Raw genomic sequence first — 115343 nt, forward strand, 5'->3', positions numbered from 1 at the left:
AGAGTAAAGAGTAAAGAGTAAAGAGTAAAGAGTAAAGAGTAAAGAGTAAAGAGTAAAGAGTAAAGAGTAAAGAGTAAAGAGTAAAGAGTAAAGAGCTGAGATAAACATCGCATTTCACATTTTACAACTCACATTTCACAATTAATAATTAATAATTCACAATTAAAAGTCATGGAAACAAAAATCTTATACACAGGAAAAACACACACTACAGGTGGCCGCGAAGGAGCGTCTCAAAGTTCAGATAATCAATTGAATATTAAATTGAGTTCTCCGGGATCTTCACGTCCGGGTACAAATCCGGAACAGCTTTTTGCAGCAGGATGGTCGGCTTGTTTTATTGGCGCAATGGGAATTGCCGCTTCAAAACTAAATATTAAGCTTCCAACTGATACTGCTGTAGACGCAGAAGTTGATTTAGCTGTAACAGATGGAGCTTATTCTTTGCAGGCAAGATTGAATATAAATCTTCCAGGCATAGATCCTGAAACAGCAAGAAAACTTGCCGATGAAGCGCATCAGACTTGTCCTTATTCTAAAGCAACAAGAGGAAATATTAATGTTGAAATTAATATTCTTTAAGTAGATATCGATGTTAAATGTTAGCAGTGATTGAACTTCTAACATTTAACATTTAACTTCTAGCCTAATAAAAAATGAAAAAGATAAAAGTAATACACGTTTTTTTTGTGGGATTAATGCTGATGACAATGACTTCGTTCAGTCAGACTAATTCAAATACTAATACGCACAAAGGTTTTGCTCTTTTAGAATTGTACACTTCTGAAGGCTGCTCAAGCTGTCCGCCGGCTGACGAATTAATGGGAAAAATTCAAAACGAATATAAAGATCGCGAGCTGTACGTCTTGTCATATCATGTTGATTATTGGGATAAGCAAGGCTGGAAAGATATTTTTAGCAAAGCAGATTACACCAAACGACAATATGATTATGCTAAATTTATGGAGAAAGATCCCATCTATACGCCACAACTAATTATCAATGGAAAAATTGATTATATTGGATCTGAGGAAACTGCTGTTCGAAACGGAATCAAATCAGCACTTTCAAAAACTGCTGTAACCGAATTATCTTTAGAGGCCACTCAACAAAATACTAAGTTGAATTTGAATTATAACGTCAGCAAAGCGACACAAAATAATCGCCTGCTTATAGCTGTGGTTCAAAAGTCGGCTAAAAGCAATGTGAAAAGGGGAGAGAATGCACATCGCATTTTATCACATTATCAAATTGTACGCAGTTTGTCAAATTTTGCTTTAAGTGGAAATTTAAAAGGAACGGCTTCAGTAGCTCTTCCAAAAGATTTTAATTCGAAAGATTATGAAATAATCGGATTTGTTCAAGACAAAAACAACGGAAGTATTTTGGCTGTAACAAAAGCTGTTTTACAACAATCTCCTGTTTTATGAAAATGCTTTTCCTAAGCTTAAATTGTTGTACAAAAACGGCAAAAGCAAAACGTATCAATAGCATCAAGCGTAATGAAAACGATCTTACTATAAAAGAAAATATAATGCAGTTAATGCAGGATAACAAGGCACTTTGGCTTTAAATTTAATTTCGGAAGTTTACCAAATCGGGATAAAAATATTTTGTTCCGATTTTTTTCCATCAATAAAAAATGCTTTCAAAATATCCTATCTTTGACAAAGCGAGATCTAAAAACACCTAAAAAAATTATGGAAAAAGTAAAAAGCTTTCACGTTTCCCGAAAGGTGATTTGGGGAAGTTCTATAGCATTGGCGATTCTTGCTTCGATACCAAAATTATTTGATGCCGCTTCGACTCCCGGAGATATTGTCATCAATTCTTCGATCACTTTGATGTTCTCTGTTTTTATTTGGTATTACAATATTTACAGCCTGCCTAAATTTTCATCCCAACGCACTAATAAAAGCTTATTCAACTGGAAACTTTTACTGAGTGTTGTACTCGGAATTCTAATTATGGTAATCCTGGTAATTGGGCATCAGGAACTTTTTCAGATCTCTAAAATGGATGCGCCGATCATGTTTGAATTGCGTGGTGTCTTAATCAATTTGATCGTGTATATGTTTCTACATTTGCTTTTTCAAAATTATCAGACACAGCAAATGGGAGTGGAATTAGAGCGTACACACGCCATAAACCTGGGCGCACAATATGAACTATTGAAACAACAGGTCAATCCGCATTTTTTGTTTAACAGTCTGAATACATTGAAATCAATGGTAGAAATTCAGGATCCTCATAGTGCCGATTTTATTCTGAAATTATCTGATTTTTATCGTTTTACCTTAGAAAGCAGAAAAATGGATTTGATACCGTTAAGTGAAGAACTTCAGATTTTGGATTCGTATGTTTATCTGCTCAAAGCCCGTTTTGAAGAAGGATTTGTTTTGATAAATGAAGTTGATAAAAAACAATACGATTCGGCCATTCCGCCATTTACTTTGCAATTATTAATAGAAAACTGCATTAAGCACAATGTGGTTTCTTTAGATAAACCGTTACAGATTAAATTATATTCTGAAAATGATTTTTTAGTTATTGAAAATCCAATACAGTTAAAAAGAGGCGTATTGTCAACTGGAGTTGGTTTGGATAATATCAATCAGCGTTTTATGCATTTGATTCATAAAGAAATTGAAATTGACAAAACGGAAAATACTTTTAAAGTAAAAATACCACTGATTTATGACTATAATAGTAATTGAAGATGAAATAAAAACGGCCAAAGCACTTGGCCAGCTAATTTTGAGTATCAGACCTGATACTCAAATTTTGTCGTATATACAAAGCATAGACGGAGCGGTTAGTTATCTGTTAGAAAATGATCAGCCCGATCTAATTTTTATGGATATTCAACTCGCAGATGGTTTGTGTTTTGAGATTTTTAAAAATGTAGAAGTTGTATCGCCTGTAATATTTTGTACCGCTTTTGATGATTATGCAATTGAAGCATTTAAATCAAACGGAATCGATTATGTATTAAAACCGTTCTCAAGAGAAAGTATTGCTCAGGCTATTAAAAAAGCAGCCGAACTCAAGAATTTCTTTCAAAGAAATAAAAAAATGATGCCAGATTTTGATTATTTATTGACAAGAACTGGTGAAAATAAAGGAAAGAGCAGTTTTTTGGTTTTTAAAAATAACAAGTACCAAACGGTTTTAACCGAGAACATAGCATTATTTTGCATTAAAAATGAAACCCCGACAATTATTACTTTTGATAAGGCCGAATATCAAATTACACAATCTTTGGATGAGGTTCATAAGCTTTTATCACCAACACAATTCTTTAGAATCAACAGGCAATATTTAATTAATTTCTCTGCAATAAGAGAAGCTGAACATTATTTCTCCCGTAAATTGATATTGAAATTAACCATTCCAACAGAAGAAAAATTATTAGTTGGAAAAGAAAAAGCTACAGCGTTTTTGAGCTGGTTGGAAAATAGGTAAGGTTTTAGTTTTTTTTTGTTTCAGGTTTCAAGTTTCAGGTTTCTGAGTTGGACAGCTGAGTGACCACACAGAAATAAGCGCAATATTGTCATCCTGAGGAATGAAGGATCACACAAGAAGCTCGACATGGATTGGTAACTTGAAACCTGAAACAAAGAAAACCTGAAACAAAACTAAAGAATTTTTGAAGGCGATAATCCGTATTGTTTCTTAAAGGCAAATGAAAAATGCGAGAGATCTTCAAAACCCACTTCAAGGTAAACTTCAGAGGGTGTTTTTCCTTTTTCTTTTATAAGATAATAAGCTTGTTGTAATCTTTTTTGAAGCAGCCATCGGCTTGGCGAAAGTTTAAAAATACGTTGAAAATCACGTTTAAAAGTGGCTAAACTGCGACCAGTGAGATATGCAAAACGTTCTAATTGCACATTAAAATGAAAATTCTTTTTCATAAAAGCTTCCAGATCAATTTTTCCGGGTTCAGTAAAATCAAATAAAATGTCTTTGAGTTCCGGTTTGCATTGCAATAAAATATTGATGGCTTCATGTACTTTTAAAACCTGAAGTTCCTCTGTAATTAATTGATCTTCGTTGATATAAGGAATCAATGAATCCATTAAACTTTTAAGTAACGGACCTTCTTTTAACTGAAAAATAGTTTCCGTTTCCGGGCTTTTAATTAAACTGATTTTCTGATTGTGTTTTATCGAGAAATCACGCAGCGTTTCCTGATTCAGGTAAATTGAAATGGACTGAAAAGCGGTATTAGGATCGGGGTGTTTATTGAATTTTATAAGCTGATTTCTTTTGATAAATCGAAAATCTCCAGGCTTGAAAACATATTCACGATTACCATTGTTTAAAGTAAGTACTCCCGAAATCTGAAAACTTAAAACATGTTCTGCAGCAAATTGCTCGCCTTCCCGATTCTGGCTGTAGTAGCAGGAATAAGCAATTGGTGATGTCTTTTGATTTATTTTGGAATCGTTCATATCACAAATTTATAAAAAAATGGACAGTAAAACGGATTACTGCCCACTATAAGATACCTTTAAATTATTGTTTTTTAGCATTATTGGTATACCATTTTCCTTGTGCTGTATCAAAAAAACTTCCAGCATCATCATGGTCTGTTGATATACTAACATCGATCCATTTTTCCATTTCTTCTGTTCGGCTTTGATCAGCATTTTTTAAGATACCAATTGCTTCACTTCCTAAAACCAAGTGTACGGGCGGGTTGGGGTGAGAAGCTAAATCTACCATCACTTTGGCTGCTTTTTCAGGATCTCCAACTGCAACGAATTTTCCTCCCTTGAAAAAATCAGTACGTTGTTTTACCATTTCGTAGCCTTCTATTTCAGCAGCATACGACATAGAAGCTCCGGCCCAATCCGTACGGAAACCGCCTGGTTCAACACTGGTTACAAATATTCCCAATGGAGCAACCTCTTTAGCCAAAGCTTCAGTAAATCCGCTTAAACCAAATTTTGCCGCCTGATACATTGTTAGACCTGGATTACCAACACGTCCGCCGATAGAACTGATTTGTAAAATCCTTCCTGAACCTTGTTTGCGCATATAAGGCAATACGGCACGGGTAATTTCGATTGGGGCATATAAATTAGTTTCTAACTGGCTGCGTACTTGTTCATTTGTATAAGCCTCTGCAGCACCAATAATCCCGAATCCGGCATTGTTTACCAGCACGTCAATTCTTCCAAAATGTTCCGTTGCCGTTTTAACCGCGGTATACACTTGTTCGTAGTTGTTTACATCTAATGCTAACGGAAAAATTTGATCTTTAAAACGGTCTTTCAAATCATTTAACTGATTGATATCGCGAGCTGTTGCTACAACTTTATCACCACTTTCTAAAACTGCTTCTGTAAGATTACGTCCTAATCCTCTTGAGCTTCCTGTAATAAACCATATTTTGTTCATTGTAATTGTATTTAATTGTTCAATACAAAATTACATCAGAAGCAATGCTTGTTACTTTGCTGAAAAGCTCAAATTTATTTGTCAAAAAGCTCAAAAAAAATACGTTACGGAAAATTAATGGCAATACATGACCACACGAGAATGTCGGTTCGGACTTTTAATCAAATCAAATCAAATCAAATCAAATCAAATGATTTAACTTAAACTAATTGTACTATTTATATTAATTTGTTTTAAGAAAAATTCGTCGTGAGAAATTACAATTAAAGTTCCCTGATATTCGTTAACGGCAGCTGTTAATATCTCGATATTCTGAATATCAAGATTGTTGGTTGGCTCGTCTAAAATAATAAAATCGGGTGCTTCATTGGCTATTGTTAAACCGCAAAGCATTAGCCGCATTCTTTCGCCACCGCTTAAATATTGACAGGGTTTGTCCCAATCTGATTTTGTAAAAAGAAATCGGTTTAGCCTCATCTTAATATCATGTTCTTCTAAACCTGCACTATTGTTTCGCTGTGCCTGTTCATAAACAGTCAGGTTATTATTGATTAAGGAATAATCCTGATCAATGTAAACGCTATTACAGTCTGTAATTTTTAAAGTACCTGATTCTGGTTTTATCTCTTTTAATATAAGTTTTATCAGAGTTGTTTTTCCGGAACCGTTATTTCCTTTTACGGCAATTCTCTGGCCGCTTAAAATCTGAAAGTTTAGATTATTCTTCCAAATTGACTCTTCATTATAACTGTAATTAAGAGATTCGGCGGTTACAATAATTTTGCCTTTATGCAATGTCGAATGATCTAGCCCAAATTTCATCTTGTCAACACTTGGAATTCCGTCACGCAATTCCCGTAATTCCTGCGAGATTCCGCCAGTTTTTTCAGCATGAGCACTTTTGGCTTTTGAAGTGCTGTTTTCAGCATTGTTGCGCAAAGTATTCATCATAATTCTGGCAACACCCGCTTTTTCTTGTTTCTTTTTACCTTTTGCATCAGATTTTTGTTGTCTTTCTAAAGTTTCCCGCTGCTTTTCTTTGGCTTTCTGAAGTGCCTTTTCTTTGGAACGAATATCTTGTACGAGCGCATTTTTTTCTATAGTCTTTTGCTCGACATAAAAATCATAATTACCACCGTAAGATTTAATTCCGTTTGACTTTAATTCGCAGGTCGCATCAAGTAAATTGAGTAATGCCCTGTCGTGGCTAACGATTAACATTGTATTTGCTGTCGTTTTTATAAATTGATATAATAACTCGCGACCCTGAATGTCCAAATGATTACTCGGTTCATCAAGCAAAATAAGTTTTGGCTGATGAATCATAATTCCAGCAAGGAATACTTTTGTTTTTTCACCTCCGCTTAAGGATTCTAATTTTTGATTGAGTTCAAATTTGTTTAATTGCCAGTATTTTAAAGCTTCGGCACAGCGTTCTTCAAGGGTCCAGTCGTCATTAAGCAGGTTCAGGTTTTTTTCCGTTACATTGCCTTCAAGAATTTCCTGTAAGGCATTGATTTTTTGATCAATCTGCAAAGCTTCTGCAATCGTTAAATGATTGTATTGCCCAAAAATCTGGGGAATATAATACGGCTCAGCGTCTGTTTCTACTATTCCGCCTGACGGAAATAATTTTTTTGCTATAATTTTTAATAAGGTCGATTTTCCAGAACCATTATTGCCCACTAAAGCGATTTTAGTGTTATTGTTTACCGTCAGACTAATGTTGCTGAACAGCAATTCTCTATTCGAATGTGTGTATGAAATGTTTTTTAGAATAAGCATAATCTCTTTCTTAAGCATTAATAAATCAGCAAACCGTTGAGCGGTTTACTATCTCTATATCTGAAAGAAATTATTTATTCACATTTGTGGAGGTCTTTATTTTGAAAGTGCAAATATAAGAATGTTTTCAATAGCATCAAAAATGCCTAAGAAATGATCTTAGGCATTTTACAACTTTATATGAATTAATAAAAAATTAGTAAACTGCTATATTTTGAGTATAACTGGCTAAATATAATTTACGAAACATGAAATAAGTTACACTCACCATTATAAAAGCAATAATGGCATCAGTTGTTGCAGAAAAGCCTATGACCGCTAATTTTGAAAAGAAAGCGAAAGTGATGTCGAAGAAAACACCCGCAAATACCCATTCTTTCAATCGTAATAATTTATTCGGAATTAATAAGGTAATTACACCGCCCACTTTAAATACGCCCAATAAATAAATGAAATGTTCGGGATAACCAAGTTGTTGTGTAATCGTCCAAACAATTGGATTTGTTGTAAGTTCGAAAAAGCCACTAGCTCCAAACCATAATGAAGTTAAAATAATACCTGTCCAATAAATAATTTTTGTTGTTTTTGCATTCATGATTTTAAATTTTTAAGTTGTTAAACAGGACAAATTTCTAACAGAACCATCTAATAAATTAATACATTTTTGTCGAAACGGACAATTTTAGCTTTCAAATAGACAAACAATAAGTTCAACAGATTTTATAACTTTGCAAAAAAGATTTATTCAGATTTTATAATGGAAGCCAAAGAACTATTACAACAACATATTGCGAAAATTGCTTCTATAAAAGAAGAAGATTTTGATTATGTATTTTCTCATTTTAAACCGATGTCTTTTAAAAAAGGGCAAGCCATTCTTAGTGAAGGGGATAAAGTAGATTGTGAGTACTTTGTAATTTCAGGCTGTTTGAAAGCTTTTTTTATTAATGATGAAATAAAAATGTACATATTACAGTTTGCCATGCCAACCTGGTGGACGTCGGATTATGCCGCTTTATACAATCAGACGCCTGCAACAATAAGTGTTGATTGTATTACAGATGCAGAAGTGCTTTGCCTTTCTAGTGAAGACCGCGAAAAACTTTGTAGTGAATTCCATCAGTTAGAACACTTTTTCCGTTGGAGAACGAATAGAGGTTACATAGCTTCTCAAAAAAGACTTTTATCCTTTATGAATAACAATGTCAAAAAAAGGTATGAGGAACTATTGGCATTGTATCCTCAATTATACAATCTTGTCCCAAAACATTTAATTGCCGCTTATTTAGGTGTTTCAAGAGAAACTCTAAGCCGATTGCATAGCTCGTAAAAGAAATTGTGATTTTATGTAGATAAAAATTTCACGCAGATTTTGCAGATTTAAGCAGATTTAAAAAGATTTTTTTTAAACATTAGCACATTAATAATCTGCGCTAATCTGCCTAAATCTTTTTAAATCTGCGTGAAATAAAAAGACAACGTATATAAAAACTTAAATCTGCGTGAAAAAATAATTATAATTCCCTGATTTAACCCCAAAATCAGAATGTGATCTACATCACGTAACCAATTTTCATAACCGCCGTTCCTTTGTATTGTACTTTTAAATACAATAAAAATGGAAACAACAAATTTTAAAATCGTAAGCTCAAACAGCAACGTAGAATGGACTGGTAGAAAAGTTACCGGTGCTCATAGTGGTACAATTGGTATCAAAGAAGGTAATTTCATCTTAAATGATGGAAAAATACAACAAGGCAATGTTATCATCAACACAGCTTCAATTAAAATTCTCGATGTAACAGATCCGGCAACAAATGCGCAATTCGCAGGTCATCTTGCCTCTGATGATTTCTTCTCAATCGAAAAATTTCCTACTGCCTCTTTTGATATTCTTACTGCGAGAGAGGTATCAGACAGCACTTATTATCTTGAAGGTAATCTTACCATAAAAGATATTACTCACGTTGTTGGTTTTGAAGCAACGGTTAAAAACAATAGAAATAACATTTCCCTTTCAGGTAAATTGTTAGTTGATCGTACTAAATATGACATCAAATTCCGTTCAGGTAATTTCTTCAAAGATTTAGGAGACACTTTAATCTACAATGACTTTGAACTTGATTTTAATATCACAGCCGAAGCCATATTTTCAGAACAATCTCAAAACTAAAGCCATGCCTTACGTAAAAATCGAATTGACCCGCGAAGGAGTAACCCGCGAGCAAAAACAGGAATTAATCAGTGGTATAACTAATTTGATTACAGAAGTATTAAACAAAGATCCGCACTTAACTCATATTGTGATTCAGGAAATAGATTTAGACGATTGGGGTTATGCAGGAGAACAAGTATCAGTATTAAGAGAAAAAGGCATAACTGCCGATAGAAAATAAAAAATCATGAAAAAACAAACAATAATCGTAACAGGTGCAGCATCTGGTATCGGAAAAGGAATCGCTAAATATTTTTTAGACAGAGGCGATAATGTAGTAATCAATTCAGTAACTCCGGCTTCATTAGAAAGCGCTTACAACGAATTTGGCGCAGGAGATAATCTGGCAATGTACGCCGGAGATATCAGCGATAAAAATACTGGTGAACAATTAGTGAAAATCGCAATCGAAAAATTTGGTTCTGTTGATGTATTGGTAAACAACGCCGGAATCTTTGACAGTAAACCATTTTTGGAAGTGGATGAATCTTATCTGGATAAATTTTTGACAACAAACTTTAAAGGAACATATTTTACTACTCAGGCAGCTGTTTCTCAAATGTTGAAACAAAAAGATGGTGTCGTAATTAATATCGGAACACCATTGGTAAATCATGGATTAGGCGGATGGCCAGCTTCTGCACCGGTTGCAAGCAAAGGTGCAATTCATGCCTTGACAGTTCAGTTAGCAGCTGAATTTGGAAAACGTAACATTCGTTTTAATACGGTTGCGCCAGGAGTTATCAGAACGCCGATGCATGGCGATAAAGCAGATCAGAGTGCGGGTCTTCATTTATTGAACAGAGTAGGAGAAATTGAAGACGTTGCTGAAATGGTATACGTTGTTGCAAAAAGCACTTTCATTACCGGATCAATTATCAATGTTGATGGTGGTAAAGCTGCAGGTCATAATTTAAATTAATTAAAAAAATAATAACTGCTTCAATGCTTTGTAGCGATATAAAGTGTTGAAGCATAAATAATAAGAAAAATGAAAAATAGTATTAAATCAGTATTTATTGCTCTTTTTGCAATAAGTAGTCTTGCGGTTACTGCGCAGGAAAACAAAAAAACAAAAGTATTGTTTGTTTTGACTTCTCACAATAAATTAGGAGACACCGGAGAATTAACCGGTTCGTGGATTGAAGAATTTGCAACGCCTTATTTTTATTTTTTAGATAAAGGAATTGAAGTAGTAATTGCTACTCCAAATGGCGGACAGGCTCCAATTGATCCAAAAAGTAATGATCCGTCATTTCAAACTCCGGCAACTAAACGTTTTTATGCAGATAAAAATGCACAAAATGCATTGGCAAGTACAGTAAAAATTACTAGTGTTAAACAAAAGGATTTTAAAGCAGTTTTCTATCCTGGAGGTCACGGTCCAATGTGGGATTTGGCTACTGATAAAAATTCGATTCAACTTATTCAGGATTTTTACAATAATAGCAAACCAATCGCTTTTGTATGTCACGCACCAGCGGCTTTGGTAAATGTTAAAGACAAAAGCGGAAAATATCTGATTGCCGGAAAAAAAGTAACGGGTTTTACTAACACTGAAGAAGCAGCTGTAGGATTAACCAAAGTGGTTCCGTTTTTATTAGAAGATAAATTAAAAGAAAGAGGAGGTAAATATTCTCAGGGTTCTGATTGGGGTTCTTATGTAGTAGAAGATGGCTTATTATTGACAGGTCAAAATCCGCAATCTTCTGAAGAAGTAGCAACTAAATTATTGTCAAAAATAAAATAAGTAATGATTTGGTATGGTTTGAAAAACAGCTGTACCAAATCTTTTTTATCGTTTAAATAGTTTTATTATGAGATTGAATAGTGATGTAGATCACGTAGTCTTCTCGTGTTTCCTTTTGAAATTTGTAGTGTAATTATAAACTTTAAAATCATGGAATTACAAAAATCAAAATTGACAGTATCAAAAGTAATTTTATTAATCGCTTTTATATTCCTTAATGTACAGGGAATGAAAGCACAAAATAATAACACAATGGAAAATCATAATTTAGACACAGCAGCTATTACAGATGCAATAGAAAATTATTATTTTAAAGGCATTTATGAAGGAGATGTAATGTTATTAGGAAGCATTTTTTATCCCGGAACACTAGTTTATGGAGATGTAAACGGACAGCCGTATTTTAAAACAGCAGAGCTTTATTTAGATGGGGTAAAGAACAGACAAAGTCCGAAAGATGCAGGCAAACCTTTTAAGGGTGAAATCCTGAATATAAAAGTGGTAAACTCGATTGCGATGGCAGAGATTAATGTAAAAATGTACGAGTTTAATTATCGGGATTTTTTATCTTTCCATAAGATTAATGGCAAATGGTATATTGTCAATAAAATGCTGACTAATATAAGTGAATAACTTTAAAAAAGTAAAGTCATGTGGTACAATACAAAAGCAACAGAATTACTTGGAATTCAATATCCAATATTACAAGGACCGTTTGGAGGTAACTTATCCTCCGTAGCCTTGACTGCAGCGGTTTCAAACGCAGGCGGACTTGGCGGCTACGGTGCCTATACAATGACGCCTCAGGAAATTTTTGAGGTTGACAAACAAATAAAAGCAGCAACTGACAAACCCTATAATCTTAATCTTTGGGTTTCTGATCATGATATTACTGATAATGGCTTAACAGATGAGCAGTTTAATAAAGCTAAAGCCTTGTTTAAACCTTATTTTGATGAAGTCGGAATTCCATTACCGGAGAAACCAGCATCTTTTCAATCCAGGTTTGAAAATCAACTGGATGTGATTTTAGATGTTCGTCCAAAAGTATTTAGTTTTATGTTTGGTGCATTACCGACTGATGTTTTAGAACAAACCCGAAAATTAGGAATTGTAACAGTAGGGGCTGCAACAACATTAGACGAAGCTATTTTTTTGGAAAATTCAGGTGTTGATATGATTATTGCTTCAGGTTTTGAGGCTGGCGGACATCGGCCTTCTTTTTTAGCATCGGCAGAATCGTCGGTTACAGGAACTTTTGTTTTATTACAATTGATCAGGGAAAAAGTAAAAATTCCGGTTATTGCAGCCGGCGGAATTGCTAACGGCAAAGGTGTTGCAGCGGCATTAGCTCTAGGGGCAAGTGCAGCCCAAATAGGAACTGCTTTTTTAGCTGTCGATGAATCGAATGCATTACCAATTCATAAACAAATGTTGTTTTCTGATGCAGCAAAATATTCTACTTTGTCGCGCGCCTATACAGGAAGATTGGGTCGTGGAATAACCAGTAGAATTGCAAAGGAAATTATTGGGGAAGAAGCGAGTATTTTGCCATTCCCATTGCAAACAACTTTTATGTCACCCTTGCGTAAAGCAGCTCTTGATCAGGAAAAGTGGGATATGATTTTATTTTGGGGAGGACAAATTGCACCCATTTTAAAACACACTAAAGCAGACATATTAATGCATTCTTTAATAGAAGAAACATCAGCATATTTTGATGGTTTAAAGGTCTGATAATTAGTTCTTTTTAAATTATAGTTAAAAACATTTTGAAATAAAGACCGTTCGGTCTATATTTGTAGCGTAGCATTTGGAAATTATGAGTAAAGCAGAACGAACCAGGCAATTTATAATTGAAGCGTCGGCACCACTTATTAATAAGAAAGGTATGGCGGGTACTTCATTAAGTGATATTATGGAGGCTACAAAGTTGGCTAAAGGTGGGATCTACGGTAATTTTGAGAATAAAGAGGAAATATGTATAGAATCTTTTTTATATCTGAGAGCACAATTAGCCTCAAAATTAGATTTAGCAGTTTCTAAAGGTAAATCTGCCAGGGAAAAACTCTTTAATTTGTTGGATGTTTATGGCAATGGCAATGCTATGATAGAAGGCTGTCCGATTTTGAATTTCGGGACAGAGGCGGACGACACAAATCCGTTCATGAGAGAACAGGTAAAAAAAGCAATTCTTTCTTCTCAGAGAAGACTTTCAAACATAATTGAAGATGGCATTCAGAATAAGGAATTGTCACAAGAGATAAATTCGGAACATTTTAGTATCAACACTTTTGCAATTATTGAAGGTGGTATTTTGTGCCGAAAAGTTTTAGGGAATGATGACCAAATGAATATTATTCTAAACAGTATCAAAAATGATTTTGAAAGATATGTATTATAACATATTTTTTTTAAATAATTTAAGACCGATTGGTCTTTTTTAATAATAATAAATTTTACAAAATGAGAAATTTACAAGAAAACCATAAAGGTTTCAGCACTCTGTTAGCTCTGGCACTTATACCGTTATCCGGATTTGCAACAGATATTTATTTGCCATCACTTCCTGCCATGGCAAAAGATTTAAATGTTTCGGCGGGGGCAATTCAGCTTTCGTTAGTCTTTTTTATGTTTAGTTTGGGTGTAAGTCAGATTTTTATAGGCAGTATTTTGGATAGTTTCGGACGTTTTAAAATCAGTATTGCCTCATTGGCTGTCTTTTCAGTAACGAGTTTCATTATTGCTTTGGTACCCAATATTTATGTTATCTATGCGATGCGTATCATTCAGGGAATTGCAATTGCCTTTATTGTAGTTTCAAAACGTGCTTACTTTGTCGATCTGTATTCGGGTGATAAATTAAAAAGTTATATCAGTTTATTTTCTATCATATGGGCCTGCGCACCTATTATGGCGCCGTTTTTAGGAGGCTATCTGCAAAGTTTGTTTGGCTGGAGATCTAATTTTTATTTCCTTGGCGGATTATCATTACTTTTTTTGGTCTTGGAACTTTTATACAGTGGCGAATCGTTAAAGCATTTTCATCCCTTTAAATTAAAATCTATTGCAGAAACTTACTCAGGTATGCTAAAAACGGCTGATTTTACATTAGGAATCATAATTTTAGGTATTTGTTTTGGGTTGGTAGTAATTTATAATCTGGTTAGCCCTTTTATTATAGAACGTTTATTTGGGTATTCAGCTGTTACAACTGGTTACAGTTCTTTGCTATCCGGCCTATCTGTTATGACGGGTGGTATTATTGCCAAATCGCTTATTCACAAACCATTGGCAAAGAAAGTGTCAATTGCAGTTTCAGCACAACTTGCGTTAGTATTACTAATGATTTTTACAGCGCAATTTGAAAGTAATATTTATACTGTAATTGGTTTTACAATGGGACTTAATGTCTGTGGAGGCTTTATATTTAATATTATTTATGGCTATTGCCTGAGCCGTTTTTCAAAAAATGCCGGTATTGCAAGCGGACTTACCGGAGGTGCTACTTATATGGTAAGCTCTGTATTTAGCTATGGGTTTGTTAACTTATATGCTGTTAAAAGTCAATTATTGCTTGGAGCAGCAAACCTGTCTTTGATTTTAATTATTGGTTTGATTTTTATTCTTTTTAATAAATACAGATTACGTCATGTATTTTCGTATTCAGCGGTATGACGACTTCCAATGCAGCTTGCAAAACATATTAAAAGACCTTATTCATTATAAAATAAAAACCTCCAAAGTCATTTGATCTTGGAGGTTTCCTAATTTTTTAATATTGAATTTTATCAGTATTTAATGTTAATACTAATAATATCTGAAGTCATATTAGTTGTACTTGTGTAATGACCGTAACGCAGTTCAAATGTATTCCAGTGTTTAAGCCCAAACACTCCATTAAGAGGGGTGAATTTCATACCATTATGTGCTTTTAAGCTGGGAATTGTATAACATTCTGCTGAAATTAAATACTTCTTAGCATATCCTCATTTGTATCTTTAGTACTATTTTAAAACTATTTTATAATCAAAAAAAATAATAAGTTATGGCAGAAATTAAAATCGAGAAAAAGAAGCCTATATGGCCGTGGATTGCGGCAGTGCTGATAATCGGAGCAATTATATACTACATCTTTGCAATGGATCATGAAGTTCAAAATGATAGCAGCACAGAAATAGAAAACAGTACGAGTGCACAATAGGACACCGTTTCCAGCACTTATTTGCGGAAGAATAAACAGTATATAATATTATTTATAAAAAAAAATTATGGAAAATAAAAACAAAAACTTATACAGACTTGACGAACTATCTAATTATAAAATTGCTTCAAATTATTCTGATGTAAGAGGATGGAAGATCGTAGACGCTGATAACCATACAATAGGTAAAATTGATAATTTGTGGGTTAATAAAGATATGCAGCGCGTGGTCTATCTGGATGTGAAATTAGATAAAGGATTATTAGAGGATAGCCATAATGAAGTTCGTGACGTCATTGCTAACGACAGTGGAAAAGAGTTTATTTATAAAGAAGGGGACAGTCACATTATAATCCCAATTGGATCTGTCAATATTAACAAAGACACAAAAATTGTTATGGCTAACAGTATAGGATATGATACTTTTAGAAACACAAGCAGATATAACAGGCAAAATGATTTTGACAGAAATTATGAAAGAAGGGTAATGAATTCCTATTATCCTGAAAATGGACCTGGCTCTGGCTATGATAGTGATGATGACGCTTTTTACAACCGCAGGGAATTTGACAACCACTAATCTATATTTTATAAAAAAAGGTTAAAGATCAAACGTTTAATATGTTTGGTCTTTTTTTTTGCTTTAAGATTAGCAGAAATTGAGCTTTTTTTGAGCTAATCTTTTGTACTAAAAAAAAATAAAAAATATTCAAAAAAGAGTAAGTGTTTTATAATATAAATTTCTGTTTTAGCTTATTAATTTGGGAAAATTCCTATTTAAGGTAAAAAAAGGCATTTTTATTAATCCTCTTGTTTTTAGAGGATTAAATTTTCCGCTTAATTTATTTAACAATTTTTTTTCAAAAAAAATTATTAAAATTTTTGATTTAATATTTTTAACATACCTTTGTTCTATCGGATAGGTAGAGTTTAAAGAATTATCTTCGATTCGAACGATTTCAAATTTTCGGGTTGGATTTTGCCCGAACCAATTCAAATAATAGTAATCCCAAATAAAAGAGAAAATGAAAAAACGAATGTGTTGCAGATAAAAAAAAAACCATTTCTGTTCCAGCAGAAATGGTGAAGCTTAAAGAAATTGTACATCTCTATAAGGAAAGCGAGAGGGGAGTAATCCGTTCTTGGCTTGCCTTATTTATTAAACCAAAACAAAGTAATGAAAAAAAAATTAAATAGATATGCATGGATATGCATTTTGTTGATTTCCATAGGGATAAAAGCTCAAGAAACAAAACCGCTGATTCAGTCCAGACTTGACGGAACAGTAGTGGATGCTATTACAAAACAACCGATTATTGGTGCATCAATAAATATCAAAGGTACTACGCACGGGGTTGTAACTGATTTCGACGGGAAATTTTATTTTCAGACAGGGCAAAAGCTTCCTTATACTCTAATCGTAAGTTATTTGGGATATAAGAAAACGGAAATTGTAGCTACTGAAAATTCAATTGTAATTAATCTTACTGAAGAACAGAATGTGTTGTCAGAAGTTGTTGTTACCGCATTAGGAATTTCAAAAGAAAAGAAATCGTTAGGGTATACTACCCAGTCCGTTAAAGGCAAGGATTTAGAGAATACGAAAGAAACGAATTTTTTAAATAGCCTTACCGGTAAATTGGCAGGGGTGCGTATCACCAATTCGCAGGGGGATATGGGATCTTCGCGTATTGTTATTCGTGGGGAAACATCTATTGCAGGAAATAACCAGCCATTATTTGTGGTAGACGGAGTTCCGGTAGATAACTCACAGTTAAACTACGGTGGAGCTACTCGCGATTTCAAAAATGCGATTGCCGATTTGAATCCGCATGATATTGAAACTATAACTGTCCTGAAAGGCCCTAACGCGGCTGCACTTTACGGATCGCGTGCTGCGCATGGTGTTGTTCTTATCACTACAAAATCAGGAAAAGGTCAGCAGGGATTAGGTATAAGCGTTAACTCAGGTATAACGATCTCGAAAGTTACTACATTACCTGATTTTCAAAATTCATTTGGACAAGGATCAAACGGAAAGTTTAGCTATGTAGATGGTAAAGGAGGCGGAATTAATGATGGTGTTGATGAGAGCTGGGGACCAAAATTAGACGGTCGTCTTATTCCGCAATTTTATTCAAATGGTGTGGCAGTACCTTTTGTGGCACATCCTGATAATGTGAAGGATTTCTTCAACACCGGTCTTACTTTTGACAATAGTATTTCGGTGGCCAAATCCGATGATAAATCAGATTTTCGCGTAGGCGCAAATAATCAAAAGCAATTAGGAACTGTACCTAATAGTGAAGTAAATAAATCAAACTTTACTATTAGTACTAATTACCAAATATCTAAAAATATAAAAATAGGTGTAAACGCCAACTATATTGTTACAAATGCTCCGGCACTTCCGGGTGGCCCAGGAGGTAACCGTGCTGCCGGCGTAATGCTTCAGTTTCTTTGGTTCGGACGTCAGGTAGATATCAATCAGCTTGATAATGATTGGAATACAAACTGGAATAACAGCTATTACAGCAATCCGTATTGGAATGCTTATTATAATACGACCAGCCAACAGCGTAACCGTTTAATTGGAGATATTCATTTGGATGCAAAGATTATCGACGGACTTAATTTTAGATTCCGCACTGGCGTCGACTACTATAATGACCGAAGAAAATATACAATTAAGTATGGTACAAACGGAACTCCTTACGGATCGTATGCTGAAGATGCTTATACTGTAGACGAAAGAAACACTGAGGGTATTTTTCAATATACCAAAAAACTGAACGATGATTTTAGTCTGGATGCTCTTGCCGGTTTCAACGTGCGTAACCACAGTGATGCAAACAATTATCAAAAAGCACCACGTTTGGCTGTGCCTGATCTATATACATTGACAAATTCAAGAGACCCGTTAACTTCATCCAATTCATTCTCAAAATTGAGAGTATATAGTGCATATGCTTCGGCACAGTTAGGGTATAAAAATTATGCATTTTTAAATGTAACTGCCCGTAATGACTGGTCATCGACATTGCCAAGCAGTAACCGCTCTTATTTCTATCCTTCTGTTAGTGGTAGTTTGGTATTATCTGATGCCTTAAAACTAAAAAGCAATACGTTAGACTTTTTAAAGCTGCGTGGAGGTTGGTCAGAAGTAGGAAATGATGCAGATCCGTATCAATTGTCTACGGTTTATAACTTCCAGACTGCATTTGACGGAAATCCGATTCAAACCTCTTCGCAGAAGAAACTGAACGAGAACCTGAAACCTGAAACTACCCGTTCGACCGAACTTGGTTTAGAATCTTCTTTCTGGAAAAACAGACTTCATTTTGATCTTGCTTATTATAATACCAATAGTTTTGACCAGATCCTGGAGATAAAAACTACTGCTTCGAGTGGTTATAATTCACAATTAATCAATGCGGGTAAAATAAACAACCATGGTATTGAAATTCAATTGGATGGAACCCCTATCCAAAATCAAAACTTCAAATGGAATGTGGGTGTAAACTACGCAAAGAATATCAGCAAAGTAGAGGTTTTAGATTATGAGGGACTGATTAAAAACTACACAATTGGTTCTTCGGGAGGTGTTGATGTATTGGCATCAGTAGGACAAGCTTATGGCGCACTTTATGGTACAGCTTATCAGCGTGACGCAAGTGGAAATATAGTGGTAGGTGCAAACGGATTGCCGAAAGCGGATCCGGAAAAGAAAGTATTAGGACATTATACCCCAGATTATTTAGCGGGTCTTACAAACACATTGACTTATAAAAATCTTGAGCTTTCATTTCTTATTGATGCTAGTGTAGGTGGGCAACTTTTTTCAGGAACAAACAGAACGGGTAATTATACAGGTGTATTAGAGCAGACTCTTCCAGGTCGTGACGCTGCCAACGGCGGACTAAGTTATTACTATCCTGGGAACAATACTGCCAATACAAAAACACTTGTAACAGGTGGAACCCCTCCAAATGGAGTTGCAGTATATGATGATGGAGTTATTTTTGATGGAGTATATGCTGACGGAACTCCTAATACTCAGGTATTGAGTGCACAGGAATATTACAAAGCGTCTTACAATATTAGCGAAGCTTATATTTACAGCTCAACTTTTGTAAAACTAAGAGAGGTAAAACTAACTTACAATTTCAATAAAAAACTAATCAAAAAGCTTGGATTGGATGGAGCAAGTGTAACTGCGGCAAGTCGTAACTTGTTATTTATTTACAAAGACGTCCCAAATATCGATCCTGAATCAGCTTTCAATACCGGAAATGCACAAGGGTTGGAGAGTTTAGCCTTGCCAACTACCAGAAATTTCACCCTTAATGTTAACCTAAAATTTTAAAAACACGGAATCATGCTGAAAAAACTATCATACATAATTCTATTTGCAGTGGCACTGACCTCATGCAATGACACTCTGGATGAAATTAACAAAAATCCAAATGCAACTGAAACCCCATTGGCACCCTACCTTTTAACAGGAACATTAAAGCAGGGAGCTGACTTATATTGGGGTGCTGATAATAATTTTAACTCGTCATTGTTGTTTGTGCAGCATTGGGCTAAAATTCAATATACTGAACCGGACAGATACGATGTCTCTAACACTTCTTTCACTTCTTTGTGGAATACAGGCTATGCAACGCTGATTACGGATTTGAACACGATTCTGAATTTCCCGGATTCACAGGCAAATTCAAATTATAAAGGTATTGCATTGACCTTGCGTTCATGGACATTTTTATTGTTGACAGACGCTTACGGAAATATTCCATATAAAGAAGCAGGTTTAAAAGTTACGCCAGCCTATAATACGCAAAAGGAAGTATACACAGGATTGCTTGAAGATTTAAAACAAGCTCAGTCATTGTTAAGTCCGGCAAATGGCGCTGTAACTGGTGATTTGGCATATAAGGGCGATATTGTGAAATGGAAAAAACTGGTAAATTCGCTTCGTTTGCGTATCGCATTGAGAATTTCAGCGAAAGAACCTGCTTTAGCGAAGCAGGCAGCTATTGATGCAACAACAGATCCTGCAGGAGTGATTAGCAACAATAGTGAAATTTTTAAGTTTGTGTACACCACTTCACCTCAGCAAAATCCCGCATCAGCCTGGTTCGAAACCCGTGATGATTTCCGTATTTCGAAGACGATGGTAGATAAATTATACGAGTTTTCAGATCCACGTTTACCAATTTATGCTCAGCTGCCATCAGATGCAAGCGTAGGTAAATACGTTGGAGGTGCGAATGGATTATCAAATAGTGATGCTAATAGTCAGGGTTTTGCCAAGACATCAAAACCGGGTACTTATTTCCTGACCTCAGCATCGCCAGCTGTAATTGTTTCTTATTCTGAGGTGCTTTTCAATCTTTCAGAAGCGGTTGCCCGCGGTTATATTCCCGGAGATGCTGAACAACTGTATAAAAGTGCAATTACGGCTTCGTTCAATCAATTTGGTATTACCGATGCTGCCGTTATTTCTAATTATCTTAATCAGGCAACTGTGAAGTATGATGCAGCGAATTATGCCAAATCGATAGGTACGCAAAAATGGATTGCATTCTACGGACAAGGTCTTGATGCTTTTGTGGAATGGAGAAGACTTGACTATCCCGTATTGAAGGCTGGTCCTGCAACTGTTTTGGACGGACAAATTCCTTCGCGTTTCTTCTATCCAGGTACAGAGCAGTCGTTGAATGGGGCAAGTTATCAAGCCGCAATAACCGCTCAGGGAAAAGACTTGCTTACTACAAAACTATGGTTTGATGCCAATTAAACCGAATTCCGAATTAAAAAGAAACAAAAAAGCTAAATCGAAAGATTTAGCTTTTTTATGTCGTTAATTACCACAACAGTAAATATAAAATTAAGGCGCCGAGCGTAAAAACATTATGTGTTCTCCTTAGCGTTTATTCATTAGTAATATCCATTTCAATTTGATTTTTCAATCGATTTGATACTATCGATGACGTTTACGTTTTGTAAGAGACAGGTTGAATCACCAAAAGTTTTGATAATTGCTTTTACCCTGGGTTTGCTCATTAATCTTTATATTTGATTATTAAATTACTAAAATGAGCGAAAAAACTAAACCGTATGCCTTAATAACTGGCGCCAGCAAAGGCATAGGAAAATCTATTGCTTATGAATTGGCCAAACAAGGTTATCCACTATTGCTTGTTGCAAGAAGTGAAGCCGAATTAAAAGTACTAGCTGATGATCTTAAAGTTAAATACGGCATCAATGTTGCTTTTTTATCGATTGATCTTTCGATAAATGGTGCATCATTAAAAGTAACCGATTGGATAAAAACGAATAACTATCCAGTTGGCTTTTTAGTTAACAATGCGGGTTATGGTGTGTGGGGCGATTTTAGTCAGTCTTCTTTAGCCGATCAGCTTGGCATGATGCAACTTAACATGAATGTAGTGGTAGAACTTTCACATTTATTAGTGCCTGTACTTTCACAAGAAAAACAAGCCTACATTTTAAATATATCGAGTACTGCTGCCTATCAGGCTGTACCTACGCTGGCTGTTTATTCAGCTACAAAGGCTTTTGTTTTATCGTTTACCCGTGCGTTGCGTTTCGAACTTGCTGAAACTTCAATTGCAGTAACCTGTTTTAGTCCTGGTCCGGTAGATACTGGTTTTGCTGCAAGAGCAGGTGTAAACCCTTTAAACAAAATGGCTGAAAAGTTTAATATGCAACCTGATGAAGTGGCAAAAATCGCAGTAAAAGCGATGTTTAACAAAAAATCAGAAGTTATTCCGGGTTTTACAAATATCATTTCAGTCTATGCCAACCGTATACTGCCAAAGGCATTTATAGAAAAAACTGCAGCGGGGATTTATAAAATTTAATTTTTTCAAAAAAAATAAAAAAAAATTCTTTGTAAATGAGAAAATATATTATATTTGTGTAAATGTCTACTAATTCTATAGAGTATGTCTAATAACAAAAAAAATAAGTTTAAATTTTCTAAAGATCGAATGTACAACAATATGCGAATGTGTTGCTGTTGTTGTTGCTGTTGCTAACTTTTAGATAAAATTACAAACCCTATTTTTTTCAATTTATTAAATATATTTATTATGGTATCTACTTATAAAACTTTTACACTTACGGAGCAATTAACTAATGAGCAAATTGACTTTTTCAACGAATATGGTTTCATTCATTTCAAAAAATTTATAAATCCGGAAACTGTTACATCAATTATTGATGCCTCAAAACAAGTGCAGCAAAAATGGATTGACAACGACCTACAAAAAGTAAATGGTGTTCCGATTAAATATGGAAAAGATCTGGATGGATCTCCTATTGTACAGCGTTTTGCTTTCATCAATCAACATCATCAAACCTTAAGTGGTCTTCTGCTTGATCCAAGATTTAATGGTTTGTTGCCATTGGCAGGCGAGGGTGCAAGATTAGGTACCGAAGAAAAAGACGGAATGGTTTTCAATCATTATATCAATGGGCCAGAAAGTAAGTTCACTAAAATGGGCTGGCATACAGATGGTTTGAGAGATATTTTTTATGGTGGAAAATTAAACCCGATGCTCAATGTTGGTATTCACTTAAGCACTTTAAAACCTGAAAACGGCGGTCTTAAAATCATTCCGGGTACGCACAGGCAAAGTATTTATCAAATGCTTTTCCGCAAAAAATACTTTTTAGATAATAAGCCTGATCCACAGGAGGTTTCCATCATTCCGGAAGCTGGAGATTTAACCATTCACGATGGCCGTTTGTGGCACAGAGTGGCAGAATCATCTATCCGTGGAGAAGACAGTAGAAGGAGAGTTATTTATATTCCAATTATAGCAGGAAAATATGCTCCTAAAAATGAGAACAGTCCAACGGTTTTCTATCAACGTTTTGCAGGTATTGTTAAATAATAGTAGTATGCTTATTGTCCTTGCATTTAGTTATCTGGTTAGATCAGGTAAGCTAAAAAGTACCACCGATTTTTTTAAAAATACACAAAGAAAAATAAAATTAAAAATTGTAAAACTAGAATTGGCTATAAATCAGGCTTATTAATGGGGCTATTAATGGGAAAAGAAACACAGGTTGAGGATTATAATGAAATTGCAGAAAGAACATTTTCAGACCGTAAGCGAACTAATATTTTAAAAAGTTTAGAACAGTCAACGATTGTATTTTTACTTCCAAAGGTTCCTAAATTCATTTCGCCAAACGTACTCACCTTAACTGGTACACTGGGTTCAGGACTCGTTTTTTTAGCTTTTGTTTTAGGTGCTTATGTGGCAAATTGGTATTTGCTTTTGGGTATTATCGGATTGGCTATAAATTGGTTAGGCGATTCTTTAGATGGAAGACTGGCTTATTATAGAAATATTCCACGCCGTTGGTATGGTTTTGCACTCGATATTATTGCCGATTGGATTGGTATTGTACTTATAGGCTTTGGCTACTACATTTATGCTGAAAATGGCACACAAATAGTAGCCTTTGCTTTTGTCGCCTTGTATGGCTGGTCTATCATCATCAGTCAGTTACGCTATAAAATTACAAATGAATACAGTATAGATTCTGGATTTGTTGGTCCAACAGAACTTCGATTTATTATTGCTTTAATTTTAATTACAGAAGTTTTATTTCATGGATCAATTACTTATTTGGCTGGTTTAATCACTATTATATTGCTCATAATTAATACTGTAGATAGCTTAAAACTTTTAAAGTTGGGCGATTTAAAAGATAAAAACCAAGGCTGATATGTTCCAGAAAAAATCCATTTTTACTTTTCTGCAAGCGCAAGTTGCGGCATTTTTAGGAGGCATTACTGATTATGGTTTGATGATTTTACTAACAGAAGTATTTAAACTGCATTTTACCATTTCTATTCTAATCTCCGGAACAGTTGGTGCCATTATCAATTTCAGCATCAATAGATTTTGGGTATTTAAAAACCAATCCGGTTATAGCAGCCACCTCAATAACCAGCTTTTTAAATTTGCGTTGGTGGTTTTGGGAAGCATTTCCTTAAAATCATTTGGCACGCTTATTTTGCAAAAATCTTTTCAAATCGATTATAGAATCGGAAGATTAATCATCGACAGTTTTGTTTCTTATGGTTTTAATTATCCACTGATTAAAAATTGGGTTTTTAGGGTAAATGAAAAACAGAATGCAATTGAATCAAATTAATTCGTGTAGTTTAAAAAAAGGATTTTAAATACATAGAAACATAGGTTGAAGATTCGTAAAAAGAATATAAAAAAGAAACTAGTTTCTTTACACATAGTCCCGAAGCTTCGGGATTTCTTTAAACAAGTGAAACGCCTTTTTTAAGCGTTCTAAATCTATGTTTCTATGTGTTTAAAATAATTGCAACCAACAGCTTAATAATTCGTTTATGAATATGTAAAGAACCATTTGCATATAATCCGTATTTTATCTATTCAACACATAGAAACATAGATTTTAATATGTAAAAGAAGTAAACAAAAATAAACTAGTTTCTTTACACATAGCCAACTATGTTTTTTGTAAACAAGTGAAACGCCTTTTTTTAAGCGCCCCAATTCTATGTTTCTATGTGTTTAAATAATTACACCCAATGTTATATAAAAAAATCTTTATGAATAAATTACCATTTAAATATTTTAAAAAATCACTACTCGTTATAACGATTTTAGTCAATATAATTTCCGGAGATCTATTGGCACAATCCAAAAACCCGTCACCATTACATTTTCCAACGCCTAAAAACATCGATAATATGCTGTTTTACATTCAGCGTGACCCTAATATAAACACTGCTATTTATGCCATAAACTATCAGGAAAATGGAAAAATAGACAAAAGCAATCCTATAAAAGCATATTGGATTCGGTATGCTGAGAAAGGAGAAAAAAAAGATCTTAATTATTTACAACGCAAATTTGCCTACGGAATAGAAACTAAAACGGTAAACAATGAGGAGTTTGAGTTTCAATTTGTATCGTATAAAAAGTTAGCCTTAACCTTGAAAAAGCTAGATTCAGATCAAAAATATCATGTTTTTGTAAATGTAAATCAGAAAAAAATACAGGTAGAAAAAATATTTGTGCGCATTGAAGGAGGTTCGTTTTGGGTGCCCAATGTAAAGTATGCTGAAGTTAGTGGGATTGATGTTTCTTCGAATAAAATGATTACTGAGAGAATGTTGTTAAAGTAAAATGGCTATGCGAAACGATAGCGCCGAAATTCTTTGCGTGCCAGTTCCTTTATTAATAAAACTGGATTTTCTTTTTTTATAGATGGGAATAATATGGAAAACCTTAAGCAAGCGTATTAAAAAAAGTTTAGCTTTGATATGGTAATTTTAAAGAATAAAAAATGAAAAAATTATTACTATTTAGTTTTCTGATGCTTTGCTTCAATTTAAATGCTCAAATAATAAGAAGTGAAGAAACTGTAAAGCCTGATAAAGAAATATGTATAGGAGTGGGGAATTACTGTTCAACTTGGTTTAAAGATCTCGTTTACTTTACGTTTCCTGATAATTCATTTACAGAAATTAAAGTACAATGGTATTATACTTTGCAGAAAAATGAATTAGATGAAATTTATAATGAAATAGATCGAGTCTTTGCTCTTTCACAATTTCCCAAAGGTACAAGTTTTGAGTTTACTAATTTTGAAGGAAAAAAAATAACAGTAATGTTTCATAAATCTGGATATAAAGGAGTTAGTTTCGTTAATTATGTTAATGTTACTCCTACAATCGGAAATCCAAAGGGGATAGTAACGCAATTAACTGACAAATTAAACAAAAGGCAAGTAGATAAATTGTTTGGAAGGGAAAAATAAATAAAAGCCGTTCAAAAATGAATGGTTTTTTTATGATTATTCTAAGCCCAGTACCTATTATTATTATTATTATTAAAAACTGGACTTTCTTTTTTCTGTTAAGATATACTTTGCGGGCACGGATTACAAATCCGCGCGATCGGGGTTGAAAAAATATTTGTACGCATTGAAGGAGGTTCCTTTTGGTTCCCAAATGTAAAGTATGCTGAAGTTAGTGGGATTGATGTTTCTTCTAATAAAATAATTACTGAGAGAATGTTGTTGAAATGAGATACCTAAATGTCTACTAGGATGTAGCAAAGTTTATACATGCAGATGTAGAACCCTATTAATTTAGGGGTTGGACATGTTTGGCATCTGTACGTAGATCATCCAAAACAACAAGTGGTTTTTGTATTCATAGAGCATCAATAGAAAATGAAGGATAATCATTTTAAGTGTTTTCATCATCTTGACTAATAATTAATTCATAAACAGCTTCACCAAGATCAGTGACAAAGTAAGACCCTGTTCCGTTTACTTTTATAAGGTCTTCGGACAAGTATTTAGTTAATGCTGAATTAGGCAATTTTGTAATGCCTACTTTATCTCCATTTCTCACAACTTTAAATCCTTCCTTTTCGATATAGGTTAAATTATTAAAAGCAAAAAATGCATTAAATTGAAATGTACTATCCACTTTTTTTCCAATTCCTTTACCTTTTATCTTATTTTCATCCTGTCCAACAAAACCTACTAGAGAGTCATTTGCTTTCTTTAATGCTATATTTAATTGGTCGATTGTATTTTGATTAGCTATAGTTATTTGGGAATTGGTTTCTTTTAAGGATTCTATTTGGCTTAGCAAGTCGTCTATTTCTTTACTTCCAGATTGCACATTTTTTAATAAAAAATCTTGACGAGCTAGATCAATTTTACGGGTCATCTCATGTTCTTTTGCATTGTAATTATTATCCACTCTTTCTTGTTTCGTCTCTACAAGTGCTTTGTCAATATTCAACATTAATTTTGGAACTAATAATGAGTAAAATAAGGCAATAAAAAACGGAAAAAATAGTGCCCAAAAATTGCAGTACTCGTAATTTATAACTGTAATTTTATCTTCAATTGGTGCATCAGAAAATAGCATTAAAAATATAGGTCTCCAATTATAAACGATGAAAGACCATAAAAATGCGCCACTTATTGGAGTTTTAAGTCTTTCTTTACTAGTATCTATAAAATCTTTAATTAAATCTGCTATTGTCATAGGTTTGGTTTAGATCAAACAAACATAGTAAAAATAAATAATCCCAAAACGCATAAAAGATTTTAAAAAAAATTACGATAAATATGTTTGTTAAAAGAATGTAAGAAGGTAGAATTTATAAAGGGAAATTAAATTTTCTATTATTTCTGTTTAGCGAAGAGTTCTTTTGGAAAGCTGTCGGAATGTCTCCCTGACTTCGAACTCATAATTTTTATCAGATAAACAAAAAAAAATCTGACTTTACGGAAAACCGTAATTCCTGTCTGTTTTTTGTGTGTAGTATTGTTAAATATTATACGGCATTATGTAGCGTATATCCTCTAAAAAAAAATACTTATGAAGAAATCAATAATACTATTTTATCTTATCATTTCGGTTTTTATATCTTGTGGAAAAGGAAATCAAAATATCAAAACTATTGAAGAAGAAAATCAAAACATAAAAAATGTTAATGAAGAAAAAGTAATAGATTTTTACAATTTCAAGCATTATCTTGAAGAAAGTGATTATTCTTATGAAATTAAAATAACAAATGTCATTTTAGAAAAACATAAAAATGAATTTGAAGTTGAAAAAGAAAAGTATGCAGTTCCAGAGAAGATTGACGGATTATCAATAACAATCGAATTTGATATAAAAAATCCATATTCAAAAACAATGAGAATTCCATTTCCTGAATATTATGAAATTGGCTCGGAAGAATTTGAAGGTTTGGACGGATATATTTATAGTAGAAATGCTAAAATACATATTAGTAACTCAACTACCATTACTAATAGTAAAGGAAATCCACTAAGTACATTTTCAAAATATAATGATGATCCCATCTCAAGAAAGTTAATTGTAGAATTCAAACCAAATGAAACAAAGAAAATTGTTGTGAAATTTGACAACACATTTCCAGCAACTATAAATAAATTAACTTTTATAGGTTTCAACAAGCATCTACAAAAAAAAGTCCAAAACTATTATAGTCTAAGCAAAGAAGAACAAGAAGAATATTTAGCAGACAAATCAACAGAATATGGATTAGTAATAGATTTAAAAACTAAAGAAATTATAGATTTAATTACTCTTAATAAATAATGGTAACCACTGATATTAATAGTAACTACAAAGAATTCAGTCGATTAGATTAATTGAGTGTTGGTTTCTTATTTGTAGATATTAGCTTATATTCATACATTTAGCAAACCGTTTCCTAAATTCCGTAAAGGCATTTGACATTCGTAGCAATTCTTAAAGGATTTATAGACATGAAGACATTTTATGCTGATGACACATACTGCAAATCGGACAAATCCGATAAAACGAATCGAATTCATCTTTTCGGTGGTATTCTAATTAGCAAAATTGACGAAACAAGACTGCTTGAAATCATAAGCAATGCTAAATCAAAATATACACATCCAAATTTACCGATGAAATGGAATTTTAAGGACACGGTAATAAAAGATAAGTTTATGGAATTCAAAAGACTAGATGAATATAAAGCTATGCTTGCGGAATCAAATTGTTGGCGTAAAGAAATAATTAAAAATTCTCTCGAGTTAGATTATACAATAGTTTGTGGAATAATTGAAAGTTTTTCAGATGATATGAAATTGGCAAAAAAATCCAAACCAGAATTTCTGAAATATTCTTTTGAAAATCTTTTGATGCGTATTGGAATTGATGCTATGAACAAAGATTACGAAACTTATGTTATTTTAGATTGGCCGCCAGACGGCAATCCTCAACCTTTAGTCCAAGCATATTATCGATTATTTCATCAAGGAAAATCTTCTGCTGGAACTACAATAAAATGTGGAAAATTATCAGATTGTAATTTCTTTCATTCACTTCTGTTTGCAAAATGTAACCACAGTCCACTTTTACAATTCAGTGACTTAATAATTGGTTCGATAAAAGATTATTTAGATGCGAAACTTTCAAAACGTCAAAATTTATTTGCCACAGAAATTTTTGAACTTTACAAATGCAAAATTAGATACGGGAATGGAACTATGCTAGGTTACGGAATTATTCCTCCTAGTGGTAACCCATCTTTTAGAGGGAAAATTAAAAAAATTCTAGAAGAGTAAGAAATGCTCTTAACAACACAATGCCTCCTCCCCGAAGGCTTCATTCCGAAGCGCTACGAAAATGTCTCTGACTTTGCTTTTTTTGCTTCTTAGAAATTCTACACCTGATAAAAGTCTCCCGACTTTTTATTGTTAGTTATTATTTTCCTTGATTATTTTAATTAACGTACTTTTGGTTTAACCAAAATATTATATAAAAGTAAAATATGAAAAAAATTATTGTTAGTATGTTTGTTCTAAGTCAATGTTATACTGTACAGGGACAATCGATTGATAAAATTATTACGAACAAGGAAGTAAGTCGTATAGAGAAAATACTTTCGGCTGATGATATGCAGGGCAGGAGAACTTTTACTCCCGGTATTGACAAAGCATCCGCCTTTATAGAATCAGAGTTTAAAAAAATTGGTTTGCAAACTTTCAATGTAGCAACGAATTATAAACAAGAATTTTCGTTGACTGCCTCTAAACCCCTTTCTTCAAAAATTACTATTGATGGCAAAGAAATAAATAACAATCAAGTAGTAACATTCTCCTACCTTCCTCAGGTTTCTTTAACTGAAAAAAGCGATATTTCTATTGTAAAAATCAATAAAGGAGATAACATTGGCCAGAAATTTAATGAATATTATAAAAGTCCAAAAAATCTTTTGGTACTCGTTGACCCTTCATTTGATAAAGTTTTACCTAATATTCAACATATTGACCGAATAAATGCTAACCCAGGAAACAATACGATCTTGTTTGTTTTTGGTACCACAGAAGCGACTACTTTTTCTGTTGAATTAACGAATACAATCACCAAAAAAACATTGAATAATGTTGTTGGAGTATTACCCGGAAAAACGAAACCAAATGAGTATGTAATTTTTTCAGGTCATTATGATCATTTAGGAGTAGGTTCTCCCGAAGAAGGCGTTCCGCATCCTGCAACAGATTCAATTTATAATGGTGCTAATGATGATGCCGCCGGAACAACAGCAGTAATTTTGCTGGCGAAATACTTTAAAAAACAAAATAACAACGAGCGTACTATTATTTTTACCACGTTTGTAGCTGAAGAAATAGGAGGTTATGGAGCCAAATATTTTTCTAAACAGCTTGCGCCAGAAAAAGTGATTGCGATGTTTAATATTGAAATGATAGGAACAGAATCTAAATGGGGTAAAAACTCTGCTTATATTACAGGATTCGAAAAGTCGAATATGGGGCAGATTTTACAAACGAATCTAACAGGAACAAGTTTTAAATTTTATGCGGATCCTTATCCGGACCAACAATTATTTTACCGCTCAGACAACGCTACATTAGCCAGGCTTGGAGTTCCTGCTCATACCATTTCGACTTCAAAAATGGATAATGAGCTAACGTATCACACAGCCGATGATGAATTTGAAACGTTAGACATTGATAACATGACCCAAATAATAAAATCAATTGCATTAAGTTCTTCTTCGATTATTAGTGGAAAAGACACGCCAACAAGAGTAGATAGTACTCAATTGAAATAATATAAGTACATTATAAAGAATCGAAAAAGCACTGAAAATGATTGGTTTTCAGTGCTTTTTTGTTATTTTGTGGTGTTGATATAGGTGGGTGAGTCTAGTATCAGCTAAAAATTCTGGAAAAATTACTGGAATAATGTACCCGGCCTTTTGAGCTGTTTGTGAAATTAAATCTTAAGAATGCTCTTTTTTATATTGCATAGGAGATATACCAATTTGCTTTTTAAACATTCTTGAAAAATAATACGGATCATCAAAACCAACTTCTTTACTTATTTCTTTAATGTTTTGACTCGTAAAATAGAGGTATTCACAAGACTTCTGTATTTTCAATCTTATGAAAAACTGTATGGGGGCATAGCCTGTTTTCTTCCTGAACAGTTCTGAATACCGGGAAACGGAGTACTTTGCCTGCGATGCCAGCTGATCAATGCTGAAAATGTTATGTATGTTATCTTTCATAAAAAGTATAGAATGATCTATTCTGTCTTCTGTTATATTCTGATCTGATGTGTTTGAATAACACAAAGAACTCAGGAGTGTTATGAGCTTAAAATGTGCGAGTTCTAATTTTTCATCAGTCAAATCACTATCAAGCAGTTGTATTAATTCGGTCAATAGTATGATTCGCTGTTCATCGTAAGCAATTTTTACGGCATTATTTCCCGGGGATGAAAACCTATTGTAAAATGTAGTTGCATATTCGCCTGCAAAATGTACCCAGTAGATACTCCATGCATCTTTTACTGCACTTCCGTATTTATGAGGTGTATTATTAGGGATAATAAATGCAGTGTTGGGCGTAAGAGTAACAGTAGTGCCGTTTATTTTTATCCATCCTTCACCTTCAATACAGTATAGCAGAATATATTCATTAATACCATTTTTACGTGATCGGTTGTGGTGTTTTGCATTAGGAAAATACCCGGCTGCATCAGGAAACAGGTTGTGCAAAAAGGCATGCTCAGCAATTTCTCTTTTTTTTTCAGGCGATAACACGGTCATAGTCTGTCCTAAAAAGCCATCTTTAATTTTAGGTTTCGTTATATTATTCATTGATAAATTACTATTACGATATAATGCCTAATAAGCTCGTAAGATAATCCATTTTTTTCAATATATAATCCATTTATTAATTGATTGGTAAACGTATTTTTGCTTTCACTATCTAACCAAACCAAATTCATTTAAGATGTCTGACCAAAACAAAGAATTTAATAATTTTTATTTATTTTCAATTTCTATGGTTTCAGCCCTCGGCGGGCTTCTTTTTGGATATGATTGGGTAGTTATAGGAGGTGCAAAGCCTTTTTATGAGCGCTTTTTTGCCATTACTGCAGATGCCAATCTTCAGGCGTGGGCGATGAGCTCTGCATTAGTTGGATGTATTGCCGGTGCAGTTATTTCCGGTATGATCAGTGATAAATTTGGCCGAAAACGACCTTTGCTGCTGTCAGCTATATTATTTACTGCAGCTTCGCTCGGTACAGGCCTTGCTTCAAACTATGAAATATTTGTAGTTTTTAGAATAATTGGAGGTTTAGGAATCGGACTGGCATCAGCTTTATCCCCTATGTATATTGCAGAAGTCTCTCCATCGAAATTTAGAGGAAGACTGGTTTCACTAAATCAGATGACGCTTGTTATAGGGATTCTTGCTGCCCAGGTAATTAATCTTATGATTGCAGATAAAGTTCCTGTAGGAGCTTCAGATGAATTTATACGCGCTTCATGGAACGGGCAGTCGGGATGGAGATGGATGTTTTTTGCCTGTGCCGTTCCATCGGTAATCTTTTTTTTACTGGCACTCGCACTTCCTGAAAGTCCGCGCTGGCTGATGAAAGCAAATAAGGAAGAAAAAGCATTTCCTACCTTAAACAAAATTGGGGGCAAAGAATACGCCCGAAGAGAAATCGCGGCTATAAAATTAACTTTAAATGATACATCGGAAAAAATCGATTTCAGAGAGTTGATTAACCCTAAATATAGAAAGGTGTTATTTTTAGGTATTGCGATAGCGGTTTTTCAGCAGTGGTGCGGAATCAATACTGTATTTAATTATGCTGAAGAAATCTTTACAGCTGCCGGTTATGGAGTAAGTGATACCTTATTTAACATCGTAATTACAGGAACAGTAAACCTCATCTTTACACTTGCCGCTATTTTTTCGGTAGACCGTTGGGGCCGAAAAAAACTAATGATTTTTGGAGCAGCAGGATTGGCTATAACGTATCTTCTTTTGGGAAGTGCCTTCTATTTTGAACTCAAAGGCGTTGCGGTACTTATGCTGGTTGTTGTAGCGATTGCTATTTACGCCATGTCTTTAGCCCCAATAACATGGGTAATTCTCTCAGAAATATTTCCTAACCGTATTCGTGGAGCGGCGATGGCGTTGGCTACTTTTATGCTTTGGATTGCTTGTTTTATACTTACTTACACATTTCCGCTTCTGAATAAATTTTTTGGTGCCGCCGGGACATTTTGGATTTATTCAATCATTTGTATAATTGGGTTTATCTACCTTTTGAAAAACCTGACAGAAACAAAAGGAAAAACATTGGAAGAAATTGAAAATGAACTTGTAAGGCAGGATTTAAAAAAATAAAATATAAAGAAATCATAATAATATTTATCGCTTTTAATTCAAACTTACGAATTAAGAATCGTAGTACTGCAGAAATTGCCGGACTATGGAACAGTTTAATACATACTCCATTTTAGTGTTTCAAAATATATCATTTTTGAGTAAAAAGTAAAAAATAAAAAATGCTTAATGTACAACAGTAAAAAAGTAGGCACAAAAGAACTGATTTAGTAATTATATAATAAAGAGTATGAGTGTAAAAGCCTGGCAGGAGGATGTGATCATTCCAACCTATGAGATCGGAAAAGCTGAAAAAAATCCAATATTTCTTGAAAAAAGAGTATATCAGGGAAGCAGTGGTGCGGTTTATCCTTATCCTGTAGTTGAAAAAATAGAGGATACAAAAACGGATAAAATCTATAAAGCAGTTTATATAGAAAACGAATATATAAAAATAATGATTCTGCCTGAATTAGGAGGCAGAGTCCAAATGGCTTATGACAAAATCAAACAGCGCCATTTTATTTATTATAATCAGGTTATAAAGCCTGCATTAGTAGGACTTACCGGTCCGTGGATTTCAGGCGGAATAGAATTCAACTGGCCACAACACCATCGCCCAAGCACCTTTCTGCCCGTAGATCACACTATCGAAAACAATGCAGATGGCAGTATAACGGTTTGGGTAAGTGAGAATGAGAAAATGTTCCATCAAAAAGGTATGGCAGGATTTACACTGCATCCCGGAAAAGCTTATCTGGAAATTAAAGGAAAGCTGTACAATCCAACCCCGGTGCCGCAGACTTTTCTTTGGTGGGCTAATCCGGCTGTAGCCGTTAATGAACACTATCAATCGGTCTTCCCACCGGATGTGCATGCTGTTTTTGACCATGGTAAACGTGATGTATCTACTTTTCCAATTGCAACAGGAACCTATTATAAAATTGATTATTCGGCTGGAGTTGATATTTCAAACTATAAAAATATCCCGGTACCCACTTCTTATATGGCAATCAATTCAGACTTTAATTTTGTTGGTGGTTATGAGAATGATACCAAAGCCGGCGTACTTCATGTATCCAATCATCATATTTCACCAGGGAAAAAACAATGGACTTGGGGAAATGGCGATTTCGGAAAAGCATGGGATCGAAATCTTACCGATGAAGACGGGCCTTACATTGAATTAATGGCAGGGGTTTATACCGACAATCAACCTGATTTTAGCTGGATGCAGCCATATGAAGAAAAAACATTCACTCAATATTTTCTTCCTTATCGTGAACTTGGTGTCGTAAAAAATGCTTCGCAGGAATTATTGTTAAATATGGATAAAGAAGGTGATAGGGCTATTGTAAAGATTTTTGTTACCTCATTACAGAAAAAAGCAAGAATCGTGCTGGAAGGTTTTTTTGAAATCATAACAGATTTAAGTCCCGAGCAGGTGTTAGAACACGAGGTTTTTATTGGCGATGTCGCTCTAACAGATTTAAAATTAGTAGTTTATTCTGAAAACGGAAGAGAGCTTTTAAGTATTAAATCAGAAAAACAAGAAATAAAACCAACTCCGGAAGCTGCAAAGCCTGCTTTTTCACCAGAAGAAACTTCGACTTGTGAGCAATTGTATCTCACTGGTCTGCATTTAGAACAATACCGACATGCTACTTATGTTGCTACTGATTATTACAAGGAAGCCCTGAAAAGAGATCCTTCAGACGTTCGAAATAATAACGCGATGGGACTTTGGCTGCTGAGGTGTGGAAAATTTGCTGAATCAGAAAAATATTTTCAAACGGCTATTGACACCCAATTGCAGCGTAATCCTAATCCGTATGACGGCGAGCCAAGATATAATCTGGGACTTGCACTTCAGTATCAGGGGAAAAACAAGGAAGCTTATACTGCGTTTTACAAATCGTGCTGGAATGCTGCCATGCAGGGTTCAGGATATTTTGGATGTGCCCGGATTTCATGTGTCAATAACAATCTTACCGAGGCATTATATGAAATTGATAAATCCTTACTCAGCGGATGGCACAATCATAAAGCTCGTGCACTGAAAACGGCTATACTTCGAAAACTCGGAAATGAACAAGAAGCTATTGCCTTAATTGAAGATTCACTAAAAATCGACTTATTTAATTTTGGATGTCGTTTCGAACAGTATCTCATTTTAAATTCCCCCGTAGTTTTAGAAGAAATGAAGACGCTAATGCGTGGTGAAATCCATAATTACGAGGTTGTGGCATTAGATTATATAGCTGCTGGTATGTATGATGAGGCAGTTCAGTTGCTTGAAATTGGTGCTGAAGTATGTCCAACAACACCAATGAGTTATTATTATATGGGCTGGGCATTACAGCTAGCAAATAAAGATGCCAAGAAAGTATTTGAAACCGCAGCGAATCATGCTCCTGAGTATTGTTTTCCAAATCGTTTAGAAGCTATATCGGCATTGGAAGCAGCGCAAAAAGCAAATCCAAGCGATTCGAAGGCCCCTTATTATTTAGGAAATTTATGGTATGACAAACGACAGTATGCTGATGCTATTGCAAATTGGGAAAAGTCGGTAGAAATCGACAATACATTCCCTACCGTTTTAAGAAATCTTTCTTTGGCTTATTTTAATAAATTACAACAAGAAGAAAAAGCGCTTCAATATCTCGAAAAAGCCTTTTCTTTGGATAACAGTGATTCCCGTATTCTCATGGAATTGGATCAGCTATACAAACGCTTTTGCGAACCACATGCACCACGTTTGGTTTTTTTAGAAAAACAGTTGAATCTGGTAGAACAGCGTGATGATGTTTATCTGGAATATGCTACTTTATGCAATCAGCTGGGCGATCATAAAAAAGCAATTTCATTACTTGATAATCGTATTTTTCATCCCTGGGAAGGCGGCGAGGGAAAAGTTCCGGCACAGTATCAATTGGCGCGAGTGGAATTGGCAAAACAGTATTTTGTTAAAAAAGAATACCAAAATGCTATTGAATTATTGAATGAATGTCTGGAATATCCGCATAATCTGGGAGAAGGAAAATTGCACGGTGCCCAGGAAAATGATTTCCATTATTGGTTGGGCTGTGCTTATGAAGGTTTGAACCAAATAGATGAAGCTCACAAATATTGGGAATTGGCGAAAGACGGAAATAAAGAACCTACTGCAGCCATTTTCTATAATGATCAAAAACCAGATAAGATATTTTATCAGGGGTTGGCTTTATTAAAATTAAACAGGGAAGAGGAAGCCCGGCAGCGTTTTAAGGCTTTGATTTCTTTTGGAGAAAAACATTTGAACGAGGTAATAAAATTAGATTATTTTGCTGTTTCACTCCCTGATTTATTAATTTGGGAGGACGATTTGACTTTCCGAAATAAAATTCATTGTCATTATATGCTTGGACTGGGGCACTATGGCTTAGGCAATATTGCGAAAGCAAAACAACATCTTGAAGAAGCTTCAAAAATGGACGTTAACCATCAGGGAGTTCAGGTACATTTGATAATGATAAATGAAAGTATAATAAATACAGTTGAAATTTCTTAGATAATATTCATGAAAAAAAATAAATTCATTACCGTAGTATCACTAATATTATTTTTGTTTTGTGCTGTTTCAATGAATGTAACGGCTCAAAACAAGTATACAATTGATATTACAGGCTCCAAATATGAGGTGAAACGCGGTCATCTTGATTTGGGTGGAAGTAATGCCAAAGGGGAAACTATTGAGGTAAACAGCTTTTATCTGGAGCGAAATGGAAAACCCTTTATTCCGGTTATTGGAGAGTTTCATTTTAGCCGTTATCCACACCAATACTGGGACGAACAGCTTAAAAAAATGAAAGCAGGAGGGATTACTGTGGTAGCAACTTATGTATTTTGGAATATGCACGAATTCAAAGAAGGAACTTTTAACTGGAGCGGAGATCTTGATGTGCGTCTCTTTACGGAATTGTGCGCCAAAAATGGTTTAGAAGTGCTAATACGTGTTGGTCCCTTTGCTCATGGTGAAATCCGAAACGGCGGTTTACCAGATTGGCTTTACGGGCGTCCTATTGATGTTCGCAGCAACGATCAGGTTTATTTATACTATGTCAATCGATTGTATCAGGAGATTGGCAAGCAGCTGAAAGGGCTTATGTTTAAAGATAACGGTCCCATTATAGGCGTACAATTAGAAAATGAATATCAGCATTCAACTGCACCCTGGGGATTTACCTATCAGGATGCGCCGAAAGAACGAACTGTTGCAGGGCGTGATCGCAAAATTATTCAGGATGGTGTTGGCATCAACAATTTAGGAAATGAATTTTCCGATTTGGGACATGACCATATGAAGACCCTTAAAAAACTGGCTATTGATGCGGGTTTAACAACACCAATTTACACCGCTACGGGTTGGGGATATGCAACGATTGTAGAAAAAGGTTCAATTCCGGTAATGGCAGGATATGCCTATCCGTTTTGGACAGCAGGAAACAGTCCGTCAGCATTTTATTTGTTTAAAAACATCCATCAAAAACCAGATTATTCTCCGGTAAGTTATGATGTAAATTTATATCCTTCGCTGGCAGCCGAATTAGGAACCGGTATGGCTGTTACCTATTCAAGACGTCCGCGTGTACTGGGCGAAAGTTTTCTTCCTATGATGGTTCGAACAGTGGGAAGTGGTACTAACGGACTTGGATTCTATATGTATCATGGCGGCACTACACCTTCGATTGGTAATTATTTTTTTACAGAAGGTGCGGGGCTTCACAATAAATCATACGATTATCAGGCGCCTATTGGGGAGTTTGGAAATGTAAGCAGTGGTTATTATTCCTTAAAGCTGATGAATTACTTTTTGAAAAGTTATGGTGGGGATTTAGCGCCTCTTTATCCGACATTACCTTCCACTAATGACAGTATCAAACCTACTGATACCAGTACTTTACGTTATGCGGTAAGGGGAGATGGCGACAAAGGTTATTTATTCATGCATAATTTCCAGGACCATTTAGAGATGAAAGATTTAGTAGGTTTGAAAATTAATGTGGCTACTAAATCGGGAATGATTACATTTCCAGAAACAGGAACTTTTACATTGAAGGCGGGCAGCTCTGCGATTTTTCCTTTTAATGTCAATTATGATGGAGTAGCAATTCGCATGGCTACGGTACAGCCTCTTTGCAGGTTTACCAATAAAAATAAAAATTATAATGTTATGGTTTCCGTTGACGGTATTGCTCCTGAAATTGTGCTTAAAGGCCAGCAGAAAGTGAATGGAGTAAAAACCGTGATTAGAAATGGTAATACTGTTGTAATTTGTTCTGCCGGAAAAATCAATGATTTTGAAATTAATGGTGTTTTCTTTTTAGTTTTACCAAAAAGTGAAGCTGAAAAGGCTTATTTGGTTAGCGAAGCTGGCAATCAAAAAATGGTTGTGAGTAATGCATTGGTATTGGATAATGACGGGAAAATTTTGATGGTGAGTAATAACAATGAAATTATTGATTTTTCAGCATATCCGACTGTTGGCAAGGTAACCTCAGTTGATGGCAAGGTTATAAAAGGCAAATCAGCTTTTAAAAATATAAATAACTGGCAAATTAATGTTTCGAAAGTAGAAACAGGTATTAAGCTAATACAAGCAGATAACAGTCATTTTGTACTTAAGGCAGGCAGTTTGGATTTATCAAAAGTTAATGATGTTTTTATCACCTTTGATTATCGTGGCGATCGCGGTATTTGTATGATGAACGGCGAGTTACAAACTGACGATCTTTATACCAGTAAACCATGGACAATAGGACTGAAAAGATATCAGGAAGCGCTGAAAACAAATGATATGTATTTCTATTTTGTCCCGATGCAAAAAGAAGCTCCTTATTTAAGCTATTTAGATAAAAAGGTGTTGCCTGATTTTAGTGATAAAAAAAGTTTTCTGGAGGTTCAACAGCCTAAAATTTCGGTTGAATACAAGGTTAATATCGAGTTGAAATAGTTCGATTTAAAAATAGTAAGCATTCGTATTTTAAATGATTTAATGCATTTTTGAGTACCATAAAAAAAATATAACATGTTAAAAAAGAGTATTTATTTTTGTCTTCTTTGTGTCACTTTCTTCACTTTAAGCAGTTTTAAGGACGATGAGATTAACCTTGCCGGAACCTGGCATTTTGAAATTGACAGGAACGATAAAGGTGTTACTGATAAATGGTACTCCAGAAACCTTTCTGATGTTATTAAACTGCCTGGTTCTATGGCAGAATTTTTAAAAGGCGATGAAATCACTTTAAAAACAAAATGGACAGGATCTATTTATGATAGTTCTTTCTATTTTATTCCCCGATTAGAGAAATACCGTCAGCCCGGAAATATTCATATTCCGTTTTGGCTGACACCGGCAAAACATTATGTTGGGGCAGCATGGTATCAGAAGGAAGTAAACATTCCGAAAAACTGGAAAGGCAAACATATCCTTCTTCATTTAGAAAGGACGCATATCGAAACCAGAGTTTGGGTAAATGATAAAGAAATAGGATTACAAAATTCGCTGGTAGCGCCACATATCTATGATTTGAGTCCATATCTTACTACGGGAAAGCAGCGTATTTCTATTCGGATAGACAACAGGATAAAAGAAATAAATGTAGGCCCCGATTCGCATAGTATTACGGATCATACGCAAGGTAACTGGAACGGAATTATAGGTAAAATTGCATTGGAAGCCAGTTCTCCCGTTTACATAGAGGATGTTCAGGTGTATCCTGATATTAAAAACCGAAAAGCCCACGTAAAAATTACGGTGAATAACAGCACTTCAACTGATTTTAGCGGAAGCATCACAATATCGGCTAAGAGTTTTAATGTTGACGCATCAGATAAAACTCAGGAGATAGTCAGCAAAATAGGTGTATCTAAATCAGATAGTAAAATAATTGAACTCGATTTGCCTTTTGGAAAAGGAATGCTGACCTGGGACGAATTTGATCCGGTTTTGTATCATCTTGATGTGCAGTTGTCTTCTAAAGAAATAACTGCCAGTAAACAAGTTCAGTTTGGAATGCGTGAATTTAAAATTAATGGCAATCAATTTTTGATCAATGGTGTTCCGGTTTTTCTTAGAGGAACAGTTCACAATTGCGAATTTCCGTTAACGGGTTATCCTGCAACCACAGTTGAAGCCTGGGAAAAAATTTTCCAAAAAATAAAATCGTATGGACTGAATCACGTTCGTTTTCATTCGTGGTGTCCTCCGGAAGCTGCTTTTATTGCTGCTGATAAAGTGGGACTTTATTTACAGCCTGAAGGACCAAGCTGGCCAAATCACGGTCCTAAAATAGGTTTGGGTCAGCCAGTAGATCAATTTTTATACGATGAAACACTTAGAATGGCGAAGCAATACGGAAATTATGCTTCTTTTACAATGTTGTCAGCCGGAAATGAGCCTGCAGGAAAACAGGTTGAATATCTGAATGCGTTTATTGATTTTTGGAAAGCAAAAGACAGCCGAAGAGTGTATACCGGAATGTCAGTAGGGGGAAGCTGGCCGGTCGTTCCAAATGCCGAATATCAGTCACGCGGTGGTGTAAGGGGATTGAAGTGGGATAAAATGCCTGAAACAGAATCGGATTTTAGTGCTGGAATTACGCCATTTAAAGTTCCTTTTGTTGCGCATGAAATTGGTCAGTATTGCGTGTTTCCAAATTTTGAGGAAATTCCAAAATACAAAGGCGTTTACAGAGCGAAAAACTTTGAGATGTTTCAACAGGATCTGGAAGATCATCATATGGGAAATCAATCCAAAGATTTTTTGAATGCTTCAGGAAAATTACAGGTTTTATGCTATAAGAATGAAATAGAAAAAATGTTGAGAACACCTGGTTATGCAGGATTTCAGGCCTTGGGACTACAGGATTTCCCAGGTCAGGGCACTGCTTTGGTTGGCGTTCTGGATGCTTTTTTTCAGGAGAAAGGGTATGTCACCGCCAATGAATATTCAAGATTCTGTAATACAACAGTTCCCTTAGCAAAGATTTCAAAATTTGTTTACAGCAATACAGAAACCTTCAAAGCCGAAATAGCGCTTTTTCACTCTGGTAAAACTTCATTAAAAGACGCGATAATCAGTTGGACCATTAAAGAACAAAACGGAAATATCCTTTCTTCGGGAAGTTATAATCCTAAAACGTATGAAAACGGAAACGGATTATTTGTTGGAAATCTAACTTTTGCCTTGAACGGAATTAAGGCTGCCTCAAAACTAAATCTTGAAGTAAAAGTAAATGGAACTGTATTTGCAAATGACTGGAATTTCTGGGTATATCCAGAGAAAAAATCAGTCAGCACATCGACTGTTTATTATACCACAGTGCTGGATGATAAAGCGAAAGAAGTACTTAGTAAAGGCGGTAAAGTTTTCCTGAACGCATCAGGAAAAGTGGTAAAAGGAAAAGAGGTAGCGATGCATTTTCTTCCTGTTTTCTGGAATACTTCCTGGTTTAAAATGAAGCCTCCGCACGTTACAGGAATGCTGATCCAGAATGCAAGTCCTGCTTTTAAAGATTTTCCAACCAGTTTTTACAGTGACCTGCAGTGGTGGGATATTCAAAACCGCGCACAGGTAATGAATCTGGAAGATTTCCCGGCTGATTTCCGTCCACTTATCCAGCCAATTGATACCTGGTTTATGAACAGAAGACTGGCTTTGGTTTATGAAGCCAAGGTTGGTAACGGAAAAATTGTAGTCAGCAGTGCTGATCTTAGTGATTCAGTTGCTGATAAACCTGCATCGAGGGCTTTGTATTATTCGTTGGAAAAATACATGAATTCAGACCAATTTAATCCGAAAAATACTTTGAGTTTTGAATTGATAGAGGATGTATTTGCAACCCCATCAAAAGAGACATTCAATACATATACCAAAGACAGTCCGGACGAACTTAAGCCAAATTCAAATCAAAATAAAGTAAAATAGATTTATGATTTAAATAAAAATGTTCCTTAATTATTATTTAATTTTAAAAACAATCCTTAAATAAATAAGAATTTTATCAGGATTGTACAGGATGGGGACAAGTTTTGATGTTAGTATTTTTGATGCTATCGGGTTTTAAAAATGCCTAATTTAATTAGCATACCAAAAAATATAAATCAAATAAAAATTAAATAATGAATGTCAAAGGTTTTTTATACGTACTAATTATAACTTTTTTTTATAATAATGGATTATTTGCCCAAGAGAACAAAGATAATTCCAGATATAATTTTAATTATGGCTGGAAATTAAATGTTGGAGAAAATGAAGATGCTAAAACTGCTGCTTATAATGATAGTAAATGGAAGAATATAAACCTTCCGTATGCATGGAATGAGGATGAGGCTTTTAAATTAGTAATCACAGATCTTAGTACAAATATTGCCTGGTATAGAAAGACATTCAAATTGCCTGCTGATGCCAGCGATAAAAAAGTTTTCATTGAATTTGAAGGCGTGCGCCAAATGGGGGAAGTTTATATCAATGGACAATTTATCGGAAGACATGAGAATGGAGTAATGGCATTTGGTTTTGATCTCACTCCTTTTATAAAACCCTATCCTCAGGAAAATGTAATTGCGGTGAAAACAAATAATGACTGGAAGTATGCGGAAAAACTTAGCGGCACTCAATTTCAGTGGAACAATAATAATTTTAATGCTAATTATGGGGGAATTCCTAAAAACGTATTTCTTCATATAAAATCAAAGGTATATCAGACACTTCCTTTGTATTCAACTTTAGGAACTACGGGAACGTATGTTTATGCCACAGATATTGATGTTACAGGTAAAAAAGCAGTTATAAATGTTGCATCACAGGTTAAGAATGAACTTTCAACGCCAGTCGATGCGCAATTAAGAATAACTGTTGAAGATATGGCGGGAAAAACAATCGCTACTTTTTCAGGTGATGCCTGTACGCTTGCTCCTAACGGAATGAGAGATTTAAAAGCATTCAAAAGTTTGGAAAACCTTAATTTTTGGAGCTGGGGCTATGGTTATTTGTACAACGTATATTCAGAAGTTTTGATTGACAATAAGCCTGTTGACAAAGTTCTGGTTCGCACCGGATTTCGAAAAACCAAATTTTCAAATGGAATGGTTTATTTAAATGACCGTGTTATAATGATGAAAGGTTATGCGCAAAGAACCAGCAACGAATGGCCTTCAGTAGGAATGTCAGTTCCTGCCTGGATGAGTGATTACAGCAACAGCCTTATGGTTAAAAGTAATGGAAATCTGGTGAGGTGGATGCACGTTACACCCTGGAAACAGGATGTAGAATCTTGCGATAGAGTTGGTTTGATTCAGGCGATGCCGGCCGGAGACTCTGAATCAGATGTTCAGGGACGCAGATGGGAGCAGCGTCAGGAATTAATGCGTGATGCGATTATCTACAACCGTAACAATCCAAGTATTTTGTTTTATGAGTCAGGTAATGAAAATATTTCTGAAGCTCATATGAAAGACATGCTCATTATACGAAATATGTATGATCCTTATGGCGGGCGCGCTATTGGAAGCCGTGAAATGCTTGACAGTAAAGTAGCCGAGTACGGAGGTGAAATGCTTTATATCAATAAGAGTGCAAAGCATCCTTTTTGGGCAACTGAATACAGCAGAGATGAAGGACTGCGAAAATATTGGGATGAATTTACACCGCCTTATCATAAAGAAGGAACTGGAGGAACTACCCATACAAATGTAAACGGAAATAAAGTAGCTGATGCAAGCGCTTACAACCACAATCAGGACAAACATGCAATTGAAAATGCGGTTCGCTGGTACGACTACTGGGAAATGAGACCAGGTACAGGAGACCGAGTAAGTTCAGGAGGTGTTAATATTATCTTCAGTGATTCAAACACTCATTTTAGAGGTCAGGAAAATTATAGAAGAAGTGGAGAAGTAGATGCAATGCGCATTACCAAGGATAATTATTTTGTTCATCAGGTTATTTGGAACGGTTGGGTCGATACAGATACTCCTGCTGCTTATATTTTAGGGCATTGGAATTATGAGGCTGGTGTTAAAAAAGACATTACGGTAATTTCAACAGCTGATCAGGTGGAACTTTTTGTAAATAATGTAAGTCTGGGTAAAGGAACCAGAGATAAGGAATTTTTGTTCACATTTAAGAATGTTCAGTTTAAACCAGGAACAATCAAAGCCGTTGGTTATGATAATAAAGGAAAAGAAATTTGTACGTATTCCATACAAACTGCCGGAAAACCTGCTGCCATTAAATTAAGTAAAATTGAAAGGCCAGGGGGAATGAAAGCTGATGGCAGCGACTTGGCTATAATTCAGTTTGAAGTTGTTGATAGTAAAGGAAACCGTTGTCCAACAGCCTTGAATATGGTCGATTTTCAAGTTGAAGGTCAGGGCATTTTTATCGGAGGCATAGCTCAGGGACCTGATAATTATATTGGATCTACATCGATTCCTGTGGAGTGCGGGGTTAATCGAATATTGGTTAAATCTAAAGAAGTAGCCGGTCAGATAAAAATAAAAGCCACTTCTAAAGCGCTTAAAGGCGATATTTTAACCATCAATTCAGTCAAATCTGATATTGACGTACTGTCAGTTCAGATGCCGGACGCTAATCTGCCATCTTTTATGGAGAAAGGACCAACACCTGCAACTCCTTCTTTTACGAGAATCCGTGCTGCCATACCAGTGATTAATGTTGTGGCAAATTCTAATCAGGAGGATGCAAAAAACAGTTACGATGATAATGAACTTACACAATGGTCGAGCAAAAATGAAAATGCAAGCATTGAATATGAGCTTGTGCGTTCTGCCAATATTAATCAGGTCGTACTTAAACTTGCCGGATGGAAGAGCAAGAAATATCCACTCAGAATTTCAGTTGATGGCAAAAAGGTATTTGAAGGCTTGACTTCTCTTAGTCTCGGATATACTACTGTTAGTTTTCCGGCCTCTCAGGGGAAAAAGGTAAAACTGGAGCTTATGGGGAACTCACAGGATAATGAGGCTATTAATTTGGTTGAAATTACAGGGAAAGTTGATAAAGCAGGCCTGAATGAAGGAAACGATACTTCAAACCGACTACCGATAATTGAAGTTGAATTTTACGAATCGCTAATCAAAAATTAAAAAGAAAACTTACTAACTAACCAATAACCAAAATCAATTTTATAACACAATCGATGATTAAATATCTCGTATTGTTTTTAATATGAAATAACGGTACCAATCATATCAACTAAATTCAATTTGAAATAAGCGAAATAGGAAAGCTTATGGATTACGTTAAAATGCAAACCTCTTTTGAGTTTTTTTAGATTTCTATAGTACTCGTTATTTAGAGTTACTGGAATAAATATGGACTAATAATAAAAATAAAAAATCTCTAAAAATTGAATATTAATTCTTTAGGGATTTTTTAGTGACCTCGACTGTAAAAGTTTCTATAAATTTTATGGAGGATTTGAAGAGATTGGCTATCTATATTGGGGCTGTCCTTGTATGGTATTAAAATTAAGTACGTTTAATTTATATCTCGGCAATAAGTGCTATTAAAATGTTTTAAAGTAACAGATAGTAAATTGCCTGCCGTTATAGGAGGGCATTATATAGGATGTGGATTTTATTTCTTTGCTGCCAAATAATTTTCTTGTTATGTAGGGATTCATCCAGTAAGCAATTTTTGTGCTTAATATTCCAATCCCGGCACCAGCAGCTACATCAGTAAGCCAGTGCCTATTGTTATAGAGTCTGAATAATCCAGTTCCAACGGCAACTGTATATCCCGCAATTCCATACCAGATCGATACGTCTTTATATTCCTGATAAAGAAATTCCGCCCCTGCAAATGCTACGGCGGTATGTCCTGAAGGGAAGGAATCATTTGATGTTCCGTCAGGTCTTTCTATATTTGTTACATTTTTCAGTGTAAAAACTGTGGTTGTCATTATGATTAAGGAAGTTCCAAGAATTACCGATCGGTCTCTCATATTATTCTTTCCTTTTACTCCAAACGCATTTAATGCATAAACTGAAACTGCTGGCACATATCTTGAGAAATCGTCGATTGAGACTTTCTGGTCTATATTATCCGTTATTTTATTTCTAATTTGAAAATTGAAACTTTTGATTTGACCGCTTTCGATGCCCCAAACTCCATATCCTATAAGTACTCCAGGAATAATCAGCTGTTTGTAGCTGAACGTAATATTTTTAACTGTATCAATTGCAATGCTGTCTTTCTCTATACTGTTTTGAGCATAAGAAAAAAATCCTGTAATATAAAAGACCGCTAAAAGTGCAGTTGTTCTCATTTTGAAAATATTAATTATAGCGTTATGCTTGTTAAATCACTTATCACTTCTATTTCTTAGATTACAATAAAGATACAAACTTTATCAGGTTATAATTAATTGGTAATCTATCTGAATTTGAACTAAATAAAAATCATCCAGTTCTTCTTAGAAATATCACTCATCTTCAACTACATTACTTAGTGATGATTTGCATATGGTTTGTAAGTTAATCGATTCCCTAAAAATTTAAAGTCGCAAGTATAAAAGTAAGTGTGTGCGAATAATTTAGCTGGAAGCACATTAATTTAACACAAAGATAAATTAGCTTTTTAGGTATTTTTTGTGTGTTGGTTTTCATTTGTTGTTTTAAAGCTATTATGAAAAACTACCTTTTGCAAATGTCTGATGAGGAGCTTCAGAAATTGATTTTTCAGGAGAACCACGACGCGTTTGCAATTATCTTTGACAGGTACTGGAAGAAATTGTATACCTATGCTTTTAAGATTTATAAAGAAGAAGAAATCTGTGAGGATATCGTTCAGGAAATCTTTATAAGCCTTTGGAAAAATTCAGCAAATACAGTCATTCTCAATCTTGAAGCGTATCTTTTCAGGGCTGTCAAATATAAAATTGCCAATCATTTAAGAAGCTTAAAATTTGACAGAGAACATATTGAAGTTCTGGATACTATTGCGGAACCCAACAATAACGTTGATAATATCGAATATATTGAATTTGAAAAAGGGATTATGAACCAGATCAGTCAATTAACTCCCAAGTGCCGTGAGGTTTTTTTATTAAGCCGTATAGATCAGTTTACTAATGCTGAGATTGCAGAAAAACTAAGTCTTTCCATTCATACTGTTGAAAAGCATATCAGCAATGCTTTAAAACAGTTGCGTCTTAATGGACATCATTACAATTCTCTACTTTTTTACTGGGCAGCCTTTCTTTATGTTAATTAAAAAAGCGCAGTTTTAAGAAAACGTTAAGACTACTTTTTCGACTACTTATATTAATCAAAATTGGTGACTTATCTATAAAAGCACTCATTTTGAAAAAAGAAACACTCTTGCTACTGGCAAAAAAATACACAGAAGGTAACTGCACAACCGAAGAGAAAATGGCAGTTGAAGCCTTTTTCGACAAAATGCAGGATGGTTCAGTAATTGGTCTGCATCAATTTCCTGATACAAAACGCGATGTTATCCTTGGAGAAATATTTCAGGAATTACAAATCAAAAAACAATTAGGAAATTTCAGATTTAAAAAAGCCCTAAAAATTGCTGCGATCTTAATTGCTGCAATTGGGATTTCTTTTTCAGTTGTAAAATTTGCACTGGCACCAAAAGAAATAATTCAGATTGCTCTTAAAGGAGAGAAAAAAGAAGTCTTGTTGGAAGATGGAAGTGTGGTTGTACTAAATTCTAACAGTAGTATTTCTTATCCGGAAAAATTTGGTCAAATCCGAAACATTAAGCTTCATGGAGAAGCTTATTTTAAAGTCTTCCGCGATACAAAAAGACCTTTTATTGTACAAACCCATGATGTAAAAGTTAGAGTACTTGGCACCTCATTTGATGTTAATTCATATAAGCATAGAGCTACTAAAGTAAGTGTTCTCACGGGAAGAGTTGAAGTCAGCTCTGCATTGGGAAAGAAAGTAGTTATTGTCAAAAACCAACAAGCTGATCTGAAAAACAATTCTGATTTTCAGATTTCAAAAGACGATAGCACCGAAGGAATTGCCTGGACCAGCAACACTATAGTGCTTAAAAACACATCGCTATCTGAAACCGCAAAAATTATTGAAAACTGGTATAATGTAGAAATTTCATTTGAAGATCAGGAAATCAAAAAACTCACTATTTCAGGAAAATTTAAAGACGAAAAATTAGAGAATGTACTCGAAAGTATTGCCTTTTTGAAACAATTAAAAATAATTTACCTAACCCAAAACCATATCCTTATAAGAAAAAAGACGCCTTAAGATTAAGAATAAAAACCCGCTTCCGGTGCAACGGAAACGGGCATTAAAAAAGACTACAAATAAAATTTATAGCCCAATAGTAATGAATACGAAACTACAATTTTTTTTCAATAAGTATATTAAGATGAAAAATCTTTATGTACTGATAACATTCTTTTTGACTCTTCAGGGATTTGCCATGAGAAACCCGATAAAAGAAAATCAAATTAGTGTAAACCTGAAGGACGCAACAATTACAGAATTTTTTAAAGTGATTGAACAAAAGACCGCATTCACTTTTGTTTTTGATGAAAAAATATCGGGAACTTCTCAACGTATCAGCATTTATGCGGAAAAAGAAAGCCTTGATGTAATTCTTTTTAAAATCTCGGAGAAAACCGGACTCTCTTTTAAAAAAATTAATAATACTATTATAGTAACTAAAAACGGGCGCGCTCAAATGACTGTACGCGGGAAAGTACTTGATGAAAGCGGTTTTCCAATGCCGGGTGTTACAGTCCTTGAAAAAGGAACCCAAACCAGTACACTGACCGATATGGAAGGGAATTTCAGTTTTGCAGTTTCAAGCTCCTCAGCGGTACTTACGGTTTCTTATTTAGGTTATCTTTCACAAGATGTTGAAGCAAGTAATTCGCCTTTGACGATTACCATGAAGATAAGTACAAGTGAGTTAGATGAAGTTGTAGTAACTGCTTTGGGGATCAAAAGGGAAGAAAAGCGTCTTGGTTTTTCGCAGCAGACCCTAAAGTCAGAAACCTTATCTCAGGCCAGATCCAATAACTGGTCGTCGGCCTTAAAGGGAAAAGTTTCAGGTCTTAGTATTACCTCAACAGGGTCAGGACCTATAAATTCGCAGCAGATTACCCTAAGGGGAAACAGGTCACTAAGCCCTAAAGGAAATTATGCGCTTATTGTGGTGGATGGAGTACCTGTGAATGCAGAGATGACAACCTCCGGTTCATCAAGCGCCTATATGGGAGAAGATTCTCCAATTGATTACGGTAACGGAATTTCTGATCTTAATTTGGATGATATAGAAAGTGTTACTGTTCTAAAAGGAGCCGGTGCAACAGCACTTTATGGAAGCCGCGCAGCAAACGGCGCACTGATTCTGACTACTAAATCAGGCAAAAAAAACAAAGGTCTGGGGATTTCTTTTAGCAGTGGTGCTGCTTTTGATAAAATACAGAGATGGCCGGACTATCAGTATACTTACGGACAGGGAACCGGTAATTCACCAGATGCGCAGGGCAATCAATATTATTCTTATGGTAATTCTGCTGACGGAACAAGTACAAGTGGGACCAGCAGTGCCTGGGGGCCAGCCTTTACCGGACAGAATTTCTATCAATATGATCCGACAGTTGAGGGGCAGTCAGCAAACAGGGTTCCGTGGATTTCATACAAGGACAACCGTAAAGATTTTTGGAACACCGGGATAACCTTAAATAATAATATTTCCATTCAGGGAGGTGACGATAAAGGATCTATGCGTCTTTCACTAGGTCACCAGAAAAACGAATGGATTATGCCTAACACTGGTTTTAACAGGGTAACTGCAGCAATTAATGCCAATTATCAGGTATCGGATAAAATTAAATTAGGAACTACTGTGAACTACAATACCCGAAACAGCGATAATCTTCCTTCAACAGGTTACAATAACGGTTCTATTGCTTATTTCATGATTTTCCAACAGCCAAATATCGACCTTGATTGGTATCGTCCTATTTGGGAGAAAGGAAAAGAACAAATTCAGCAATTGCATCCTTTCAGCTCTTTTATTGATAATCCGTATCTAATTGCGTATGAGGCGACCAATACGCTAAACAGTGATCAGATTGTTGGAAATATTTTTGCCAATATTAAATTGTCCTCAAATCTGGATTTAATGGTTCGTTCGGCTCTTAATACTTATAATCAAACCAGAGAACAAAAAAGACCTTACAGTATCAACAGATATGCGAAAGGCTTCTATGAAAGACAGGATGTATACAAACAAGAAATCAATTCTGATTTTTTACTTTCATATAAAAAGAATTTCGGAAGCAAATTCGCTTTAGCGGCTTCAGCCGGAGGAAATGCGATGAGCTACAAATACAGAAGGACAGAAGCCGAAGTAACTGGTTTGGTAGTTCCTGGAGTTTACAAGCTTTCAAACGGGTCAAGCGCTCCGATTTTAACTCTGGGAGATGCCTATAAAAAGATGAACAGCCTTTATGGATTGGTTTCCATGTCTTATGGCGAAATGCTTTTTGTAGATGTAACGGGGAGAAATGACTGGACCAGTACATTACCGGTAAAAAACAATTCTTTCTTTTATCCGTCTGTAAATACAAGTTTAATCATTTCAGAGATGGCTGCTTTACCCAAAGCCATTGATTATTTAAAATACAGATTCTCATATGCCCAGGTTGGTAATGATACAGAACCTTATAAAACGCAAAAATATTATGGACAAAGCGCCTTTCCGAGCTCAGCTCAGACGTTGACGGTGTTGTACAATGATCATTTTAAACCTGAGATTACCACCAGTTTTGAGACTGGTTTTGAAATCAGAATGCTTCAAAATCGCCTTACTGCAGACGCAACTGTTTATGAAAGTAGTACAAAAAATCAGATCATTGATATTCCGATGGATTTTTCAACAGGTTACAGTGGAGCTGTATTAAACGGTGGTGAAGTAAGAAACAGAGGTATTGAACTTACTCTTGGTGGAAAATTCATAGATAATAAAAATTTCAAATGGAACGGAACCCTTAACTGGTCACGCAATTGGAATAAAGTAATGGAGCTTGCTGAAGGAATCGATGGACAACAGATTATTGGTACAGGAGGAACAGCTTCTATTATTGCAAAAGTAGGAGGTACAACCAGTGCTATTTATGGTTTTGGCTTTGTGAGATCCCCTGAAGGACAGATTGTGTACGACAATGCTGGTCTTCCTGCATATCCTGAAGAAATTCAATACATAGGTGATGCGAGTCCGGATTGGAAAGCGGGTTTGACAAATACTTTTACTGTCGGTAATTTCACCATGAATGTAACAATTGACGGACAATACGGCGGTGTTCTTTATTCGATGACACACCACAAACTTGCTGAGCAGGGTAAATTGAATTCTAATAATATGGGTAGAGCAGATGGTTATATCATTGGAGATGGAGTGATCCAGAATGCTGATGGTACCTATTCTCCAAACACAAAAAAAGTAGCAACGGCAGATTGGTATGTTCGTTATTACAGAAGAGCCAATATTGAATCTAATTCTTTTGATGCCTCTTATGCGAAACTACGTGAAATAAGCCTGCAGTATGCAATGCCAAAAAGATGGCTTAAAGATACGGGATTACAGTCAGTTCAGTTTTCAGTTTTTGCAAGAGATTTAGCTGTTATTTCAGATTTCCCAATCTATGATCCTGAGACTGCAGTATTAAATGGTGATACTATTCTTCCAGGCGTAGAGACTGGACAAATGCCTTCACCAACGACTTATGGTTTTAATTTAAGTTTGACTTTATAATAAGACAATGAAAAAAATAAAAATAGCTGCAATGTTAGTATTGCTTACCGGAATGAGTATTTCCTGTACACAAGGTTTTGAAGAGCTTAATGAAAATCCTAATCTTATAACAGAGGTAAGTCCGGGTACATTGTTAAACCCTATAATTTATGGGATTGCTTCTCAGAATGCGCTGCAAAGTGTTGATGTAACCTTCAACCTGATGCAGGTATCACTACCTTTTCCAAGTATAACCGGGGGACTTCATCGCTATGATGTTAGTAATAATATTGGGAATTCAGCATGGAACAATTATTACAAATGGCTCAATAATATTCGCGAGATGCGTATGGCTTCTGCGAAGGTCAAAGACGGTAATTATGAAGCGATTGCCCTTACACTTAATGCTTTAGTTTACGCCAATTTAACAGATCTTTTCGGGCCAGTTCCAATGACTGAAGCGGCGCGTGGAGAAGATGGTATCCTATATCCGAGATATGACAAACAGGAATTTATTTATGAAACATTGCTCGCAGATTTGGAGAGAGCCAATACGCTATACGATACCAGCAAACCTATGATTTACGCAGAGGATATTTTGTTTCAGAACAAAGTGGCCAGCTGGAAAAAGTTTACCAATTCTCTAAAAATGAGATTATTATTAAGGATTTCAAATCGTAGTGAAACTAAGGCTTTTGAAAAGTTGACTTATATGATTGAGCATCCCGAAATTTATCCTGTTTTTAGTACTACAGCAGAGGGAGCAATTTTAAAAGTTACAGGTATTTCTCCTAATATGTCTCCATGGGGAAGACCTCAGGATTTTAACTTAAATATAAAAATGGCTTCCTTTTTTATTGATAATTTAAATACAATGGAAGATCCAAGAAGAGCCATAATTGCAACAGGCGCTACAGCACTTGTGACCAATGCGCCTCTTGGCTATAAAGGAATTACAAGTGCCTATGCAGGTTCTGATTCGCAGTTTAAATACAATGCTTCAACACTCTTAAATACACAGGCTACAAACCCAATGCAGATATTTATTATGACTTATGCTGAGGTTGAGTTTATCAAAGCAGAAATGGCGCAGCGAGGTTATGTTGCTGACGCTGCCGGACATTATGTGAAAGGCGTTAAGTCGGCAATGGAGCAGGTGAAAGCTGTCGCTCCTGCCAATTATTTTGATAATGCCCTGGCGCAATACAACGGTACATTGGAGAGAATCATGCTTCAAAAATATTATGCGTTGTATTTTACCGACTATCAACAATGGTTTGAATATCGCAGAACAGGATTTCCGATTTTGCCAAAAACGACTGCTATGCTTAATGGAGGAATTATGCCTTCGAGATTCACTTATCCGGACAATCAGCAGATTAAAAATTACGAAAACTACATGGAAGCCATTCAGATGATTGAAGGTGATAATATCAATTCTAAAGTTTGGTGGGACAAATAAAAAAGACAGCAATGAAAAAGACAATTATAGTAAGCGCATTATTGTTTTGTGGTGTTTTAACCGCACAGACAACCGTTAAAGGAAACGTTTTTGAAGATTTGAATCAAAACGGAAAAAAAGACAAAAAGGAAAAAGGTATTTTGGGCGTTGCCGTAACTAATGGCCGTGAAGTGGTAATTAGCGATAAAAAGGGGGACTATGAACTTCCCCTGAAAAGTGATGCTATTATTGCTGTTATCAAACCTTCGGGATACAAGATACAATCCAATAGTGACAATATTCCTCAGTTTTTCTATAATTATAAACCTGAAGGTTCACCTAAGTCAAAATTTTCCGGTGTAGCTGCGACAGGAAAACTGCCGGAATCAGTTGATTTTGGATTAATTCCGCAGAAAGAAACAGATGATTTTACAGCACTTGTTTTTGGAGATCCACAGCCTTATAATCTTCAGGAGGTTGATTTCTTTACCAGAGGAATCGTCTCTGAAGTTGAAGGTGTCAAAAATATTCCTTTTGGACTTAGTATGGGGGATTTGGTTGGAAACGATCTAAGTTTATTTAATCCTTATATCCAGGCGGTAAAAAAAGTCGGGATTCCATGGTATAATCTTTTAGGGAACCATGACCTGAATTTTGATGCCAAGGTGGATAATCAGTCAGATGAAACCTACGAAGCTCATTTTGGCCCAGCCAATTATGCCTTTAACTATGGTAAAGTTCACTTTATAATTCTTGATGATATTTTATATCCGGATCCAAGAGATAACGAAGGCTATTGGGGAGGGTTTACAGAGGAACAAATGCAATTTATCGAAAATGATTTGAAGGTAGTACCTAAGGACAATTTAATTGTGATGGCTTTTCATATTCCAATTAGTGAACCAGATCCCAAAGATGATTCTTTCAGGGACAGTGACCGTCAAAAGTTATTTGAATTGTTGAAGGATTTCCCAAATACCTTGTCACTTTCAGCGCATACCCACATGCAGCGTCAGGATTTCTTTGAAAAGAAAGACGGCTGGTTACAGGAAAAACCACATCATCATTATAATATAGGAACTACTTCAGGAGACTGGTATTCGGGAAAATTGGACGAGAAGGGAATTCCTATTTCCGTTATGAGAGACGGAACGCCGAAAGGGTACGCTTTTTTTCATTTTAAAGGAAACCAATATACTGTAGATTATAAAACTGCGGGCAAGCCACAGGAATATCAGATGAAGGTTTTTAGTCCAAAGGTGGTTGCAAAAGGCAAGCGCACCAAATCGGGTGTCTTTGTAAATTTTTTCATGGGAAGCAAAAAAGATAAAGTAACCTATCGTATCGATCAGGGAGAATGGAAAGAGATGGATTATATGCAGGTTGAGGATCCTTCTTATGTGGAACTGGTTTACGAGTGGGAACTCTCAGAGGTTCTTATGCCGGGCAAGAGATCTTCTGATCCTGAAAAAAGCACCCATGTATGGAGGGGAGATATCGCCTCAGATCTTGCCATTGGTACTCATACTATTCAAATTAAAGCAACAGATATGTTTGGCAAAACCCATACAGCGACCAGCAGTTACAGAATAGATAAGGTTAAATAATTGAAGACAAAAATGATCAGAGAAATAAAATTTATAATTATTGCAGTAGTACTCTTAGGGGTATATAGCTGTGGAAGTACACCAAAAACGGTACAGGCTTACGCTGTTGAAGTTCAGGGGCACAGGGGTGATAGAGGAAATTTTCCTGAGAATACTGTTCCGGCATTTTTGAGTGCTGTAAAAAAGGGTGCCGTAGTTATAGAAATGGATGTGGTGATTTCAAAAGATCAAAAAGTAGTGGTTTCGCACGAGAATTTTATGTCTTCTCAATATATGAGTGATAGTGAAGGACATGCTATTCGAAAAGATAAAGAAAAAAGTTATAATCTTTACGAAATGACCTACGACAGTATTAAAAGATTTGACAGTGGTTCAAGAGGCAATGCAGCTTTTCCAACCCAACAAAAGATTAAGACTTACAAACCCCTTTTATCTGAAGTAATAAAGAGTGTGGAGGAATATATTGCTGCAAATAAGCTTGAGCCAGTTAGATATAATATTGAGATCAAATCTGAAAAAGCGGATTACGGTGTGAGACAGCCTCAGCCTGCAGTATTTTGTGCAATGGTCATGAAGGTGATTAAAGACAAAGGCGTTGAAGATAAAATTAATATCCAGTCTTTTGATCCTGAGGTTTTAAATGTATTGCATAAGATGTATCCCAAAACAAAGATTGCTTTTCTTGTTGGGGAAGGTACTATGATTAAAAATTTGTCACTGCTTGATTTCACCCCGGAAATCTATAGTCCAAGTTATAAGTTGCTTAACGAAGCCGAAGTAGATTCTCTGCGATCTTTAAAAATAAGGATTATACCATGGACAGTTAATGAGGATGCCGCTATAGATCATATGCTGCATCTGAAAGTTGATGGAATTATTACCGACTATCCTGAAAAGGTATTGTTGAAATTATAATAATTTAGTTTAGTTTATTTTTTTTTGTGAATGGGCCTTCAAGCAATTGAGGGCCTTTTTGTTTTTAAATACCTTCCAATTTGTAGCAAGCAGAAAAACCTACCAAAAATATGGCATTTTTGTCCATGGACTTTGTAGATTTATTTTGTATTTCACCTTCTTATATGCTATAGGTTATTGTTGTGTCACCCTGTCCCATTATAACCCTTTGTGCAAGTTTAATAAATAAACCATGGCCTACAACACCATCAATTTTACTTAGTTTATTAGCAAGTAAAACAGGATTATATATCAGTCCAAAATCAGCATCAACAATGTAATTTCCCTGGTCGGTAATAAAAGGTTTGTCGGCAGCTAATCTAATTTTTCCTGATCCGTTTATTGACCTAATTTGACTTAAAACCGAATCTAATGCAATAGGATCAACTGCAATTGGAAGGTTAAATTTTCCAAGTAACTCTACCTTTTTAGATGAATCTGCGATAATTATTAAGTCTTTGGTTAGGGATGCAACTATTTTTTCCTGAATTAAAGCGCCACCACCACCTTTAATTAAAGTCAAATCTTCTGTGAATTCGTCTGCACCGTCGATTGTTATATCAATTGAATTGACTGTGTTTATATCGATCAGAGGAATATTTAAAGATTGAGCAAGCGACCTGGTTTTCTCCGATGTTGGCACAGCCTTAATTTTTAAACCATTACTTACCAGTTCGCCAATTTCAATTATAGCATAATAAGCTGTGGAGCCCGTGCCTAAGCCGACAATTTGATTGTTTTCAATAAATTTCACAGCTTGTTTTGCAGCAAGTTGTTTTTCTTTTTCTAAATCTTTTGTCATCCTATATTTTTTAGGCTATAAGAACGGTTTTTTAGTTTGTGACTGCAGCATTTTTATCTACAAGAAATAATAATTCTCCAGTAATGGGTTTAATCAACTGCATAGGGTAAGTTACCGGATTGTATTCGCCTGTTGTTACTTCTTTTAAAGCATGCGCCTTTTTCTCTCCAAAAGCCACTACGATGATTTTTTCAGCTTGGTTTATCAGTGGCGCAGTAAGTGTGATACGGTACATTTTTTGAGGTTCCAGATAATAGGCTGAAACCCATTTATTTTGTTCTTCCAAAACTGCCTGACCAGGGAAAAGGGAAGCGGTGTGTCCGTCATCTCCCATACCTAGCAAGATAAGATCAAATTTTCCTTCGCCACCTAAAACAGATCTAATAGACTGTTCGTACGTAACTGCAAAATCTTCGGGTGTAACACCGTCTTTGTACATCTCAAAAATATTTTCTGACGGAATAGGAACGTGGCCTAATAAAGTAGCATAAGACATTTTTGCATTGCTAAGGTCATCATTAAGAGGTACCCAGCGCTCGTCGCCCCAGAAAATAAAAACTTTACTCCAGTCAATTTTAGTTTTGTAAGCGTCCGAAGCTAATAACTTGTAAATTCCGGCAGGAGAGGAACCTCCTGTAAGTACGGCTGTAAATTTGCCTTTTTCAGCAATTGCTTTTTGTGCTGATGCTATAAAAAGGTCTGCTGCTGTTATATTAATTTCTTCTGTTGTATTATATATCTGTATCATCTAAAAGTTCTTCTTTTTTTGTGTGTTTGGAATCCATTTGTGTCCCTGACGCGCCAACAGTTCGTCTGCTTCTTCAGGTCCCCAGCTTCCTGCTTTATAATTTGGGAAATTTACCGGCACCGTATTTTTCCATACCTGTTGAATCGTGTCAATAGCATCCCAGGCTTGTTCTACCTGATCCCAACGCATGAATAGCGTAGGATCACCCGCTAATGCATCAGCAATCAATGTTTCATAGGCTTCTGGTGACATTGTCGAGCAGGCGAAATAATCGAATATCATTTCTGCTGGTCTCAATGAAAGTGAAAGTCCTGGCTTTTTGGTCATAAATTGCAGCTTGATATCCATTGCAGGCTGAATATTGATAATAAGCCTGTTTGGTGTCATGCCCTCTTTTCCGTACGAAAATGAGGAATGTGGAACTGGTTTAAACTGTATAATAATCGAAGATTGTTTTTCTTCCATTCTTTTTCCGGTACGCAGATAAAACGGAATTCCTTGCCATCTCCAGTTATCCAGATAAATTTTCATAGCCACGTAAGTTTCTGTAATAGAATCCGGAGCAATTCCTTTATCCTGACGGTATCCGGCAACAGGATTTCCTTTTATAGCACCTGCATCATATTGTCCTCTGACAACGTAATGATCAACTTCTTCGGGTTTGATGCGGCGAATAGATTTCAATACATCTGCTTTACGATTTCGTATGTCATCTGCAGCTAATGAAGCCGGGGCCTCCATAGCGGTCATGCATAGAATTTGTAGCAGATGGTTCTGAATCATATCTTTTAAGGCACCGACTCCTTCATAAAAACCACCGCGTTCTTCAACTCCAACTTCTTCTGCTACGGTAATTTGAACAAAATCAATGAAATTTCGACTCCATAAAGGTTCAAACATCGAATTTCCAAAACGAAAAGCCAGAATGTTCTGAACGGTTTCTTTCCCTAAATAATGATCAATTCTGTAAATCTGTTCCTCTTTGAAAGTCTTCGAGAGCATTTCATTAAGTGCAATGGCAGAAGTTTTATCGTAACCAAAAGGTTTTTCAATTATAATACGATCCTGTTTTATATTAGATGCAAGACCAATTCTCTTAATATTACCAGAAATGGTACTTATGAAAGAAGGCGTGATGGAAAGATAGAAAAGGCGATTGGCACGTTCTCCAAATGCCTCATCAATGCTGTTAATCTTTTCATTTAATCTTTGATAAGATTCCTCTTTGTCAATATCAAGACTTTGATAGTCTATATGAGAAAGAAATTTATGAGTTTCTGAATTAGAACTACCTTTTTTTCTTGAAAAAGTTTCCAGATTTTCTAAAACATAGCTTCGGAATTCTTCATTGCTTTTTTCAGCTCTTCCTAATGCGATAATCTGAAATTTTTCAGACATACGGCCGTCAAGGTACAGATTTTGAAATGCGGGAAATAATTTTCTTTTTGCCAGATCTCCGGTTCCTCCAAAAATGACAATAATTGTTGGATTTATATTTTTGAACTTACTCATTTGTGTGTTGTGTTGCTAAAAGTTCCTTATTCAGACCATTGTGTGTGGAAAACACCAGTTGTATCAATGCGTTCGTAGGTATGAGCGCCAAAATAATCTCGTTGCGCCTGAATTAGATTTGTTGGGAGATTTTCAGATCTGTAGGCATCAAAATAAGCCAGTGAATTCATCAGTCCCGCTACAGGTAATCCTTTTTGAACAGCAAATTGAATAACGGTTCTCATTCCTGCTTGGTTCTCTGTTAATTTTGAAGCGATTCCAGCATCTAGAAGTAAGTTAGGTAAATCTGTTTCTGTAACATATGCTTTTCTGAAATCTTCTAAAATGTTGGCACGAATAATACAGCCGCCACGCCATATTTTAGCAACAGTTTCTAAGTTTAATCCGTAGTTATATTCTTTGGATGCAGTATGTAACTGTGCTAATCCTTGTGCGTAAGTCACTACAATAGCTAAGTATAAAGCTGATTTTAATGCCTCAATTGCCTCGTTTGTATTAACCTCAGTTGCAGGAGTGTTCCAAACAAGTTTTTTGGCAGCTTCAATTCTTTCCGGTTTCGTTTTAGACATATCGCGCATAAAAACGGCCGCATCTATAGTTGGGATTGGCACTTGCAAATCCATTGCGTTTTGTGAAGTCCATTTTCCAGTTCCTTTAGATTTTGCCCAATCCGAAATTTTATTGATCAGTCTGCTTCCGTCTTCGTCTTTTTGTTTCAGGATGTTTCCGGTAATTTCGATCAAATACGATTTAAGATCGTGGGTTTGGTTCCATTCCTCAAAAGTTTTTTGAATAGTATCTTCATCCAGATTATAACCTCTTTTCATAAGGTCATAAATTTCAGAAATAAGCTGCATGATTCCGTATTCGATTCCGTTATGAACCATTTTTACATAGTTGCCGGCAGATCCGTTTCCTAAATATTCAACACAAGGTTCCCCATCCACTTTTGCTGCAATGGCTTCAAAAATAGGACGAAGTCTTTCGTATGCTTTCTGATCGCCGCCTGGCATCATTGCAGGACCAAATCTGGCTCCTTTTTCACCACCTGAAATTCCCATTCCAAAGAAATGAATTCCCTTTTCGGATAATTCTAAAAATCTTCTGTCTGTATCTGTGAAATAAGTATTCCCACCATCAATTATAATGTCACCTTTATCTAAATGAGGAAGTAAACTTGCTATTGCGCTGTCAACAGGTTTTCCTGCAGGAACGAGCAGCATAATAGCCCTTGGTTGTTGTATAAGCTCGACGAAATGTTTAACATCTGTTGTCGCTTCAATAGTATGATCAGGATCGGCTTCCCGCTGAAGAGAGTTAACCTTTTCGGTATCTAAATCTAAACCTGCTGCCGCAAAATTATGGCTGGCAATATTCAAAAGTAAATTACGCCCCATTACCCCCAATCCTACAATTCCAAAGTCAAATTTGTTCATAGTTTTCAATTAACTAATTATTATAAAATGTAATTTCCAAAAAAAGGAATTGAAGATGCTGTACAGCTTGTTCTTTAATTTTTTAAGGAAAAGAAAGTTTGTTTATTTATCTTAAAATAAGAATTACTGTGTAAAGTTAAAGAAAAAGGGTGAAACATCAGATCGTTTTGGAGTTACTTTAAGGCTTTATTATGATAGTTTTTTAGTATCTAATAAACCAAGATACTTATGCAAAACCAATTTAAATTTCAATATGTCGCTCCAAAAAAAGAATAGCATCGATCCACTTCAGAATTTTTAAATGAGAAGGATTGATGCATTTTTGAGGAGGCATTAGAGGGTCATTATCCAAAAAAATGAACCATAAAAGATTAGGCTGTAAAGGCTTGAAAAATCTATATGTTTGGGTATAATAAAAGAGACAACTACTATTTAGTTGTCTCCTTAAGTGACTCTACGGCACAATTTCAAAATCATTTTATGCAAGATTTAAAGAAATTGGCTTATTTTCAACCTATTTTATAAGTTAATTATTTAAGGTTTTTATTTAAAGGAGGTTTGTATGTATCGTAGGGGTTGGTGACTGAAGCAGACCAAGAACCAAGTTGTCACACCCGAAAAAAGAAAAGGCGGTGTAAATAATAAAAAAAAAACTCTAAATTGTTGATTTAGAGTTTTTTAATAGGTTTGAAAGATGCAGGTTTAGCCTTGTTATGAAAAGTATATGTTTATTATTTATTTAACTGGAATAATATCAATTATAACCGTACGGTTGTAAAAACGTTCTTCAGGAAGTTTATTTTCAAAAGCAGACATACTTTCGTCTTCTCCAAAACCATGTACTTCGAATTTTACATCTTTTCTGCCAGAATCTGACAATGCATTCTCTATAATACTTTTCACTTCATTGGCTCTGTCTAAAGATAAATTCAAATTATAAGATTCTTCACCAATGATATCGGTGTGGCCATGAATGATAACAACAGCGTTTTGAGGTATTTTAGGTGTAACAACTTCTGTTAAATATTTCTTATACATCGCAATTGTCTTTGATTTATTAAATTCAAAAAGAATGCTGAATCTAAGACCTTCGTCTGTTTTAGATGGTGTCCACAACACCATGTGAGTAGTAGTAACTTTTTCTTCAATAGTGCTGCCACTTTTGGTTTTTCCAATCATTTTTACTTTATAATCACCCTCAGAACGGGTTCCCATAATGCTTTTACCCGGAATACTTACTTTTTCCTGAGTATAAGGTCCAAAAGTTTTTATTTTCCCGTCTGGATCTGTAGTTTCTAAAGACCATGACGAATACGCTTTTCCAGCACCTGTAGCATCAATAGTAATATAACTGTCAATCGGCGCTTCCTGAACAGTAATAAGCTCTAACGGTTTTAGCGGAGCATCTGGACCAGCTTGAAATTCCATCAATAAATCAGGAGAATTACTTTCGATAGAAACCCTGCGGTCTCCTTCGCGAAGCAGTACCAATTCTTTTGTTGCCCCAGGCTGTTCAGATGGAATTGAAGGTTTTAATTGTCCTTTGGTCGTTATTCTTGATGCATTTATTCCAAACACAGAAACTAAATACGTTTTGATAGATTCTGCCATCGCAGTACCATCTTCGTTTCCTTTTTCTGAAGAACCAACTAGCGTAACATTTGACGCAGGATTTTTTAGCATTCGACTTCCAAGAATATTAATAACGTTGTAATAAACCGCCATTTGTCGTGCAGAACGACCAGCTGGATTTACGCTTGCCGTAATTCCAATCTGATCTTCATTGAAATCTTTTACATCTTCTTTATTCAATAATTTGTAACGGCTTGGTATTTTATTGGACTCAAGGTCATAAAAAACATAATTGCGTAAAGGAAATACCTCACGTACGTTACGTTCACCTGGAATATTTTTAGGTGCATTTACAGAAAACTGCACTTTTGACTCTGCGGCCGTAGGAGTATTCATTGCACTTCCTTGCCCAAACTTAAGCGCCATACCTACTCTAAGAAGAGTGTTGTTCCAGGTTTCGGTTGTGCGGGGATGTTGTCCAAAATAAGGTTGAAAATTCACAAAAGGAGACAAAATAAATTGTGTTTTATGATTCTGTGAAGATAACGGAATATCGTAACCTGCTCCAATCTGCATTGAAATAAGCGTTTCTTTCATCGCATCAAAATCACCTCTTACAGCAGGTGAAGCTTCTTGTTCGGGATAAGCAGGGTTAGTTCCCAGTGTATATTTAAATGATTTGTCTAAATTGAAAGCCAAACGAGGTCCTCCATACAAATAAAAATTAGATTTAAAAGGTGCAAAACGAATGCTTGGTTCTACAGTAATATAACTTAAATCTGTAGATAAATCAGCAGGGCAGTTACAAGGAGTAACTTTCTGATCGAAAGAACCTTTTCTGCTGTCATAACCTGCCTGAAACAGGAACCCCAATCTTGTATCGGGTTTATGAAATTCTACAAGTGGTGCCAGATAAAGTCCTGCACCTTCGCCATTATGAAAAGTAACCGGAGGAGTCAAACCTGAATTAAGCTGGCGTGTTGAACCACGGTAAAAATTATAATTGGTGGCACCCGCAACACCAAAGAACCAGGAAGGTTTTGTATAATAAATTTCTTGTGCCTGAAGCGTTGTCTGAGCACTTAAGCATAATAAAGTAAAAAGTAAAAATCTATTGAATAGCGTTTTATCTGAAAATTGCTTTATGTATCTATTTGTTTTAAAACTAATGTTAGTTTTCATTTACGTTTATTTAATTATTGTTTTTATAGAGAAAAAAAACCCGTCTTAGGACGGGATTTTACTGTTGATTTTTTTTTATTTATGGAACATTAATAGTTGTATTTACCATGGTGACAGATGCTACTAAAGAGATAGCCCTTCCGTTAAGCACTGTTTGATTGGCATTTCCTGCAGTAGAAAAAGTAACACCAGAATTAGCAATAATAGTTCCAACCATTGTTCCGCCGCCGGCACTGTTGATCGTTGCAGCACTACCTACATACCAAAAAACGTTTTTAGGTAATCCACCGTTGATCATAATTACACTTTTGGCACCTGTAGGTCCTGCAATTCCAACTGTAAGTCCTGAAGCAGTTTGAAAAATCCAGGTAGCATTTGGGTCACCTTGTGCATCAAGCGTCAGGTTGCCATTGCTGATTTTGAAAGTACCACTCGCTGACTTATAAACGCCTGGAGCTAATGTCAATCCACCTAATTCTCCAGCATTTGGATCTGAACCACCCGGTTTTGCAGCTGGCGAAATACTTAAATAGGCCGCATTTGCATCCAGTAATCCTTTTTGCGCAACTGCTAACGATGTAGCTGTTCCGGGAACTGGAGGTGCGGTAAATATATCACCGGTAACATTTCCAACATTTAAAGGAGTTTCAGTATAAATGACAAGACCATCATGAAATCCTGTAATAAGGGTTGAGGCAGCGGTTGTACCTAGACTTCCGTTGTTTATTACGGTATTTAATCCCTGATTTGTAATTCCGGCGTTACCACCAAAAGCTCCAAACATAGCTGCAGTACCAAGATCTATGACTAAAGGTGCAGGGGGTAAGAGTGTAGTTGTAAAGTTCCAAATATAATCAGCAGCCAATGAAGTTCCGGCCGCACTTTTTGCCCCATTTGTAATTGTGGCTGTATAAATTTTTCCTACTACAAGTGAATTTGTCGGTTTGAACGAAGCAGTAGTGCCAGAGTAAGAAACCGTACCTGGAATTACTGTCGCACCCTGCTTAAGAGTAAATGTCGCCGCATTGATTGAAGCAATATCCATGATAGTACTAAAATCGGCAGTTACAGTTTGATTTAAAGCAACATTCACAGCATTATTCATTGGGTCTGTTGCAGTTACTACAGGTATCATATCTGTTGTAAAATTCCAGGTATAATCTGCTGTCATTGGGGTATCCAATGTGTTTTTTGCACCAGTAGTTATAGTAACAGTATAGATTTTATTTGTTAATAAAGGAGTTGCAGGTATAAAAGACACCGTTGATCCTGTATAAGAAATTGATCCTGCTACCGCATTAACCCCTTGATTTACTTTAAAAGTGGTGTTGTTTAATGTGGCTGGATTCATAGCCATATTGAATGTTGCAGAAATTGTTTTATTTAACGGAACTGCAATGGCATTGTTAATAGGATCTGCAGCAATAACTACAGGTCTTAAAAGCGTACCTGTCGAAAATACCCATACATATTCAAGCTGTAAAAAATTACCCATTACGTCTTTGACTTTTGTTGTAATTTTCGCTGTGTATGTTGTATTCTCTAAAAGTAAAGATTGTGGCTTGAATGATGCTGTTTTGCCAGAATAGCTTACTGTTCCTGTAATAGGGGTCGCTCCTGCGACAGTAAACGAAGTTGAAGTAATTGAACCTGGATCCATTTCTTCGTTAAATGTTGCAGTAATAACCTGTCCCAAAGGAACATTTAAGGCATTGCTTAAAGGAGTTGTTGATTCGACTATTGGACATACTCCAATAACTTCTACAAAATCATCATTTTCGCATCCTGTAATCAGGGCAGCACATAAAATAATAAAGGTTAATAGTAAAGTTTTAATTTTCATTTGATTTTTTTGAATTAGGATTATTTGATTCGGTAAAGGTGATGCCGAATGCTATTTAAACATTATACAACTCTTAGTAATAGTTGTATGATTAACACTATTGTATCCTAATAACTATAACCAAAATTTAAAGCTCCAAAACAGAAAATTTGTAGGATAATTTTATCTATAGTTATAAGGTAACTAACTAATTGCTAAATTTATAGAGAAAATAATTTGCTAATAAAAAGCTATAGTATGCTTACAACAGTATGTATGAATACAAAAAAATACCTTTTCTTTAGATTGACCCATATATTTCTGCTGTTATGGCTATTATCCGATTTTTGCGTGTATTCGCAAAACGGTAATACAGTTCCCCAGAGCGCGGCAGTTTCAGACGCATTAGCCGAACAATTACATAGTTTGTCCAAAGACAATGCTTCCGATTTGGTGTACCTGCAAACCAGCAAAACCATTTATGAAACTGAGGAAGACGTATGGTTTAAAGGTTATGTCCTGGATGCGCAATTTTTTTTGCCATCGGGACGCAGCAAAATATTGTTCGTGCAATTGATAGAAGACAAAACAGATCAAGTGGTCTGGGAAAAGAAATATGAAATAGAAAATGGTTTTGTCAACGGGCATCTCTTTTTAGATAGTTCATTACCGGAGGGAACCTATACCATGGCAGCTTACAGTTCTTTTTCCTATACTAAAAACACCAGAGAATTTTATGCCATAAAGAAATTAGAGATTCTAAAAACAATTAACCGTAAAGCCATTATTAATTCGGTTCAAAAAGACAGCATCTTACAATTTGCCACTTTTGCGGAAGGAGGAAACCTAGTTTCGGGAATTCCGAGCACCATGGCATTTAAGGCTGTAAATTCAAATGGTTTGCCCGTGAATGTTTCGGGCACTTTGTATGAAAACGATAGACCTTTAGTTGCTTTTAAAAGTACACATGCAGGAATGGGCAGTTTTGTATTTACGCCCGACGCAAACAAAAAATATCATATTCAACTCACAACACCAGCATCTGAGGAAAATTTTTCTTTAGCAAAAATATCTCAAAACGGAAAAATATTGCAATTAGTAAACAATACGAAAGAAGCATTGACTTTTAAAATTACCCAAAGTTCTGCCCTGCAAGCGGAACGTGTTTATCTGAGATTACAGGTAAGGGGAATAGTTTACAGTATTGCAAGTGGTTTATTAAAAAATGAATTATCGGTCAGGATTCCATTGAAAGATGTCCCGCAAGGGATTGCTGAAGTTACCCTTTTTAATGGAAATACAGTGCCTCTGGCAGAACGATTGGTGTATGTAAAACAAGATCAAAAATTATACATCAAGACGGAACTTAATAAAAAAGATTATGGTACGCGAGAGAAGGTAAATCTAAAAATAAAAGTGTCAGACGAAAAAGGTCAGCCTCTAGTGGCACATTTGGGATTGAGTGTGTATGATAGGCTGTATCAAAACAAACAGGATTCAAAAAACATACTCACCCATTATTTTCTTTCTACCCAGTTAAAAGGAAATATTTACAATCCGGATTATTATTTTGACGAGAAAAACAAAGACCGTATAGCAGCATTAGATTTATTGTTACTCACACAAGGATGGAGAAGTTATGTTTGGGAAGAAACCAATTTAAAAGAGTTCGGTACTACCTTAAAACCAATAGTTTTTGATGAACTGAAAGGCAAAGTCATTATAAAAAAAGCAGATTCGAAAGTAAACGAACCACTACCACAAGTGATAACGATATTTGCAGCCGATGGGCAGAAAGAAACCGGCCTTTTGATGATCGATGATAGGGCAACTTTTATTGTTACCCCTGATGATTCAAAAAAAGGAAAGGGCGAGTATGCCTATCTCAAACTGATAGCTCCTCCTCAATCCAAATATCGTATGCATATTAAGGATTTTTCATTTGAAGAAATCAATAAAGAGCGTAAAATCAAAACAGCGCTTTATCCAATACCAACCATATCGGAAACAAAAACAGAAGTTGTATCAAATTTTGCTGAGCGTCCCGAAGTAAATAAATTAAAAGAAGTTTTAATAACCTCAAAAAAGAATAAGATGTTTCGGGATAAGTATATTGGGAAGCTTGATAGTTTAGCTAAATTAAACGCAGACTATGTATGTAGTTATAATATCTTAAATTGTCCTAACCATTGGGGAGAAATTAATAATAGGAAACCTATAGAAGGTGAAATTTATGGTATGCCTAATGGAATAAAAACAGGTCCGTATCACTATCCCAACTATACAGAAGTGGAGCTTTTAGACCTATTTAACATTGTGAAGATTAAGGGGTTTTATGGCAAGAAAGTGTTTTATGAACCCTTTTATGATGCCATTACCATAAATGACCCACTTCCTGATTATCGCAATACATTATTCTGGAAACCCGATATGGTTACTAATGAACAGGGAGAGGCTGACTTATCATTTTTCTGCTCCGATATAAACACTATTTTTTCAGGAAATATTGAAGGGGTGGGTGGAGATGGTTTACTTGGTGCTGGAAATTTTGAAATTTCGGTTAAAAAAAATAAAATATAAAATTTGTAGCGTATTTTTTTACGCTGTTTGGAATAAAACTACTTTCACTAACTCTTCTACAATGAATGTGGGTATTTGGACTAGTGGGTAATTGATTTTCTATTTGACATGATATTTTTAAAGCTTTCCTGTGTAATCTTCATTGATGAGTTTTTAGATAACCCGCTAAGCTAAATCCTCTTAAAAAGATCGCTTTAGTGTGAACTTATTTTGGCATGGAACATAGACAAAAAAGCCTCCTAAATGCAGTCATTTCAGAGGCTTTTCTATTTCGTAATCTGCGGTAAGGGAGGTGCTTTAATCCTCGTCATCTTCATCGGCTTCAGACTCGTCTAAAGTCCTTCTGTCTGCATCGTCATGATCCAGTTCGGTGGGCTGGTGGTCGGCTGACCTCTCATCGTTATAATGCTGGTTGACACCCGGATCGGTGTGCTCCATGGTTTCAGACCCGATGGATTCTTCCCCCATGTGATACGTACTATTGTCCTGATAGTACGTATGTTTTTTTTGTGGTATCATAATGTTTTATTTAATAGTTAATAATTGCTGTTCTAGCAGCAGATAATCAATCTCTTAAGGAGAGAAAGAGCAGTAAAGTTAAAAAAAGCAGCGGTGGATAAATTATAGCCTTCTGCTGTTTAATTATATTATTTTCAGATGGCTAAGATTCCCTACTATCGGCGATTACCTGCGGCGCATTGCTATGGAAAGTGTTGATGCGCTATTAGATATACTCCGGATAGAATTTGAGTATTTAAGATCGTCTACGTAATCCAATAAAGAAACGTTGTCTTCAACGGTTTTTTTTATTGGATTCAATCCGGGTACATTAAAATTTTCGCCCAGAAGGCTTAGTATTGCCGGGTGCACCATGACGCGATTCATCCCTTGTGAGTTCATCTTCTTTAAGCTCCTGATTGCCCAATTCCCCAATTTCGAATTCCCTGTTCACGGGATTATCCTGATCGGGCTCTATGGTTTCAAAGGGTTCACGTTCAGCCTCATTGCTCTGTAGTGTATCAATATCAGTTTCAAACCCTTCAGAGGGATCATTTTCTATAAGGTCCTTTTCAATGTCCTTCTCGGTTATATCTTTAGAGCCGCTGCCTGATTCATGGTCAAGATTCTCTGAATCATAAGGATTGCTGTTGGGATCGCTGCTTTGTGAGCCTGTGTTTGCGTTTTGAAAATTACGGTCATCCTGAGGGTCATTTTCCGGTGTATCTGAATTTTTCATTTTATTTTTTTAATTAGATTATTACTGTAGTTTTTTTTAAGGAAGGGTCCTGAGCAGGTTTGCAGGTATTGCTGTGCTTGTCCGGGTTTGTCCTTTATCCTTTATCGTTCTTCTTTTATCAAATGTAAAGAGGATAGCACCACTTTTTTTTACAGAATAATGATTTGCATTTATAAAATAGCTATCAAGTAATGAGGCAGGTAGGTGCGACATTGTATACAATAGAGACGATGCTGATCTATTCCACCGACCAATATTAATTTAAAAACAGGAGATCTATCTTAAGGTTTAAATCAAGCATTTTTAAAAATATTATCAAAAAAAAGAAACCGAAAAACTAATAGATAAAATGAATTTCATTTAGAAGAATGTTTCAGTTTAAAAAGCCATTATTTTAGGTCGTCAAGGCTTGAAAAACCTACATATTTGTGTATAAAAAAAGAGACAACTATTAAATAGTTGTCTCTTTAAGTGACCTCGACGGGACAAATTTCAACATTTTTTTTAAATGATTTGAAGAAATTGGCTTTCTATATGTAGTGTCTGTCTTTCATTGGCTATGTAAATTTGGTTTAGATGTCCTGTTGGGGATTAGTGCAAAAAAATATAAAAACTGAATTGGTTTATAGCATTATGATAATATAAATTTATACAATTTTTATGGAGGATTTGAAATGATTGTTATGCTTAAGACAGAAATGTCTTTATTTGGCTCTATGAATTTCTATTTGGAGTTTATCTACTGACGAAAAATTAAGATTAAAGTTAATAATGCATTTTTGCACCCTTTTTTACATCTCATATTTAAAGTGAATAGAAATTATTAAAATTTGCCCTAACTTTTGATGCAAAAAAGTATTAAGTCCACTATTGTAAAAGTGTTGAAAGTTGCTCAACATAGGTGGAATCATTGTTTTCTATTTTTTCGGATTGACTGTTTTTTACCCATATGAAAAAATCATTTGTGGGAGTAAGGTTTAGTCTTTTAAGCTCATCTTCTACGAATCCTATTGTATCAGCAGTTAACTTTTCAAACCATGCTTTTTCGATCGCGTTTTCCAGATTTATTTTTGCTTTATACTTAGAAAACTCCCACAATTTGTTGATAATCTCTGCCTTTACTGCTATTTCGATATTAAGTGAGGCAGTATTTAAAGCTTCTATCTCCGGTAGGATATCTTTAATGTTATCGGCAGGAACTATAGGCAGTGGCAGATAATTATCGAGTTCTTCCATTTCTGATCCATTATAACCATCCCTAATAATCTCGAAAAATCTTTTTGAAAAGCGAAGACCGCCAATAGCCTTTTTACCTTGCACATTTAAAAGCGTAAAAAATGCCGACGGAAAATCAGCCAGAGGATATAGCGCTCTGCATATAAGCTCCATAGCATCCATTCTTTTAAAGTCAAAGTTGACTATTGCTAAAGTTGTGTGTACATGGTATTCGGTTTCTTCAAGTCGTTGAGGAGGTAATATTTGATGGCCAAGAATAAATTGGCCGGCAAGGAGAATATTTTCCAATGTCTTTAATTTAGACTTCTGCTCCTGGCAATACCATTGGTCAACACAATCTTTTCCTTTTTTATGAAACCTATTAATAGGATCATGTGAGTAAAAGTAATTTACGGTTTTAAGTAAGTGGGTATATACTTTATCCTCATTGGCAATTAAGCTGGTTGTATTGAAGTATGCAACAGATAAAGCTTCAATTTTTGCATATGCCCGCTGCATTTCCTGCAGCTTGTAAATTATGGACTTAAGCTGGATGAATGCTAAATTGCGAGCAGCCGGTTCTTTGGGAATAAAGAAGCTCATTAATTGATTGTTTGCATTATTAAGTGATGTGATCCAATCATTCACTGCTTTTTCATCAATAGGCTTATTTTCTCTTCGCAACATATTTCTGCCGAATTTTGGGTAGGACTTCTTGAAATGAATCCGTTCGGAAACATTCTCGCTTATTATCTGGAGAGCTCCAGGTATCACCTGCTGTTGAATAAGATCGCCTTCAATTAGAGCTTCGATGTAACTGTTTATTTTTCGAGCCCATTCAAGGGCAAGACTGCGCAAAGCGAATATTTGGTCCTGCCACTCGTATGCGGAAGTTGAATGGTAATTGGCAATTATTGTTTGTGACCAGATTTGATTATAGCGCACCGCTTCCTGATCGATTAGGACTTTTGGTTTTAGACGCTTGGAAGCATCAGTTTGCACCACCATCACAGCTTGCTGAGATGGGAATGGAAGAATGAGGCCGTCGGTATCATATCTACTGTAATAGGGTAGTAATGAATAGGCTGATTCTATTCTGGTAACGCTCTGCTGGTGTGGTTTAAGTGTATTTTCAGGTTTTACTATAAAGCTTATTATAAGGTTGTCTTCATCTCCCTCTTCGACAGAAACGGAGCCCGTTTTTACTTTAATATAACTGAGAATATTTTCTCTATTTTTTTCTATGTAATTCTTAAACTCAACTGGATTAGTCATTTGAAAATATTGATAGATTTCGAGCACATCGCTAAAGGCTGTGTTATCATTCAATCTTAAGAGTTCCTCGTCGAAGGTGAAAAGGAAGTCCAGTTTGAATCCCAAACGATTATACCATTTTGTAAGACTGGAGAGCCCATCGAAGGACGTTATTTTTTTTCTCGAATCCTTCATTCCATTGAAAAGTTCAAGCGCAAAAAAACTTATATCGCTCTCCTTTAGGGAATATCGCGGCAAGTCTTGCAATTTTTCCAAAAGAAAATCAATTTTTGAAGACTGCACACCCAATATTACTTTTAACTCCTGTAATGTAGTTAAATTAATCTTAGGAATAGTTTGCATAACAAAAAGGTCCAACCCGCCATTTTTAAAAACCTGATCAAATATGTCACGATTATCAAACCAGTACCTTAAGGGCTCAGCATGTGATATCCCGTCTAAGGCCTGGACCATTTCAATTGCTGTGCTGTTTTTTAATTCACCAGCGATACATTTATAAAAATCGTATTTTTCTTCCAGTTTTATAATAAGTACTGCATTTGCAAAAAAATCAGGTTTTTGATCAGGTTGTAAAATTTTATATAAATTCAGCAGTGTTTCGCTTTCTGGTATAGTTCGGTGGAGTAGTTCGGTAAGATGGGAGGATCTAACTGGATGAAGTCCTTCAATATAGGTTCTGTTGAAACTTAGGAAATATTCATTTTCTAATTCAGCAAGTGTTTCTCCGCGATCAGAGCTAAAACCTACAGTATCGGCAATGTGCTTAAGAAGTGCCTTGCTGGACACCTGAAGATTGATGCAGTTTGCCATTGAAACAAGCCTTAGAATTTCAAATTTTGAAATGCCTGAAGCGGTCTGATTGATTGTTTTGAGCTGGTTTTCCAATCTCTCTCTAATCATTTCGCCTCTTGTAAGCAGAAAGGTGTATTCTATGAGTAATCCATTTTCACGAACCAGTTCGTAGGCAGGCTGCCAGGCAGTGATATCCTGATGAAGCTTCTTTGTTTTTTCAAACTGCTCAAAAATGCTTTTGGCTTCGTCCAATGATAAACTAATATCTACAAGGTTTACTTTAATTCTTGATATATCGCCTCCGTAACGGAACCAGTCCTCCTGTCTGGCAGTGACAAGAAATTTTATTCCCTTTTGGCCCACTTTTTCAACTACCAAGCCCCATTTTTCTGTTGTTGAATTCAGACCATCAATAATAACAATTGGATCCTGTCCTATATAAAGTCGAGTCTCTAAAAAATCTGCTATTGCATTTGCTTCCTCCCAATTTCGACAGACGTTTACCTGATAGATTGCATTGTTCTTAGATAGTTCCAGCCCAATCTGCCAAGCCAATGTTGATTTGCCCTGTCCGCTGGAAGAACGGATAATGGTTACATTAGAATTTGACATAGATTCAGAGATGGTTTCTTCCCATTTTTTGCGTCTGGCGGGAAGACAGGCTGCAACATGATATGGCTGCGCGGCTTTACCTTCGAAATAGTCAAAAGTGTTTTCTGCTGTGCTGTAAAAATCTACTTCATGGATGTAATTGTTTGCAACTGCAGGATTAACTGCTGCCTTGGAATGCTGGTCTTTGATTTCTGCAAACAGTTTAATTACGTCTATATGAGTAATGGTGTTTCTGTTTTTGGACCAATCAAGAACATGATAGAATAAGCTTTTAAAATACTGCATTTCTGTTCCCTTTGTAATATCCCATTTTTCAAAAAGGAGTTTTGTGCATAAAATGGATAGTTCTTGCTCGCTTTGATGCTCATAAGAAATACTGTTAAAAAAAGAAAGTATATCAAACTCGGAGCTGGTATGTCTGGATAATTTCTGTTTCCAAAAATATAGATTCCTATTATCAAGGTTATGCTGTATTAGATTTTTTAGCTGCCCGTCAGAAATTTTCATATTGTAGACCAGTCTGAATTTGCTTGAAGGATCAAGAAGATATACATTTAAAAAATTCTGCAGGATTCCTAAATTCCAGAAATTACCAGCATCCATTTTATTTACTGATGTTTTTAATTGTATGTATAAGTTGTCGGAACAGACAATTTTATTGGAGATTAGATCTAGGTCTTCAATGCCTTCCAGTCTAACATGGTTACTGCTTTCTCCGGATGACAGTTTATCAAGAATGACAGAACATGCATACAAAGTTTGATACTGTATTCCCCTAATGTTAATTGCTCCGCCATTTCTTCTTTTTAGAAGATCATTTAAAAGTTCAGGAATTTCTTTGGTTACTGACATATTGAATTTAAAAATGTTATACTTTGGTTACTAATATAGATAGAAAATTTCATTCAATAGTGCACAAGGCGATCTAGTTGTGTAAGCTGACGCAGAAGGAGAAAGAGAGGTACGTTTTTAATTGTATGAAGTGCTGCTGAGTTTGTATAAGTATTTCAGTTGCCATTTTGTCCATTTCGAAATTGAATGTTATTATTCCAATCAATTTATAAATATGATAGATTGGAATGTTTATGTATCTGGGCGTAATTTTCGACAGTTATTTTGCTGCTTCACTTTAAACCTTAAAAAAGCGGTAAAAAGGAATAAGAAGGTACCGGTTTTTAGACAATGTCTAGAAATAAAAGGATAGAAAAAAGTACTATTTAGATTTTAAATTTAAATAATCTACACGTTATATCATGATAATTGACATTGTGGCGTATATTTTTATGGAAATCCGTAAAATTAATGACATTATGTCATGGTTTTTGTAAAATGTGTGTCATGGATATTTAGAAATAATTTATACATTTCATCGATAAAGATTAGCACTTTGTCGAATTCTGTTGTTAAAAACGATAAATATTAAGACAATTTAACAGATATTAACGAATCTGGCACCCTTTTGGAGTAAGTGAAAGAGTCCTGTGAACGCCAATCCTAAGGACTCTTATTCTTGCTAAAGTAATTCTTGTAGAAGTAAAGCTTTACTTTTAATTTAAAGGTGCAAAACTATTTTATTTTTTTTCTCCTGCAAATTTTTTTTATGTACTTCTCGGTCTAAATCCCAATACCGACTAATAAACTTGGGCAATTTCTAAAAAAAAAGTATATGACGAAGAAGAAAAATGTTGTTTTACCGAACTTAACCTATTTAAAATTACTAAGATTAACTGAAAATCCTATTTTTCAGATTGTTTTAATCATGAAAGGAGGATTACAATATGAGTAGTGCTCTTAAAAATTCAATTACATATTTTCCTGTTTGCAATGGAGACCAGTCCCTTATTACGCTGGAAGATGGAACAAGAATACTTATCGACTGTAATATTAGAGAGTCCGCAAAGGAAGATGATCAATTATGTGATGTTCATACGGAACTATTGGAATCTATAAAGAAAGATTCTGATGGCATTCCGTATTTGGACGTTTTTATTCTTACCCATGGCGATCATGACCATTGCCGTGGATTTAAAAAGAATTTCTACACGGGAGCTCCGGGAGATTATTCGAAGGCAGATAAAGACAAAAATCTTATCAGAGTTGATGCTATGTGGTTCTCGCCAATGATTGCTGAGCAGTACAGTAATGAGGATGAAGATGCTTACCAGCAAGAGGCGGAACGGAGATTAGAACTGCATAGAAAAGGAGATCTAAAAAAGGACCTTCCTGGAAACAGGATTCGAATAATCGGTTATGACGGAAGTAAAAAATATGATGATTTGGATGATCTGCGTTCAAAACCTGGTGAGGTAGTCGTTAGCTTTAATGACAAGGTGCAGGATAAGTTTTCAATTTTTATTCATGCTCCATTCAAAATTCATTTAGATTCTCCTGAAAAAGATAAAAATTCGGCAAGTATTGTTTTTCAGGCAAGATTCAAAGAAAATTCTTGGGATACGGAATTTTCGTGTCAGGCCATTTTTGGAGGTGATTCCGATCATAGTACCTGGAAACAGATAATTGATAGAACCACTAGATATGGAAATGATAAAACGGAAAAAGCATTGGATTGGGATTTGTTTATGGCTCCTCATCACTGCTCTTGGACATTTTTCAATGATACTGACAAAGACGAGGTAATTGAGACCTCTCTGGAGGCACTTGATTATGCAAAACCAGGAGCGTTTGTTATTGCTTCCAGTAAAAAAATCGTAAACAATGATGATAATCCGCCGTATTATGATGCAAAGGTTGAGTATATTAAAAAAATTGAATCAAAGGAAAAATTTCTAAATACGGCTGTTGAGCCTAAAGAATCAAAACCGGAACCAATTGTTTTCGAAATCACTAAAAATGGTCCTGCAAGGGCTTTTAAGCAAAAAATTTCTGGAGCAGCTACTTCTGCCGGAGGAAGCGGTGCCGCGTCATCGATAATTTCTCAGGGCTGATGCAGTATAGTATCCATTTAGAAGCATACAGCGGGCAGCTGAGTGCTAAAACTGCTGAAGCAGTAGAACAGGTCAAAGCGTATTTTAACGATCCCTCTCTACAGGTATTTGTCTGGGATGAGCATCACATAGTAATTGCGGCAAGTTATAATGTTTCCCTTCCTGCACGCGGTTCTATAGATAATAATATATTAGCTGTCGAACCAATACTGGTAAAGATAGCTTTGCATAGATATCCAGAGGCTGCACCGTTGATTATGTCTGACAGAAAGACATTTCCTAAAAGCAGGCTGCCTCATCTGTATTATTCAGATGAAGGGAAACCGGCTGTATTGTGTTTGGTTCGCGGAAGTTTGAACGAGTGGTTTGCAACTAAGACCATTGGAGATTTGCTAATAATTGCGGCTCAATGGTTTTTCAAGGCAGCGACTGGAACCCTTGTAACAGACAATAACGAGTTTGATCCCGTTCGTCTGAATACATCACTGGGAAAACATGTTTTCAAATATGAGACTTTCAGAGATATCGTGAGTGAGAATCGAAGATTTGTAGACAGTTACCCACTGGCGCTTATTTTAAGTTCCGCTTATACTGGAGAAGCAGAAAATGAGAGGGCTTTCAAATCAATTTCGGACATCCCCTTTATCAGTCTTGACAAATTTAGGGAGGCAATATCAAAAGTCGAGAATAAAAGCAGGGATCATAACAGTAAAGTACTTCCATTTTATTCTCTTTTGATATGGGATCCTGATCAGAATGAAGAACCGGCATATTTTACAAATCTGCCGGCTAATTATGGGGAACTGAAAGGGTTTTTAAAGATTAGAGGAATTGATATTGCTGAAATGTTATCAGCTTTAAAAGCGGGTAATGTGCCTTTGAGATCACTTCTAGTGATGACTCATGCAATTAAGAGACCTTATAAAGTGATTGGGTATGAGGGAATTTATGAATTCTTTACCTACACTCTCATCTTAAACGATGATTTTAGCGGATTGGTTAATGATGAGGAAGAGGTTTGTATTTCCTCCCATTCCCAGCCTTTTACGGCAGAGCTGGCATCATCATTAAGTAATGAAACAAGATTGGCAGAAACTTTATATGTTGGAGCAGGTTCACTGGGATCGAAAATAATTATGCACGATGCCCGCTCCGGTAAAAATGTACTTGGTGTTGTTGATCATGATAGTTTCCAGCAGCATAATATTGGAAGACATGTCTTATTTTCAAATCATGTGGGCCGAAAAAAATCGCAAGCTGTTGTTGAGGAAATAAAAGCATTTTATGAACTTGATGCAACAAATAATTTTGTTTTTTTTGATAGGCCGATATCTTTTGTTAAAAACGAAGAGGTTGCAAAGTATAAACTGATAGTAGATTCAACGGCCAGCCCTGGTGTGATGCATAATCTCATTGAGAGGCAGGATGTAATAAATGCTCGTTACGCTAAATGTGAAATTGTTGATGGCGGTGAGATTGGATTATTATACTTACAAGGTTCAGCCAATAACCCGAGAATGGATGATCTTATCTATTTGGCCTGTTATTTAGCAGTTGAGAATTCAGAGTTGGCAAATTGGCGGATAGGAGATGCAGATAGAGAGCAGGATGTTTTAGATATCGGGCTGGGATGCAGTTCGGTTACCAATGTAATGGCTGATGATTTAATAAGCTTCCATGGCGCGGCATTCTCGCAAGTTCTTGCAGCTTACCCTTTTGAGGATTTTTTGAAAAGTGGATTTATTTATCTAAATGTTTTCAGGAAATCTGCGGATAATTTTCCAAAGATTTCGAATAAGAGGTATTGTGTGGAACCGTTTGAAGTTTACGAAAGTAAAAATGATAGCTTTTGGACGTTAAGATTTTTGTCGGGTCTCAGCAGGAAACTGCTGGATCTCTGCAATTCACATGTGCCCAATGAAACTGGCGGCATACTGATTGGTATTGCGAGTTACAAAACAAAAACGCTGCATATCTATGATGTAATTGAGCAGCCGGCTGACAGCACGAGTTCTCCTGTGGCTTTTAACCGCGGTATTGAAGGTCTTGCAAATCTGGTTGATGATATAAAGTACCAGACAGGGCAGGTTATCGGCTACGTAGGGGAGTGGCATACACATCCAATGAATTTGGAAACATTAAGCGGTCAGGATATGGTTTCCATTGAGAAACTGCAGGCGATAAACAAGCAGATTCCAATTCCTACCTGTGCTGTAATTGTAACAAAAAATAAAATAATACCTTTTGTATATGATTAAAATAAAAGATAGAAAATTTAAGATTGGATTATCATTGTCGGGAGGCGGATACAGGGCTGCTATTTATCATCTTGGAACATTACGAAAGTTACGTGAAATGGGAATTCTTGAAAAAGTGGATGTAATTTCTACTATTTCTGGGGGATCAATTACTGGGGCCTGTTACGGATTGAAAGGTGAAAATTTTGAAGATTTTGAAAAGTGTTTAAAAGCCATCGTACAAAAAAGCATAATTAAAGGAATCTTGCTTTCCTTTAGGTTTATCTGCATAGCTTTCTTTTTGATTTCCATAGTTTTGTTATCGCTATATTTATTATTTACACGTTTCGCGTGGGTGTCGACTCTTCTTCTGATTGCTATGATATGCTGCGTGCTTATTTTTCAGTTTAAAATATTTCCGGTCAGTACTATTATTAACAGACTTTATTCTAAATGGTTTTTTGAAGGAAAGGCTTTGAAAGATTTTAATCCAACGCCGCTAATAGCGATAAATGCAACCAATCTTGAAACAGGGAGACCCTTTACTTTTTCTAAAAACAAAATGAGTGATTCATTGTATGAGCATCCGGGAAAAGGGCATAAATCGATAAAATTTAAACCTGAACAATTTCCCATTTCTCTTGCAGTGGCTGCTTCTACCTGTGTTCCGTTTGCATTTACACCGATATTTATTGATAAAAAATATTTTCAAGATGAAAGTGATTTTGAAAGCATTAGACCCTGTTTAGTAGATGGAGGAGTCTATGATAATCAGGGTGTGCATAAGCTGACACAAAAAAATAGTTCATATGAATGTGATGTAATAATTGTTAGTGATGCCGGAAACATGATGCCAAAGATAAGTTCCTTCAATAATGTGCTGCAGCTTCTTATGAGAACCAGTGAAATTTTCATGAACAGAATAAAAAACTATCAGATGATCCAGCATGTATACGACAATTATAGATTTAATCAAAAGTCAATAGCTTATCAGTCCCTTGGATGGGACTTAGAAAGCTGCCTTGATGGATTTATGGATAATTTAAAAAAGGGAGCAGTTTTAAAGGAAGTCGCAGAACTGCATGGGATATCCCAGGTTGAAATTGACAGTGAGAAATGGGATGTAATCCAGGAACGTTTGATGCGTAGCATCAAATATGCTGAAATTATTGCACAAAAACCCACGGATGCTGAATTGACAACCGCACGAGGTGTAAAGACAAACCTGACAAAGCTTGAGATCAAGCAGATAGACGCTTTGGTTAAACATGCCGAATGTATTACTGAGCTTCAGGTAAAATTGTATGCCCCAATTTTAATAGCTTCAGAATAAAAAACAAGTAATCGGTTCAGTATTTTCAATGAATTTGCATATGTAATGTTCAATAAAGTAAGAGGGTATTGTTTTTTACAGATATAAATTGATGGTATGGATTTGAAAACAAATGAAACAGCGATGTGTAAACCCGTATAGCAAAGGGAAATTCAACAGGTTTATACAATAGCAAAACGTAAACTTAATATTAATCTTTTACTTTTTAAATCTTAAAGATATGGGAAACTTAAAAGTACGTGTATGGGACGTGAAGCATGGAAATGCAATTTTTGTAAGAACACCAAATAATAAAAATCTGGTTTATGATCTGGGTAGAGGAGATTACTCTGAGAACAGTGAGGACCGCAGTCCATTAGAAACCTTGTATGACCATTACAAAATTAGAGATATTCATTATCTAGTTATTACCCATCCGCATCGTGATCATATTGATGACATTCTCAACTTAGATAAATTTAACCTTGTCTCTCTGCACAGGCCGGTTTCCTTAGATAAGAAAGCGATATTGCAGGGCATTAGCGAAAGAGATAGACCAAAATTCAACAAGTTTTTTGAGCTTGATGAATCTTTTACGGAGGATGCAACCGATTCAACAACGATTTCGAATCCGGATAATTACGGCGGGGTTAAAATAAATGTTTTTCAGACCGAGGAGCTGAATGATAACCTTAATAATATAAGTATATTTTCAGTGCTTCAATATGAGGGACTGAAAATTATTATTCCGGGGGATAACGAGTATGAGTCTTTAGAACTTCTGATGGAGCGAAGTGATTTTAGGGATGCTGTTAAAAATGCGGATATATTGATAGCGCCTCATCATGGAAGAGAATCTGCATACCATACTGAATTTTTAAAGCTTGTAAATCCTCGTGTTACCATAATTTCAGACGGTTCTTTGTGTGACACGAGTGCTAATGTCAAATATTCCTCAATGTCAAGAGGGTGGAGGGTGCATCAAAAGGGACAGAAGGTTAAAAGAAATTTATTGACAACTAATTCCGATGGTGAAATCTATATTGATTTTGGCAGGAATCAAGAAGGAAAATATTTGCAGATTGAAATAAAATAATATTGTTTCTAAAATTCGATAAAATCTAATCTAACTTTATTTATCACAATAAAAATTGAAGATGGTTGTATATAATTAAAAAGAAGGCTAAAAGCCTTCTTTTTAATTATATACCAGATTAAGAAATACTTATTGATTTAAAATATAGCAATCAAGTGCTTGTGATGAGACATCTAGTTTTTTTTAGTCGTTTTGTTCTTCTCGATAAATTTTACAATATGAATATTTGCTATCAGTCGGAGAAAGTATAATATTTCTTCTGCCTGCTCAACTGTTACATTCATTCCTTCCTTTTTAAGCATTTTCTGTGCCTTTTCTGGAGATATTTTTCCCTTGTTTTGCTCATCTCTATAATTCATAATTTAGTTTTTCAGTGTTAAATTATTCTTAATATAAAGATAAGTTAAATGTTTTTATGCTGTAAATCAGTATGTTAAGTTTGGTTTAAATCCTGACTAGTCACCTCAACAGGATGTCTAAACCGTGTGTTTAAGTAGGATAAAGTGTATAAAAACTACATGAAAAGGATAAAAAAAAACGCTAAAACCTAAGTTTTAACGTTTTTTTAAGAGTGACCTCGACTGGATTCAAACCAGTAACCTTCTGAGCCGTAATCAGATGCGCTATTCAGTTGCGCCACGAGGCCTTTTTGTTATCAATTGGCTAATTTTTCGTAGCTTTGTTGATTGCTTATTGCGGGTGCAAAGATAGGTATAAATGCGAGATATGCAAGCATAAAATAACATAAAAGTAAAAAAAAATGAAGATTGAAAATTATATACGTGATATTCAGGACTTTCCTAAAAAAGGAATTTTGTTTAAAGATATTACGCCACTGCTAAATGACCCTGTTGCGAGAAAAGAATGCCTGTCAATTTTGACTGATTCATTAAAAGGGCAAAGAATCGACAAGGTAGTAGGAGCAGAAAGTCGTGGATTTTTCTTCGGGATGCTGTTGGCGCAAGAATTGGATGCGGGTTTTATTCCAGTGAGAAAACCGAAGAAATTACCTTTTCAGACGATTTCAGCTTCGTATGAGCTTGAATATGGTTTTGATAGCCTTGAGATGCATACTGACGCAATTAAGCACGGAGATCGCGTTTTAATCCATGATGATGTTTTGGCAACTGGCGGAACTGCAAAAGCGGTTTGCGAATTAGTTGAGAAATTAGGAGGCGAAATTATACAGTGCAACTTTTTAATGGAATTGTCTTTCCTGAATGGCAGAGAAAAAATTAAGGATTATCCTGTTTTTGCTGCTATTACGTATTAAATTTGAAGTGTATATTTTCGATATTAAGTTTTATAATCGTAGAAACTGATTTTATACAAATAAAAAAACCGACTTAAATAAGGTCGGTTTTTTTTAGGAATTAAAATATTTTTATCTCAAACTTGCTCCAAGTTCAGTTTCAAAAGTCTGTTGTAATTTCGACATGATTTTATCAATCTGACTATCTGTAAGCGTTTTTGTATTGTCCTGAATGGTAAAACTCAATGCATACGATTTTTTACCTTCCGGAAGATTCTTTCCTTCATATACGTCAAATAAATTAACGTCTTTTAAAAGTGCTTTTTCTGTTTGTTTCGCAAGATTAAAAATACTTTCATATGTTGTATTTTGATCAATTAAAAGCGCTAAATCTCTTCGAACTTCTGGATATTTAGGTATTTCTGTATATTTAATTTTTCCTGTTATTATTTTTAAAACCAAATCCCAGTTAAAATCAGCAAAATAAACATCTTGTTTTATTCCGAAGTTTTTCAGGATTGATTTTTTAACAACACCCATTTCAACTAAAACATCATTGTTATAAGTAATCGCCGTTCCTTCTGAAAAAATATCAGATTGAACAGGGGCATTCAAAATTTTATCAATTCCTAAACGTGCTAAAATTCCCTTTACATACCCTTTCAACAAAAAGAAATCGGTTGTTTTTTGAGGATTTGTCCAGCTTTCTTTATTTCTGTTTCCTGAAACTAATAAAGACAAATGTTTGTGCTCTTCATATCCGTTAAGATATTTGTGATATGTTTTTCCAAATTCAAATAATTTCAAATCTGAATTTTTTCTGTTAATGTTATACGAAATAGCTTCTAAACCAGAAAACAATAATGATTGACGCATTGCAGCCAAATCACTACTCAACGGATTTAGCATCATGACATTATGTTCTTCTTTTAAAACAGTAGATAACTTTGTGTAACTCGCTGTTGTTAATGAATTAGCCATCATTTCATGAAATCCCTGAGAATTCAATTGTGTAGCAATTACATTTTGAACTTTATAATCTTCAGTTCTAGGCGAATTGGCAACGGTTGCGTTAAATTTTTTAGAGAAATTAATATTGTTGTAACCATAAACTCGTAAGATTTCTTCTATTACGTCAATTTCACGCTGAACATCTACACGATAAGCTGGAATCGTTAGACCTAAACCAGAATCAGAAACGCTATTTACTTTAATATCTAAAGAAACTAATATTTTCTTGATAGTGTCTTTTGGAATTTCCTGACCAATAATTTTAGAAACATGGCTAAAATTCAATAAAACTGGAAAATCTTCTACTTTTTTAGGATAAACTTCCACAACATCAGAAGTTAATTTTCCGCCGGCAACTTCCAAAATTAAAATCGCTGCACGTTTTAAAGCATATTCGGTAATGGTTGGGTCAATACCTCTTTCAAATCTAAAAGAAGCATCAGTGTTTAGTCCGTGCCTTTTTGCTGTTTTACGAATACTTACCGCATCAAAATAAGCACTTTCTAGGAATATAGAAGTAGTCCCGTCAGTAACACCTGATTTTTTTCCACCGAAAACACCCGCAATACATAACGGTCCTTTTTCGTCACAAATCATTAAATCTTCTTTGTGCAATGTTCTTTCAACATCATCCAAAGTAATGAATTTTGTACCTTCAGGAAGTGTTTTTACAATCACTTTTCCGTTAATCTTTGTCGCATCAAAAGCGTGCAAAGGCTGACCTAATTCATGCAACACATAATTGGTAACATCTACAATATTATTTTTAGGAGTTAATCCAATAGCTTTTAAACGATCCTGCAACCAGGCTGGAGATTCTTTAACAGTAATTCCCGAAATGGTAACGCCACAATATCTTGGTGCCAAAAGAGGTTCTTCTACATTAACATCAATCTTCAAAGTACGCATATCCACTCTGAAATTGCTAACCGATGGCGTAATCAATTCTACGTTAACACCACGTTGCAGCATTCCGGCTCTTAAGTCACGTGCAGTCCCGAAATGACTCATGGCATCAGCACGGTTAGGAGTTAAACCAATTTCGAAAACTTCATCGTTTGTAATTTTAAATACTACAGATGCCGGAGTTCCAGGCTCTAAGGCATCGTCAAGAACCATAATTCCGTCGTGACCTGTACCTAAACCTAATTCATCTTCGGCACAAATCATTCCGTGACTTTCCTGTCCGCGAATTTTTCCTTTTTTAATTGTAAACTCAACACCATCCTTATCATATAAAATAGTTCCGATAGTGGCTACAGGTACTTTTTGTCCTGCAGCAACATTTGAAGCACCACAAACTATTTGCACTGGAGCCTCTAAACCAATATTTACGGTTGTAACTTTTAATCTGTCAGCGTCAGGGTGTTTTTCGCAAGTAAGTACGTGTCCTACAACAACTCCTTCTAAACCGCCTTTTATAGACTGGTATTTTTCTACAACTTCAACCTCAAGACCTAGATCTGTCAGTAATTCTGAAGTTTGTTCAGATGTCCAATCTGTTTTAATAAATTGTTTTAACCAGTTGTAAGATATTTTCATGTTAACTATTTTGTTCTTGTATAAGGATACAAATATAAGGATTGCACGTTGGAGTAAGAAACAATTTATTTGGTTTTTTTGAAGGGTTTTTAATTTACTGCAAAACAGTACGTGCTGAGTATTGTTCTTTTAGGATTGAATGTTTTTTTTAACAATCAAAAAAACAGTTGCAAAAGTAAATTTACTTTTTTTACGCTTTTAAAGACTTAAAAGTAATATCTGAAAATTTTAAGGATAAAAACGTTTTACGAAACTTATCCGAAGAAATTAATAAATTTTACAACTACATTTTTCACTATTTTCATTTAATAGCGTATAGGTTAGCAAAAAGGTATGTGTGCCATTATTATAACGGCTGAATTTGGTTATAGATTGATCATAAGAATACCCAACCTTGAAATTATCAAATACACGAACGCCAAAAAGAAGCCCAACACTAGAATTATAGTCAAAATTTAAACTGGCTATATATTTTTCATACCAATTTAAGTTTAAAGAGGTAAGAACACTTATGGGAGCACCTTCTGTAACTCTGATTAAAGCCGCTGGTGTCAGGCTAACATCACGTCGCAGTTCAAATTTATAGCCAGTGTTTAAATAATAATTATTTTTTCTTTTTGACAGAACAGTTGAATAATTTGAATTGTAATACTTAGAAGCTAATACATTTGGAGTTGAAATACCAATGAAGAATTTATCAGAATATAAGTTTATTCCCAATCCCATTATTAATGATAAATGATTTTCAAAGCCTGAATTAAAGACATCTTCACCAGGTTGATATACATCTAGTTGATTGAGGTCGACTTTGTAAGAGTTCAATCCTGATTTTAACCCTAAAGCTAATTTGTATTTGTAGTTTAAATCGATATAATAGGCAAAATTCCCTTCAATATTATATTCTCTTGCCGGACCAATAACATCATGATATAGACTTAATCCAAGTCCTATTTTTTTATAAGGCAATTTGGTGTCAGCGGATAAAAATAACGTTTTTGGTGCTCCATCAAAACCATACCACTGACTGGAATAAATTCCGGCTATATTAAGTCCGTCAGCTGCGCCTGCAAAAGCCGGATTATAAATCAAAGGATTATAATTGAATATCGATAATTTAGCATCGTTTTGTGCCCTAACCATATAAGTTAGAAATAGGGCTGCAACAAAAATTAGTATTTTTTTTGGATTGCTATTCATTGTTGCTGATATAAAGAAAACCTTTTTGTAAATTATTTTCAGATGAAACAGTTTTCTTAAAATTTATGATATAAAAATAAGAACCAGTTGGAAGTTTTTTACTCTTTTGAAACACTTCTCCGGCATTTGCTTCACCATAGAAATAATTTTCATTTATGCCATACTTAGCAGTTTTATACACTAATTGGCCAAAACGATTATAAATTTCAACAGTATTTTCCGGGAAGAATTCAATGTTTTTTATAACGAAATGATCATTCAAATCATTTCCATCAATTGTAATAGAATTGTAAACTACCAATTCACATGGAATTACCGAAGCTAAAATGGCAGATCTTTTTATGCTTTCACAATTGGTTTCAGGATCAATTATGGAAGCATAGTACGTTGTGCCGCTGCTAACAGGCGAATTATCTGAAAGAGGATTAATAGCGTTTTCTGACTCGTAAATAACCATTTCTGTCTTTTCATCCTTTAAGGCACGAATGACTAATTCGTCATTTAAACATAGTTCTTTCTTAAAACTGACAGGCAAAGTATTTGGAGGGTCTTGCAAAATAACATTAACTTTCAGACGATCTTTACTCTCGCATCCTGATTGCAAATCAGTTTGTGCTCCATAATACAGGCCATTGGTTAGTACTGTTGCAGTACTTAATACATTTACGTCATTTATGGTTTTGTACCATTTTATTCCAGTGCCTTTTGCATCAATGTCCGCAATTGTTGGTTTGTCAATTGTACAGAAATATTGAGTTGCACTGCCCGTTGGAGTAGGGATATTTGTAATTGAAGCAACAAAAGCAAGTCGTTTTCCTAAGCAGCCATTTTCACTTAAAGAGGCGTAATAGGTAGTTTTGTCAACCAAAGTTGTTGTAATTGGTAATTCTACAGTTGATGTTAACGAACTGAACCATTTCAGATTTTGATTGCCAACATTGATAGCAGCAATAGTTGAATTTTGACTGCAAAATTTTTGATTTTGAAGTAAGACAGGTTCTGCAAGCGGGTTATTATTGATTGATATGGGTGTAATTAAATTAAAAGTACAGCCATTTTCTGTTGTAGCTGTTAGTTTTACATTATAATTGCCTGAATTTACAAAGATATGTGTTGGGTCCTTGTCAATTGAAGTTGTTCCATCTCCAAAATCCCAATTCCATTTTACATTAGGTTCAGTAGTACTCGTCAGGTTCTCAAAAATTACAGGATTGAATGAAGCCTGACTCGAATTGCAAGAAGTTTTTGCATTAAATACAGGAGTGACTTTCGTAGGTTTAGTTAAAGCAATTTGTATTTTCGATTCACAGAGATTAGTATTGCTAAAAGCGGTCATTGTACATTCAAAAATAGCACCTTCAGGATAATCTGCCAAAGGTAAAGATATTGTTTGTTCACCTAAGCCAACAGGCTGTCCTTCGTAAGTCCAAAGATATTTATTGAATCCATACGGAGCCGTTAAATTAAAAGCAGCTTCACTTGCACATACTTTTAAATCTGCCTTTAATTTAGCGCATTTTGCAGAAATATAAGCATATCCAAAGTGTTCCCCGGGAAGACAATCTTTTGTTGTGAACTCAATTTTTATAATTTTTCCTATGTAGGGAGATAAATTTACACCAACTGTTTTCCAGGGAGTCCAGTTTACGTTTTGTCTGGCGCCAGTCTCTGGGTCAATGTAAGTACAAAATGAAAAATTCTGATCTCGTTGACCTGCATAAACTTGATAATCACCACATAAAGGATCAATTGTTACTCCATTAATATCAGTAATTCGCACACTAAATCCCGGTTGATCACTCGGTTTATGACCCGGATCCTGGACGATGATAGCATATTTATACAAAAATATACTATTTTCTGGTGTAACATTCATCGAGTAAACCAGTGTTTCTCCTTCAGAACCATTAATTTCATTTCCTAATTTTACTGAAAAACTTTCACCTGGCGGAATAGTTGGTACCTGAAAACAGGTTCGTGGTTCTAAGGTTGATGTAGTGATGATTTTATGTTGATTATCCTTAAATTCTTTGATGGCATTAGGGTTATCAGCCGTTCCATGATAGCCTTCCCATCCAGAAAATGTTCCGGTTGAGAAATCAGAATTATAGCATTCAGATTGACTGAATCCTAAATTAAACGACAGAATTAATACTATTAGGAAGAGTTTGTTTAACATATATTTTACGAATATATTAAAAATATAAGAAAATATGTTAGAACAATAATGATTAATTAAATAAATGAAGAACTGCTAAATAAGCTCTTCAATATGTTTTTTAATGTTTTCAGAGATTTTTTTGATCGGTAAGTCATTTTCGTCATCGCCAAAAGGATCTTCAATTTCTTCAGCAATTAACTCAAGACTCGCTAATACATAAAAGATGAAAACGACAACGGGGACAACATAATAACCTAAACTTAATGAATAGCCAAAAGGCAGAGTCATCGTGTAGAAAAAAATGAATTTCTTGATAAATGCGCTGTAAGAGTAGGGAATAGGCGTGTTTTTAATACGTTCGCACGCTCCACAAATATCAGTAAAGGCAACCAGTTCATCGTTGAGAATGATAAGCTGGTCACCTGTTATTTTTTTAGATTCGTATAAGTCATTGATTTTGTGATACATCATTTGTTTTACCTGATTAGGTTTGTGTTTATGATGATCAAGCTCTAAATCGACATCTTCGAAAAGCTGTTTTGCCGTTTCAGAATTGTTTAAATGTTTGTATAAAATAGAGGCGTAACTCGGTATAAATTTTCTAAAGAATTTACGATCGTTTTCATCTTTTAAGATGGCAGAAAGTTTTATAGCAAAATTTCGGCTGTTGTTTACTAATGCGCCCCATAATTTACGTGCTTCCCACCAACGATCATAGGCGGTATTAGTTCTGAATACTAATAAAAGTGAAATTACAAAACCTAATATTCCATGCATCAAAGGAATATTTTTGATGTAATGATTTGGATCAATACCTAAATAAACGACTTCGAAATACCCTACAATTGCTGAATAGATTCCTATGATAATCATTACAGGAAATAGTTGTCGAACGGTATCCGATTTATGAAAATGAAAGATGAAAGTTACCCAATCTTTTGTATTGTACGAAATCATTTGTTATTTTTTGAAACAAATTTAATTAAAAATTCATATTACCCGCCAATTCTTTCAATGCAATTTCAGATAATTTTGCTTCATATTGCGCATTGCTGTAACGTACTTTTGCATTCACATAATTAAGTTGTGCAGCTCTGAAATCTATTGTAGTAATAGTTCCTATCTTAAACTTATCTAATGTGATTTGCAAATTTTGCCTCGCAATGGCTTCATTATCTTCTTCAAGATCAATTAATTCTAAGTTTGTTAAATAGGTTTGAAATGCCGTACTTAATTGTGTGTTCAGAATCATATTTTGCTGCTCGATTGCAATTTGAGAATTTTCAATTTCAAGTTTGGCTACTTTTTCATTTCGATGCTGATTAAAACCATCGAATACATTAAGCGTTGCATTGAATCCGTAATTTAAGCCATGTGATGAAGCCTGACTTGTAAATCCTAAACTCGACTGGCTATCAGCAAAATTGTATCCGGATGTTAAATTCACAACCGGATATCGATCTGCTTTCACCTGTTTAAGCTGTAATTCGGCTATTCGTTTATTGATTATCTGAGTTTCTAAACCAGGATTTTGTTTCTGTGCCAATTCCATTAAATCGGCTAATACCAATGTGTTATCTACTGTAACCAAATCAGTGACTTTGAAATCAGTTTTAGGATCACGTGCTAAATACTGATTTAGTAATATTTTACCGTTTGCATACGATTCTTTTTGTCTCAATAATGCAACCTGATCTGTATTTAAATCTACCTGTGCATTTAAAACTTCCAATTTTGAAGCTTTTCCAATAGTAAAACGGTTTTGTGCTAATTTCAAACGTTGTTGCGAAATAACTATTGTTGTGTCTAATGCAGATAATTGCTGTTGTTGCAGAACCAGATCATAATAAGCAGAATTTACCTGAGCAATCTTGATTAAAATAGTTTGTTTTAACTGAGCATCGCCCAATCTTTGAAGTTCTTTTAACTGATCAAGTCTCGCGAACATTTTCATTCCGTCAAAAACGGTCCAGCCTAAACTTACACCGTAATTCAAACTGTTGTTTTTGGCGTTGTCTAATGATGTTGATGTACCGTCCTGACGTGTTTGTGATGAATTTGTAATACTATTATTATCTGTTATTGAAGCTGTTGCAACAGGCAGCATTCCGGCGTTCCCAATAGTTACATTGGTCTCGCTAATTTTAGTATTATTTTTAGCAATTTTAATTTCAAAATTATTTTCTAAAGCTATTTTCATAGCATCTCCAATAGTCAGGACTTCCTGCGCATTCATAGCTGTAATGCAAAAGAAGAATATTAAACTGCGGAACAAAATTTTAGTATTCATATTTGTTTTCTTTTGCCACGAATTTAATCTAACTCAAATTCGAGGCTAATAAATTATTTACTTTCTTTTTCGTATTCGTCAATATGATCAAACTCAGGATAATGTTTTCTGGCTTTCGACCACATTAAATAAATAGCCGGAATTACAAAAAGTGTCAGTGCTAAAGAGAAAATGGTTCCTCCCACAATTACAACTCCCATCCCGATTCTACTTGTAGATGCTGCTCCAAGTGACATCGCAATTGGTAATGCTCCCAAAGCGATCGCTAAACTTGTCATTAAAATTGGACGTAAACGTGCCTCTGAAGCTTCTAAAATTGCCTCTAGTTTTGGTTTGCCCTGTTCTCTAAGCTGGTTCGCAAACTCTACAATCAAAATACCATTTTTAGTTACGAGTCCGATAAGCATTACGGTACCAATCTGGCTAAAGATATTCCAAGTTTGGTTGAATAACCATAAAGAGAATAATGCCCCGGCAACTGCCATTGGAACAGTTAAAATGATAATAAACGGATCAATAAAACTTTCAAATTGTGCGGCAAGAATCAAAAAGATTAGTAATAGCGCCAATCCGAAAGCGAAAGAAGTATTTGAGCTACTTTCAACGAAATCTCTCGATTCTCCACTTAAATCTGTGGTAAAACTTTCATCCAGGACTTTAGCTTTAATTCTGTCCATTTCCTGAATACCATCGCTGATACTTTTACCCGGCGCTAAACCTGCAGAAACGGTAGCCGACATATATCGGTTATTGTGGTACAATTGTGGAGGATTACTTTGTTCTTCAATCTTCACAACGTTATCCATCTGAATTAATTCGCCATCTTTATTTTTGACAAACATCGAGGTTAAGTCCAAAGGTTTCGAACGGTCTTTTTGATCAAATTGACCGATAACCTGATATTGTTTTCCGTTTTTAATGAAATATCCAAAACGCTGTCCGCTTAAAGAAAGTTGCAATGTTTGGGCGATATCAATAATCGAAATTCCCAGACTTTCTGCTTTTTCACGATCTATACTAACATTGATTTCAGGCTTGTTAAATTTCAGGTTAACATCTGAAATAGAGAAAACGTCGCTTTTACCCACTTCATCCATGAAAACAGGAATTTTAGCTCTTAATTTTTCAAAATTGGGAGCCTGAATAATATATTGAATTGGCAAGCCACCACGTCTGTTAACAGCAATAGTAGGTTGTTGGATGACTGATGTTTTCGCATCCGGATATTGTTTTGTCCATTTTGTTAATTGGTCAGCAATGTCTTTTTGAGATTTTTTTCTTTCATCTGGTTCTTTAAGAGAAAGTCTGATAAAACCAGTATTGGTTGCTGAGGCTCCAAAGCCTGGAGCTGTAATCACTAAACTTACTACTTTCTCAGGAATGGAATCATCTACAAGTCTTGAAATTTCCTGCATAAAGCGATCTGTATATTCATAAGTTGAACCTTCGGGAGTAGACATACGCATGGTTACAGAACTGCGATCGTCATACGGAGCAGTTTCTTTTGGAAGAATAGTAAAGAACAAATAAATCAATCCAAAGCACGCAATTAAAATTGGAAAACTAATCCATTTTTTAGCCATGAATTTTTCTAAAGCTTCAGCATAACCACTGTTTAGTTTTTCAAAAAACGGTTCTGTTTTTACATAGAATTTAGATTTTTTCTGTTCTCCGCCTTTCATCAAATAGGCATTCAACATTGGTGTTAATGTCAACGATACAAAGGCAGAAATCAATACCGCTGCACCTATGACGACACCAAACTCCCTAAAGAGTCGGCCAACAAATCCTTCTAAGAAAATTACAGGTAAAAATACAGCTGCCAACGTTACTGAAATCGAAATTACAGCATAGAAAATCTCGTTAGAACCTTTGATTGCAGCTTCAATGGGAGACATACCTTCTTCAACTTTCTTGAAGATATTTTCTGTTACCACAATTCCGTCATCTACCACAAGACCAGTTGCTAAAACGATTGCCAATAAAGTTAACACGTTGATCGAGAATCCGAATAGCCACATAATAAAGAAGGTAGCAATCAATGAAACCGGAATGTCAATTAAAGGTCGGAACGCAATTGCCCAGTCTCTAAAGAATAAATAAATAATAATAATAACAAGTATTATAGAAATTCCAAGTGTTTCTGCAACTTCTAGTACCGATTTTTTTACGAAAATAGTATTGTCAAGGGCAATGTTTAATTTGATATCCTTTGGGAGATCTTTCTTTAAAGCTTCGTATTTCTTATAAAATTCAGCTGAAATATCTAAATAATTTGCACCAGGCATCGGTACAATTGCCAAACCAATCATTGGAAGTCCGGATTGGCTCAATTTTGTTTCGATATTTTCGGGACCTAATTCGGCTCCGCCAATATCACTTAGACGAACAATTTTATCACCATCTGTACGAATAATAATATTGTTGAATTCTTCAGGTTTTGATAGATTTCCAACTGTTTTAACTGTTAATTCAGTATTATTTCCAGTTAGTTTTCCAGATGGTAATTCGACATTTTGTGCATTTAATGCGTTACGAACATCCGCAACGGTACATTTATAGGCAGTTAGTTTCACAGGGTCAATCCATAAACGCATCGCGTAACGTTTTTGTCCCCAAATCTGAACACCGCTTACTCCCGGAATCGTTTCTAAACGTTGCGAAATTACATTCTCGGCATAGTCGCTTAATTCTAAAGAATTTCTGGAATCACTCTGAACAGTCATCGAAATGATAGCATCACTATCAGCATCGGCTTTTGATACAACAGGTGGTGCATCAATATCTTGTGGTAAACTTCTAATCGCTTGCGAAACTTTATCACGGACATCATTTGCAGCTTCTTCCAGATTTTTGTCTAAATTAAACTCGATTGTAATATTACTGCTTCCCTGATTACTAGACGAAGTGATATTTCGGATTCCGTCAATCGCATTTACAGCTTTTTCCAGAGGCTCAGTGATTTGTGATTCGATAATATCCGAATTGGCTCCGGTGTAATTTGTTCTGATGGAAACCTGTGCGGGATCAATCGATGGAAATTCGCGAACACCCAAAAACGTATAACCAATGAAACCGAATAAAATAATCAAAAGATTCAGTACAATGGTTAAAACAGGTCTTCTTATACTTGTAGTTGATAAACTCATTATGATATGGGATTTAAGAATAAAGAAAATAGAATAAAGAGAATAGACTTAAGTTCGAAAACTTATAACCTACTAACTTATAACTAAAAACCTTATTTTTATTTTTTTACATTAACCTTTATAGGTGCTTCATTTTTTAATGACATTACACCACTTGTAATCAGTGTATCACCAGCTTTTAATCCAGAAAGAATCAAGATTGAAGCATCTGTTCTTGTTGTAGCGTCAACCATTACTTCTTTGGCTTTGCCCATATTGGCGATATACACTTTTTTACCGTCCTGAACAGGAACAATCGCTTCTGAAGGCACTACGATGGCATCCTTAATAATGTTTAGGGGCAATTTTACATCGGCAAAAGTTCCCGGAAAAAGTTTTCCATCTACATTATCAGCAATGGCACGAATTTTTAAAGTACGGGTTGCAACCTCTATTTCTGGCTCAATAGCATAAATTTTTGCAGTGTAAATTTTATCTGATCCTGAAACTGAAAAATCAATATTTGCGTGTGAATTTACCTGAGAAGCATATTTTTCAGGAATCGAAAATGTAATTTTTAGTTTTCCGGTGTTTACCAATTTTGCCACTAACACGGTTGGCGTAATATAAGTTCCTGGTGAAATAGAGCGTAAACCAATTTTTCCTGAAAAAGGTGCTTTTACAGAAGTTTTGGCAATTTGAGCTTTTATTAATTGTGTTTGAGCTTTCATAGAAGCATAATCAGCATTTGCAACATCAAATTCTTCCTGACTAATCGCTTCTTTCTGAAGTAATAGCTTTGCTCTTCTTTCGTTTTCTGCCGCCAGACCTTCTTTAGTCTGGGCTTGTCTTAGTTGTGCTCGTAATTCAATATCATTTACCTTAAAAAGAACCTGACCTTTATTTACGTAAGTACCTTCACTAAAATAAATTCCTTCTACAATTCCTGAAACTTCACTATGAATTTCGATTTGCTCATTGGCTTCGATAGAACCTGAAAGTGACAAGTCATTATCAAAAGTAGAAGTTTTAACAACTATTCCGGTTACGGTTGTTGGGCGGTCTTTATCGCCAAACTTTTTGGATTCGTCGTTTTTACTTTTGTTTGATACAACTCTATAGGCTATGAACCCCCCGAGTCCTATAATTAGTAGGGCATAAATTAGATTTTTTCCTTTCATAAAATTGAGGTAAAGGTTTTTTAGGGATATGTTTTTTTAGTGACTTACAAATTTAACTTTTTGAACTTAAATCGAAAGACGTTGGCTTTTATTTAACATTTGTATGTACAAGTTTTAAAATTAAATTAGGAGTTAGACTCAATTAATTTACGATGGTTTAATATAGAGGATAAAAAAATATACTTTTTTGTTTTATCATGTAACGAAGTTTTTAAATGTTGTAAGTTATAACTTGTATAAAAGGTAAAAATACGGTGTTTTAATTTCAGAATAAACTTACAATATTTTTTTTTAATGCATTTTGCCTGAATTGTTTTGCAGTTTATCGATTAAATTTGTAACATTGAATAGTTGAACAAAATCGCGATTCTTTTGTGAGAAAAGTAATGTGTTAGTGATTGAAGTATCGATATATGTAGGGTTTTATTTGTTTTAAGTTAATTTTTTCACTTTACGAAAATCACTTAATTAACAATTGTTTATTCGTTAAAATTAAAATCCAATTATTTATGATAAAAAAAGTACTCCTTAGTTTGTGGTTCGTCTTATTGCTTACTGCAATTTCTTTTTTGTTTTGGAAGAATGAATACAAATACAGTTTGCCGACACCGATTCCTAAAGATTATCATGAGATAGCCATGGGAAGTAAAATCGATTTAAAATGCTGTGTGACTGATCAGCGACCGGTTTTTATTCATTTTTTTAATCCGGAATGTCCTTGCTCACGCTTTAATATACCTCATGTAAGTAATCTTATCAAAAAATATGGTGATCGGATTAATTTTAAAATTGTGGTTCTGAATGAAGAGAAGAATTATACAATAGAAGAAATTCAGAAAAAATTCAACGCCAAAATTCCGGTTTATTTTGATGAAGAAATTGCAAAGAACTGCGGTGTTTACTCAACACCTCAAGCTGTGCTTCTTGATACATCTCAAAATTTATATTATCGGGGAAACTATAATAAAACAAGATATTGTACCGATGCGAAGAGTAATTATGCGCAGCAGGCAATTGATTCTTTATTAAGTCAAACTAAGACTCCTTCGTTTGATGCATTAGCTCTGAGGGCTTATGGATGTACGCTGCCAAAATGCACTAAGTAAATCTAACCTAAACACTACTGAAACTATGAAAAAGAAAGCTAGTTTGAATGAGCAGTACTACCTGTACAATTTTATGTCTACAATGACAGAAAAATCAGATTCGATTATTAATTATGTTCTTGCTGTTTATTTTCTTCTCGGAATTGCTTTGGCGTTTAAATATGATACCTGGGAAATTGGAGCAGGAGTGGGAACTCTGAATTTATTAGCCTATTATTCAGCAAAAATTTTTATAAAAAACTCTAGATTTTATCAATATGTACTGTCTGTTGTGCTTGCAATTTTTATGGCACAATATATTTATCAGATGCATGGTTTATTCGAAATGCATTTTACGGTTTTTATCGCAAGTACAATCCTGATTATCTATCAAAACTGGAAATTGCAAATTCCGCTTACGCTTTTGGTTATAGGGCACCATGTTGTTTTGGCTTATATGCAAAACTTCATTTTTAATGATCCAAAAGGAATACAATTGTACTTTTCGCAAGTAAATTTTGACTTTGAAACTTTAATTATTCACATTGTATTAGCTGTAGTCGTTTTTCTTTTAAATGGTTATTGGGCATATTATTTTAAGGAGCACAGCCAGAATCATATTTCTAAAATATCAGATGAATATGAGTTGGAAAACATGAAATTGGCATCGGCAAAATACAGCTCATTATCGGCTACTAAAGAATATAATGATTTTATACACAGAACTACACTGGATTTAAAATTGCCACTAAGCTCGGTATTAAAGCTTATAGATGTTTCAAAAGGGCATACTGATAATGATAAGCTTTTGAATTACCTGGATATGATGCGCGACAGTGCAAAAAAAATAGATGATTTGGTAAATGATATTCATGTTAAGTCAATCAATAGCAGAACCTCAAAATAGAGGTTTTAAAACTTATTTATAACCAATGATTGAATTTATTTTTATTTTATGTTCAGGGGTAAGATCTGCAATAAAATTAAGATGATATTTAGTGGTCTTTTTGAAAGGAAGGAAATAGTTAAGGAAAAATAGGTACTGAGGTTCTGAGGTACTAAGACTTAGAAAAGCTTAGAGCTTTCGTGCGTCAGCGCATCAGTATCTCAGCACCTTAATACCTCATTATCTCATTATCTTAGAACCTTAGTACCTCAGAACCTTAGCACCTCAGAACCTCAGAACCTCAGCACCTCTAACTAATATAATTCCAAATATTTTTCTTTTTCGTCAACTCAATAAAAACAGCTTTCAAAACAGCATGTTCCGGTTTTTGCAGAGGGCCATCTTCTTTTAAAATTTTCATAGCATAGTTTCTGGCCAAACCTAAAATATCACGATCCCGAACAATATCAGCAATTTGAAGGTTTAAAACACCGCTTTGTTGTGTTCCCATTAAATCTCCGGGACCGCGAAGTTTGAGATCGACTTCGGCAATTTCAAAACCATCATTCGTCGATACCATAGTTTCCATTCGGGTTTTACTATCAGCACTTAATTTGTGGCTGGTCATTAAAATGCAATAACTTTGTTCGGCTCCACGACCAACGCGTCCGCGCAACTGATGCAATTGCGATAATCCGAAACGCTCAGCACTTTCGATAATCATAACACTGGCATTCGGAACATTTACACCAACTTCAATCACGGTTGTAGCCACCATAATATTGGTCTTTCCTTCGGAAAACCGTTTCATTTCGGCATCTTTATCGGCCGGTTTCATTTTTCCGTGCAAAATCGAAATTGAATATTGAGGTAATGGAAAATCTCTGGAAATACTTTCGTAACCGTCCATTAAATCTTTGTAATCCATTTTTTCAGATTCCTGGATCAGCGGATAAACAATATAAATTTGTCTTCCTAGAGCAATTTCATCACGAAGGAATTTCCAGACTTTCAATCTGTTAGTATCATAACGATGTACGGTCTGAATGGGTTTTCTTCCAGGAGGCAATTCATCAATTACAGAAATATCCAAATCGCCATATAAACTCATGGCGAGAGTTCTCGGAATAGGAGTAGCGGTCATCACTAAAACGTGTGGCGGAATTGCATTTTTCTTCCACAATTTAGAGCGTTGTTCTACGCCAAAACGATGCTGTTCATCAATTACGGCCAATCCTAAATTCTGAAACTGAACTTTGTCTTCCAATAAAGCATGAGTTCCAATTAAAATATGAAGACTTCCGTTTTCAAGTTCTTCGTGAATGATTTTTCGGGCTGCAGTTTTAGTTGAACCTGTCAGTATTTTTATATTGAGGTTTAGGGTTTTAGCCAATTCTGACAAACCAATAAAATGCTGATTCGCGAGAATTTCTGTCGGAGCCATCAAACAAGCCTGAAAACCATTGTCAATAGCCAAAAGCATGCTCATAAAAGCAACAATGGTTTTTCCAGAACCCACGTCTCCCTGTAATAATCGGTTCATTTGGGCATTGCTTCCCATGTCTGAACGAATTTCTTTGATTACTCTTTTTTGTGCATTCGTCAGTTCAAAAGGCAGATGATTTTGATAAAATTCATTGAAAAGTTCGCCCACTTTTGTAAACGGATGTCCTTTAATTTTATGTTTTCGAATCAGGTTTTTGGTGATTAATTGCAGCTGAATAAAAAACAATTCCTCAAATTTTAATCGGAATTGGGCTTTCGCCAAAGCATCAGTGCTTTTAGGGAAATGGATGTTGAATAAAGCTGCTCTTTTCGGAATCAACTTTAATTCTTCTATTAAATAAGGGGGAAAAGTTTCGGTAAACAAAGCTCCCGTTTCGATAAAAAGCTGTTCCATCAGTTTATTGATGATTCGATTTGAAATTCCGCGATTGGCAAGCGTTTCAGTTGATGGATAAACCGGCTGCATGGCAGAGCGAAGACTTTTTTCGTGCTCATTCCACAACTCAATTTCAGGATGCGCCATACTAAACTGACTTCCGTATAAAGAGCATTTTCCAAAAATCACACAAACTTCATTGAGTTTTAAACTTTCGCGAATCCATTTGTGTCCCTGAAACCAATTCAGGTCAATTTGCCCTGTATCATCCACGAAAGTGGCGACCAAACGCTTTTTATTCTTAGCAAATTCAACCGTTTTTATGTTGATGATTTTGCCAATAATCTGAACTTCGGCTCCTGTATTTTGGAGTTCGTTTATCTTGTAATAGCGAGTTCTGTCGATATATCTGTTCGGAAAAAAATTAACCAAGTCTCCGTATTTATGAATGCCCAATTCCTTACGAAGCAACTGGCCACGACTCGGACCAACGCCTTTTAAGTATTCGATTGGGGTTTCAAGGAGATTGTTAGACATTCTTTTTTTGACTTCTTAGATGGTTAGATTTTTAGACTGGCTTAGATTCTTAGATTTGAGAAAATAGAGTAAAGAGTAAAGAACAAAGACCAAAATCTATTTTCTTTATTCTAGTTTCTATTCTCTTTTTAGAAAAGCGAAGATAGATTTTAATTGGGAAATTTGAAAATGAGAAGATTTAAAGTAGAGAAAATAATATCTTTGAGGAATAAAATCATTTGAAATGACAACACATTTAGCACTATTACGCGGCATCAACGTTTCTGGTCATAATATGATGAAAATGGAAGCTTTGAAAGCTATGCTGGAGAATATTGGCTTCACAAATGTGCGAACATATCTACAATCCGGAAATGTTTTTGTTGATACTGAAGAAGAAAGTGCTTCGAAAGTAGGTTTTATAATCAAACAGGAAATATTCAAGGTTTTCGGGCATGAAGTTCCAACGGTTGTGATTACAAAAGAAGATTTGGAATTGTGTTTTAAAAACAGTCCATATCTAAAAGAAAAAGATATTGATACGAAAAAATTATATGTTGCTTTTGTTTCAATTGCACTAAAAAGCGAAAATATAAATGATTTGAAAATCAGTCAATTTAAACCCGACGAAGCCAGTATTGACGGAAACAGGGTTTTTATAAAATATGCTGTCGGTGCAGGAAAAACAAGGTTTGATCAAAAATATATTGAGAAAAAATTAAATGTAGTAGCGACAATTCGAAACTGGAATACGGTTACGAATTTGCTTAAAATGTATGATGAAAATTAGAGAATGTGTCAATTAGAAAATGTGATAATTATAGAGATTCTTAAATTATCAAATTGACACATTTTCTAATTGTCTAATTTAGATTTTAGGAATCAAATCGCAATACCAAAATCCAAAATCAAAAGCATCGCTGGCACTTGTATCGCAGGCCGTATCTGAGGAATCTTCAGTTTTTGGTTTTTCATATTTTCTATACACTATTTCTCCAATTTCAAAATCGATTGGCTGTGAGAAAATCGGTCCGTCAAAAGCAAAAGTGTGAAATTCTCCGTTTTCACCACAGACATCAACATTTTCAGGTAAATCATTGATGAAATCACGATCTATAATTCGGCCCACAAAACTTTTGTCCAAATATCTTTCGTTTACACAAACTACAATGGTTTTAAATCCAAGGGAAATAAATTCCTGAATCAAATCTTTGGTTGGAGTTTTCCAAATTGGAAACACGCCTTCAAAACCAATTTTTGCCAATTGATCTTCGCGGTATTTTCGTAAATCTTCTAAAAATATATCTCCAAAAACAGAATATGAGATGCCTTGGTTTTTTAATTCGGTCAGGGCTTTCGTCATTACATTTTCGTAAACTTCCATAGTTGGCATTTCGGGAACTTGCAGAATTTTCAGCGGAATGCCGATGCTTTTTGCCTGCGCTTCGAGTAATTCAACACGAACGCCGTGCATGGAAATACGCTGAAATTGCTGATTGACACTTGTCAATAAACATTCAATTTTATAATCAGGATTTTGAAGGATTTTATATAAAGTAAGCGCAGAATCTTTTCCGCTGCTCCAGTTAAATAAGGCTTTTTTAGGTGCTGACACGATGTTGTAATTTTCTGTTGTAAACATACAAATTTCATTCGATTTGTTGGTGAAACCTTTGTAACTTTGGGATTCTTACACGCCAAAAAATGACATTATTTAAAGAAAAGTATAAAATTGATTCCAAAAGATTAAAGGATTGGGATTATTCGAGTGAAGCAGTTTATTTTATTACAATGGTTACTGTAAATAGAGAATGCATCTTCGGATCGATTGTAGATGAGAAAATGATTTTAAATGAGAATGGTCAAATTGTAGAAAATGAGATCTTAAAATCTATTAAAATTCGTAAAAATTGGTTTTTTTCATAATTGGATTGTTATGCCAAATCATGTTCATCTGTTGATTGAAATTCAAAATAATGACATAGAATTACCACAACCGCAGATCGTGAGGCGCACAGCAGTGCGTCTCCGTCCAGAATATCGACAATCGAAATCGAGAGACAAAATAATAACACAGAAATATCACAACAGTGTATCGTAGAGGCGCACAGCAGTGCGTCTCCGCACAGCATATCGACAAACGAAATCGAGGCACGAAATAATGACACAGAAATTCTACGAACGCATATCGTAGAGGCGCACAGCAGTGCGTCTCCGCCCAGAATGTCGGCAAACATTGAGACAAACATTGGCGAGACGCACTGCTGTGCGCCTCTACGTGAAAACCGAGAAGGAAACCGAGACGGAAACCGAGACGAAAACCGAGACGAAAACCGAGACGAAAACCGAGACGAAAATCAGGGAGGAAATAAAAATGCCAATAAAACCGAAACAAATTTATCGCGAAAAACAAATTCAATTTCATCATTTGTTGCTATTTTTAAATCGAAAACAACTAAACAAATTAATGGAGTCGAATCAATTTGGCAAACTAATTATCACGATCATATTGTCCGTAATTACAAAAGATTTGAGATAATTAATAATTATATAAAAAGCAATCCACAATCTTGGGAAACGGATTCAATAAATTCTAATTTTCAATGAAATACATCTTTCTATTATTTACCACATTTCTTTTTGCACAGCAAACTCAATTTGTCGATTTTAAAACCGTTTCGGGGCAATTGTCTTTAAATGCAAAAGAAAAATCGGTTTCCGGTTTGGTTGACTATCAATTTGAGGTTTTAAAACCAATTGATACTATTAAAATCGATGCAAAAAACATGGATTTTTCTAAAGTCAGAATAAATGATAAAGAAATTGTTTTTGTAAATACGGGTAAACAATTGCAAATCATTTCTAATTTTCAAAAAGGGAAAAATCATTTGACTTTTGAGTATTCGGTTAAACCGAAACAAGCTTTGTATTTTGTTGATATAGAGAATTCTGAAGTACAAATTTGGACCCAGGGACAGGGAAAATATACAAGTAATTGGTTTCCGAGTTTTGATGATGTGAACGAAAAAGTAATTTTCAATTTAGGAATAACATTCGACGCTGCTTATCAGGTGGTTTCAAATGGAATTTTAAAAGAGAAAAATACAACAGGAAGTTTCATTCATTGGCAATATGAAATGGAAAATCCCATGAGCTCTTATTTATTAATGCTCGCAATTGGAAAATACGATAAAAAAGAACTTCAAGCAACCTCTAAAATTCCTTTGGAATATTATTTAGAACATAAAGATGCAAATCGTTTTGAACCAACATATCGTTATTCAAAACGCATATTTGATTTTCTGGAGAAGGAAATCGGCGTGAAATATCCCTGGGAAATTTACAGACAAATTCCGGTTCGCGATTTTCTGTATGCCGGAATGGAGAACACAACTTCGACGCTTTTTGCGACACGATATGTGGTCGATTCTATTGGTTTTGAAGATCGAAACTATACAAATGTCGACGCACATGAACTGGCACATCATTGGTTTGGCGACTTGATTACGGCTGAAAGCAGTAAGCATCATTGGCTCCAGGAAGGTTTCGCTACTTATTATGCGGCTCTTGCCGAAAGAGATATTTACGGCGACGATTATTTTTATTCGAAATTGTACAACACGGCACAGCAGATAAAATTTGCGTCAAGAACTGATACGATTCCAGTTTTAAATCCGAAGGCGAGTTCGCTTACTTTTTATGAAAAAGGTGCCTGGGCGTTGTTTGTTTTACATGAGTCAATTGGTGATAAAGCATTCAAAAAAGCAATAAAAAGTTATCTGAAAAAATATGCTTATCAAACGGTAAACACACAGAATTTCTTTGACGAAATAAAAAAAGTATCCAATTTTGATTTGGATAAATTCCAAAAAACTTGGTTAGAATCGACTGTTTTTGATACGCAAGCTGCGAATGCATTATTGAGTAAAAACAAAGCAATTCAGGTTCGGTTAGAAGTTGATAAATTAAAGAAAACGCCTTTGTCAGAGAAGAAAGAGTTTTTAATGAAGACTTTAAATTCAGATGTGTATTATTTGGTTAAAGAAGCAATTATTGATCAAATAGAAAATGAAAAATACGAGGCGAAAAAGGAATTATTGCAAACGGCATTAAAAAGTAATAATTGGCAGGTGCGTCAGGCAGTTGCTGGAAATCTGAATCAGATTCCAGAAGATTTCAGATTGGAATATGAAACTTTATTAAAGGACAAATCATACCAAACGCAGGAAATAGCGCTGTTTTATTTGTGGAAAAATTTCCCAAATCACCGTGTAGAATATTTGGATAAATCTAAAGATTGGATTGGTTTTAACGATTATAATCTTCGAACTCTATGGCTTTCATTGGCTTTATCAACACCAAATTATGCGACTGATCCAGAAGCTTTGGTTTCAGAATTGATTGCTTTTTCTTCGACAAAATATGAGGCCACAACTAGGCAAAATGCACTGGAAAAATTGATTGGTTTTAAAATAATAAACGATCAGGTTTTGACGAATTTGGTAGATGCGACCACCCATCATATGTGGCAATTTTCAAAGTTTGGAAGAGATACCATCCGAATGTTATTAAAAAATCCGGAAATGCGTGTGTCGTTTGAAAGAATTTTGCCTAATTTGACCCCCGATAAACAGTTTCAATTGAATCGTTTGTTGATAGAGAAGTAGAAGCAAGAAGCAAGAGGAAAGATTAGGGCGAATAGAAGATAGAGAATAGAATATAGAATATAGAATATAGAATATAGAATATAGAGAATAGAAGTAAGAGGCAAGAGTAAAGAGTAAAGATTTAATACAGATAAGAAAGTCTTTGCTCTTTATTCTTTTTTCTATTTTCTAGAAAACAAAACCTACAATTATTTTATGAAAGCATTGGTTATTTCAGGTGGTGGCAGTAAAGGTGCATTTGCAGGTGGTGTGGCACAATATTTAATAGAAGAAAAAAATAATGAATACGATTTGTTTTTAGGTACATCTACGGGAAGTTTGCTGATTCCGCATTTGGCTTTGGGACATATCAAAAAAATACATTCTGTTTATACTAATGTAACGATGGCAAGTATTTTTAATATTTGTCCGTTTGTGGTTAAAAATAAAGATGGAGTTGATATTGTAACCATTAATCACTTCAATGTTTTACGTCAGTTTTTTAAAGGAAAAAGAACTTTTGGCGAAAGCAAAGGCCTGAAGAAATATATCAAAAATAATTTTTCACTTTCAGATTTCAATAAACTTAAAAAATTGAATAATGACGTCGTTATTACGGTAACCAATTTTACTAAAAATGAATCTGAGTATAAATCTGTAAAAGATTGTACGTACGAAGAATTCTGCGATTGGTCGTGGATTTCAAGTAACTACGTTCCGTTTATGAGTTTGGTGGAGAAAAATAATTGCGAATATGGCGATGGCGGATTTTCAAGTTTGGTTCCAATCCGTGAAGCAATTAATCGCGGCGCTACGGAAATTGATGTTATTGTTTTGGAAACCGAAGTAAACATGGATAAAACGGTTATTGGTAAAAACCCTTTTTCACTGATGATTGATTTGTTCCGAATTGCCCTAGATCAGGTTGAAAAACATGACATTGCTATAGGAAAACTGATGGCAAACAATAAGAATGTGAAGCTTAACTTATATTACACGCCTATCAGATTAACGGATAATGCTCTTATTTTTAATAAAGAAGTAATGAAAGAATGGTGGCAGCAAGGTTTTGAATATGCTCAGAATAAATCTGAGGTGATGAGTGACAATAGATAATTTTAGATTGTTGATTTTAGATTGTTGATTTTAGATTTTAGATTGTTTGGAGGAATCTAAAATCTAAAATCTGAATTCTAATATAATTTTCTACCACAATTCTGAAACCTCATTTTTAATATACGCTAAAGCAGCATTACTTGGAGATTGTTTCTCTAATAAATCATTTAAAATAACTTCACGTAATTTATCGGCATTGTCAACGCGGTCGCTCATAGCAGTTTTACGAATGATTTGTATCGTTGAATTTTTAGCAGTTGTAATGATTGTCCAACATTCGTCAGACATATAAATTTGCTGAGTTAAATTGTGTTCGAATTCCTGTTCGATTTGGTCGATTAGAAAGTTTTCGTAATCATGTTTTTCGTTAGAAATTGGCGAAATTCTAATCAATAATTTAGTCAGGTTGATGCGCTCTAAATATAACGTCATACGCTCGTAAGCCTGTAAACGTATTGGTAATGATTGCTTTTGATATTCTCTGTTCAATAAAAAAGTACGTTTTTTATCGTTGTTTTTAATATGCAGTTCAAAAAAACTGTAAGCTACAAATCCGGTCACAATGGCTGGTAAAGTATAACTGGCTAATTCTATAATTCTTGTAAAATCCATTTGGTTCAATTTTTCAACAAAAATATACTTTTTGGGGAGAAATCAACATTAATTTTTATTGTAATAAATAAAATGGAAAACTACATTTGTTGGCAATTCTCAAAACCACCTGAACCACAATATTAATGGAAACATATATCATAATTTTACTTTGTTTGGCGGCTTTTGCTGCAGGATTTATTGATGCAATTGTTGGTGGCGGCGGATTGATTCAGACGCCAATGGGTTTGATTTTATTACCGAATTTACCTGTTTCTACGGTTATTGGAACTTTAAAACTACCGGCCTTTAGCGGAACGTCTTTTGCAGCGTTTCAATATTTGAAAAAAGTGGTAATTCAGTGGAGATTGCTTTTGATAATGATGTGTTTGGCGGTTCCATCGGCATTTTTAGGGTCGACTTTATTGACTTATGTGAGTAACGATTTCATGAAACCACTTTTGCTTGTAGTGTTGTCGCTGTTGCTGATTTATACGTATGCAAAGAAAAATTTTGGACAGCATGAGGCCAAAGAACATTCGGTTAAAATTCAAATTTTCTATGCAGTTGTAATAAGTACAATTGTCGGTTTTTATGACGGATTTATAGGTCCTGGAACCGGAAGTTTTTTAGTTGTTGCTTTTATTGCTTTAATGGGATTTGATTTTTTACACGCTTCTGCGAATGCTAAAATGGTGAATTTGGCAACCAATTTTGGTTCGATTTGTTTGTTTATGATTAAAGGAAAAATCATTTGGGCAATTGCTTTGCCAATGGCGGCAAGTAACGCTTTCGGAGGCTGGCTTGGCGCTAAACTAGCTATACATAAAGGAAATGGTTTTATTCGGATTTTCTTTTTGATTGTGGTGATTGGAACTTTGATTCGATTTGCTTACGATGTGTTTTATAAATAATATGCTAAGGTACTGAGGTACTGAGGTACTGAGGGGCTAAGTTTTTTAATGCTTATATTGTAAGAAATTTTAACTATTTTTACTTAGAATTAGCAATGAAAATTATAATAAAAATGACCGAAATAGTTGAGAGTGATAAGGTAGATACGAAACATTTAGAAATACTTGCGAAGGAATTTGAGAAAAGTGAAGAAGAAATAGAAGCTGGTAGAATTATTGATTATTCGGATTTTAAGGAAAAGCTTCGAGTTAAGTATAATTTTTAAAAGTTTCAGACTTTCTAAATTACTAAGTTTTTTTTCTCAGAGCCTTAGCACCTCAGAACCTTAGTACCTTTAATAAGAAACCAATTGTTTATTTCTAGCCCCGATAGAGGCGGTATCCTTTGAGAGGGACGAACAAAGATATAGCCGAAAGCGGGAACAATGCTTCATAAAATGCCCAATTTTTCTGATTTAAAAAACCTTAGATCCTTAGAATCTTAGTACCTCAGAACCTTTCATTTGCATCTTAGGAACTTTCTTTTTTAATTCTTATTTTTGCATAAAAGGAGAACAATTTCATGCAAAAATATATTGACCAGCTCAACGAAGCACAACGAGAACCCGTTTTAAAGAAAGACGGGCCAATGATTATTATTGCTGGTGCAGGATCTGGAAAAACCCGTGTTTTAACAATTAGAATTGCTTATTTGATGGCTCAGGGTGTTGATGCGTTCAACATTTTGTCGCTTACTTTTACGAATAAAGCAGCCCGTGAAATGAAACACAGGATTTCGGATATTGTGGGAGCAACGGAGGCTAAGAATCTGTGGATGGGAACTTTTCACTCGATTTTTGCCCGTATACTTCGTTCGGAATCCGATCATTTAGGGTATCCTTCTAATTTTACAATTTACGATTCGCAGGATTCGGCACGACTGATTTCTTCAATCATAAAGGAGATGCAGCTGGATCGTGATATCTATAAGCCAAAACAGATTTTAGGCCGAATTTCAAGTTATAAAAATAGTCTGATTACGGTAAAAGCCTACTTTAATAATCCAGAATTGGTAGAAGCTGATGCAATGGCAAAAAGGCCACGATTGGGAGAAATTTATCAGCAATATGTAGAACGGTGTTTTAAGGCGGGAGCGATGGATTTTGATGACTTATTGTTAAAAACCAATGAGCTACTGACTCGTTTTCCGGAAGTATTAGCAAAATATCAGAACAGGTTTCGTTATATTTTGGTTGATGAGTACCAGGATACAAATCACTCTCAGTATTTGATTGTTAGGGCTTTATCTGATAAATTTCAGAATATTTGTGTGGTTGGAGATGATGCACAGAGTATTTATGCTTTTCGTGGAGCGAATATTAATAACATCCTGAATTTTCAAAAAGATTATGAAGGTGTTGTAATGTTTCGCTTGGAGCAAAATTACCGTTCGACCCGAAATATTGTTGAAGCGGCTAACACTGTAATGGAGCATAATAAAACCAAATTGGACAAGGTTGTTTGGACGGCGAATGATTTTGGAGCAAAAATTAAAGTTCATCGCAGTTTGACCGATGCAGAGGAAGGTCGTTTTGTGGCGAGTACTATTTTTGAACAGAAAATGCAAAATCAGCTTCCAAATGGAGCTTTTGCAATTTTGTATCGTACTAATGCACAATCGCGTGCGATGGAGGATGCGTTGAGAAAGCGTGATATTCCGTATCGAATTTATGGTGGATTATCTTTCTATCAACGAAAAGAAATCAAGGATGTTTTGTGTTATTTGCGTTTGGTAATTAATCCGAAAGATGAAGAGGCTTTAATTCGAGTAATTAATTATCCGGCACGTGGAATTGGAGATACGACGGTTGAAAAATTAACTATTGCGGCCAATCATTACAAGCGTTCGATTTGGGAAGTAATGGTAAATATTGATAAAATCGATTTGAAACTGAATACTGGAACAAAGAATAAACTGAATGATTTTGTAACCATGATTCAGAGTTTTCAGGTAATCAATGAAAATCAGGATGCATTTTATATTACTGATTATGTGGCCAAAAAAACCGGTTTGGTTCAGGAATTAAAGAAAGATGCTACGCCGGAAGGAATGGCTAAAATTCAGAATATCGAAGAGCTTTTAAACGGTATAAAAGATTTTACGGAAGGACAAAGAGAAATTGACGGGGCAAGAGGTGCATTATCTGAGTTTATGGAAGATGTGGCACTTGCAACTGATTTAGATAAAGATACATCTGATGAAGATCGTGTGGCGTTGATGACGATTCACTTGGCGAAAGGACTTGAATTTCCGCATGTTTTTGTGGTAGGTATGGAGGAAGATTTGTTTCCGAGTGCCATGAGTATGAGTACCAGAAGTGAATTGGAAGAAGAACGTCGTTTGTTTTACGTAGCTTTAACTCGTGCAGAACATCAAGCCTATTTAACCTACGCACAATCGCGTTATCGATGGGGAAAACTCACAGACAGTGAGCCATCGCGTTTTATTGAAGAAATTGACGGACAATATCTCGAATATTTAACACCTGCGGAAAGCAATTACCGTTATAAACCAATGATTGACGGTGATATTTTTGGAGATGTTGATAAATCAAAACTAAGATTGGCAAAACCGGTAGGAGGAACGCCGCCAAAATATATTACGGATAACGAGCTAAAACCGGATTTAAATATCAGAAAATTAAAACCTGTTGCAGGAAATAATCCTAATTCAGCAGCGCCAAATTTATTTGATAGCAAATTAACTGTTGGGAATATTGTAATGCACGAACGTTTTGGAAAAGGAGAAGTCGTTAATTTGGAAGGTTTCGGAGCAGATAAAAAAGCCGAAATTAAATTTGAAGTTGGCGGAATTAAAAAATTATTACTAAGATTTGCTAAGCTTGATATAATAGGGTGAAAAAGAAGTTTCAAGTTTCAGGTTTAAGGTCCCTGCTTTGAACATAATTTTACCGCAAAGCACGCAAAGTATTTTTTCTGGTGTGTTTCTAATTGCCTTTATTAAATTCGCAAAGCTTTTGTGGCGAACTTTGCGTAAACCCCCTTGCGAACCTTGCGGTTAAGAAAGATTGCACTAAATTTATACTTGTTACGTGAACAAATTAAACTTTAAACAAAAAAATAAATGGCCGAATTTATAAAAATATACCCTGATAAACCAAGTGAAGCTGCTATTGCAAAAGTGGTAAAGGTTTTGCAAAATGGGGGTTTAGTAATTTACCCAACTGATACTGTTTATGGTTTGGGTTGTGATATTACCAATTCACGTGCTTTAGAAAAAATTGCTAAGATTAAGGAAGTAAAATTAGAGAAAGCAAATTTTTCGTTTATTTGCCACGACCTAAGTAATTTATCAGATTATGTCAGACAAATTGATACGGCAACTTTTAAAATTTTAAAAAGAGCTTTGCCTGGGCCTTACACATTTATTTTACCGGGAAATAATAATTTGCCAAAAGAATTCAAAAAGAAAACAACGGTAGGTATTCGTGTTCCTGATAATAATATTGTTCTTGAAATCGTTCGTCAGTTAGGAAATCCGATAGTTTCAACTTCTATTCGTGATGAAGATGACGTAATTGAATATACTACAGACCCAGAATTAATTTTTGAAAAATGGCAGAATCTTGTCGATATGGTTATTGATGGTGGTTATGGGGATAATGTAGGGTCTACAATTATAGATTTATCAGAACATGAACCTATAATTGTTAGGGAAGGTAAGGGAGATATTGGAATTTTGTAAATAAATACTGAAATTGTATAATAATTCAAAATAATTTAGCTAATTTTAATATAGTTAAAATTTAGTTAGTTAATTTACGATAATGCTATTCTTGATTTATATTTAATTGGTTATTAAAAAAATTAAGGATACATAAAAGCAGGTCAATTGACCTGCTTTTTCTGTATAATAAAGTATGTGACTTTAAATTATTTTGCTTGTTTTTTCATTTCCTTTTCAATCATATCATAGAATTGATCGATTTTAGGCATAACCACAATACGAGTTCTTCTGTTACGAGCTTTGTTCTCTGCCGAATCATTAGCAACTAATGGTACATATGAACTTCTACCAGCAGCAATTAGTTTTGCAGGATTTACACCAAGGTCATTTGTTAACACACGAACAATTGAAGTAGAGCGTTTAACACTCAAATCCCAGTTGTCTAAGATAACTCCGTTGCTTTTGTAAGGAACGTCATCAGTGTGACCTTCAACCATACATTCAAAATCTGGTTTGTCGTTAACTACTTTTGCAACTTTTGCTAAAACAGATTTTGCTTTATCGCTTACTTCATAGCTACCGCTTTTGAATAATAATTTATCAGCAATAGAGATAAATACAACTCCTTTTTCAACATTGATTTCGATATCCGGATCGTTGATTCCAACTGCACCTTTTAAGCTTGTAACTAATGCTAATGTTACACTGTCTTTTTTAGTTAAGGCATCTTGAAGTCTGGAGATTTTTAAATCTTTCTCTTTAAGGCTTTCTAAAGATTTTTCAAGATTTTCAGCTCCTTTAGTAGTTAATACAGTTAAGTCTTTAGAGCTATTAATTAAGTCTTGATTATGTTGTTTATAGCTTTCAGCTGTTGCAGCTAAGCCTGCTTTTTCTTCTAAGCAAGAATTTAATTTAACTGTGCAAGAGTTTAATAAATCTTGGGTCTCTTTGTTCTTAGCTTCTAATGCTGCGTATTGTTTTTTTGATACACACGAAGTTAAGGCCATTAATACTGATAGTGCAATTACTATTTTTCTCATAGGTATTATATTTAATTAAACGTTGATTACAAATTTAGTTTTTAATATTTTGATAACTGTTAAAGATTTCTTTAAATACAGTCACTTTCTTTATATAATATAGGAAAACGATACTTTTGACGGTATAGTATTGTTGTATTTGAAAATCTTTTCTTTCTCGCAGATACTTTAAAGATATGCAATAAAATGAAAAGTGTGCTTTTAAAATTGCATAAGTGTGTTTGAATTTTCCCTGGGTCAAAAAACGAATACCAGCGATCCCATCCAAAATCATTCTAAAGAAAATTCTAAAAAACAATCCTTTTTTAGGCAGGTTTTTTACAAGCATCAACAATGAATTTCTGAAATTCAAATATGTTTTTTTTGGATTACCCTGTTGCAGGGTTGCGCCTCCTACATGGTAAACCTTTGAACCTGAATTGTATTTTATGATGTGTCCTTCGTTTGCAGCACGCCAGCATAAATCGATTTCTTCCTGATGAGCAAAAAAAGATTCATCAAAACCTCCTAATTCATGATAAACTTCTTTTCGTATAAAAAAACAAGCACCGGAAGCCCAAAATAATTCGATATTGTCATCATATTGTCCGTTGTCTTTTTCGATAGTATCAAAAATGCGTCCTCGACAATACGGAAAGCCATATTTATCTATAAATCCACCAGCAGCACCGGCATATTCAAAATATTCCTTGTTTTTAAAATCAAGAATTTTAGGCTGAATAATAGCAGTTTGCTTTTCATTATCAAAAGTTTCAATTATTGGTTTAAGCCAATTTTCCGTCACTTCAATATCAGAATTAACTAAAGCGTATATTTCAGCGTTTACTTCTTTTAATGCATCGTTATAGCCCTTGGCAAAACCATGATTGCCATTGTTTTGAATGATTTTTATTGAAGGAAAATTCTGTTTTACAAAATGAACAGAATCGTCTGTAGAAGCATTATCAGCTACATAAATTGCAGCTTCTTCTGAAAATTGAATTACTGATGGCAAAAATTGTTCTAATAATTTTTTTCCATTCCAATTTAAAATAACAACTGCAATTTTATCCAAAAGTAAATTTTTTTATAATTTAATAAATTTCTTTATATTCAGGTAAGCCTTGTAAAAACTCGTATTTTTCGTTTTCAAAGTCCATCTGACAGTAATAATGATTCAGGCCGTTTGTGACATTCAAAAACCGTGCCTGCATTGTCATATTATAACGAGCAATTTGATCAAAAGTTGTCTGCGATATTTTGACTTCTGGGGCTTTGCATTCTACTAATATATGTATAGAGCCATCAGAATTAAATACTACAACATCATATCTTTTTCGTAATCCGTTCACTGTTAAAACTTTCTCTACGTTTATGAGTGATTTAGGGTATTTTTTTTCATTCATTAAATAGTGAATAACATGTTGGCGAACCCATTCTTCTGGGGTAAGAATGATAAATTTTTTTCTGATTTCATCAAAAATAGACACTTTATTTTCGCTATTTTTGAATCGAAAAGTATAGGAAGGAAAATTTAGCTTTAACATAAAGCAAAAGTATAAAATAGTTTCAGGTTTCAAGTTTAAAGTTTTAAGTTATTGAATCCAGAACCTGAAACTTGAAACCTGAAACAAAGAATTTGAATGGACGAAGTTGTAAAAATTGTTAATGATATCAAAGCCGGAAATATAAAGCCGATTTACTTTTTGATGGGCGAAGAGCCTTATTACATTGATAAACTATCGGAGTATATTGAGCAGAATGTGCTTTCTGAAGAAGAGAAAGGATTCAATCAGACGGTTTTATATGGAAGAGATGTTTCTATTGAAGATATTGTTTCAACGGCCAAGCGCTATCCTATGATGGCTGATCGTCAGGTTGTTATTGTGAAAGAGGCGCAGGATTTATCCAGAACCATCGATAAAATCGAATCCTATGTAAATAATCCGATGGAAAGTACCGTCTTGGTTTTTTGTTACAAATACAAAACACTTGACAAACGTAAAAAAGTGACCAAATTATTGGCACAAAACGGAATCGTTTACGAGAGTAAAAAATTATACGAAAATCAGGTAGGCGACTGGATAAAAAGAATTCTTGCCGGAAAAAAATATACAATTGACCCTAAAGCCAATGCCATGTTGGTGGAGTTTTTAGGGACAGATTTGAGTAAAATTAATAACGAATTAGAAAAACTACAGATTATTTTACCTCAGGGAACCATGATTACGCCACAACATATTGAGGAAAATATTGGTTTCAGTAAAGATTATAATGTGTTTGAACTTCGAAAAGCAATTGGAGAGCGCAATCAGTTGAAGGCGTATAAAATAGCAGAAAATTTTGCGCATAATCCTAAAGAATATCCATTGGTTATGACAACCGGATTGATATTTGGCTTTTTTGTTCAGCTCTTAAAATATCATGGGCTGAAAGATAAAAATCCTAAAAATGTGGCTGCAGCGATTGGTGTAAATCCATATTTTTTAAAAGAATATGATTTAGCTATCAAAAATTACCCAATGCGAAAAGTCAGTCAGATTGTTGGGGCTTTGCGTGATGTCGATGTGAAAAGTAAAGGTGTCGGCGCAAATGCTTTACCACAATCAGATTTGCTAAAAGAAATGCTGTATAAAATATTTAATTAAGCCGTGAAAATTCACGATATTTGCACTTCTGAAAATAAATCACATTAAAAAATAATTATTTCAACTATGGGAATGAATAAAAATACCGTTTTAGGATGGGCAACTTTTATAATGATACTTATGGGATTGTTACTTATAGGTCTTGGCGCTTTTAGATACAGTGAAGTATCAGGCTGGGGATTTGTAGCTGTTGGTGTTGGTTTTTTTGCTAATGCCTGGGTTTTTAATGCATTGAAAGGAAGAGTTTAGCAAAATTCAATTGCAATAACAATATCAAAATTCAATAGAAAATAATTAATTAAAATAAAAAATATAAAAAATGTCAGACGATAAGAAAGTAATTTTCTCAATGCAGAAATTGAGCAAAACCTATCAGGGAGCAGACAAACCAGTACTTAAAAATATTTATTTGAGTTTCTTTTACGGAGCTAAAATTGGTATTTTAGGACTTAACGGTTCTGGAAAATCTTCTCTTTTAAAAATTATTGCGGGAGTAGATAAAAATTATCAGGGTGATGTGGTTTTTCAACCAGGTTACACCGTTGGTTATTTAGAGCAAGAGCCAATTCTTGATGATTCTAAAACTGTTATCGAAATTGTTCGTGAAGGAGCTGCAGAAACAATGGCAGTTTTAGAAGAATACAATCAGATTAATGATTTATTCGGTCTTGAAGAAAACTATTCTGATCCAGATAAAATGGACAAGTTAATGGATCGTCAGGCAGCATTACAGGACAAAATCGATGCTCTTGGTGCTTGGGAAATCGACACAAAACTTGAAATAGCAATGGATGCTTTGCGTACGCCAGAAGGAGATACGCCAATTAAAAACCTTTCAGGAGGTGAACGTCGCCGTGTAGCTTTATGTCGTTTGTTGTTACAACAGCCTGATGTATTGTTACTTGATGAACCAACCAACCATTTAGATGCTGAATCTGTACTTTGGTTAGAGCAACACTTAGCACAATACGCCGGAACTGTAATTGCGGTAACGCACGATAGATATTTTCTAGATAATGTCGCAGGTTGGATTTTAGAGTTAGATAGAGGAGAAGGTATTCCGTGGAAAGGAAATTATTCTTCCTGGTTAGATCAAAAATCTAGTCGTATGGCACAAGAAGAAAAAGTAGCGTCTAAACGTAGAAAAACCTTAGAACGTGAGTTGGACTGGGTTCGTCAGGGAGCAAAAGGTCGTCAGACGAAACAAAAAGCGCGTTTACAGAACTACGATAAATTGTTAAACGAAGATCAAAAACAACTGGATGAAAATCTGGAAATCTATATCCCGAACGGTCCGCGTTTAGGAACCAATGTTATTGAAGCTAAAAATGTTGCCAAAGCTTTTGGAGATAAATTATTGTATGATAATTTAAACTTCACCTTGCCGCAAGCCGGGATTGTTGGAATTATTGGACCAAACGGTGCTGGTAAATCGACAATTTTCAAAATGATTATGGGTGAACAAGCTACAGATAGCGGAGAATTTTCAGTTGGAGAAACAGTAAAAATCGCTTACGTAGATCAGTCACATTCTAATATTGATCCAAATAAATCAATCTGGGAAAACTTTGCTGACGGTCAGGAATTAATTATGATGGGAGGAAAGCAAGTAAACTCAAGAGCTTATTTGTCTCGTTTTAACTTTGGTGGCGGCGAGCAAAACAAGAAAGTTTCAATGCTTTCTGGTGGAGAACGTAACCGTTTGCACTTAGCAATGACTTTGAAAGAAG

General features: G+C 35.0%; 88 protein-coding genes and 1 tRNA gene (1 of these 89 running past the window's edge). 58 read left to right on the forward strand and 31 right to left on the reverse strand.

Annotation, left to right across the window (positions count from 1 at the left end):
* The first annotated feature begins 171 nt into the window (after positions 1-171).
* From J2X17_RS10880 to J2X17_RS10895, 4 genes are all read left to right on the forward strand, one after another.
* Positions 172-582: an organic hydroperoxide resistance protein gene (locus J2X17_RS10880; protein ID WP_310297607.1), complete on the forward strand. Its 411-nt coding sequence runs from the start codon at positions 172-174 to the stop codon at positions 580-582.
* Between the two features lie 74 nt (positions 583-656).
* Positions 657-1430, forward strand: coding sequence for a DUF1223 domain-containing protein (locus tag J2X17_RS10885; RefSeq protein WP_310297610.1), 774 nt, complete (start codon positions 657-659; stop codon positions 1428-1430).
* A gap of 270 nt (positions 1431-1700) precedes the next feature.
* The gene (locus tag J2X17_RS10890; protein ID WP_310297613.1) at positions 1701-2717 is read left to right on the forward strand and encodes a sensor histidine kinase; all 1017 of its coding nucleotides are present in this window, start codon (positions 1701-1703) and stop codon (positions 2715-2717) included.
* Positions 2698-3465: a LytR/AlgR family response regulator transcription factor gene (locus J2X17_RS10895; RefSeq protein WP_310297615.1), complete on the forward strand. Its 768-nt coding sequence runs from the start codon at positions 2698-2700 to the stop codon at positions 3463-3465. Before J2X17_RS10890 ends, J2X17_RS10895 begins: the two co-directional genes overlap by 20 nt.
* Positions 3466-3638: 173 nt before the next feature.
* Here the strand turns inward: J2X17_RS10895 and J2X17_RS10900 are convergent, their stop codons facing one another.
* The 4 genes from J2X17_RS10900 to J2X17_RS10915 all read right to left on the reverse strand — a co-directional run bounded on the left by J2X17_RS10900 (position 3639) and on the right by J2X17_RS10915 (position 7786).
* On the reverse strand, positions 3639-4454 hold the full coding sequence (locus tag J2X17_RS10900; RefSeq protein ID WP_310297617.1) for an AraC family transcriptional regulator: 816 nt from the start codon (positions 4452-4454) through the stop codon (positions 3639-3641).
* 64 nt (positions 4455-4518) lie between these two features.
* Positions 4519-5406 carry an oxidoreductase gene (locus J2X17_RS10905; protein WP_310297620.1) on the reverse strand — a complete coding sequence of 296 codons (888 nt, stop codon included), beginning with the start codon at positions 5404-5406 and terminating at the stop codon, positions 4519-4521.
* Positions 5407-5601: 195 nt separating this feature from the next.
* On the reverse strand, positions 5602-7191 hold the full coding sequence (gene abc-f, locus J2X17_RS10910; protein WP_310297623.1) for a ribosomal protection-like ABC-F family protein: 1590 nt from the start codon (positions 7189-7191) through the stop codon (positions 5602-5604).
* Between the two features lie 196 nt (positions 7192-7387).
* Positions 7388-7786, reverse strand: a complete 399-nt coding sequence (locus J2X17_RS10915) for a DoxX family protein (RefSeq protein WP_310297627.1) — start codon at positions 7784-7786, stop codon at positions 7388-7390.
* Positions 7787-7948: 162 nt separating this feature from the next.
* Here J2X17_RS10915 and J2X17_RS10920 point away from each other — a divergent pair, with 162 nt between their 5' ends.
* The 20 genes from J2X17_RS10920 (at position 7949) to J2X17_RS11015 (ending at position 26481) form a co-directional block, all read left to right on the forward strand.
* Positions 7949-8521 (forward strand): Crp/Fnr family transcriptional regulator, encoded by a 573-nt coding sequence (locus J2X17_RS10920; protein WP_310297630.1) that lies wholly within the window; start codon positions 7949-7951, stop codon positions 8519-8521.
* A 288-nt stretch (positions 8522-8809) separates the two neighbouring features.
* Positions 8810-9364 carry a YceI family protein gene (locus J2X17_RS10925; protein ID WP_310297632.1) on the forward strand — a complete coding sequence of 185 codons (555 nt, stop codon included), beginning with the start codon at positions 8810-8812 and terminating at the stop codon, positions 9362-9364.
* A gap of 4 nt (positions 9365-9368) precedes the next feature.
* The gene (locus tag J2X17_RS10930) at positions 9369-9587 is read left to right on the forward strand and encodes a tautomerase family protein (RefSeq protein ID WP_310297635.1); all 219 of its coding nucleotides are present in this window, start codon (positions 9369-9371) and stop codon (positions 9585-9587) included.
* A 6-nt stretch (positions 9588-9593) separates the two neighbouring features.
* Positions 9594-10328 (forward strand): SDR family NAD(P)-dependent oxidoreductase, encoded by a 735-nt coding sequence (locus J2X17_RS10935; RefSeq protein WP_310297638.1) that lies wholly within the window; start codon positions 9594-9596, stop codon positions 10326-10328.
* Between the two features lie 69 nt (positions 10329-10397).
* On the forward strand, positions 10398-11156 hold the full coding sequence (locus J2X17_RS10940) for a type 1 glutamine amidotransferase domain-containing protein (RefSeq protein ID WP_310297641.1): 759 nt from the start codon (positions 10398-10400) through the stop codon (positions 11154-11156).
* Between the two features lie 150 nt (positions 11157-11306).
* Positions 11307-11789 (forward strand): nuclear transport factor 2 family protein, encoded by a 483-nt coding sequence (locus J2X17_RS10945; protein WP_310297644.1) that lies wholly within the window; start codon positions 11307-11309, stop codon positions 11787-11789.
* Between the two features lie 18 nt (positions 11790-11807).
* Complete coding sequence (locus J2X17_RS10950) at positions 11808-12893, forward strand: NAD(P)H-dependent flavin oxidoreductase (protein ID WP_310297645.1); 1086 nt, start codon at positions 11808-11810, stop codon at positions 12891-12893.
* Between the two features lie 85 nt (positions 12894-12978).
* Complete coding sequence (locus tag J2X17_RS10955) at positions 12979-13560, forward strand: TetR/AcrR family transcriptional regulator (RefSeq protein WP_310297647.1); 582 nt, start codon at positions 12979-12981, stop codon at positions 13558-13560.
* A gap of 62 nt (positions 13561-13622) precedes the next feature.
* On the forward strand, positions 13623-14834 hold the full coding sequence (locus tag J2X17_RS10960) for an MFS transporter (RefSeq protein WP_310297650.1): 1212 nt from the start codon (positions 13623-13625) through the stop codon (positions 14832-14834).
* A gap of 370 nt (positions 14835-15204) precedes the next feature.
* Complete coding sequence (locus tag J2X17_RS10965; protein WP_310297653.1) at positions 15205-15360, forward strand: hypothetical protein; 156 nt, start codon at positions 15205-15207, stop codon at positions 15358-15360.
* 67 nt (positions 15361-15427) lie between these two features.
* Complete coding sequence (locus tag J2X17_RS10970; protein WP_310297655.1) at positions 15428-15940, forward strand: PRC-barrel domain-containing protein; 513 nt, start codon at positions 15428-15430, stop codon at positions 15938-15940.
* Between the two features lie 597 nt (positions 15941-16537).
* Positions 16538-19726, forward strand: a complete 3189-nt coding sequence (locus tag J2X17_RS10975; protein WP_310297658.1) for a SusC/RagA family TonB-linked outer membrane protein — start codon at positions 16538-16540, stop codon at positions 19724-19726.
* 12 nt (positions 19727-19738) lie between these two features.
* The gene (locus J2X17_RS10980) at positions 19739-21163 is read left to right on the forward strand and encodes a SusD/RagB family nutrient-binding outer membrane lipoprotein (protein WP_310297661.1); all 1425 of its coding nucleotides are present in this window, start codon (positions 19739-19741) and stop codon (positions 21161-21163) included.
* Positions 21164-21461: 298 nt separating this feature from the next.
* A complete protein-coding gene (locus J2X17_RS10985) occupies positions 21462-22250 on the forward strand; it encodes an SDR family NAD(P)-dependent oxidoreductase (protein ID WP_310297664.1) in 789 nt (262 codons plus the stop codon).
* A 231-nt stretch (positions 22251-22481) separates the two neighbouring features.
* Complete coding sequence (locus tag J2X17_RS10990; RefSeq protein ID WP_310297666.1) at positions 22482-23288, forward strand: phytanoyl-CoA dioxygenase family protein; 807 nt, start codon at positions 22482-22484, stop codon at positions 23286-23288.
* A gap of 144 nt (positions 23289-23432) precedes the next feature.
* Positions 23433-24131, forward strand: a complete 699-nt coding sequence (locus tag J2X17_RS10995) for a CDP-alcohol phosphatidyltransferase family protein (RefSeq protein ID WP_310297668.1) — start codon at positions 23433-23435, stop codon at positions 24129-24131.
* A gap of 1 nt (position 24132) precedes the next feature.
* A complete protein-coding gene (locus J2X17_RS11000; RefSeq protein ID WP_310297671.1) occupies positions 24133-24564 on the forward strand; it encodes a GtrA family protein in 432 nt (143 codons plus the stop codon).
* A gap of 433 nt (positions 24565-24997) precedes the next feature.
* Positions 24998-25576, forward strand: coding sequence for a DUF4833 domain-containing protein (locus J2X17_RS11005; protein WP_310297674.1), 579 nt, complete (start codon positions 24998-25000; stop codon positions 25574-25576).
* A gap of 161 nt (positions 25577-25737) precedes the next feature.
* Entirely contained in the window at positions 25738-26211 is a 474-nt protein-coding gene (locus tag J2X17_RS11010; protein WP_310297677.1) for a hypothetical protein, read from the forward strand.
* Between the two features lie 153 nt (positions 26212-26364).
* Positions 26365-26481, forward strand: a complete 117-nt coding sequence (locus tag J2X17_RS11015) for a DUF4833 domain-containing protein (RefSeq protein ID WP_310298297.1) — start codon at positions 26365-26367, stop codon at positions 26479-26481.
* Positions 26482-26644: 163 nt separating this feature from the next.
* Here J2X17_RS11015 and J2X17_RS11020 read toward each other — a convergent pair whose 3' ends face one another.
* Positions 26645-27460 carry a hypothetical protein gene (locus J2X17_RS11020; protein ID WP_310297680.1) on the reverse strand — a complete coding sequence of 272 codons (816 nt, stop codon included), beginning with the start codon at positions 27458-27460 and terminating at the stop codon, positions 26645-26647.
* Between the two features lie 336 nt (positions 27461-27796).
* On the opposite strand from J2X17_RS11020, the gene J2X17_RS11025 reads away from it, so the two are divergent.
* The 3 genes from J2X17_RS11025 (at position 27797) to J2X17_RS11035 (ending at position 31055) form a co-directional block, all read left to right on the forward strand.
* The gene (locus J2X17_RS11025; protein ID WP_310297684.1) at positions 27797-28546 is read left to right on the forward strand and encodes a hypothetical protein; all 750 of its coding nucleotides are present in this window, start codon (positions 27797-27799) and stop codon (positions 28544-28546) included.
* Positions 28547-28716: 170 nt separating this feature from the next.
* Positions 28717-29544: a DUF3800 domain-containing protein gene (locus tag J2X17_RS11030; RefSeq protein WP_310297687.1), complete on the forward strand. Its 828-nt coding sequence runs from the start codon at positions 28717-28719 to the stop codon at positions 29542-29544.
* Positions 29545-29750: 206 nt separating this feature from the next.
* Positions 29751-31055, forward strand: coding sequence for a M20/M25/M40 family metallo-hydrolase (locus J2X17_RS11035; RefSeq protein ID WP_310297690.1), 1305 nt, complete (start codon positions 29751-29753; stop codon positions 31053-31055).
* Positions 31056-31226: 171 nt separating this feature from the next.
* On the opposite strand, the gene J2X17_RS11040 is transcribed toward J2X17_RS11035, so the two are convergent.
* On the reverse strand, positions 31227-32057 hold the full coding sequence (locus tag J2X17_RS11040) for an AraC family transcriptional regulator (RefSeq protein ID WP_310297694.1): 831 nt from the start codon (positions 32055-32057) through the stop codon (positions 31227-31229).
* 187 nt (positions 32058-32244) lie between these two features.
* On the opposite strand from J2X17_RS11040, the gene J2X17_RS11045 reads away from it, so the two are divergent.
* The 5 genes from J2X17_RS11045 to J2X17_RS11065 all read left to right on the forward strand — a co-directional run bounded on the left by J2X17_RS11045 (position 32245) and on the right by J2X17_RS11065 (position 45786).
* Entirely contained in the window at positions 32245-33657 is a 1413-nt protein-coding gene (locus J2X17_RS11045) for a sugar porter family MFS transporter (protein ID WP_310297699.1), read from the forward strand.
* A 229-nt stretch (positions 33658-33886) separates the two neighbouring features.
* Positions 33887-37186, forward strand: a complete 3300-nt coding sequence (locus J2X17_RS11050; RefSeq protein WP_310297701.1) for a DUF5107 domain-containing protein — start codon at positions 33887-33889, stop codon at positions 37184-37186.
* A 9-nt stretch (positions 37187-37195) separates the two neighbouring features.
* On the forward strand, positions 37196-39628 hold the full coding sequence (locus J2X17_RS11055) for a beta-galactosidase (RefSeq protein ID WP_310297705.1): 2433 nt from the start codon (positions 37196-37198) through the stop codon (positions 39626-39628).
* A 75-nt stretch (positions 39629-39703) separates the two neighbouring features.
* On the forward strand, positions 39704-42604 hold the full coding sequence (locus J2X17_RS11060) for an exo-beta-1,4-galactosidase (protein ID WP_310297708.1): 2901 nt from the start codon (positions 39704-39706) through the stop codon (positions 42602-42604).
* A gap of 194 nt (positions 42605-42798) precedes the next feature.
* Positions 42799-45786 (forward strand): glycoside hydrolase family 2 protein, encoded by a 2988-nt coding sequence (locus J2X17_RS11065; RefSeq protein ID WP_310297711.1) that lies wholly within the window; start codon positions 42799-42801, stop codon positions 45784-45786.
* A gap of 422 nt (positions 45787-46208) precedes the next feature.
* Here the strand turns inward: J2X17_RS11065 and J2X17_RS11070 are convergent, their stop codons facing one another.
* Positions 46209-46970 (reverse strand): phosphatase PAP2 family protein, encoded by a 762-nt coding sequence (locus J2X17_RS11070; protein ID WP_310297715.1) that lies wholly within the window; start codon positions 46968-46970, stop codon positions 46209-46211.
* Positions 46971-47329: 359 nt separating this feature from the next.
* Here J2X17_RS11070 and J2X17_RS11075 point away from each other — a divergent pair, with 359 nt between their 5' ends.
* From J2X17_RS11075 to J2X17_RS11100, 6 genes are all read left to right on the forward strand, one after another.
* Positions 47330-47917, forward strand: a complete 588-nt coding sequence (locus tag J2X17_RS11075; RefSeq protein WP_310297718.1) for an RNA polymerase sigma factor — start codon at positions 47330-47332, stop codon at positions 47915-47917.
* 89 nt (positions 47918-48006) lie between these two features.
* Positions 48007-48942, forward strand: a complete 936-nt coding sequence (locus J2X17_RS11080) for a FecR family protein (protein ID WP_310297720.1) — start codon at positions 48007-48009, stop codon at positions 48940-48942.
* Positions 48943-49066: 124 nt separating this feature from the next.
* Positions 49067-52465, forward strand: a complete 3399-nt coding sequence (locus tag J2X17_RS11085) for a SusC/RagA family TonB-linked outer membrane protein (protein ID WP_310297723.1) — start codon at positions 49067-49069, stop codon at positions 52463-52465.
* A gap of 7 nt (positions 52466-52472) precedes the next feature.
* A complete protein-coding gene (locus tag J2X17_RS11090) occupies positions 52473-53906 on the forward strand; it encodes a SusD/RagB family nutrient-binding outer membrane lipoprotein (protein ID WP_310297725.1) in 1434 nt (477 codons plus the stop codon).
* 11 nt (positions 53907-53917) lie between these two features.
* Positions 53918-55492: a calcineurin-like phosphoesterase C-terminal domain-containing protein gene (locus J2X17_RS11095; protein ID WP_310297728.1), complete on the forward strand. Its 1575-nt coding sequence runs from the start codon at positions 53918-53920 to the stop codon at positions 55490-55492.
* 12 nt (positions 55493-55504) lie between these two features.
* The gene (locus tag J2X17_RS11100; protein ID WP_310297730.1) at positions 55505-56407 is read left to right on the forward strand and encodes a glycerophosphodiester phosphodiesterase family protein; all 903 of its coding nucleotides are present in this window, start codon (positions 55505-55507) and stop codon (positions 56405-56407) included.
* A gap of 160 nt (positions 56408-56567) precedes the next feature.
* Here the strand turns inward: J2X17_RS11100 and rpiA are convergent, their stop codons facing one another.
* The 6 genes from rpiA to J2X17_RS11130 form a co-directional block, all read right to left on the reverse strand.
* Positions 56568-57248 carry a ribose-5-phosphate isomerase RpiA gene (gene rpiA, locus J2X17_RS11105; protein ID WP_310297733.1) on the reverse strand — a complete coding sequence of 227 codons (681 nt, stop codon included), beginning with the start codon at positions 57246-57248 and terminating at the stop codon, positions 56568-56570.
* Between the two features lie 31 nt (positions 57249-57279).
* On the reverse strand, positions 57280-57996 hold the full coding sequence (pgl, locus tag J2X17_RS11110; RefSeq protein ID WP_310297736.1) for a 6-phosphogluconolactonase: 717 nt from the start codon (positions 57994-57996) through the stop codon (positions 57280-57282).
* A complete protein-coding gene (gene zwf / locus J2X17_RS11115; protein ID WP_310297739.1) occupies positions 57997-59508 on the reverse strand; it encodes a glucose-6-phosphate dehydrogenase in 1512 nt (503 codons plus the stop codon). It abuts the gene before it with no gap.
* Between the two features lie 26 nt (positions 59509-59534).
* The gene (gene gndA, locus J2X17_RS11120; protein WP_310297743.1) at positions 59535-60944 is read right to left on the reverse strand and encodes an NADP-dependent phosphogluconate dehydrogenase; all 1410 of its coding nucleotides are present in this window, start codon (positions 60942-60944) and stop codon (positions 59535-59537) included.
* Positions 60945-61679: 735 nt separating this feature from the next.
* Positions 61680-63698, reverse strand: a complete 2019-nt coding sequence (locus J2X17_RS11125) for an OmpA family protein (RefSeq protein WP_310297746.1) — start codon at positions 63696-63698, stop codon at positions 61680-61682.
* Positions 63699-63777: 79 nt separating this feature from the next.
* Positions 63778-65541, reverse strand: a complete 1764-nt coding sequence (locus J2X17_RS11130; protein WP_310297749.1) for an Ig-like domain-containing protein — start codon at positions 65539-65541, stop codon at positions 63778-63780.
* Positions 65542-65796: 255 nt separating this feature from the next.
* On the opposite strand from J2X17_RS11130, the gene J2X17_RS11135 reads away from it, so the two are divergent.
* Complete coding sequence (locus J2X17_RS11135; protein WP_310297752.1) at positions 65797-68100, forward strand: hypothetical protein; 2304 nt, start codon at positions 65797-65799, stop codon at positions 68098-68100.
* Between the two features lie 297 nt (positions 68101-68397).
* On the opposite strand, the gene J2X17_RS11140 is transcribed toward J2X17_RS11135, so the two are convergent.
* The 3 genes from J2X17_RS11140 to J2X17_RS11150 all read right to left on the reverse strand — a co-directional run bounded on the left by J2X17_RS11140 (position 68398) and on the right by J2X17_RS11150 (position 74083).
* Positions 68398-68619 carry a hypothetical protein gene (locus tag J2X17_RS11140; protein ID WP_310297755.1) on the reverse strand — a complete coding sequence of 74 codons (222 nt, stop codon included), beginning with the start codon at positions 68617-68619 and terminating at the stop codon, positions 68398-68400.
* A 310-nt stretch (positions 68620-68929) separates the two neighbouring features.
* Entirely contained in the window at positions 68930-69337 is a 408-nt protein-coding gene (locus tag J2X17_RS11145; protein ID WP_310297758.1) for a hypothetical protein, read from the reverse strand.
* Positions 69338-70204: 867 nt separating this feature from the next.
* Positions 70205-74083, reverse strand: coding sequence for a hypothetical protein (locus J2X17_RS11150; RefSeq protein ID WP_310297761.1), 3879 nt, complete (start codon positions 74081-74083; stop codon positions 70205-70207).
* Positions 74084-75009: 926 nt separating this feature from the next.
* Here J2X17_RS11150 and J2X17_RS11155 point away from each other — a divergent pair.
* The 4 genes from J2X17_RS11155 to J2X17_RS11170 all read left to right on the forward strand — a co-directional run bounded on the left by J2X17_RS11155 (position 75010) and on the right by J2X17_RS11170 (position 80821).
* Positions 75010-76176: a ComEC/Rec2 family competence protein gene (locus tag J2X17_RS11155; RefSeq protein WP_310297764.1), complete on the forward strand. Its 1167-nt coding sequence runs from the start codon at positions 75010-75012 to the stop codon at positions 76174-76176.
* Positions 76176-78434 carry a ThiF family adenylyltransferase gene (locus J2X17_RS11160; protein WP_310297767.1) on the forward strand — a complete coding sequence of 753 codons (2259 nt, stop codon included), beginning with the start codon at positions 76176-76178 and terminating at the stop codon, positions 78432-78434. The genes J2X17_RS11155 and J2X17_RS11160 overlap by 1 nt, the downstream gene beginning before the upstream one ends.
* Positions 78427-79746, forward strand: a complete 1320-nt coding sequence (locus J2X17_RS11165) for a patatin-like phospholipase family protein (RefSeq protein ID WP_310297770.1) — start codon at positions 78427-78429, stop codon at positions 79744-79746. Before J2X17_RS11160 ends, J2X17_RS11165 begins: the two co-directional genes overlap by 8 nt.
* 220 nt (positions 79747-79966) lie before the next feature.
* On the forward strand, positions 79967-80821 hold the full coding sequence (locus tag J2X17_RS11170) for a ComEC/Rec2 family competence protein (protein ID WP_310297772.1): 855 nt from the start codon (positions 79967-79969) through the stop codon (positions 80819-80821).
* A 173-nt stretch (positions 80822-80994) separates the two neighbouring features.
* On the opposite strand, the gene J2X17_RS11175 is transcribed toward J2X17_RS11170, so the two are convergent.
* The gene (locus J2X17_RS11175) at positions 80995-81180 is read right to left on the reverse strand and encodes a hypothetical protein (RefSeq protein WP_310297773.1); all 186 of its coding nucleotides are present in this window, start codon (positions 81178-81180) and stop codon (positions 80995-80997) included.
* Between the two features lie 213 nt (positions 81181-81393).
* Positions 81394-81467: transfer RNA gene (locus J2X17_RS11180), tRNA-Arg, on the reverse strand.
* A 114-nt stretch (positions 81468-81581) separates the two neighbouring features.
* Here J2X17_RS11180 and J2X17_RS11185 point away from each other — a divergent pair.
* The gene (locus tag J2X17_RS11185; protein ID WP_310297776.1) at positions 81582-82094 is read left to right on the forward strand and encodes an adenine phosphoribosyltransferase; all 513 of its coding nucleotides are present in this window, start codon (positions 81582-81584) and stop codon (positions 82092-82094) included.
* A 111-nt stretch (positions 82095-82205) separates the two neighbouring features.
* Here the strand turns inward: J2X17_RS11185 and pheT are convergent, their stop codons facing one another.
* From pheT to J2X17_RS11220, 7 genes are all read right to left on the reverse strand, one after another.
* The gene (gene pheT / locus J2X17_RS11190) at positions 82206-84662 is read right to left on the reverse strand and encodes a phenylalanine--tRNA ligase subunit beta (RefSeq protein ID WP_409025259.1); all 2457 of its coding nucleotides are present in this window, start codon (positions 84660-84662) and stop codon (positions 82206-82208) included.
* A gap of 231 nt (positions 84663-84893) precedes the next feature.
* On the reverse strand, positions 84894-85823 hold the full coding sequence (locus J2X17_RS11195; RefSeq protein WP_310297782.1) for a PorP/SprF family type IX secretion system membrane protein: 930 nt from the start codon (positions 85821-85823) through the stop codon (positions 84894-84896).
* Positions 85816-88002 (reverse strand): T9SS type B sorting domain-containing protein, encoded by a 2187-nt coding sequence (locus J2X17_RS11200; protein WP_310297786.1) that lies wholly within the window; start codon positions 88000-88002, stop codon positions 85816-85818. Before J2X17_RS11200 ends, J2X17_RS11195 begins: the two co-directional genes overlap by 8 nt.
* A 75-nt stretch (positions 88003-88077) precedes the next feature.
* Positions 88078-88941: a bestrophin family protein gene (locus J2X17_RS11205; RefSeq protein WP_310297789.1), complete on the reverse strand. Its 864-nt coding sequence runs from the start codon at positions 88939-88941 to the stop codon at positions 88078-88080.
* Positions 88942-88966: 25 nt separating this feature from the next.
* Positions 88967-90274, reverse strand: a complete 1308-nt coding sequence (locus J2X17_RS11210; RefSeq protein ID WP_310297791.1) for a TolC family protein — start codon at positions 90272-90274, stop codon at positions 88967-88969.
* A 53-nt stretch (positions 90275-90327) separates the two neighbouring features.
* Positions 90328-93423: an efflux RND transporter permease subunit gene (locus tag J2X17_RS11215; protein ID WP_310297794.1), complete on the reverse strand. Its 3096-nt coding sequence runs from the start codon at positions 93421-93423 to the stop codon at positions 90328-90330.
* 98 nt (positions 93424-93521) lie between these two features.
* Complete coding sequence (locus J2X17_RS11220) at positions 93522-94583, reverse strand: efflux RND transporter periplasmic adaptor subunit (protein ID WP_310297797.1); 1062 nt, start codon at positions 94581-94583, stop codon at positions 93522-93524.
* A 509-nt stretch (positions 94584-95092) separates the two neighbouring features.
* On the opposite strand from J2X17_RS11220, the gene J2X17_RS11225 reads away from it, so the two are divergent.
* Entirely contained in the window at positions 95093-95689 is a 597-nt protein-coding gene (locus tag J2X17_RS11225) for a DUF6436 domain-containing protein (RefSeq protein WP_310297799.1), read from the forward strand.
* Between the two features lie 25 nt (positions 95690-95714).
* Complete coding sequence (locus tag J2X17_RS11230; protein ID WP_310297802.1) at positions 95715-96575, forward strand: histidine kinase; 861 nt, start codon at positions 95715-95717, stop codon at positions 96573-96575.
* 289 nt (positions 96576-96864) lie between these two features.
* Here J2X17_RS11230 and recG read toward each other — a convergent pair whose 3' ends face one another.
* Complete coding sequence (gene recG, locus J2X17_RS11235) at positions 96865-98973, reverse strand: ATP-dependent DNA helicase RecG (RefSeq protein WP_310297805.1); 2109 nt, start codon at positions 98971-98973, stop codon at positions 96865-96867.
* Between the two features lie 223 nt (positions 98974-99196).
* On the opposite strand from recG, the gene J2X17_RS11240 reads away from it, so the two are divergent.
* Positions 99197-99742: a DUF1697 domain-containing protein gene (locus J2X17_RS11240; RefSeq protein WP_310297808.1), complete on the forward strand. Its 546-nt coding sequence runs from the start codon at positions 99197-99199 to the stop codon at positions 99740-99742.
* 78 nt (positions 99743-99820) lie between these two features.
* Here J2X17_RS11240 and J2X17_RS11245 read toward each other — a convergent pair whose 3' ends face one another.
* Positions 99821-100594 (reverse strand): Dph6-related ATP pyrophosphatase, encoded by a 774-nt coding sequence (locus J2X17_RS11245; protein ID WP_310297810.1) that lies wholly within the window; start codon positions 100592-100594, stop codon positions 99821-99823.
* Between the two features lie 62 nt (positions 100595-100656).
* On the opposite strand from J2X17_RS11245, the gene J2X17_RS11250 reads away from it, so the two are divergent.
* The 4 genes from J2X17_RS11250 (at position 100657) to J2X17_RS11265 (ending at position 104714) form a co-directional block, all read left to right on the forward strand.
* Positions 100657-100878: a hypothetical protein gene (locus J2X17_RS11250; protein ID WP_310297813.1), complete on the forward strand. Its 222-nt coding sequence runs from the start codon at positions 100657-100659 to the stop codon at positions 100876-100878.
* 297 nt (positions 100879-101175) lie between these two features.
* Positions 101176-101559, forward strand: coding sequence for a transposase (locus J2X17_RS11255; protein WP_310297815.1), 384 nt, complete (start codon positions 101176-101178; stop codon positions 101557-101559).
* Complete coding sequence (locus J2X17_RS11260) at positions 101556-103619, forward strand: M1 family metallopeptidase (protein WP_310297818.1); 2064 nt, start codon at positions 101556-101558, stop codon at positions 103617-103619. The genes J2X17_RS11255 and J2X17_RS11260 overlap by 4 nt, the downstream gene beginning before the upstream one ends.
* Positions 103620-103814: 195 nt before the next feature.
* Positions 103815-104714 (forward strand): patatin-like phospholipase family protein, encoded by a 900-nt coding sequence (locus J2X17_RS11265; RefSeq protein WP_310297821.1) that lies wholly within the window; start codon positions 103815-103817, stop codon positions 104712-104714.
* Positions 104715-104804: 90 nt separating this feature from the next.
* On the opposite strand, the gene J2X17_RS11270 is transcribed toward J2X17_RS11265, so the two are convergent.
* Positions 104805-105326 (reverse strand): DUF7935 family protein, encoded by a 522-nt coding sequence (locus tag J2X17_RS11270; RefSeq protein WP_310297824.1) that lies wholly within the window; start codon positions 105324-105326, stop codon positions 104805-104807.
* 125 nt (positions 105327-105451) lie between these two features.
* On the opposite strand from J2X17_RS11270, the gene J2X17_RS11275 reads away from it, so the two are divergent.
* The 4 genes from J2X17_RS11275 (at position 105452) to J2X17_RS11290 (ending at position 109964) form a co-directional block, all read left to right on the forward strand.
* On the forward strand, positions 105452-106219 hold the full coding sequence (locus J2X17_RS11275; protein WP_310297826.1) for a sulfite exporter TauE/SafE family protein: 768 nt from the start codon (positions 105452-105454) through the stop codon (positions 106217-106219).
* Positions 106220-106332: 113 nt separating this feature from the next.
* On the forward strand, positions 106333-106485 hold the full coding sequence (locus J2X17_RS11280; protein ID WP_310297829.1) for a hypothetical protein: 153 nt from the start codon (positions 106333-106335) through the stop codon (positions 106483-106485).
* A gap of 296 nt (positions 106486-106781) precedes the next feature.
* The gene (locus J2X17_RS11285; RefSeq protein WP_310297833.1) at positions 106782-109118 is read left to right on the forward strand and encodes an ATP-dependent helicase; all 2337 of its coding nucleotides are present in this window, start codon (positions 106782-106784) and stop codon (positions 109116-109118) included.
* A gap of 225 nt (positions 109119-109343) precedes the next feature.
* On the forward strand, positions 109344-109964 hold the full coding sequence (locus tag J2X17_RS11290) for an L-threonylcarbamoyladenylate synthase (protein WP_310297836.1): 621 nt from the start codon (positions 109344-109346) through the stop codon (positions 109962-109964).
* A gap of 188 nt (positions 109965-110152) precedes the next feature.
* Here the strand turns inward: J2X17_RS11290 and J2X17_RS11295 are convergent, their stop codons facing one another.
* Genes J2X17_RS11295 through J2X17_RS11305 form a run of 3 tightly spaced genes read right to left on the reverse strand, consistent with a single transcriptional unit; the run spans position 110153 to position 112512 of the window.
* Positions 110153-110986: an OmpA/MotB family protein gene (locus tag J2X17_RS11295; protein WP_310297839.1), complete on the reverse strand. Its 834-nt coding sequence runs from the start codon at positions 110984-110986 to the stop codon at positions 110153-110155.
* 34 nt (positions 110987-111020) lie between these two features.
* Complete coding sequence (locus J2X17_RS11300; protein WP_310297841.1) at positions 111021-112040, reverse strand: glycosyltransferase family 2 protein; 1020 nt, start codon at positions 112038-112040, stop codon at positions 111021-111023.
* A gap of 19 nt (positions 112041-112059) precedes the next feature.
* Positions 112060-112512, reverse strand: a complete 453-nt coding sequence (locus J2X17_RS11305; protein WP_310297844.1) for a type I restriction enzyme HsdR N-terminal domain-containing protein — start codon at positions 112510-112512, stop codon at positions 112060-112062.
* Between the two features lie 96 nt (positions 112513-112608).
* Here J2X17_RS11305 and holA point away from each other — a divergent pair, with 96 nt between their 5' ends.
* The 3 genes from holA to ettA all read left to right on the forward strand — a co-directional run.
* Complete coding sequence (gene holA, locus J2X17_RS11310; RefSeq protein ID WP_310297847.1) at positions 112609-113613, forward strand: DNA polymerase III subunit delta; 1005 nt, start codon at positions 112609-112611, stop codon at positions 113611-113613.
* Between the two features lie 72 nt (positions 113614-113685).
* Positions 113686-113862 (forward strand): CAL67264 family membrane protein, encoded by a 177-nt coding sequence (locus J2X17_RS11315; protein WP_089069631.1) that lies wholly within the window; start codon positions 113686-113688, stop codon positions 113860-113862.
* 70 nt (positions 113863-113932) lie between these two features.
* Positions 113933-115343 carry the 5' portion of an energy-dependent translational throttle protein EttA gene (ettA, locus tag J2X17_RS11320; protein WP_026985169.1) on the forward strand. It continues 281 nt past the right edge of the window, so only the first 1411 of its 1692 coding nucleotides appear in the window; it begins with the start codon at positions 113933-113935; its stop codon lies beyond the right edge, outside the window.

It is taken from the genome of Flavobacterium aquidurense (assembly GCF_031458035.1).
Classification (GTDB): domain Bacteria; phylum Bacteroidota; class Bacteroidia; order Flavobacteriales; family Flavobacteriaceae; genus Flavobacterium; species Flavobacterium aquidurense_C.

Excerpts from the sequence above, each read along its gene's own strand:
- J2X17_RS10920 (WP_310297630.1), top strand. The coding sequence starts at position 7,949 with ATGGAAGCCAAAGAACTATTACAACAACATATTGCGAAAATTGCTTCT.
- pgl (WP_310297736.1), bottom strand. The coding sequence starts at position 57,996 with ATGATACAGATATATAATACAACAGAAGAAATTAATATAACAGCAGCA.
- J2X17_RS11150 (WP_310297761.1), bottom strand. The coding sequence starts at position 74,083 with ATGTCAGTAACCAAAGAAATTCCTGAACTTTTAAATGATCTTCTAAAA.
- J2X17_RS10880 (WP_310297607.1), top strand. The coding sequence starts at position 172 with ATGGAAACAAAAATCTTATACACAGGAAAAACACACACTACAGGTGGC.
- J2X17_RS11225 (WP_310297799.1), top strand. The coding sequence starts at position 95,093 with ATGATAAAAAAAGTACTCCTTAGTTTGTGGTTCGTCTTATTGCTTACT.
- J2X17_RS11050 (WP_310297701.1), top strand. The coding sequence starts at position 33,887 with ATGAGTGTAAAAGCCTGGCAGGAGGATGTGATCATTCCAACCTATGAG.
- J2X17_RS11135 (WP_310297752.1), top strand. The coding sequence starts at position 65,797 with ATGAATACAAAAAAATACCTTTTCTTTAGATTGACCCATATATTTCTG.
- J2X17_RS11255 (WP_310297815.1), top strand. The coding sequence starts at position 101,176 with ATGTCGGCAAACATTGAGACAAACATTGGCGAGACGCACTGCTGTGCG.
- J2X17_RS11240 (WP_310297808.1), top strand. The coding sequence starts at position 99,197 with ATGACAACACATTTAGCACTATTACGCGGCATCAACGTTTCTGGTCAT.
- J2X17_RS11005 (WP_310297674.1), top strand. The coding sequence starts at position 24,998 with ATGAATAAATTACCATTTAAATATTTTAAAAAATCACTACTCGTTATA.
- J2X17_RS10895 (WP_310297615.1), top strand. The coding sequence starts at position 2,698 with ATGACTATAATAGTAATTGAAGATGAAATAAAAACGGCCAAAGCACTT.
- J2X17_RS11230 (WP_310297802.1), top strand. The coding sequence starts at position 95,715 with ATGAAAAAGAAAGCTAGTTTGAATGAGCAGTACTACCTGTACAATTTT.
- J2X17_RS11315 (WP_089069631.1), top strand. The coding sequence starts at position 113,686 with ATGAATAAAAATACCGTTTTAGGATGGGCAACTTTTATAATGATACTT.
- J2X17_RS11250 (WP_310297813.1), top strand. The coding sequence starts at position 100,657 with ATGACATTATTTAAAGAAAAGTATAAAATTGATTCCAAAAGATTAAAG.
- J2X17_RS11000 (WP_310297671.1), top strand. The coding sequence starts at position 24,133 with ATGTTCCAGAAAAAATCCATTTTTACTTTTCTGCAAGCGCAAGTTGCG.
- J2X17_RS11145 (WP_310297758.1), bottom strand. The coding sequence starts at position 69,337 with ATGAAAAATTCAGATACACCGGAAAATGACCCTCAGGATGACCGTAAT.
- holA (WP_310297847.1), top strand. The coding sequence starts at position 112,609 with ATGGACGAAGTTGTAAAAATTGTTAATGATATCAAAGCCGGAAATATA.
- J2X17_RS10890 (WP_310297613.1), top strand. The coding sequence starts at position 1,701 with ATGGAAAAAGTAAAAAGCTTTCACGTTTCCCGAAAGGTGATTTGGGGA.
- J2X17_RS10925 (WP_310297632.1), top strand. The coding sequence starts at position 8,810 with ATGGAAACAACAAATTTTAAAATCGTAAGCTCAAACAGCAACGTAGAA.
- J2X17_RS11245 (WP_310297810.1), bottom strand. The coding sequence starts at position 100,594 with ATGTTTACAACAGAAAATTACAACATCGTGTCAGCACCTAAAAAAGCC.
- abc-f (WP_310297623.1), bottom strand. The coding sequence starts at position 7,191 with ATGCTTATTCTAAAAAACATTTCATACACACATTCGAATAGAGAATTG.
- J2X17_RS11155 (WP_310297764.1), top strand. The coding sequence starts at position 75,010 with ATGAGTAGTGCTCTTAAAAATTCAATTACATATTTTCCTGTTTGCAAT.
- J2X17_RS10940 (WP_310297641.1), top strand. The coding sequence starts at position 10,398 with ATGAAAAATAGTATTAAATCAGTATTTATTGCTCTTTTTGCAATAAGT.
- J2X17_RS11100 (WP_310297730.1), top strand. The coding sequence starts at position 55,505 with ATGATCAGAGAAATAAAATTTATAATTATTGCAGTAGTACTCTTAGGG.
- J2X17_RS11025 (WP_310297684.1), top strand. The coding sequence starts at position 27,797 with ATGAAGAAATCAATAATACTATTTTATCTTATCATTTCGGTTTTTATA.
- J2X17_RS10995 (WP_310297668.1), top strand. The coding sequence starts at position 23,433 with ATGGGGCTATTAATGGGAAAAGAAACACAGGTTGAGGATTATAATGAA.
- gndA (WP_310297743.1), bottom strand. The coding sequence starts at position 60,944 with ATGAACAAATTTGACTTTGGAATTGTAGGATTGGGGGTAATGGGGCGT.
- J2X17_RS10990 (WP_310297666.1), top strand. The coding sequence starts at position 22,482 with ATGGTATCTACTTATAAAACTTTTACACTTACGGAGCAATTAACTAAT.
- J2X17_RS11275 (WP_310297826.1), top strand. The coding sequence starts at position 105,452 with ATGGAAACATATATCATAATTTTACTTTGTTTGGCGGCTTTTGCTGCA.
- J2X17_RS10930 (WP_310297635.1), top strand. The coding sequence starts at position 9,369 with ATGCCTTACGTAAAAATCGAATTGACCCGCGAAGGAGTAACCCGCGAG.
- J2X17_RS11055 (WP_310297705.1), top strand. The coding sequence starts at position 37,196 with ATGAAAAAAAATAAATTCATTACCGTAGTATCACTAATATTATTTTTG.
- J2X17_RS11075 (WP_310297718.1), top strand. The coding sequence starts at position 47,330 with ATGAAAAACTACCTTTTGCAAATGTCTGATGAGGAGCTTCAGAAATTG.
- J2X17_RS11095 (WP_310297728.1), top strand. The coding sequence starts at position 53,918 with ATGAAAAAGACAATTATAGTAAGCGCATTATTGTTTTGTGGTGTTTTA.
- J2X17_RS11175 (WP_310297773.1), bottom strand. The coding sequence starts at position 81,180 with ATGAATTATAGAGATGAGCAAAACAAGGGAAAAATATCTCCAGAAAAG.
- J2X17_RS10935 (WP_310297638.1), top strand. The coding sequence starts at position 9,594 with ATGAAAAAACAAACAATAATCGTAACAGGTGCAGCATCTGGTATCGGA.
- recG (WP_310297805.1), bottom strand. The coding sequence starts at position 98,973 with ATGTCTAACAATCTCCTTGAAACCCCAATCGAATACTTAAAAGGCGTT.
- J2X17_RS11185 (WP_310297776.1), top strand. The coding sequence starts at position 81,582 with ATGAAGATTGAAAATTATATACGTGATATTCAGGACTTTCCTAAAAAA.
- J2X17_RS11285 (WP_310297833.1), top strand. The coding sequence starts at position 106,782 with ATGCAAAAATATATTGACCAGCTCAACGAAGCACAACGAGAACCCGTT.
- J2X17_RS10955 (WP_310297647.1), top strand. The coding sequence starts at position 12,979 with ATGAGTAAAGCAGAACGAACCAGGCAATTTATAATTGAAGCGTCGGCA.
- J2X17_RS11010 (WP_310297677.1), top strand. The coding sequence starts at position 25,738 with ATGAAAAAATTATTACTATTTAGTTTTCTGATGCTTTGCTTCAATTTA.
- J2X17_RS11195 (WP_310297782.1), bottom strand. The coding sequence starts at position 85,823 with ATGAATAGCAATCCAAAAAAAATACTAATTTTTGTTGCAGCCCTATTT.
- J2X17_RS11020 (WP_310297680.1), bottom strand. The coding sequence starts at position 27,460 with ATGACAATAGCAGATTTAATTAAAGATTTTATAGATACTAGTAAAGAA.
- J2X17_RS10945 (WP_310297644.1), top strand. The coding sequence starts at position 11,307 with ATGGAATTACAAAAATCAAAATTGACAGTATCAAAAGTAATTTTATTA.
- J2X17_RS11140 (WP_310297755.1), bottom strand. The coding sequence starts at position 68,619 with ATGATACCACAAAAAAAACATACGTACTATCAGGACAATAGTACGTAT.
- J2X17_RS11165 (WP_310297770.1), top strand. The coding sequence starts at position 78,427 with ATGATTAAAATAAAAGATAGAAAATTTAAGATTGGATTATCATTGTCG.
- J2X17_RS11295 (WP_310297839.1), bottom strand. The coding sequence starts at position 110,986 with ATGAGAAAAATAGTAATTGCACTATCAGTATTAATGGCCTTAACTTCG.
- J2X17_RS10960 (WP_310297650.1), top strand. The coding sequence starts at position 13,623 with ATGAGAAATTTACAAGAAAACCATAAAGGTTTCAGCACTCTGTTAGCT.
- J2X17_RS11265 (WP_310297821.1), top strand. The coding sequence starts at position 103,815 with ATGAAAGCATTGGTTATTTCAGGTGGTGGCAGTAAAGGTGCATTTGCA.
- J2X17_RS11060 (WP_310297708.1), top strand. The coding sequence starts at position 39,704 with ATGTTAAAAAAGAGTATTTATTTTTGTCTTCTTTGTGTCACTTTCTTC.
- J2X17_RS11260 (WP_310297818.1), top strand. The coding sequence starts at position 101,556 with ATGAAATACATCTTTCTATTATTTACCACATTTCTTTTTGCACAGCAA.
- J2X17_RS10965 (WP_310297653.1), top strand. The coding sequence starts at position 15,205 with ATGGCAGAAATTAAAATCGAGAAAAAGAAGCCTATATGGCCGTGGATT.
- J2X17_RS11070 (WP_310297715.1), bottom strand. The coding sequence starts at position 46,970 with ATGAGAACAACTGCACTTTTAGCGGTCTTTTATATTACAGGATTTTTT.
- J2X17_RS11290 (WP_310297836.1), top strand. The coding sequence starts at position 109,344 with ATGGCCGAATTTATAAAAATATACCCTGATAAACCAAGTGAAGCTGCT.
- J2X17_RS11045 (WP_310297699.1), top strand. The coding sequence starts at position 32,245 with ATGTCTGACCAAAACAAAGAATTTAATAATTTTTATTTATTTTCAATT.
- J2X17_RS10985 (WP_310297664.1), top strand. The coding sequence starts at position 21,462 with ATGAGCGAAAAAACTAAACCGTATGCCTTAATAACTGGCGCCAGCAAA.
- J2X17_RS11270 (WP_310297824.1), bottom strand. The coding sequence starts at position 105,326 with ATGGATTTTACAAGAATTATAGAATTAGCCAGTTATACTTTACCAGCC.
- J2X17_RS11030 (WP_310297687.1), top strand. The coding sequence starts at position 28,717 with ATGAAGACATTTTATGCTGATGACACATACTGCAAATCGGACAAATCC.
- J2X17_RS11085 (WP_310297723.1), top strand. The coding sequence starts at position 49,067 with ATGAAAAATCTTTATGTACTGATAACATTCTTTTTGACTCTTCAGGGA.
- J2X17_RS11125 (WP_310297746.1), bottom strand. The coding sequence starts at position 63,698 with ATGAAAACTAACATTAGTTTTAAAACAAATAGATACATAAAGCAATTT.
- J2X17_RS11215 (WP_310297794.1), bottom strand. The coding sequence starts at position 93,423 with ATGAGTTTATCAACTACAAGTATAAGAAGACCTGTTTTAACCATTGTA.
- J2X17_RS10885 (WP_310297610.1), top strand. The coding sequence starts at position 657 with ATGAAAAAGATAAAAGTAATACACGTTTTTTTTGTGGGATTAATGCTG.
- J2X17_RS11205 (WP_310297789.1), bottom strand. The coding sequence starts at position 88,941 with ATGATTTCGTACAATACAAAAGATTGGGTAACTTTCATCTTTCATTTT.
- J2X17_RS10975 (WP_310297658.1), top strand. The coding sequence starts at position 16,538 with ATGAAAAAAAAATTAAATAGATATGCATGGATATGCATTTTGTTGATT.
- J2X17_RS11305 (WP_310297844.1), bottom strand. The coding sequence starts at position 112,512 with ATGTTAAAGCTAAATTTTCCTTCCTATACTTTTCGATTCAAAAATAGC.
- J2X17_RS11280 (WP_310297829.1), top strand. The coding sequence starts at position 106,333 with ATGACCGAAATAGTTGAGAGTGATAAGGTAGATACGAAACATTTAGAA.
- J2X17_RS11040 (WP_310297694.1), bottom strand. The coding sequence starts at position 32,057 with ATGACCGTGTTATCGCCTGAAAAAAAAAGAGAAATTGCTGAGCATGCC.
- J2X17_RS10915 (WP_310297627.1), bottom strand. The coding sequence starts at position 7,786 with ATGAATGCAAAAACAACAAAAATTATTTATTGGACAGGTATTATTTTA.
- J2X17_RS11090 (WP_310297725.1), top strand. The coding sequence starts at position 52,473 with ATGAAAAAAATAAAAATAGCTGCAATGTTAGTATTGCTTACCGGAATG.
- J2X17_RS10905 (WP_310297620.1), bottom strand. The coding sequence starts at position 5,406 with ATGAACAAAATATGGTTTATTACAGGAAGCTCAAGAGGATTAGGACGT.
- J2X17_RS10950 (WP_310297645.1), top strand. The coding sequence starts at position 11,808 with ATGTGGTACAATACAAAAGCAACAGAATTACTTGGAATTCAATATCCA.
- J2X17_RS11200 (WP_310297786.1), bottom strand. The coding sequence starts at position 88,002 with ATGTTAAACAAACTCTTCCTAATAGTATTAATTCTGTCGTTTAATTTA.
- J2X17_RS11220 (WP_310297797.1), bottom strand. The coding sequence starts at position 94,583 with ATGAAAGGAAAAAATCTAATTTATGCCCTACTAATTATAGGACTCGGG.
- J2X17_RS11210 (WP_310297791.1), bottom strand. The coding sequence starts at position 90,274 with ATGAATACTAAAATTTTGTTCCGCAGTTTAATATTCTTCTTTTGCATT.
- J2X17_RS10980 (WP_310297661.1), top strand. The coding sequence starts at position 19,739 with ATGCTGAAAAAACTATCATACATAATTCTATTTGCAGTGGCACTGACC.
- J2X17_RS11170 (WP_310297772.1), top strand. The coding sequence starts at position 79,967 with ATGGGAAACTTAAAAGTACGTGTATGGGACGTGAAGCATGGAAATGCA.
- rpiA (WP_310297733.1), bottom strand. The coding sequence starts at position 57,248 with ATGACAAAAGATTTAGAAAAAGAAAAACAACTTGCTGCAAAACAAGCT.
- J2X17_RS11035 (WP_310297690.1), top strand. The coding sequence starts at position 29,751 with ATGAAAAAAATTATTGTTAGTATGTTTGTTCTAAGTCAATGTTATACT.
- J2X17_RS11065 (WP_310297711.1), top strand. The coding sequence starts at position 42,799 with ATGAATGTCAAAGGTTTTTTATACGTACTAATTATAACTTTTTTTTAT.
- J2X17_RS10900 (WP_310297617.1), bottom strand. The coding sequence starts at position 4,454 with ATGAACGATTCCAAAATAAATCAAAAGACATCACCAATTGCTTATTCC.
- J2X17_RS11160 (WP_310297767.1), top strand. The coding sequence starts at position 76,176 with ATGCAGTATAGTATCCATTTAGAAGCATACAGCGGGCAGCTGAGTGCT.
- J2X17_RS10970 (WP_310297655.1), top strand. The coding sequence starts at position 15,428 with ATGGAAAATAAAAACAAAAACTTATACAGACTTGACGAACTATCTAAT.
- J2X17_RS11130 (WP_310297749.1), bottom strand. The coding sequence starts at position 65,541 with ATGAAAATTAAAACTTTACTATTAACCTTTATTATTTTATGTGCTGCC.
- zwf (WP_310297739.1), bottom strand. The coding sequence starts at position 59,508 with ATGAGTAAGTTCAAAAATATAAATCCAACAATTATTGTCATTTTTGGA.